This window comes from Azoarcus sp. Soil_N_20, from assembly GCF_057656155.1.
This window is the reverse complement of the sequence record NZ_JBDGKX010000015.1, coordinates 1-109,740: the sequence shown is the minus strand read 5'-3', so window position 1 is coordinate 109,740 and position 109,740 is coordinate 1. Positions and strand designations below refer to the sequence as shown.

The 109,740-nt window shown below is 66.0% G+C and carries 111 protein-coding genes and 2 tRNA genes (1 of these 113 only partly in view); 69 read left to right on the top strand and 44 right to left on the bottom strand.

All coding sequences use genetic code 11. The features are described from left to right. The 18 genes from hybE to rpoS all read left to right on the top strand — a co-directional run. On the top strand, positions 1-117 hold the final stretch of the coding sequence (gene hybE / locus AC3A35_RS23065; RefSeq protein WP_487438795.1) for a [NiFe]-hydrogenase assembly chaperone HybE. It extends 426 nt beyond the left edge of the window; 117 of the gene's 543 nt are visible here — the last part of the coding sequence; its start codon lies off the left edge, out of view; it ends in the stop codon at positions 115-117. After that, entirely contained in the window at positions 114-1,247 is a 1,134-nt protein-coding gene (locus AC3A35_RS23060) for a hypothetical protein (RefSeq protein WP_487438793.1), read from the top strand. The genes hybE and AC3A35_RS23060 overlap by 4 nt, the downstream gene beginning before the upstream one ends. Beyond that, positions 1,240-1,581, top strand: coding sequence for a hydrogenase maturation nickel metallochaperone HypA (hypA, locus tag AC3A35_RS23055; protein WP_487438792.1), 342 nt, complete (start codon positions 1,240-1,242; stop codon positions 1,579-1,581). Before AC3A35_RS23060 ends, hypA begins: the two co-directional genes overlap by 8 nt. 61 nt (positions 1,582-1,642) lie before the next feature. Further along, positions 1,643-2,647, top strand: a complete 1,005-nt coding sequence (gene hypB, locus AC3A35_RS23050) for a hydrogenase nickel incorporation protein HypB (protein WP_487438791.1) — start codon at positions 1,643-1,645, stop codon at positions 2,645-2,647. Then, positions 2,644-4,995, top strand: a complete 2,352-nt coding sequence (hypF, locus tag AC3A35_RS23045; RefSeq protein ID WP_487438789.1) for a carbamoyltransferase HypF — start codon at positions 2,644-2,646, stop codon at positions 4,993-4,995. The genes hypB and hypF overlap by 4 nt, the downstream gene beginning before the upstream one ends. A gap of 3 nt (positions 4,996-4,998) precedes the next feature. After that, the gene (locus AC3A35_RS23040) at positions 4,999-5,244 is read left to right on the top strand and encodes a HypC/HybG/HupF family hydrogenase formation chaperone (protein ID WP_487438787.1); all 246 of its coding nucleotides are present in this window, start codon (positions 4,999-5,001) and stop codon (positions 5,242-5,244) included. Then, positions 5,241-6,383: a hydrogenase formation protein HypD gene (gene hypD, locus AC3A35_RS23035; protein ID WP_487438785.1), complete on the top strand. Its 1,143-nt coding sequence runs from the start codon at positions 5,241-5,243 to the stop codon at positions 6,381-6,383. Before AC3A35_RS23040 ends, hypD begins: the two co-directional genes overlap by 4 nt. A gap of 145 nt (positions 6,384-6,528) precedes the next feature. Continuing rightward, positions 6,529-7,584 carry a hydrogenase expression/formation protein HypE gene (hypE, locus tag AC3A35_RS23030; RefSeq protein ID WP_487438784.1) on the top strand — a complete coding sequence of 352 codons (1,056 nt, stop codon included), beginning with the start codon at positions 6,529-6,531 and terminating at the stop codon, positions 7,582-7,584. A 168-nt stretch (positions 7,585-7,752) separates the two neighbouring features. Continuing rightward, positions 7,753-9,477 carry a hydrogenase maturation protein gene (locus AC3A35_RS23025; protein ID WP_487438783.1) on the top strand — a complete coding sequence of 575 codons (1,725 nt, stop codon included), beginning with the start codon at positions 7,753-7,755 and terminating at the stop codon, positions 9,475-9,477. Next, positions 9,474-10,919 (top strand): sigma-54-dependent transcriptional regulator, encoded by a 1,446-nt coding sequence (locus AC3A35_RS23020; RefSeq protein WP_487438781.1) that lies wholly within the window; start codon positions 9,474-9,476, stop codon positions 10,917-10,919. Before AC3A35_RS23025 ends, AC3A35_RS23020 begins: the two co-directional genes overlap by 4 nt. Before the next feature lie 21 nt (positions 10,920-10,940). Continuing rightward, a complete protein-coding gene (locus AC3A35_RS23015) occupies positions 10,941-11,936 on the top strand; it encodes an NADH-quinone oxidoreductase subunit B family protein (RefSeq protein WP_487438779.1) in 996 nt (331 codons plus the stop codon). Positions 11,937-12,102: 166 nt separating this feature from the next. Next, complete coding sequence (locus tag AC3A35_RS23010) at positions 12,103-13,563, top strand: nickel-dependent hydrogenase large subunit (protein ID WP_487438778.1); 1,461 nt, start codon at positions 12,103-12,105, stop codon at positions 13,561-13,563. 10 nt (positions 13,564-13,573) lie between these two features. Continuing rightward, the gene (locus AC3A35_RS23005; protein WP_487438776.1) at positions 13,574-14,938 is read left to right on the top strand and encodes a sensor histidine kinase; all 1,365 of its coding nucleotides are present in this window, start codon (positions 13,574-13,576) and stop codon (positions 14,936-14,938) included. Between the two features lie 39 nt (positions 14,939-14,977). Continuing rightward, entirely contained in the window at positions 14,978-15,721 is a 744-nt protein-coding gene (locus AC3A35_RS23000) for a HupE/UreJ family protein (protein ID WP_487438774.1), read from the top strand. Positions 15,722-15,991: 270 nt separating this feature from the next. Next, the gene (gene surE / locus AC3A35_RS22995) at positions 15,992-16,735 is read left to right on the top strand and encodes a 5'/3'-nucleotidase SurE (protein ID WP_487438773.1); all 744 of its coding nucleotides are present in this window, start codon (positions 15,992-15,994) and stop codon (positions 16,733-16,735) included. Then, complete coding sequence (locus tag AC3A35_RS22990) at positions 16,732-17,376, top strand: protein-L-isoaspartate(D-aspartate) O-methyltransferase (RefSeq protein ID WP_487438772.1); 645 nt, start codon at positions 16,732-16,734, stop codon at positions 17,374-17,376. Before surE ends, AC3A35_RS22990 begins: the two co-directional genes overlap by 4 nt. Then, entirely contained in the window at positions 17,373-18,275 is a 903-nt protein-coding gene (locus AC3A35_RS22985) for a peptidoglycan DD-metalloendopeptidase family protein (RefSeq protein ID WP_487438771.1), read from the top strand. Before AC3A35_RS22990 ends, AC3A35_RS22985 begins: the two co-directional genes overlap by 4 nt. 11 nt (positions 18,276-18,286) lie before the next feature. Next, a complete protein-coding gene (gene rpoS, locus AC3A35_RS22980) occupies positions 18,287-19,222 on the top strand; it encodes an RNA polymerase sigma factor RpoS (RefSeq protein WP_487438770.1) in 936 nt (311 codons plus the stop codon). A gap of 13 nt (positions 19,223-19,235) precedes the next feature. On the opposite strand, the gene mltB is transcribed toward rpoS, so the two are convergent. Genes mltB through AC3A35_RS22960 form a run of 4 tightly spaced genes read right to left on the bottom strand, consistent with a single transcriptional unit; the run spans position 19,236 to position 24,160 of the window. Further along, a complete protein-coding gene (gene mltB / locus AC3A35_RS22975; protein ID WP_487438769.1) occupies positions 19,236-20,279 on the bottom strand; it encodes a lytic murein transglycosylase B in 1,044 nt (347 codons plus the stop codon). Beyond that, positions 20,276-22,255 carry a transglutaminase TgpA family protein gene (locus AC3A35_RS22970; RefSeq protein WP_487438768.1) on the bottom strand — a complete coding sequence of 660 codons (1,980 nt, stop codon included), beginning with the start codon at positions 22,253-22,255 and terminating at the stop codon, positions 20,276-20,278. The genes mltB and AC3A35_RS22970 overlap by 4 nt, the downstream gene beginning before the upstream one ends. Then, entirely contained in the window at positions 22,239-23,243 is a 1,005-nt protein-coding gene (locus tag AC3A35_RS22965) for a DUF58 domain-containing protein (RefSeq protein ID WP_487438767.1), read from the bottom strand. Before AC3A35_RS22965 ends, AC3A35_RS22970 begins: the two co-directional genes overlap by 17 nt. Continuing rightward, a complete protein-coding gene (locus AC3A35_RS22960) occupies positions 23,243-24,160 on the bottom strand; it encodes an AAA family ATPase (protein ID WP_487438766.1) in 918 nt (305 codons plus the stop codon). Before AC3A35_RS22960 ends, AC3A35_RS22965 begins: the two co-directional genes overlap by 1 nt. A gap of 139 nt (positions 24,161-24,299) precedes the next feature. Here AC3A35_RS22960 and AC3A35_RS22955 point away from each other — a divergent pair, with 139 nt between their 5' ends. The 3 genes from AC3A35_RS22955 (at position 24,300) to bamC (ending at position 27,432) form a co-directional block, all read left to right on the top strand. Continuing rightward, the gene (locus AC3A35_RS22955) at positions 24,300-25,226 is read left to right on the top strand and encodes a histone deacetylase family protein (protein ID WP_487438764.1); all 927 of its coding nucleotides are present in this window, start codon (positions 24,300-24,302) and stop codon (positions 25,224-25,226) included. A gap of 152 nt (positions 25,227-25,378) precedes the next feature. Then, positions 25,379-26,257 carry a 4-hydroxy-tetrahydrodipicolinate synthase gene (dapA, locus tag AC3A35_RS22950; protein WP_487438763.1) on the top strand — a complete coding sequence of 293 codons (879 nt, stop codon included), beginning with the start codon at positions 25,379-25,381 and terminating at the stop codon, positions 26,255-26,257. A gap of 26 nt (positions 26,258-26,283) precedes the next feature. Further along, the gene (bamC, locus tag AC3A35_RS22945) at positions 26,284-27,432 is read left to right on the top strand and encodes an NlpB/DapX family lipoprotein (RefSeq protein WP_487438762.1); all 1,149 of its coding nucleotides are present in this window, start codon (positions 26,284-26,286) and stop codon (positions 27,430-27,432) included. A gap of 132 nt (positions 27,433-27,564) precedes the next feature. Here bamC and AC3A35_RS22940 read toward each other — a convergent pair whose 3' ends face one another. The 3 genes from AC3A35_RS22940 to AC3A35_RS22930 all read right to left on the bottom strand — a co-directional run bounded on the left by AC3A35_RS22940 (position 27,565) and on the right by AC3A35_RS22930 (position 29,678). Next, positions 27,565-27,906, bottom strand: coding sequence for a hypothetical protein (locus AC3A35_RS22940; protein WP_487438761.1), 342 nt, complete (start codon positions 27,904-27,906; stop codon positions 27,565-27,567). 151 nt (positions 27,907-28,057) lie between these two features. Further along, entirely contained in the window at positions 28,058-28,546 is a 489-nt protein-coding gene (locus AC3A35_RS22935; RefSeq protein WP_487438759.1) for a DUF7931 domain-containing protein, read from the bottom strand. After that, on the bottom strand, positions 28,539-29,678 hold the full coding sequence (locus tag AC3A35_RS22930; RefSeq protein WP_487438758.1) for a JmjC domain-containing protein: 1,140 nt from the start codon (positions 29,676-29,678) through the stop codon (positions 28,539-28,541). The genes AC3A35_RS22935 and AC3A35_RS22930 overlap by 8 nt, the downstream gene beginning before the upstream one ends. Before the next feature lie 106 nt (positions 29,679-29,784). Here AC3A35_RS22930 and rlmD point away from each other — a divergent pair, with 106 nt between their 5' ends. Further along, positions 29,785-31,086: a 23S rRNA (uracil(1939)-C(5))-methyltransferase RlmD gene (gene rlmD, locus AC3A35_RS22925; RefSeq protein ID WP_487438757.1), complete on the top strand. Its 1,302-nt coding sequence runs from the start codon at positions 29,785-29,787 to the stop codon at positions 31,084-31,086. A 55-nt stretch (positions 31,087-31,141) separates the two neighbouring features. Then, a tRNA-Ser gene (locus AC3A35_RS22920) sits at positions 31,142-31,229 on the top strand. An 84-nt stretch (positions 31,230-31,313) separates the two neighbouring features. Here AC3A35_RS22920 and AC3A35_RS22915 read toward each other — a convergent pair. From AC3A35_RS22915 to AC3A35_RS22905, 3 genes are all read right to left on the bottom strand, one after another. Continuing rightward, positions 31,314-31,889, bottom strand: coding sequence for an acyltransferase family protein (locus AC3A35_RS22915; protein WP_487438756.1), 576 nt, complete (start codon positions 31,887-31,889; stop codon positions 31,314-31,316). Next, positions 31,838-32,467 (bottom strand): acyltransferase family protein, encoded by a 630-nt coding sequence (locus AC3A35_RS22910; RefSeq protein ID WP_487438755.1) that lies wholly within the window; start codon positions 32,465-32,467, stop codon positions 31,838-31,840. The genes AC3A35_RS22915 and AC3A35_RS22910 overlap by 52 nt, the downstream gene beginning before the upstream one ends. A 231-nt stretch (positions 32,468-32,698) precedes the next feature. Next, the gene (locus tag AC3A35_RS22905) at positions 32,699-33,715 is read right to left on the bottom strand and encodes a class I SAM-dependent rRNA methyltransferase (RefSeq protein WP_487438754.1); all 1,017 of its coding nucleotides are present in this window, start codon (positions 33,713-33,715) and stop codon (positions 32,699-32,701) included. 340 nt (positions 33,716-34,055) lie between these two features. On the opposite strand from AC3A35_RS22905, the gene aptA reads away from it, so the two are divergent. From aptA to AC3A35_RS22890, 3 genes are read left to right on the top strand one after another with little or no spacing between them, the layout of a single operon-like run. After that, complete coding sequence (gene aptA / locus AC3A35_RS22900) at positions 34,056-35,363, top strand: omega-aminotransferase AptA (RefSeq protein WP_487438753.1); 1,308 nt, start codon at positions 34,056-34,058, stop codon at positions 35,361-35,363. Between the two features lie 36 nt (positions 35,364-35,399). Continuing rightward, entirely contained in the window at positions 35,400-36,893 is a 1,494-nt protein-coding gene (locus AC3A35_RS22895) for a CoA-acylating methylmalonate-semialdehyde dehydrogenase (RefSeq protein ID WP_487438752.1), read from the top strand. 14 nt (positions 36,894-36,907) lie between these two features. Further along, complete coding sequence (locus tag AC3A35_RS22890) at positions 36,908-38,179, top strand: Zn-dependent hydrolase (protein WP_487438751.1); 1,272 nt, start codon at positions 36,908-36,910, stop codon at positions 38,177-38,179. Positions 38,180-38,279: 100 nt separating this feature from the next. On the opposite strand, the gene AC3A35_RS22885 is transcribed toward AC3A35_RS22890, so the two are convergent. The 6 genes from AC3A35_RS22885 to AC3A35_RS22860 form a co-directional block, all read right to left on the bottom strand. Continuing rightward, on the bottom strand, positions 38,280-39,467 hold the full coding sequence (locus AC3A35_RS22885) for an amidase (protein WP_487438750.1): 1,188 nt from the start codon (positions 39,465-39,467) through the stop codon (positions 38,280-38,282). A 96-nt stretch (positions 39,468-39,563) separates the two neighbouring features. Beyond that, positions 39,564-40,619, bottom strand: coding sequence for an ABC transporter ATP-binding protein (locus AC3A35_RS22880; protein ID WP_487438749.1), 1,056 nt, complete (start codon positions 40,617-40,619; stop codon positions 39,564-39,566). An 11-nt stretch (positions 40,620-40,630) separates the two neighbouring features. Further along, on the bottom strand, positions 40,631-41,707 hold the full coding sequence (locus AC3A35_RS22875) for an ABC transporter ATP-binding protein (RefSeq protein WP_487438748.1): 1,077 nt from the start codon (positions 41,705-41,707) through the stop codon (positions 40,631-40,633). Positions 41,708-41,722: 15 nt separating this feature from the next. Next, on the bottom strand, positions 41,723-42,628 hold the full coding sequence (locus AC3A35_RS22870; RefSeq protein ID WP_487438747.1) for an ABC transporter permease: 906 nt from the start codon (positions 42,626-42,628) through the stop codon (positions 41,723-41,725). After that, positions 42,625-43,575, bottom strand: coding sequence for an ABC transporter permease (locus tag AC3A35_RS22865; RefSeq protein WP_487438745.1), 951 nt, complete (start codon positions 43,573-43,575; stop codon positions 42,625-42,627). Before AC3A35_RS22865 ends, AC3A35_RS22870 begins: the two co-directional genes overlap by 4 nt. Before the next feature lie 108 nt (positions 43,576-43,683). Continuing rightward, a complete protein-coding gene (locus tag AC3A35_RS22860) occupies positions 43,684-45,351 on the bottom strand; it encodes an ABC transporter substrate-binding protein (RefSeq protein ID WP_487438744.1) in 1,668 nt (555 codons plus the stop codon). Between AC3A35_RS22860 and AC3A35_RS22855 the strand changes: the two genes are divergently transcribed. The 11 genes from AC3A35_RS22855 (at position 45,350) to motD (ending at position 56,348) form a co-directional block, all read left to right on the top strand. Beyond that, positions 45,350-45,706 (top strand): hypothetical protein, encoded by a 357-nt coding sequence (locus tag AC3A35_RS22855; RefSeq protein ID WP_487438743.1) that lies wholly within the window; start codon positions 45,350-45,352, stop codon positions 45,704-45,706. The two genes, AC3A35_RS22860 and AC3A35_RS22855, sit on opposite strands and share 2 nt — an antisense overlap. After that, entirely contained in the window at positions 45,703-46,632 is a 930-nt protein-coding gene (locus AC3A35_RS22850) for a LysR family transcriptional regulator (RefSeq protein WP_487438741.1), read from the top strand. The genes AC3A35_RS22855 and AC3A35_RS22850 overlap by 4 nt, the downstream gene beginning before the upstream one ends. A 93-nt stretch (positions 46,633-46,725) precedes the next feature. After that, positions 46,726-47,325, top strand: a complete 600-nt coding sequence (locus AC3A35_RS22845) for an rRNA large subunit pseudouridine synthase E (RefSeq protein ID WP_487438740.1) — start codon at positions 46,726-46,728, stop codon at positions 47,323-47,325. Positions 47,326-47,409: 84 nt separating this feature from the next. Further along, positions 47,410-47,832 carry a DUF192 domain-containing protein gene (locus AC3A35_RS22840; RefSeq protein WP_487438816.1) on the top strand — a complete coding sequence of 141 codons (423 nt, stop codon included), beginning with the start codon at positions 47,410-47,412 and terminating at the stop codon, positions 47,830-47,832. A gap of 140 nt (positions 47,833-47,972) precedes the next feature. Beyond that, positions 47,973-49,115 carry a flagellar biosynthesis protein FlhB gene (flhB, locus tag AC3A35_RS22835; protein ID WP_487438739.1) on the top strand — a complete coding sequence of 381 codons (1,143 nt, stop codon included), beginning with the start codon at positions 47,973-47,975 and terminating at the stop codon, positions 49,113-49,115. A gap of 10 nt (positions 49,116-49,125) precedes the next feature. Then, on the top strand, positions 49,126-51,228 hold the full coding sequence (flhA, locus tag AC3A35_RS22830; protein WP_487438738.1) for a flagellar biosynthesis protein FlhA: 2,103 nt from the start codon (positions 49,126-49,128) through the stop codon (positions 51,226-51,228). 132 nt (positions 51,229-51,360) lie between these two features. Beyond that, positions 51,361-52,842, top strand: a complete 1,482-nt coding sequence (gene flhF / locus AC3A35_RS22825) for a flagellar biosynthesis GTPase FlhF (protein ID WP_487438736.1) — start codon at positions 51,361-51,363, stop codon at positions 52,840-52,842. Between the two features lie 152 nt (positions 52,843-52,994). Next, complete coding sequence (locus tag AC3A35_RS22820) at positions 52,995-53,795, top strand: MinD/ParA family ATP-binding protein (protein WP_487438735.1); 801 nt, start codon at positions 52,995-52,997, stop codon at positions 53,793-53,795. Positions 53,796-53,919: 124 nt separating this feature from the next. After that, entirely contained in the window at positions 53,920-54,699 is a 780-nt protein-coding gene (locus AC3A35_RS22815) for an RNA polymerase sigma factor FliA (RefSeq protein ID WP_487438734.1), read from the top strand. Positions 54,700-54,722: 23 nt separating this feature from the next. Further along, complete coding sequence (locus AC3A35_RS22810; RefSeq protein ID WP_487438733.1) at positions 54,723-55,463, top strand: flagellar motor protein; 741 nt, start codon at positions 54,723-54,725, stop codon at positions 55,461-55,463. A gap of 18 nt (positions 55,464-55,481) precedes the next feature. Continuing rightward, the gene (gene motD / locus AC3A35_RS22805) at positions 55,482-56,348 is read left to right on the top strand and encodes a flagellar motor protein MotD (protein ID WP_487438732.1); all 867 of its coding nucleotides are present in this window, start codon (positions 55,482-55,484) and stop codon (positions 56,346-56,348) included. Positions 56,349-56,351: 3 nt separating this feature from the next. Here the strand turns inward: motD and parC are convergent, their stop codons facing one another. Further along, on the bottom strand, positions 56,352-58,691 hold the full coding sequence (gene parC, locus AC3A35_RS22800; RefSeq protein WP_487438731.1) for a DNA topoisomerase IV subunit A: 2,340 nt from the start codon (positions 58,689-58,691) through the stop codon (positions 56,352-56,354). 171 nt (positions 58,692-58,862) lie between these two features. Next, positions 58,863-59,369, bottom strand: coding sequence for a tetratricopeptide repeat protein (locus AC3A35_RS22795; RefSeq protein WP_487438730.1), 507 nt, complete (start codon positions 59,367-59,369; stop codon positions 58,863-58,865). Between the two features lie 166 nt (positions 59,370-59,535). Between AC3A35_RS22795 and AC3A35_RS22790 the strand changes: the two genes are divergently transcribed. Next, the gene (locus AC3A35_RS22790; RefSeq protein ID WP_487438729.1) at positions 59,536-59,919 is read left to right on the top strand and encodes a NifB/NifX family molybdenum-iron cluster-binding protein; all 384 of its coding nucleotides are present in this window, start codon (positions 59,536-59,538) and stop codon (positions 59,917-59,919) included. Positions 59,920-59,960: 41 nt separating this feature from the next. Here AC3A35_RS22790 and AC3A35_RS22785 read toward each other — a convergent pair whose 3' ends face one another. The 4 genes from AC3A35_RS22785 to flgA all read right to left on the bottom strand — a co-directional run bounded on the left by AC3A35_RS22785 (position 59,961) and on the right by flgA (position 63,638). Next, positions 59,961-61,934, bottom strand: a complete 1,974-nt coding sequence (locus tag AC3A35_RS22785; protein ID WP_487438728.1) for a DNA topoisomerase IV subunit B — start codon at positions 61,932-61,934, stop codon at positions 59,961-59,963. 96 nt (positions 61,935-62,030) lie between these two features. Beyond that, complete coding sequence (locus AC3A35_RS22780) at positions 62,031-62,510, bottom strand: flagella synthesis protein FlgN (RefSeq protein WP_487438726.1); 480 nt, start codon at positions 62,508-62,510, stop codon at positions 62,031-62,033. A gap of 24 nt (positions 62,511-62,534) precedes the next feature. Next, positions 62,535-62,840 (bottom strand): flagellar biosynthesis anti-sigma factor FlgM, encoded by a 306-nt coding sequence (flgM, locus tag AC3A35_RS22775; protein ID WP_487438725.1) that lies wholly within the window; start codon positions 62,838-62,840, stop codon positions 62,535-62,537. Between the two features lie 90 nt (positions 62,841-62,930). Next, positions 62,931-63,638: a flagellar basal body P-ring formation chaperone FlgA gene (gene flgA / locus AC3A35_RS22770; RefSeq protein ID WP_487438724.1), complete on the bottom strand. Its 708-nt coding sequence runs from the start codon at positions 63,636-63,638 to the stop codon at positions 62,931-62,933. A gap of 247 nt (positions 63,639-63,885) precedes the next feature. Here flgA and flgB point away from each other — a divergent pair, with 247 nt between their 5' ends. The 12 genes from flgB (at position 63,886) to AC3A35_RS22710 (ending at position 74,990) form a co-directional block, all read left to right on the top strand. Next, positions 63,886-64,290 carry a flagellar basal body rod protein FlgB gene (gene flgB / locus AC3A35_RS22765; protein WP_487438723.1) on the top strand — a complete coding sequence of 135 codons (405 nt, stop codon included), beginning with the start codon at positions 63,886-63,888 and terminating at the stop codon, positions 64,288-64,290. Between the two features lie 20 nt (positions 64,291-64,310). Continuing rightward, positions 64,311-64,715 (top strand): flagellar basal body rod protein FlgC, encoded by a 405-nt coding sequence (flgC, locus tag AC3A35_RS22760; protein WP_487438722.1) that lies wholly within the window; start codon positions 64,311-64,313, stop codon positions 64,713-64,715. Between the two features lie 39 nt (positions 64,716-64,754). After that, positions 64,755-65,429: a flagellar hook assembly protein FlgD gene (locus AC3A35_RS22755; protein WP_487438721.1), complete on the top strand. Its 675-nt coding sequence runs from the start codon at positions 64,755-64,757 to the stop codon at positions 65,427-65,429. A 15-nt stretch (positions 65,430-65,444) separates the two neighbouring features. After that, entirely contained in the window at positions 65,445-66,680 is a 1,236-nt protein-coding gene (flgE, locus tag AC3A35_RS22750) for a flagellar hook protein FlgE (RefSeq protein ID WP_487438720.1), read from the top strand. Between the two features lie 43 nt (positions 66,681-66,723). Next, positions 66,724-67,452, top strand: coding sequence for a flagellar basal-body rod protein FlgF (gene flgF / locus AC3A35_RS22745; protein ID WP_487438719.1), 729 nt, complete (start codon positions 66,724-66,726; stop codon positions 67,450-67,452). Between the two features lie 131 nt (positions 67,453-67,583). Beyond that, positions 67,584-68,366 (top strand): flagellar basal-body rod protein FlgG, encoded by a 783-nt coding sequence (flgG, locus tag AC3A35_RS22740; RefSeq protein ID WP_487438718.1) that lies wholly within the window; start codon positions 67,584-67,586, stop codon positions 68,364-68,366. A gap of 11 nt (positions 68,367-68,377) precedes the next feature. Beyond that, positions 68,378-69,052 (top strand): flagellar basal body L-ring protein FlgH, encoded by a 675-nt coding sequence (locus AC3A35_RS22735; protein ID WP_487438717.1) that lies wholly within the window; start codon positions 68,378-68,380, stop codon positions 69,050-69,052. A gap of 44 nt (positions 69,053-69,096) precedes the next feature. Next, complete coding sequence (locus AC3A35_RS22730; protein ID WP_487438814.1) at positions 69,097-70,185, top strand: flagellar basal body P-ring protein FlgI; 1,089 nt, start codon at positions 69,097-69,099, stop codon at positions 70,183-70,185. A gap of 8 nt (positions 70,186-70,193) precedes the next feature. After that, complete coding sequence (gene flgJ / locus AC3A35_RS22725) at positions 70,194-71,273, top strand: flagellar assembly peptidoglycan hydrolase FlgJ (protein ID WP_487438716.1); 1,080 nt, start codon at positions 70,194-70,196, stop codon at positions 71,271-71,273. Positions 71,274-71,355: 82 nt separating this feature from the next. Continuing rightward, positions 71,356-73,326 (top strand): flagellar hook-associated protein FlgK, encoded by a 1,971-nt coding sequence (flgK, locus tag AC3A35_RS22720; protein ID WP_487438714.1) that lies wholly within the window; start codon positions 71,356-71,358, stop codon positions 73,324-73,326. A gap of 15 nt (positions 73,327-73,341) precedes the next feature. Then, a complete protein-coding gene (gene flgL / locus AC3A35_RS22715; protein ID WP_487438712.1) occupies positions 73,342-74,532 on the top strand; it encodes a flagellar hook-associated protein FlgL in 1,191 nt (396 codons plus the stop codon). Positions 74,533-74,540: 8 nt separating this feature from the next. After that, a complete protein-coding gene (locus AC3A35_RS22710) occupies positions 74,541-74,990 on the top strand; it encodes a hypothetical protein (protein ID WP_487438710.1) in 450 nt (149 codons plus the stop codon). Between the two features lie 15 nt (positions 74,991-75,005). Here the strand turns inward: AC3A35_RS22710 and fliR are convergent, their stop codons facing one another. The 16 genes from fliR to cydP form a co-directional block, all read right to left on the bottom strand. Next, a complete protein-coding gene (gene fliR / locus AC3A35_RS22705; protein ID WP_487438708.1) occupies positions 75,006-75,800 on the bottom strand; it encodes a flagellar biosynthetic protein FliR in 795 nt (264 codons plus the stop codon). 15 nt (positions 75,801-75,815) lie between these two features. After that, positions 75,816-76,085, bottom strand: a complete 270-nt coding sequence (gene fliQ / locus AC3A35_RS22700; protein ID WP_487438707.1) for a flagellar biosynthesis protein FliQ — start codon at positions 76,083-76,085, stop codon at positions 75,816-75,818. Positions 76,086-76,095: 10 nt separating this feature from the next. After that, positions 76,096-76,848 (bottom strand): flagellar type III secretion system pore protein FliP, encoded by a 753-nt coding sequence (gene fliP, locus AC3A35_RS22695; RefSeq protein WP_487438705.1) that lies wholly within the window; start codon positions 76,846-76,848, stop codon positions 76,096-76,098. Further along, positions 76,835-77,269, bottom strand: coding sequence for a flagellar biosynthetic protein FliO (gene fliO, locus AC3A35_RS22690; RefSeq protein WP_487438704.1), 435 nt, complete (start codon positions 77,267-77,269; stop codon positions 76,835-76,837). The genes fliP and fliO overlap by 14 nt, the downstream gene beginning before the upstream one ends. Positions 77,270-77,342: 73 nt before the next feature. Then, entirely contained in the window at positions 77,343-77,816 is a 474-nt protein-coding gene (gene fliN / locus AC3A35_RS22685) for a flagellar motor switch protein FliN (protein WP_487438703.1), read from the bottom strand. Then, positions 77,809-78,819, bottom strand: a complete 1,011-nt coding sequence (gene fliM / locus AC3A35_RS22680; RefSeq protein WP_487438702.1) for a flagellar motor switch protein FliM — start codon at positions 78,817-78,819, stop codon at positions 77,809-77,811. Before fliM ends, fliN begins: the two co-directional genes overlap by 8 nt. 12 nt (positions 78,820-78,831) lie before the next feature. After that, positions 78,832-79,401, bottom strand: a complete 570-nt coding sequence (locus AC3A35_RS22675; RefSeq protein ID WP_487438701.1) for a flagellar basal body-associated FliL family protein — start codon at positions 79,399-79,401, stop codon at positions 78,832-78,834. 92 nt (positions 79,402-79,493) lie between these two features. Beyond that, entirely contained in the window at positions 79,494-80,786 is a 1,293-nt protein-coding gene (locus tag AC3A35_RS22670) for a flagellar hook-length control protein FliK (protein WP_487438699.1), read from the bottom strand. A 61-nt stretch (positions 80,787-80,847) separates the two neighbouring features. After that, positions 80,848-81,300, bottom strand: a complete 453-nt coding sequence (gene fliJ, locus AC3A35_RS22665; RefSeq protein ID WP_487438698.1) for a flagellar export protein FliJ — start codon at positions 81,298-81,300, stop codon at positions 80,848-80,850. A 150-nt stretch (positions 81,301-81,450) separates the two neighbouring features. Then, entirely contained in the window at positions 81,451-83,271 is a 1,821-nt protein-coding gene (locus AC3A35_RS22660) for a diguanylate cyclase (RefSeq protein ID WP_487438696.1), read from the bottom strand. 231 nt (positions 83,272-83,502) lie between these two features. Continuing rightward, on the bottom strand, positions 83,503-84,186 hold the full coding sequence (locus AC3A35_RS22655; protein ID WP_487438695.1) for an MBL fold metallo-hydrolase: 684 nt from the start codon (positions 84,184-84,186) through the stop codon (positions 83,503-83,505). A gap of 46 nt (positions 84,187-84,232) precedes the next feature. Further along, on the bottom strand, positions 84,233-84,544 hold the full coding sequence (locus tag AC3A35_RS22650; RefSeq protein ID WP_487438694.1) for a cyd operon YbgE family protein: 312 nt from the start codon (positions 84,542-84,544) through the stop codon (positions 84,233-84,235). Then, positions 84,519-84,683, bottom strand: a complete 165-nt coding sequence (gene cydX / locus AC3A35_RS22645; protein ID WP_487438693.1) for a cytochrome bd-I oxidase subunit CydX — start codon at positions 84,681-84,683, stop codon at positions 84,519-84,521. The genes AC3A35_RS22650 and cydX overlap by 26 nt, the downstream gene beginning before the upstream one ends. A gap of 23 nt (positions 84,684-84,706) precedes the next feature. Next, positions 84,707-85,849, bottom strand: a complete 1,143-nt coding sequence (gene cydB / locus AC3A35_RS22640) for a cytochrome d ubiquinol oxidase subunit II (RefSeq protein WP_487438692.1) — start codon at positions 85,847-85,849, stop codon at positions 84,707-84,709. A 73-nt stretch (positions 85,850-85,922) separates the two neighbouring features. Further along, positions 85,923-87,479 carry a cytochrome ubiquinol oxidase subunit I gene (locus tag AC3A35_RS22635; protein ID WP_487438691.1) on the bottom strand — a complete coding sequence of 519 codons (1,557 nt, stop codon included), beginning with the start codon at positions 87,477-87,479 and terminating at the stop codon, positions 85,923-85,925. Then, positions 87,469-87,684 carry a cytochrome oxidase putative small subunit CydP gene (gene cydP / locus AC3A35_RS22630; protein ID WP_487438690.1) on the bottom strand — a complete coding sequence of 72 codons (216 nt, stop codon included), beginning with the start codon at positions 87,682-87,684 and terminating at the stop codon, positions 87,469-87,471. Before cydP ends, AC3A35_RS22635 begins: the two co-directional genes overlap by 11 nt. 171 nt (positions 87,685-87,855) lie before the next feature. Here cydP and AC3A35_RS22625 point away from each other — a divergent pair, with 171 nt between their 5' ends. The 3 genes from AC3A35_RS22625 to AC3A35_RS22615 all read left to right on the top strand — a co-directional run bounded on the left by AC3A35_RS22625 (position 87,856) and on the right by AC3A35_RS22615 (position 90,512). Further along, on the top strand, positions 87,856-89,187 hold the full coding sequence (locus AC3A35_RS22625) for a sigma-54 interaction domain-containing protein (protein ID WP_487438689.1): 1,332 nt from the start codon (positions 87,856-87,858) through the stop codon (positions 89,185-89,187). A 408-nt stretch (positions 89,188-89,595) separates the two neighbouring features. After that, entirely contained in the window at positions 89,596-90,030 is a 435-nt protein-coding gene (locus AC3A35_RS22620) for a ProQ/FINO family protein (protein ID WP_487438687.1), read from the top strand. Continuing rightward, positions 90,027-90,512 carry a CreA family protein gene (locus tag AC3A35_RS22615; protein ID WP_487438685.1) on the top strand — a complete coding sequence of 162 codons (486 nt, stop codon included), beginning with the start codon at positions 90,027-90,029 and terminating at the stop codon, positions 90,510-90,512. Before AC3A35_RS22620 ends, AC3A35_RS22615 begins: the two co-directional genes overlap by 4 nt. Positions 90,513-90,530: 18 nt before the next feature. Here the strand turns inward: AC3A35_RS22615 and AC3A35_RS22610 are convergent, their stop codons facing one another. Continuing rightward, positions 90,531-90,692, bottom strand: a complete 162-nt coding sequence (locus tag AC3A35_RS22610; protein ID WP_487438683.1) for a hypothetical protein — start codon at positions 90,690-90,692, stop codon at positions 90,531-90,533. A gap of 162 nt (positions 90,693-90,854) precedes the next feature. On the opposite strand from AC3A35_RS22610, the gene AC3A35_RS22605 reads away from it, so the two are divergent. Continuing rightward, positions 90,855-90,930: transfer RNA gene (locus AC3A35_RS22605), tRNA-Thr, on the top strand. Positions 90,931-91,111: 181 nt separating this feature from the next. Here the strand turns inward: AC3A35_RS22605 and AC3A35_RS22600 are convergent. After that, on the bottom strand, positions 91,112-91,960 hold the full coding sequence (locus tag AC3A35_RS22600) for an SOS response-associated peptidase (RefSeq protein ID WP_487438681.1): 849 nt from the start codon (positions 91,958-91,960) through the stop codon (positions 91,112-91,114). Between the two features lie 96 nt (positions 91,961-92,056). Here AC3A35_RS22600 and AC3A35_RS22595 point away from each other — a divergent pair, with 96 nt between their 5' ends. Together AC3A35_RS22595 and AC3A35_RS22590 are read left to right on the top strand one after the other, a co-directional pair. Beyond that, the gene (locus AC3A35_RS22595; RefSeq protein ID WP_487438679.1) at positions 92,057-92,917 is read left to right on the top strand and encodes an HDOD domain-containing protein; all 861 of its coding nucleotides are present in this window, start codon (positions 92,057-92,059) and stop codon (positions 92,915-92,917) included. A 121-nt stretch (positions 92,918-93,038) separates the two neighbouring features. Continuing rightward, the gene (locus AC3A35_RS22590) at positions 93,039-94,679 is read left to right on the top strand and encodes a methyl-accepting chemotaxis protein (RefSeq protein WP_487438677.1); all 1,641 of its coding nucleotides are present in this window, start codon (positions 93,039-93,041) and stop codon (positions 94,677-94,679) included. A 22-nt stretch (positions 94,680-94,701) separates the two neighbouring features. Here the strand turns inward: AC3A35_RS22590 and AC3A35_RS22585 are convergent, their stop codons facing one another. Then, complete coding sequence (locus AC3A35_RS22585) at positions 94,702-95,259, bottom strand: hypothetical protein (protein WP_487438676.1); 558 nt, start codon at positions 95,257-95,259, stop codon at positions 94,702-94,704. 2 nt (positions 95,260-95,261) lie between these two features. Beyond that, positions 95,262-95,795 carry a superoxide dismutase family protein gene (locus tag AC3A35_RS22580; RefSeq protein ID WP_487438675.1) on the bottom strand — a complete coding sequence of 178 codons (534 nt, stop codon included), beginning with the start codon at positions 95,793-95,795 and terminating at the stop codon, positions 95,262-95,264. A gap of 159 nt (positions 95,796-95,954) precedes the next feature. On the opposite strand from AC3A35_RS22580, the gene AC3A35_RS22575 reads away from it, so the two are divergent. Then, positions 95,955-96,887 (top strand): YihY/virulence factor BrkB family protein, encoded by a 933-nt coding sequence (locus AC3A35_RS22575; protein ID WP_487438674.1) that lies wholly within the window; start codon positions 95,955-95,957, stop codon positions 96,885-96,887. 18 nt (positions 96,888-96,905) lie between these two features. On the opposite strand, the gene AC3A35_RS22570 is transcribed toward AC3A35_RS22575, so the two are convergent. Continuing rightward, positions 96,906-98,588, bottom strand: a complete 1,683-nt coding sequence (locus AC3A35_RS22570; RefSeq protein ID WP_487438673.1) for a sigma 54-interacting transcriptional regulator — start codon at positions 98,586-98,588, stop codon at positions 96,906-96,908. A gap of 273 nt (positions 98,589-98,861) precedes the next feature. On the opposite strand from AC3A35_RS22570, the gene AC3A35_RS22565 reads away from it, so the two are divergent. From AC3A35_RS22565 to AC3A35_RS22530, 8 genes are all read left to right on the top strand, one after another. Continuing rightward, positions 98,862-99,179, top strand: coding sequence for a 2Fe-2S iron-sulfur cluster-binding protein (locus AC3A35_RS22565; RefSeq protein WP_487438672.1), 318 nt, complete (start codon positions 98,862-98,864; stop codon positions 99,177-99,179). A 306-nt stretch (positions 99,180-99,485) separates the two neighbouring features. Then, positions 99,486-99,740: a phenol hydroxylase subunit gene (locus AC3A35_RS22560; protein ID WP_487438671.1), complete on the top strand. Its 255-nt coding sequence runs from the start codon at positions 99,486-99,488 to the stop codon at positions 99,738-99,740. Between the two features lie 29 nt (positions 99,741-99,769). Then, complete coding sequence (locus tag AC3A35_RS22555; RefSeq protein ID WP_487438670.1) at positions 99,770-100,765, top strand: aromatic/alkene monooxygenase hydroxylase subunit beta; 996 nt, start codon at positions 99,770-99,772, stop codon at positions 100,763-100,765. A 10-nt stretch (positions 100,766-100,775) separates the two neighbouring features. After that, on the top strand, positions 100,776-101,045 hold the full coding sequence (locus tag AC3A35_RS22550; RefSeq protein WP_487438669.1) for an MmoB/DmpM family protein: 270 nt from the start codon (positions 100,776-100,778) through the stop codon (positions 101,043-101,045). A gap of 33 nt (positions 101,046-101,078) precedes the next feature. After that, entirely contained in the window at positions 101,079-102,632 is a 1,554-nt protein-coding gene (locus AC3A35_RS22545) for an aromatic/alkene/methane monooxygenase hydroxylase/oxygenase subunit alpha (RefSeq protein ID WP_487438668.1), read from the top strand. Between the two features lie 67 nt (positions 102,633-102,699). Beyond that, complete coding sequence (locus AC3A35_RS22540) at positions 102,700-103,059, top strand: phenol hydroxylase subunit P4 (RefSeq protein WP_487438667.1); 360 nt, start codon at positions 102,700-102,702, stop codon at positions 103,057-103,059. Positions 103,060-103,291: 232 nt separating this feature from the next. Beyond that, entirely contained in the window at positions 103,292-104,347 is a 1,056-nt protein-coding gene (locus tag AC3A35_RS22535; RefSeq protein ID WP_487438666.1) for a 2Fe-2S iron-sulfur cluster-binding protein, read from the top strand. Positions 104,348-104,489: 142 nt separating this feature from the next. Then, the gene (locus AC3A35_RS22530; RefSeq protein WP_487438665.1) at positions 104,490-105,419 is read left to right on the top strand and encodes a catechol 2,3-dioxygenase; all 930 of its coding nucleotides are present in this window, start codon (positions 104,490-104,492) and stop codon (positions 105,417-105,419) included. Positions 105,420-105,545: 126 nt separating this feature from the next. Here the strand turns inward: AC3A35_RS22530 and AC3A35_RS22525 are convergent, their stop codons facing one another. Beyond that, positions 105,546-106,265, bottom strand: coding sequence for an FCD domain-containing protein (locus tag AC3A35_RS22525; protein ID WP_487438663.1), 720 nt, complete (start codon positions 106,263-106,265; stop codon positions 105,546-105,548). 172 nt (positions 106,266-106,437) lie between these two features. On the opposite strand from AC3A35_RS22525, the gene AC3A35_RS22520 reads away from it, so the two are divergent. From AC3A35_RS22520 to AC3A35_RS22505, 4 genes are all read left to right on the top strand, one after another. Next, entirely contained in the window at positions 106,438-106,875 is a 438-nt protein-coding gene (locus AC3A35_RS22520; protein WP_487438662.1) for a GlcG/HbpS family heme-binding protein, read from the top strand. Between the two features lie 12 nt (positions 106,876-106,887). Then, positions 106,888-108,342, top strand: coding sequence for a 2-hydroxymuconic semialdehyde dehydrogenase (locus tag AC3A35_RS22515; RefSeq protein ID WP_487438661.1), 1,455 nt, complete (start codon positions 106,888-106,890; stop codon positions 108,340-108,342). Positions 108,343-108,353: 11 nt separating this feature from the next. Next, on the top strand, positions 108,354-109,136 hold the full coding sequence (dmpE, locus tag AC3A35_RS22510; RefSeq protein ID WP_487438660.1) for a 2-oxopent-4-enoate hydratase: 783 nt from the start codon (positions 108,354-108,356) through the stop codon (positions 109,134-109,136). A 98-nt stretch (positions 109,137-109,234) separates the two neighbouring features. Further along, on the top strand, positions 109,235-109,740 hold a 506-nt coding region (locus AC3A35_RS22505), incomplete at its 3' end, for an acetylating acetaldehyde dehydrogenase (protein WP_487438659.1).

Below are 109,740 nucleotides of genomic sequence, written 5' to 3'. Positions count from 1 at the left end.
GCGGCGGACGCAGCGGCGGCGGAGCGCGCGCGTCTCCACGGCGACTCGCTGGCGGACGCGTCCGTGTCGCGACGTGCCTTCCTGCGGGGCGGCCTGCTGCTGCGGGGCCGGCAATGAACCTGTCCGGCACCTTGCGACTCGTCGCCCGTGTGGACGGGCTGCGCTGCATCGCGGCCAGGGTGGACAACACGCGCCCGCGGGCAGCTGGCCTGCTGCAGGGTTTGCCGGCCGCCGGGGCGACCCGGCTGGTGCCGGTGCTGTTCAGCCTGTGCGGGCGGGCGCAGGGCATTGCGACCCGGGCCGCGGTGGCTGCGGCACGCGGCGAGTCCCATGTGGCCGCGGCGGGCGATGAACGCGCCGTGAGTGCCGAAACGGCAAGGGAGCATCTGTGGCGGCTGCTGCTCGACTGGCCGCCCCGCTTCGGGAAGGAGGCGCAGCGCACCCGTTTCACCCGTGTCCATCGAACGCTGGTGCAGACCGGTGACGAGGATGCCGCGGCGCAGGCGGGGAGCGCGTTGCGCGAGCTGCTTGCGACGGAGTTGTGTTCCCTGCCCCTGGTCTCGAGCTCCGGCGCCGGCAGCCTTGCGGAACTGGTGACCGCGGCGCGACGCGCAGGCGGGGTGGGCGAGATGCTCGCCGAGCTCGTCGATACCGGTGACCGGACGCGCGCCGGGGATGCGCTGGCACCGCCGATGCCCGCGCTCGCCGCATGCGATTGGGCGCGGATGTTCGATCACGCGATGCCGCCGCCCGAGTTCGACCGTATGCCGGCGTGGCATGATGCCGGCTCACGCACGGTGTTCGAAACCGGCGCGCTGGCGCGCCACCATGGATCGCCGCTGGTGGCCAGGCTGCTGCGCGACGGGCACCGCACTGCCGCGCGCTTTTTTTCGCGGGTGCTGGATCTGGCCGATGCTGCCGAGCGGCTGCGGGATCCGTTTGGCGGTGACCGGCGCCCCCTCGTCGACGCCGCTTCGCTGGGCACGGGTGCCGGACTGGCCTGCGTCGAGAGCGCGCGCGGCGTGCTGCTTCATGCGGTACGGCTCGAGGGCGATGTCATTGCCGACTATCGCATCGTTGCCCCGACCGAGTGGAATTTCCGCCCCGGCGGCGCGTTCCTGTGCGAGGCGACAGGGTGGCAGGCACCGAGCCGCGACGCGGTTCGGGCACGGCTCGACCGCCTGGCCTTGTCGCTCGATCCGTGCGTGGATTTCGAACTCGTGCTGGAGGAGTCGGGCGATGCATGAAATGTCGCTGGCCGAAGGTATCCGCGGCATCGTCGAAGAGGCGGTGCGCAGCCAGCATCTCGGGCGGGTGACGGCGGTGGTGGTCGAGATCGGCGAGTTGTCGTCGGTGGAGCCTGAAGCGCTCGCGTTCTGTTTCGACGTGGTGATGCAGGGCTCTCCGGCGCACGGCGCGCGCATGGATGTGGTGCGCGTGGCGGGGGCCGGCTGGTGTCTGCAGTGTGCGCAGACGGTGGCGGTGCGGCGGCTTTACGACCCTTGTCCACAGTGCGGCAGCTATCAGGTGCAGCCCACCGGCGGCACCGAGATGCGGGTGCGGGAACTGGAAGTCGGGTAATCGGACGATACAACGCGGACAAGGGCGGTGCGACCGCCCCGGGGTTCGAGGAGCGGACAGGATGTGCACGGTATGCGGTTGCGGAGTGGGCGAAGTGAGGATCGGCCAGGCCCTTGCGCGGCCGAAGGCGGGGCCGACGGTGGCGTGGCGCCGGGTGGCCGAGCACGGCCATCCCCACCATGGCGACGGCCACGCGGATGGTCACCACGACGGGCGCCAGGACGGCCACGGCGCCGGGTCCGCCCATGAACCGAGGATCGACGGCGACACCGTCGACTACGGCAACGGCCCCGCCCATGCCCATGCGCCCGGCCTCAGCCAGGGCCAGATGGTGAAGATCGAGCAGGACATCCTCGGCAAGAACGATCGCCTCGCCGCCGCGAATCGCGAGTGGCTCGGCGCGCGCGCCGTCTTCGCGCTGAATCTGGTGTCCAGCCCGGGCTCGGGCAAGACCACGCTGCTGTGCCGCAGCATTACGGCGCTGGCCGGGCGCGTACCGGTCGCGGTCATCGAGGGCGACCAGCAGACCGACTTCGACGCCGAGCGCATCCGCGCCACCGGGGCGCGCGCACTGCAGATCAACACCGGCAAGGGCTGTCACCTGGATGCGCACATGGTCGGGCAGGCCTTGCCGCGCCTCGAACTCGCCGACGCTTCGCTGCTGCTGATCGAGAACGTCGGCAACTTGGTGTGTCCGGCCGCGTTCGATCTGGGCGAGGCGCACAAGGTGGTGATCCTGTCGGTGACCGAAGGCGAGGACAAGCCGCTCAAGTACCCGGACATGTTCGCCGCGGCCGACCTGATGCTGGTGAACAAGATCGACCTGCTGCCCTACCTCGACTTCGATGTCGACCGGGCGGTCGCTCTTGCCCACCGGGTGAATCCGCGTTTGCGCGTGATCCAGGTGTCCGCCACCACGGGTGCCGGCTTCGACGAGTGGCTCGGGTGGATCGAAGCGGGCATGGCGGCGGCAGCGGCGCGACGTCATGAAGCGAGCGATGCGGCGGGTGGTCGTGCGGTAGGTGCCGGAGCCTGTCCGCCACCACCGGAAGGTGCGCCGCGATGACGTTCGAGGTTTCCGGATCGCCGCTCGAACGCCACCACGTCCGCGTGCGCGGGGTGGTGCAGGGAGTGGGATTTCGCCCCTTCGTGTATCGCCTCGCGCACACCCTGGGTTTGTCGGGCTGGGTGCGCAACGATGGCGAAGGGGTCGAGCTCGAGGCCCAGGGGCCGTCGGCCAGTGTCGCTGCGCTCATCGCCCGCATCCGCAGCGAGGCGCCGCCGCTGGCACGGGTCGACGCGGTGGCCACGCGGGGCTGCGCAGCCGATCCGGCTGATCGTGGCTTCACCATCCGCACCAGCGCGGGCGGGGCGATCAGCACCGCGATCGGGCCCGACAGCGCGGTGTGCGCGGACTGCCTGGCAGAGCTTTTCGATGCCGCGGACCGGCGCTGGCGTTACCCCTTCATCAACTGCACTCACTGCGGTCCGCGCCACACCATTACCCGCGCCTTGCCTTACGACCGCAGCAACACCAGCATGGCCCGCTTTGCCCAGTGCATCGCGTGCCAGGACGAATACGACGCCCCCGGCCATCGCCGCTTTCATGCCGAACCCAACGCCTGCCCGGATTGCGGGCCGCGCCTGGCGTTGCTGGAGGCATCCGGCATCCGGGTGGCGTCGCGGGATCCGATCGCCGACACCCTGTTGCGTCTGCTGATGGGCGAGATCGTCGCGATCAAGGGCCTCGGCGGCTTTCATCTGGTGTGCGATGCGCGCAATCCGGAGGCGGTGGAGCGCTTGCGCACGCGCAAGGCGCGGGGCGGCAAGCCGTTTGCGGTGATGGTCGCCAACCTCGAGTCGGCGCGACGCTGGGCCCGGATATCCGCCGCCGAGGCCGCCCTGCTGACCGGCGGCGAGCGTCCGGTGGTGCTGTGCGAAAAGCGCCCCGGCGTCGACTCCGAACTGTACGGGGTCGCACCCGAACTCGACAGCATCGGCCTGATGCTGCCCTACACGCCGATCCACTACCTGCTGTTCCACGACGATGCGGGGCGTCCGGCGGGGTCGCGCTGGCTCGACGAAGCGCAGGACCTCGCGCTGGTGATGACCTCGGCGAATGCCGGCGGCGAGCCGCTGGTAGTCGACAATGCCGAGGCCGTGCAGCGCCTGGCCGGCATGGCCGAGGCCTACGTCGTGCACGACCGCGACATTGTGGTGCGCTGCGACGACTCGGTGGTGATGAGCGGGCGCGATGGGCACGATGCGGCGCCGCGCTTCGTGCGTCGCGCCCGCGGCTACACCCCGCGTGCGATCGGGCTGGCGAACAAGGGCCCGGCCGTGCTCGCCTTCGGCGCATGGCTGAAGAACACGGTCTGTCTCACCCGCGGCGACGAGGCCTTTCTGTCCGCGCACATCGGCGACCTCGATCACCCGGCCGCCTGCGTGGCGCTGGACGAGGCGGTCGAGCACCTGCAGCGCATCCTCGCGCTGCGCCCCGACGCGGTGGCGCACGACCTGCACCCGGACTTCCACTCCACGCGCGCGGCAGTGGCGCTGGCCGACCGGCTCGGCGTGCCGGCAATCGCGGTCCAGCACCATCACGCCCATATCGCCGCGGTACTCGCCGAACATCGGCACCGCGGCCCGGTCCTCGGGGTGGCCCTCGACGGCGTCGGCCTCGGTGCCGATGGCAGCGCTTGGGGGGGCGAACTGTTGCGTGTGAACGGGGCGACATCGATCCGCGTCGGCCACCTGGCGCCGTTGAGCCTGCCCGGCGGCGAGCGCGCGGCGAAGGCACCGTGGCGGATGGCGGCAGCGGCGCTGCATCGCATGGGCCGGAGCGCCGACATCGCCGTGCGTTTTAACGCGCAACGTGGCGCGGCGCAGATCGGCACATTGCTGGACAAGCCCCATCTGTGTCCGCAGACAACGAGCATGGGGCGCTGGTTCGACGCCGCCGCCGGCCTGCTCGGGGTGTGCGCCACCATGGACTACGAGGCGGAAGCCGCGATGCGGCTCGAAAGCCTGGCCGCCGACCACGGCCCGGCCTTGAGCGCGTATCCGGGCTGGACCGTGCACGACGACGGCGCACTGGCGGTGCTCGACCTGCTGCCGCTGCTCGCCACGCTGAGCGACGGGTATGCACCGGCGCGCGGCGCGGCGGTGTTCCACTCCACGCTGATCGCCGCGCTCGAAAGCTGGATAGTCGGCAGCGCACGGCGCGAGGGCCTGCGCACGGTGGCGCTGGGTGGAGGCTGTTTCCTCAATCGCCAACTCGCATTCGAGCTGCCGCGCCGACTCGCCGGACGCGGGCTCACCGTACTCACCGCGCAGCACGCGCCCTGCAACGACGGCGGCATCGCCCTCGGCCAGGCGTGGGTCGCGCGCCAGCAACTGCAATCGGGAAACTGAGCCATGTGCCTTGCCATTCCTGCCCGGGTCATCGAGTTGCTCACCGGCGACAACGCCCGCATCGACCTCGGTGGCGTCAAGAAGGAAATCTCGCTCGCGCTGGTCGACGACGTCGCGGTGGGTGACTACGTCATCGTGCACGTGGGCTATGCGCTGTCCAAACTCGACCCCGAGGAGGCCGCGCACACGCTCGCGCTGTTTGCCGAGGCGGGGATCGGCATGGGCGGTGCCGTGGAGGGGCTCGCATGAAATACGTGGACGAGTTTCGCGACGGCGCGCTGGCGCAAAGGCTCGCCGCGGCGATCCGCGCCGAGGTCGATCCGGCCCGCCAATATGCGTTCATGGAGTTCTGCGGCGGCCACACGCATGCGATCTCGCGCTACGGCGTAACCGATCTCCTGCCCGCCAGCGTGCGCATGATCCACGGCCCCGGCTGCCCGGTGTGCGTGTTGCCGATCGGGCGCATCGACATGGCCATCGAACTCGCGCTCGAACGCCCCGAGGTCATCGTGTGCACCTATGGCGACTGCCTGCGCGTGCCGGCCTCGGCCGGCCTGTCGATGCTCAAGGCCCGGGCACGCGGCGCCGACATCCGGATGGTGTATTCCGCCGCCGATGCGCTCGCGCTCGCCGGCGCCCATCCGGAGCGCGAGGTGGTGTTCTTCGCCATCGGCTTCGAGACCACCACCCCGCCCACGGCTCTGGTCATCAAGCAGGCCGAGGCGCTCGGACTCGCCAATTTCAGCGTGATCTGCAACCACGTGCTGACCCCGTCGGCGATCACCACCATCCTCGAATCCCCCGAGGTGCGCGCGATCGGCAGTGTGCCGCTGGATGGCTTCATCGGCCCTGCCCACGTGTCCACCATCATCGGCAGCCGGCCCTATGCCTTCTTCGCCGAGGAATACCGCAAGCCGGTGGTGATCGCCGGATTCGAGCCGCTCGACGTGATGCAGGCGGTACGGATGCTGATTCGCCAGGTCAACGAGGGCCGCGCCGAGGTCGAGAACGAGTTCACCCGTGCCGTCACCGCGGACGGCAACCTCAAGGCCCAGGCGCTGGTGAGCGAGGTGTTCGAGTTGCGGCGCAGTTTCGAGTGGCGTGGTCTGCGCGAAGTGCCGTATTCCGCGCTGCGGATCCGCGAGCGCTTTGCGCGCTTCGATGCCGAGACCCGGTTCGGCATGAACTACCGCAGCGTGGCCGACAACAAGGCGTGCGAATGCGGTGCCATCCTGCGCGGGGTGAAGATGCCGACCGACTGCAAGATCTTCGGCACCGTGTGTACCCCCGAGAATCCGATGGGCTCGTGCATGGTGTCGTCCGAAGGGGCCTGCGCGGCGCACTACAACTACGGGCGGTTCAGGGACATCGCGGTGGTGGCGGCATGACACAGGGCATGAGGCATGGCAGCACAGCGGATGCCGGGCGACCGGTGCACCGGGCGCAGGCCCGTGCGCACGATGGATACCGGCGCGTGAGCACGATGACAGGGGCACGGGAACCCGGATCTGAGCGGGCGCCGGAGGCAACACGATGGGTGAAGTGAAGAAGGGATACGTGCGTGCGCTGGATCTCAGGCACGGTCGCGTGGATATGGGCCACGGCGCGGGTGGACGGGCAATGGCGCAGTTGATCGACGAACTGTTCGTGCGCGCCCTGGCCAACGACTACCTCGCCCAGGGCAATGACGGCGCCGTGCTTCCGGCTCCGGCCGCGGGCGAGCGGCTGGTGATGGCGACCGACGCCCATGTGGTGTCGCCGCTGTTCTTTCCCGGCGGCGACATCGGCTGCCTGTCGGTGCACGGGACCATCAACGATGTCGCGGTGATGGGTGCGCGCCCGCTGTACCTGGCGGCGAGTTTCATCCTCGAAGAGGGCTTTCCGCTTGCCGATCTGGCACGGATCGTCGACTCGATGGGGGCGGCGGCGCGCGCGGCCGGCGTCCCGATCGTCACCGGCGACACCAAGGTGGTCGAGGCCGGCAAAGGCGACGGCGTCTTCATCTCCACGACCGGGCTCGGCGCACTGCCAGCCGGGCGCGACATTGGCGGCGCCCATGCGCGCCCGGGGGATGCGGTGATCGTGTCCGGCAGTATCGGTGACCACGGCATGGCGATCCTGTCTACGCGCGAGTCGCTGGCCTTCGACACCGAGATCGTCTCCGACACGGCGGCGTTGCACGGCCTGATCGCGCATCTGCTCGAAGTGGTGCCCGGTGTGCGCGTGCTGCGCGATCCGACCCGCGGCGGCCTCGCGACCACACTCAACGAGATCGCGGCCCAATCGGGGGTGGGGATCAGCCTCGACGAAGCGGCGATTCCGGTCCATGCGCAAGTGGAGGCCGCGTGCGAGTTTCTCGGCCTCGATCCGCTCTATGTTGCCAACGAGGGCAAGCTGGTAGTGATCTGTGCCGCGACCGAGGCCGACGCGGTGGTGGCGACGTTGCGCGCGCATCCGCTCGGTGCCGAGGCTGCGCGCATCGGTGAGGTGACCGCGGACCCCAATCATTTCGTGCAGATCCTGACCGGATTCGGTGGTCGGCGCATGGTCGACTGGCTGTCGGGCGAGCAGTTGCCCCGCATCTGCTGAGCGCTTGTGAAGAAATCGTCGCGAGCGGGTCGAGTGCAAGGCCTCAGTTGGCAGATAAGCGATGCGAACGACGAGACATATCAAATGGATAGGCGAGGAGTGAGCGAGTGAGCAACGCAGCAATCGACCTGCGCAGTAGATTCATTCACAAGCTCTGAGGGCGGACACATGCGCGTCCTGCTCTTGAGCCATAGCTTCAACGGCCTCACCCAGCGCCTGTTTGCGGAGTTGCGGACGGATGGGCATATCGTGTCGGTCGAACTCGACATCGCCGATGCGGTGGCGGAGGAGGCCGTCGCGCTGTTCCGCCCCGACGTGATCCTCGCGCCCTTTCTCAAGCGCGCGGTGCCGGCGTCGATCTGGCAGCACCATCTGACCCTGATCGTGCATCCGGGCATCGTCGGTGACCGGGGCCCGTCCGCGCTCGACTGGGCGATCGTGAACGGCGCGCCCGAATGGGGCGTGACCGTGCTGCAGGCCGAGGCCGGAATGGATTCCGGGCCGGTATGGGCGACGCGCAGTTTTCCAATGCGGGCGGCGACCAAGGCCAGCCTGTACCGCAACGAGGTGGTCGGGGCCGCGGTGCTCGCGGTGCGCGACGCGCTCGGGCACCTTGATGACTGGCGCTGCAGACGCTGGCAGCCGACGCCGCCCGCCGCCTGGCCGGGGGCGTGCGGGCGATGGCACGATCCGATGGAGCAGGCCGAGCGGCGCATCGACTGGGCGGCCGATTCCACCGCCACGGTGTTGCTCAAGCTGCGCGCCGCGGACGGCTTTCCGGGCGTGGGCGACATCCTGTTCGGTGCGGATTGCCGGCTGTTCGATGGCCGCCCCGGTCCCGCCCGGCCGGGGGCCGCGCCGGGTGAGCCGGTCGGGCGCCACGAGGACGGTGCGGTGTTGCGCGCCACCGTCGATGGCGCGGTGTGGATCGGGCAGGTGAAGCGCATGGGTGGGCCGCATCCGTTCAAGCTGCCGGTCGCCGATGCCTTCCCCGACGAGGTCGCGGCGCTGCCGGTGATCGCCGACCCGCGGGCGGATGCGATCGGCTATCGCGAGTCGCCCGATGGCCGGATCGGCTTCCTGCGCTTCGAGTTCTACAACGGCGCGATGGGCACCCGCGAGTGCCACCGTCTGCTCGCCGCCGTCGAGCGCGCGGCGGCGCGCCCGACCCGCGTGCTGGTGCTCGAGGGCGGGCGCGATTTCTGGTCGAATGGCATCCACCTCAATACCATCGAGGCGGCGCCCTCGGTGGCGGATGCGTCGTGGGACAACATCAATGCGATGAACGACGTGTGCCGCGCCTTGATCGGCATGACCGGCAAGCTGACGGTGGCCGCGCTACGCGGCAATGCCGGTGCCGGCGGCTGCTTTCTGGCGCTCGCCGCGGATTTCGTGTGGGTGCGTGCGGGCGTGATCCTCAATCCGCATTACAAGAACATGGGCAACCTGTTCGGCTCTGAGTACTGGAGCTACCTGTTGCCGCGCCGCGTCGGCGACGCCGCGGCGCGCGCGATCATGGCCGATCGCCTGCCGCTGCTCGCCACCCGGGCGGTTGCGAGCGGTCTGGTCGATGCCTGCTTCGGGCAAGACCTCGAGCGCTTCGAGGATGAAGTCGCGCATCGTGCCGCGGCGCTGGCAGCGGCGCCGGCATATGCGACCATGCAGGTGGAGAAACAGGCGCGGCGGGAGGCAGACGAGGCGGTGAAGCCGCTCGCATCCTACCGCGACGAGGAACTGGCGCAGATGAAACGCAATTTTTACGGCTTCGATCCGAGCTATCACGTCGCCCGCTACCACTTTGTACACAAGTCTCCGCAGTCGTGGACGCCGCGCCATCTCGCCATTCATCGCGAACTGGGCTGGCGCGTTCCCGAGGCTGAGGTGGATGCATGACCATCGATCTGCCCGGCGTGCTGGTGGTCGATGACGAGGTGCGCTCGCAAGAGGCGCTGCATCGCACGCTGGAGGAGGATTTCAACGTGTTCACCGCGTCGTCGGCGGCCGAGGCGACAGAGATCATGGCCCGCGAGTGGATACAGATCGTGCTGTGCGACCAGCGCATGCCCGGCGTGTCCGGCGTGCAGTTCCTGCGCGACGTGCGCGAGAAATGGCCCGACGCGGTGCGCATCATCATCTCCGGCTTCACCGATTCGGAAGACATCATTGCCGGCATCAACGAAGCCGGCATCTACCAGTACCTGCTCAAACCGTGGCAGCCCGAACAGTTGCTGCTCACGCTGCGTGGCGCGGCCGACATGTACCGCCTGCAGACCGAGCACCAGCGCCTGTCGGTAGACCTCAAGGTGGCCGCGCCGGTGATGCGCAGCCGCGTTGCCAGCAAGCGCCAGCATGTGGAGCGCCGCTTCGCGGTCGAATCCCTGCTGCGTGCGCCCGATTCGCCGATGAATGCGGTGTGCGACCTGCTGTGCAAGGTGGCACGACACGATGTTCCGGTGCTGCTCACCGGTGAGTCCGGTACCGGCAAGGAGTTGCTTGCGCGTGCGCTGCATCTGGCGAGCCCGCGCCGGGCCGAGGCCTTCGTCACCGAGAACTGTGGCGCGGTTCCCGACCAGTTGCTCGAGTCCGAGCTCTTCGGCTACAAGCGCGGCGCCTTTACCGGGGCGTACGAGGACCGCATCGGCCTGGTCAAGCAGGCCGACGGCGGGACGATCTTCCTCGACGAGATCGGCGAGACCACGCCCGCGTTCCAGGTCAAGCTGCTGCGTGTGCTGCAGGAAGGGGAGGTGCGCCCGATCGGCGCGCCGCGGCCGCTGGCGGTGGATGTGCGGGTGGTGGCGGCGACCAACCGCGACCTCGAAACCGAGGTGCGCGACGGTCGCTTCCGTGAGGACCTGTACTACCGCATCGCCGCGATCACGATCCAGGTGCCGCCGCTGCGGGAGCGGCAGATGGACATCGGACTCATTGCCCAGTCCTTCGCCGACGAAACCCTGCTTGCCGCGGGACTGCGGCCGGCCCGGCTCGATGACGAGGTGCTGGCCTGCCTCGCCGCGTACCGCTGGCCGGGCAATGTGCGCGAGTTGCGCAACGAAGTCCTGCGCATGGTGGCGCTGGGCGAGGATGGCCGGCTGCGGGCGGAAGATCTCAGTCCGCGTGTACTGCGCGCTGCCGCGGTGGATCAGGAGCCGGAGCTCGAGCTGCTCGCCGGACTGGATGGCGATCTGAAGACGCGGCTCGATGCGCTGGAGGCGCGCATCATCCGCGAAAGTCTGGTGCGCCAGCGCTGGAACAAGACCCGTGCGGCGCGTGAGCTGGGGCTGTCACGGGTGGGGCTGCGCAACAAGCTTGCCCGCTACGGCCTCGAAAAGGACTGATCCTGTGCTTCAATATCTGTCATGAACGTACTCTGGCTCCAATCCGGCGGTTGCGGCGGGTGCACCATGTCGCTGCTGTGCGCCGAGTCGCCCGACCTGCTCGCCACCCTCGAGGCCGGCGGAATCTCCTTCCTGTGGCATCCGAGCCTGTCCGAGGCGAGCGGGGCCGAAGCGGTGGCCATCCTCGAGTCCTGCATCGCCGGCGAAACCGCGCTTGATGTGCTGTGCGTCGAAGGCGCGCTGCTGCGCGGGCCCCACGGCAGCGGCCGGTTCCACATGCTGGCCGGCACCGGACGACCGATGATCGACTGGGTGCGTGCGCTCGCGGCCCGTGCACGCCACACCGTTGCGGTGGGCAGCTGTGCGGCGTTCGGCGGGGTGACCGCAGCGTCGTTCAATCCCACCGATGCGTGCGGACTGCAATACGACGGGGATACGCCCGGCGGGCTGCTCGGCGCCGGTTATCGCAGCGCGAGCGGCCTGCCGGCGATCAACGTGGCCGGGTGTCCCACCCATCCGGGCTGGGTGCTGGAGACCCTGTTGGCGCTCGCACTCGACACTTTTGCCGCGGCCGACCTCGACCCCCTGCAACGCCCGCGCTTCTACGCCGACCAGCTCGTGCATCACGGCTGCTCGCGCAACGAGTTCTACGAGTTCAAGGCCAGTGCGGAGAAGTCGTCCGACCTCGGCTGCATGATGGAGCACATGGGCTGCAAGGGCACCCAGGCGCACGCGGACTGCAATGTGCGGCCGTGGAATGGTACGGGCTCGTGCACCAGCGGCGGCTATCCGTGCATCAGCTGCACCGAGCCCGGCTTCGAAGAGCCGGGGCATCCCTTTCTGCAGACGCCCAAGGTGGGGGGCATCCCGATCGGCTTGCCGACCGATATGCCCAAGGCATGGTTCGTTGCGCTCGCCGCGCTGTCCAAGTCGGCCACGCCGAAGAGGGTGCGCACGAACGCCACCGCGGATCACCCGCTGGTGACGCCGGCCATCCGCAGGACCGGGCTCAAGTGAGGGACGAGGCGGAAACAATGCGGGACACTACCGACAACCGTGCGCTGGCTGCCGACGTCGCGGCAGTTTGCGCCGGGCACTGGATGATCGCGGGCGCGGTGCCCGATCGCGTCGAGTGCCGCTCGCGCCGCGTTGGCGGCAAGGCATGCAGGGTCAGGGGGCGCCAATGAGCCGGCGCGTGCTCGGGCCATTCAACCGCGTGGAAGGCGATCTCGAGGTGAGTCTCGAAGTCGAGGATGGGCGGGTGTTGGCGGCCTGGGTCAACTCGCCGCTGTACCGCGGCTTCGAACAGATCCTAGAGGGCAAGGCTCCGGCCGACGCGCTGGTGATCGTGCCGCGGATCTGCGGCATCTGCTCGGTGTCGCAGTCGGTGGCGGCGGCAGCGGCCCTGGCCGATGCAATGGGGGTTGCCGCGCCACCCAATGGGGAGCGGGCGACCAATCTGATGCTCGCGACCGAGAATCTGGCCGATCATCTCACCCATTTTTACCTGTTCTTCATGCCGGATTTTGCGCGCGATGCCTATGCTGCCGCGCCGTGGTTCGCACTCGCGGTCGAGCGCTTCAAGGCGATTCGAGGTTCGGCTGCCGCCGATGTGCTGCCGGCACGGGCGCAGTTCATGCAACTGCTGGGTACCCTCGCCGGCAAGTGGCCGCACACCCTGAGCGTGCAGCCGGGCGGCTCCGCACGGGCGATCGGGAGCGCCGAGCGGGTGCGCCTGGTGACGCTGATCCGCAGCTTTCGAGGCTGGCTCGAGCGCCATCTGTTCGGCGATGCGCTGGAGGCGGTGAACGGGATCGATTCGGTCGAAGGCTTGTGGGCCTGGTTCGAGGCGCGTGGCCCGGAGCGCGGCGACTTCGCGCGCTTTCTCGATATCGCACGCGATCTCGGGCTCGACCGGCTCGGCCGCTGTGCGGGCGCCGAACGCTATCTGAGTCACGGTAATTACGCATACGACGGCGGCCGCTTTCTCGCCCGGGGGGTGTGGGACGCGGCGACGCAGAGCGTGGCCGATTTCAATCACGAGGACGTGGCGGAGGACGTGAGCCATGCGTGGCTGGCGGGGGAGGATGCACGCCATCCGCTCGCCGGGTTCACCCTGCCTGACGTCGGTCGCGAGCATGCCTACAGTTGGTGCAAGGCCCCGCGCTGGCGGGGTGGCGTGGTGCAATGCGGTGCGCTGTCGCGGCAGGTCGTGGATGGTCATCCGCTGGCGCGCGATCTCGTTGCCGGCGGAGGGGGCAACGTGCTGAGTCGGGTAGTGGGGCGCCTGCTCGAGATTGCACGGGTGGTACCGGAGATGGAACGCTGGGCTCTCGGCATGGTGCCGGGCGAACCGTTCTGTGTGACCGGAGAGCTGCCGGAATCGGCGCTGGGGGTCGGCCTCGTCGAGGCGGCACGCGGCGCACTCGGGCACTGGCTGGTGGTCCACAAGGGGCGGATCCAGCGCTATCAGATCATTGCGCCAACCACCTGGAACTTCTCCCCGCGCGACGCCAGCGCCACCCCCGGGGCACTGGAACAGGCGCTTGTCGGTGCGCCGGCGGCGGACGCGGAGGCGATGCCGCTGGCGGTGCAACATATCGTCCGTTCGTTCGATCCGTGCATGGTATGCACAGTGCATTGAGGGTGCCGGCGTGAAGAAAGCTGCAGACCCCGCGCGCGACATCGGCTACACCGCCCACCCCGGCGAACTTGTGGGGGTGGGCGAGGACGTGTGGATGGACGTGATCCAGAAGATGGACGAGGTGTATTCCGATCTGCTGCAGTACGAGGTGGCGCTGGAGGAGAAGAACGCCAAACTCGAGGAATCGCAGCAGTTCATCCTCTCGGTGTTGACCGCGATGTCCGACATCCTGGTGATCTGCGGGCGGGACGGCACCATCGAGGACGTCAATCCGGCGCTCGAGGTGATCACCGGGCGCACGGCGGCGGAGCTGCGCGGCACCTCCGTGTACGAACTGTTTGCCGACTCCGCCGCGCGCGCGCAGGCCCGTAGCCGGCTCAGCGTGCCGGGCGGCGAGCAGGAGGTGCACGACTGCGAGTTGCCGCTGCGCACCCACGACGGTTTGGCGGTGCCGGTGTCCTTCAACTGCACGCCGCGCTTCAATGCCGTGGGAAAGTCCCTCGGCATGGTGGTGACCGGGCGCCCGGTCGGCGAGTTGCGCAAGGCCTACCGGGCGCTGACACAGGCGCACGACGACCTGAAACGCACCCAGCAGCAGTTGTTGCACTCCGAAAAGATGGCCTCGCTCGGCCGGCTCGTGGCCGGCGTTGCACACGAACTGAACAATCCGATCAGTTTCATCATTGGCAACGTGCATGCGCTGCGGCGCTACGCCGAGCGCCTGGAGCAGTATCTCGGGGCCGTCCATACGGGCGTCCCGGCCGAGGATCTCGACGTGCTGCGCAAACGCCTGCGCATCGACCGCATCCTCGCCGATCTGGATCCGCTGATCGAAGGCACCATCGAAGGCGCGGAGCGGACACGACAGATCGTCGACGGCCTGAAGCGTTTCTCGGCCGTCGATCGCGACGAGCAGCAACATTTCGATCTGGCGGAAGTGGTCGAGCGCGCGGTGCGCTGGGTGTGCCAGGCGGCGCGCAAGAACTTCAACGTGAGCCTTGCGCTGCCCGCGCCCCTTCCGGTGGTCGGCTCGGCGGGGCAGATGCAGCAGGTCATGATGAATCTGGTACAGAACGCGGCCGACGCGACCAGTCTGAGCGATGCGCCGGCATTGCGGATCTCGGCCGAGAAGGTTGTCGGGGACGACGGACCGTGGGTGGAGATGCGATTTGCCGACAACGGTCCGGGTATCGCCGCCGAGCATCTGGCGCACGTCTTCGATCCGTTTTTCACCACCAAGCCGGTCGGGCAGGGAACCGGGCTTGGGCTTTCGATCAGTTACGGCATCATCGAGCGCCATGGCGGTTCGCTGCGAGTGGAGAACGGCGCGGAGGGCGGGGCGGTGTTCAGCGTTTCCTTGCCGCTGGCCGGGTGATCCGGATCGTCGGGGCAGGCACGCGATGCCGGGTCCGAAGTGGAAAGCTTGCGGCCGATAGGTGCCGGCGACTGTCTTCGAAATGTCCGCTACGGCGTTGCCGCTGCGGCTCAATCCCCGCCGCTGCTGGACGTCCGGCTTGGCACGTATCTTGTAATGGGTATTCGAAGGCTGTTCAACCACACCCGTAAAAATGAGGAGATATCCATGTACCGTTCACGTGTACTGATTGCCGCTGCGCTTGGCCTTTGCGCCGGACCGGTATTGGCGCATCCGGGGCACGCTGATGCCGGATTCCTGTCCGGCCTGATGCACCCGCTGGGGGGGCTCGACCACCTGCTGGCAATGCTTGCAGTGGGACTGTATGCGGCAGGACAACGCCGCGCCGCACGCTGGGCGGTGCCCGCGGCATTCGTGTTCGCGATGTTGGTGGGCGCGCTGCTGGGGATGTCGGGGCTCGAACTGTTCTTCGTCGAACAAGGGGTGGCCGCATCGGTTGTGGTTCTCGGCCTGCTGGTCGCATCGCTGGGGCGCGTTCCGCTCGCCTGGACGCTGCCTCTGGTGACGCTATTTGCCATTTTTCACGGCTATGCCCACCAGGCCGAGATCGGCGAAGCCGGTTTGCTGCACTATGCGGCGGGCTTTGCGCTGGCAACCGCGGGTTTGCACCTCGCCGGATTCCTGTCTGCGCGTTGGCTACCGGAGTCGCGCACGGGCATCGTGCTGAAGCGGATCGTTGGTGTCGCGATGGTCGGCGCCGGGGCGCTGATGCTAGGGCGTTAAGGACGAGAACGACAGGCGCCGGGATGGGGAGGAATGGTTCTCCGCGGTCAGACATGCAATAATTCGGCGTCTATGGCTTATGGCCTAGCGGCAAGCGCGGTCGCATAAGGGCTCCGAAGAGTGGCAGGGGCGTGCTCCACGCTTCCGATCACACGAACCTGAACCGGCTGCGGCCGGTTTTGTTCTTGTGGGGCCGGAGAACTGCGGACTGCTGTGCTAACATCGACCGCTCTGTCCGAGCGACGGATTCTTATTCCGAACGGATTCAAAATGCGTATTCTGGTCAGTAACGACGACGGCTATTTCGCTCCCGGGATTGCGGCGCTGGTGCAGGCCCTGGCGGAAATCGGCGACGTTACCGTGGTGGCGCCCGAGCGCGATCGCAGCGGCGCGAGCAACTCGCTGACCCTGGATCGGCCGCTGTCCTTGCGCCGCGCGGCCAATGGATTTTATTTCGTCAACGGCACGCCTACCGATTGTGTGCATCTCGCGGTCACCGGCATGCTGGATCATCTGCCGGATATCGTGGTCTCTGGCGTGAATCATGGCGCCAACATGGGTGACGACACGATTTACTCGGGTACGGTCGCAGCGGCAACCGAAGGATTCCTCCTCGGGGTGCCGTCGATCGCGGTGTCATTGGTGAGCAAGGGCGGCACCGATTTTTCCGCAGCGGCACGCGTCGCGCGCGATCTGGTCGAGCGTTTCATGCGCCAGTCCTTCCGGCAGCCGGTGCTGCTCAACGTGAATGTACCGGATCTGCCTTACGCGCAGTTCGGCGGCGTCCGGGTGACGCGCTTGGGCAAACGGCACAAGGCGGAGCCGGTGATCAAGAGCGTGACCCCGCGTAACGAGACGGTCTATTGGGTCGGCGCGGCCGGCGGCGCGGCCGACGCCGGCGAAGGCACCGATTTTCATGCGGTCGCGAACGGTCTGGTGTCGATTACGCCGCTACAGATGGACCTGACGCACACGGGTCAGATCGGCGCGGTGTCGGACTGGCTGGCGCAATGAACCAGAGGGTGCCCGATGCGGCCCGTGCCCGGGCCCGGATGGTCGATCGTCTGCGCGCACAGGGCATTCGCGACGAGAAGACGCTGGCGGCCCTCGCGCAGGTGCCGCGGCATCAGTTCGTCGAGGAGGGGTTGGCCTACAGTGCATACGATGACACTGCCTTGCCGATCGGCTTCCAGCAGACCATTTCGCAACCCTTTGTGGTGGCGCGAATGATCGAGTTGCTGCGTGCCGGCCGGGAACTCGGGCGTACACTGGAGATCGGAGCAGGTTGTGGCTACCAGGCGGCCGTGTTGTCGAATATCGCGACCGAGGTGTATGCGGTGGAGCGCATTCGCCCCCTTCTGGACCGGGCGCGAAACAATCTGCGTCCGCTCCGGTTGCCGAATGTACGCCTGAAACACGCTGATGGAAGCATCGGATTGCCCGAAGCAGCGCCGTTCGACACCATCATCGTGGCGGCGGCTGCAGTCGGTGTTCCCCAGGCATTGAAGGATCAGCTTGCGCCCGGTGGGCGCCTGATGATTCCGGTCGGTGCAATCGATCAACGCCTGCTGCTGATCGAGCGGCAGGGCAACGTCTTCAAGGAAAGTTGGTTCGAGGCCGTGCGCTTCGTACCACTGCTGACTGGTACAGAATGAACAAGGATATCTCTCGCCAACGCCTGATGCTGTTCGGGCTGACTTCACTGCTGGTCCTCACTGCAGGGTGTGCCAGCCGGACCTCGGCGCCGGTCCGCGACGGCACTGCTCCGCCGGGCGCCACCACGTCTGCCGAGCGCAAGGGCATACACGTCGTTCGTCCCGGCGAAACCCTGCTTTCCGTCTCCCGCCAGTACGGCGTGAGCGTGCGTGACCTGGTGGCATGGAACAATCTTGCCAAGCCCGATCAGATCAGCGTGGGGCAGGAGCTCCGTGTTGCGCCCGATGACGGCAGCGTGGTTCAGGTTATTCCGATTACCTCGGAACCGGCGATCGTTCCGGTGTTGCCACAGACGCCGGCGACCCCCGGCGTCGAGATCAAGCAGGAGCCGCGGGGCGGAAAATTGCCCTATTCGGATGAAGCGTGGGCAAAGCTGCAGCGTCCCGGCGATCCTGCGGTTGCCGGGCCAAAGCCGCCCGCCACACCCGATGCGCCGCCGCTGCCAGGTCCTGACGGTGAGTGGTTGTGGCCGGTCAAGGGCAAGATCGTGGTCGGGTTCGACGAGCCGATTGCGGGCGACGCCAAATTGCGCAACAAGGGCATCGATATCGCGGGTACTCCCGGTACCCCGGTACTCGCGTCGGCGGGTGGCAAGGTGGTCTATTCGGGAAGCGGCTTGCGCGGGCTCGGAAAACTGGTCATCATCAAACACGATGCCAACTACCTGACGGCCTATGCGCACAATCAGCAGCTGCTGGTGAAGGAAGCGGAGACGGTCACCAAGGGGCAGAAGATTGCCGAACTCGGCAGTACCGACGCCGATAGGCCCAAGTTGCATTTCGAGATCCGCAAACAGGGTCAGCCGGTTGATCCGCTGAAGTACCTGCCCGCACATTGACGAGGATGCCTATGGAAGACCCGGCGATCCCTGACGATATCGACAGTCATGATCCGGATCTTCCCCTTGAGGTGGAGGTCTTCTCGGATCGGCAGGCGCCAATTCCGGAGAATGAGTTTCTCAGCGACGTCACGCAGATCTACCTGAACGAGATCGGCGCCAATCCGCTGCTGACCGCCGAAGAGGAGGGCCGACTCGCGCGTCTCGTGCGGAAGGGAGACTTCGCCGCACGACAGACCATGATCGAGCGCAATCTCCGGCTCGTGGTAAACATCGCCAAGCATTACCTCAATCGCGGGATTCCCCTGCTCGATCTGGTCGAGGAAGGCAACCTCGGGCTGATCCACGCGCTGGAGAAGTTCGATCCGGAACGGGGGTTCCGCTTTTCGACCTACGCAACCTGGTGGATCCGGCAGAATATCGAGCGCGCGATCATGAATCAGTCGCGCACCATTCGCCTGCCGGTACATGTGGTGAAGGAACTCAATCAGGTGTTGAGGGCCCAGCGCAGTATCGAAGCGGGCGCCAATGGCGAATCCAGTCTGGAAGAAATCGCCCGCCGCCTGGACAAAACGGTCGAAGCCGTTCGCTCCATCCTTGCGCTCAGTGAGCACACCGCTTCGCTCGATGCGCCGCTCGATATCGACCCGAGTCTGTCCATCGGCGAGTCACTGGCCGACGACCATGCGGAATCGCCTGACGACCTGATCCACAACACCGAGATCGAGACGCTGCTGCGGGCGTGGATCGACATGCTCAACGACAAGCAACGGCTGGTGATCCGCCATCGCTACGGACTCGACGAGTGCGAAATGCTGACTCTCGAGGAACTCGCGATGCAGCTGGACCTGACCCGCGAACGGGTGCGCCAGATCCAGCTCGAGGCGCTCGGTCAGCTCCGGCGTACCCTCAAGCGTCGCGGTATTTCCAAGGACGCGCTGTTCTGAATCCGGTCGCCTGCTAAGGCGCCGAGCCCGTGCTTTGCGCCGATTTGCCGGTGCGCACGGCTTGGGCGAGTTCGAATACCGACATTGCATAGAAACTGCTGCGGTTGTAGCGCGTTATCACGTAAAAGTTGCGGTAGCCCAGCCAGTATTCGGTATTGGCGCCCGGTGTTTCCAGGTCGATCAGCGTGACTTGCGCGTCGACTGGCTGGCTGTCTTCGGCCTGTATGCCGGCGGCCAGCAGGGTTTCGGGGCTCAGCGCAGGCTCGATTCCGGCTGCGAGCAGGGGCTCGGGCTTGGCGTCGGGCGCCAGTCCGGCGCGCACTGCGATGGGCGCTCCCGGCTGCCAGCCATGCACATGGAGGTAGTTCGCGACACTGCCGATGGCATCGACGGGTGAGCTTTCGAAGTCGATCATCCCGTTGTCGTCGAAATCCACCGCGTAGTTGCGCATGCTGCTGGGCAGGAATTGCGGGTAGCCGAGTGCACCGGCATATGACCCGTAATAGCTCGTTGCCTCGCGTTCCTGCTCGCGGGCGAGCAGGAACAGGTTCTCCAGTTCGCGTCGGAAGAGGTCCGCGCGCGGCGGGTAATCGAAGGCCAGCGTGGTCAGCGCGGACAGGGTTTCGAAGTTGCCGGTATGGCGGCCATATACGGTTTCGACGCCGATGATCGCGACAATGATCTCTGCCGGAACGCCGTAACGCTCTTCCGCCATCTGCAGGATGGGTTCGTATTCTGCCCAGAACTCCAGACCCCCCTCGATCCGGATGCGGTCGAGAAAGCGGCTGCGATAGCGCTGCCACGAGCGCACGCCGGGTGTGGTTGGCGGACGGATCAGCGCGATCACCCTGGGCTCGTGCCGCGCGCGACCGAGTTCGTCGCTGACGCGTGCCCGATCGAGGCCGTGACGTGCCGAGATCTCGTCGATGAAAGCGCGGACGTCGTCGCGTGTGGTGTAGTCGGCACTCGCCGCATTGCTGCCGAGGCCGACGGAAAGGGCAAGCGCAAGGGCGCCGCTGAGGCGGATGGTGTAGGTCTGAATGGAACGGCGGGTCATGTCAGTTTCAGGGTCCGGATACGTTTGTTCAATTCGCGAATGGCACTCGGGTCTGCCGGTGGACGGTAACGCAGTCGTGCATAGCAGATGACGATTTCGTTCAGTTCGGCGGCCCTGGCGGGCAGGGCGGCGCAGATCCGCCGGCCAAAATCGAGCGGCCCTTCCGCCGGATGGCGGCCGAGGCCGTGAGCGCCCAGTTTGGCCGAAAAAGCATCCCACGCCCGGTCGAGCGGATCAGTGAGCCGGTGCTTTCGGAGCGCCCAGGCAAACAGCGCCGCCATCAGCATGGCTGCTCCCACGGCGAGCGCACCGACCAGTTCGGACCAGTGGAGGTCCCCGAGTCCGAGTCGTGACAGCAGTTCGCGCTGGCGTTCCGGATTGTAGCCAAGAACCCACTGGTTCCAGCTGTTCGATACAGCCTCCCAGTGGTGTCGCAGTCCGCGCAACCACGAGAACTGGGGGCGCATGAACAGCGGCAGAGGCTCGCCGCTCGGCAATGAGCCGGCAAGGCCGGATTCGATGCGCCCGGGAGCGGCCAGCGCGGTCGGGTCGACACGGATCCAGCCCCGTTGCGGCAGCCACACTTCCGCCCATGCATGGGCATCGGATTGACGGACCACCAGACTCCCATCGATCGGGTTGATCTCGCCGCCCTGATAGCCGGTCACCACGCGCGCCGGGACCCCCGCTGCCCGCATGAGGAACACGAAGGCAGACGAAAAATGCTCGCAAAAGCCGCGTCGGGTGTCGAACAGGAAGCCATCGGTACTGTCGTTGCCGGTCAGCGGTGGGCGCAGGGTGTAGGTGAGTTCGGCCGAACGCAGGTAGGAAAGGATCCGCTCGAGGGTCGCCGGCGCGGAAACGGCACCCGCAGCGAGTCGTTGCGCCAGCGCGCGGCTGCGGGGGTTGCCATCGACGGGCAGACGCAGCGCGGCAGTGAGCACGCGCGGCTCCTCGTCGAGGCCGACCGGTGTATCCGGGTAGGCGACCAGGTCGAGGCGCGTGCGGCTGCGTAGCGGAGCCCGGCTCAGTGCCTGGAAGTCGCTGCTGAAGCTGACTCCCGGGACGGGGCCGGCTGGAAAGTCGAGCGCCAACACCCAGCGCTGGTTGTGCGGCTCGAGGGTCACTCGATATTCCAGCTTCTCTCCATCAGGAACATAACGCGGAGTATCGCCGAGCGTATGACGTCCGGGGCGCCAGGTGGTGCCGTCGAAGTGGTTCAGTACCGGGCCGCGCCAGTAACGCCGTGCAGGTGGCGGCGGGGTGGCGCTGAACTCCGCCCTGAAGGCGATCGCCTCGGACAGGCTGAGTTCGCTGATCGAGCCCGGCGTCATGGTATCGGACAGCCCGCTCATGCCGCTGTGGGCATCCGCGGGCAGGCCCCACAGCGGACCTTCCACGCGCGGGAACAGCACGAACAGGACCAGCATGAAGGGCAGGCCCTGGCCGAGCAACAGCGCGCTGGTGCGCATGCGCTCCCGGGTGTGGGCGTTCGGGTCGGACAGGGCGAGCAGGCTGCCGATCGACAGCAGGCACCCCCCCACGGCCAGCGCTGCGACGGGCAGGGTCTGGTTGTCGAAGAACAGCCCCAGCTGGAGAAAGAAACACAGCAGTACCGCGGCGCGGATATCCCGCATGCTGCGCGTCTCGAGCAGCTTCAGCCCGAGTAGGATGGCCAGCAAGCCGATGCCGGGGTCCTTGCCGAAGAAGTGACCGTAGGCGAACCTGACGCCAGCGGCGGCGCCGATCGCCAGCAGCAGGATCAGGTAGCGGTGGGCTGCCCCCTTTCCGCGCCACAACAGGATGCTGCGCCACAGCAGCAACAGGGTGCATAGCACCGATATCCAAACGGGCAGGGTGGCGAAATGAGGGGCCAGGGTTAGCGCGGCGGCGCCCAGCAGCCACACTCCCTGGTCGCGCCGCAATGCGGCGGCGTCTGCCCGTGGCCCGGGTGGTTTCCTACGGAGCCCGAACATGGCGTGCTCCAGGATCGGTGTGCCCGTGCAAGGCGAGTGCGCGCAGGCACTGATGCAGATGATGCTGGCCGGCAGCGAGCGGGAAGTACAGCGGGGGCAGCTTCAGCGCGTAACGGTGGCCGCTGTGCGCCGCCAGCAGAATCCAGGCCGTGAGTCGGGACAGCCGCGCTTCATCGTCGAGGCTGGCAGGCAATGTGGTCCAGTCGAGTTCCAGTTCGCCACCTTCGAGTGCCGAGAACTGCTTGGTCATCAGCGGGCCGCCACGGGCGAACACCTTCCAGGCCAGATGGCGTGGCGAATCGGAAGGCTGATATTCGCGTAGTCCGGCGAAATCATCGTCGCCCCGACGCATGCTGCGCCGTCCCGGGGCATCCCCGGCCTGTTGCGCGGGCAGGGCGGGCGGATCGGTTTCAGGGGCCGGATACACCAGGCTTTCGATATCCGGGATAAGCACGCTCCATGCGCGGATCAGTCCGAGTGGCCAGGTCGTTTCGATGATGGTGCGGCCCAGCGGCAACAGTCCGCGTGCCCGGGTCGGCACTGCCAGATCGATCTCCGCAGTCGCGGCCGCAGGAAGGTCGAAGCTGGTGGACTCCCCATTGGCCCGCAGGCGCAGCGCGGGGCGTCGTGCGGTGCGCGGATTGTCGATCAGGAGCCGGAAGACGGCGTTCTCACCACAGAAGGTCGGTTCGAGCCTGCCGCCCCGTATCGACAGGTGCAACAGGTTCCTGAAGGCGTGGACAATGCTCGCGACCGCGACCCCGCCGAGCAGGAAGGTCAGCGCATAGCCGAGGCTCAGGTTGTAGTTGATCGACGCGATCAACATGACCAGCAGTGCGAGTGCGAAGGCGTAGCCGGCGGCGGTCGGCAGCACATAGATCCGGCGCTGAACCAGCATGATCGGCGTCGGCTCCGCGCGACCGACGCGGAACAGCCATCGGTCGATCAGTTGCCTGGCGGTGCTGGCGAGGGTGCCGCCGACACCCATCAGCTTACCGGCACCGATTGCAGCAGCCGCTCCAGCGCGGCAGGTGCCGGCGGGCGGCCGTCGCCGGCAAGATGGAGGCGGTGTCCGGCGATGTGCGGGAACATTCTCTGCACGTCCTCTGGGAGCACGTGGTCACGCCCTTCGGTCAATGCCCACGCCCGCGCCGCGGCGAGCAGGCCGAGTCCTGCACGCGGGCTGAGGCCGCCAGCGAACTCGGGGCTCTGGCGGGTAGTGGTCAGGAGGCTCTGGATGTAGTCGATCAGACGGTCGGCTACCAACAGCCCATGGGCCGCGCGCTGCAACTCGACCAGATCGGCGGGTGAAATGACCGGTCTCTGGCGCTCGAGCAGTTCCCGACGCTCCTCGCCCATGAGCAGGGCGCGCTCCGCCGCACGGTCGGGGTAGCCCAGCCGGATCCGCATCAGGAAGCGGTCGAGCTGGCTCTCGGGCAAGGGGAAGGTGCCGATCTGGTTCGACGGGTTCTGGGTGGCGATGACGAAGAAGGGCTCGGGCAGCGGCAGGGTACTGCCGTCGGCCGTGATCTGACGTTCCTCCATGGCCTCGAGCAGCGCGCTCTGCGTCTTGGGGGTGGCGCGGTTGATCTCGTCGGCGAGAATCAGCTGGGCGAACACCGGTCCCGGATGAAAGCGGAAACTGCCGGCCTCGCGGTCGAAGATCGATACGCCGAGAATGTCGGCGGGAAGCAGGTCGCTGGTGAACTGGATGCGCTGGAACTGAAGTCCGACCAGACGCGCGAGGACATGTGCCAGCGTGGTTTTGCCCACCCCGGGCACGTCCTCGATCAGCAGATGGCCGCGGGCAATCAGGCATGACAGCGCCAGTTGCAGTTCGTGTTCCTTGCCGAGGATGATCTGGCTGGCGGCCTCGAGAAGCCGGATTGCATGACGCTGGGGCATGAGTGGGCGCACTGTGAAATTGGCGGTGAAGCGGTGATAATAGACGACAAATATAGCGAGCCCGCACCATGGGCCATCACCGCAACCCATTTGAAATGGGTGGTCTGGGAAAGTTCGTCCCATTGGGGAGAGGAGGAGTATGACGACAACGGCGTTCATCACGCACCGCGATTGCTGGCTGCACGACATGGGTGCGCATCATCCGGAGTGCGCCGACCGGCTGGCCGCGATCAATGATCGTCTCATTGCGGCCGGTCTTGATCTTTACCTGTCCTTTTACGATGCTCCGCTGGCTACCGCCGAGCAAGTGACTCGGGTGCATGCGTCGGCCTACCTCGACGAGTTGATCGCGAGTGTTCCGGAGCATGGGATACGCCATCTCGATCCCGATACCGCGATGAGCCCGAACACCATGAACGCCGCATTGCGCTCCGCAGGGGCTGGAGTGCTTGCCACCGATCTGGTGCTCAAGGGCGAGGTCGAGAATGCCTTCTGCGCAGTGCGCCCGCCCGGTCACCACGCCGAGCGTGGGAAGGCAATGGGGTTCTGCTTCCTGAACAATGTGGCGATCGCCGCCCGCCACGCCACCGATGTGCATGGTCTCGAACGCGTAGCCATCGTCGATTTTGACGTTCATCACGGCAACGGAACAGAGAATGCGTTCCGGAATGATCCGCGGGTCATGATGGCGAGTATTTTTCAGCATCCCTTCTATCCGTACTGCGGCACCGAGAATCCGCCGGCGCACATGTGCAATGTGCCGGTTCCTGCAGGCACCCGCGGTGATGCCTTCCGCCAGGTTGTCACCGATATCTGGCTGCCGGCGCTGCGCAGCCACAATCCGCAGGCGATCTTCATCTCGGCCGGATTCGATGCCCATTACGAGGACGACATGGGGTCGCTGGGTCTGGTCGAGTCCGACTACATCTGGGTGACCCAGCAGATCAAGGCGCTGGCCGAGGAGTGCGGTCACAAACGCATCATCTCGGTGCTCGAAGGGGGCTACTCGCTCAGTTCGCTTGCGCGGTCGGTCGTGTCCCATATCAAGGCGCTTGCCGATCTCTGAGTTGGCACATGTTCGTCCCGAAGGACGTTCGGTCGGAGGTGGTCCTCCGGGCAGTGCTCTGTTTTGCCGACTCGCGACCCTGTGCGAAACAGAGCACTAGCCGCGCTGCGGCGATCGGTTAGAATCGGGGTTTTATCGTTTTGGCCATTGCAATGATTACCGGATCGATTGTCGCCATCGTCACGCCGATGCATGAGGATGGCAGCCTGGATTTTCCCCGTCTGCGCAGTCTGATCGACTGGCACGTTGCCGAAGGCACCGACGGAATCGTCATTGTTGGCACGACCGGCGAGTCGCCCACCGTCAACGTCGATGAGCACTGCGAGCTGATCCGGGTGAGCGTGGAGCATGCTGCCGGCCGCATTCCGGTCGTTGCCGGCACCGGCGCGAATTCCACCGCCGAGGCGGTGGAACTCGCACGCTTTGCGCAGGAAGCCGGCGCGGTGGCGCACCTCTCGGTCGTGCCTTACTACAACCGGCCGACGCAGGAAGGCCTGTATCGGCATTTCAGCACTATTGCCGAAGCGGTCGAGCTGCCGTTGATCCTGTACAACGTACCTGGTCGTACGGTGGCGGACCTGTCCAACGATACTGCGCTGCGCCTTGCCGAGATTCCGAACATCGTCGGGCTCAAGGATGCGACCGGCAGCATCGATCGTGCCTGCGACCTGATCGGGCGCGCCCCCGAAGGTTTCGCCCTGTACAGTGGCGACGACATGACGGTGGCGGCCTTCGTGCTGCTCGGCGGGCACGGCACCATCTCGGTTACTGCAAATGTCGCGCCGCGGGCGATGCACGAAATGTGTGCCGCCGCGCTGGCGGGCGATGGACGCAAGACCCGTGAAATCAACGCACGTCTGGTCGGGTTGCATCGGCATCTGTTCTGCGAGGCCAACCCGATTCCGGTCAAGTGGGCAGTTGCCCGCATGGGGCTGATTGGCGACGGGATCCGTCTGCCGCTCACGCCACTTGCCGAGAGCTGTCATGACCGCGTACGTCAGGCCATGCGTCAGGCCGGCGTCACCCTCTGATCCGTATTTCCCACTTCAGGAACCTCATGAATCGCTCCCCGCGCACATCCGTCTCCCTGCTTGTGCTCTCGCTCATGCTGGCAGGCTGTTCCGGTTCTTTGCTCGAATCCAAACGCATCGACTACAAGAGTGCGAGTGCCCGTCAGGTGGCACCGCTCGAAATCCCGCCCGATCTCACCGCGCCGACGCAAGACGACCGCTTTGCGGTGCCCGACGTCGCGCCGCGCGGAGTGGCAACCTATTCGGCCTACAATGCCGATCGCGCCGGCCAGCCGGCTGCGAACCGCGCCAGCGAAGTGATGCCCGTGCCCGAGAGCATGCGGATCGAACGGGCCGGCAGCCAACGCTGGCTGGTGGTGCCCGGCACGGCAGACGAACTGTGGCCGCAGGTCAGGGATTTCTGGCTTGAGCTGGGCTTCATCCTGAATATCGACAGTCCCGAGATCGGGGTCCTGGAAACCGATTGGGCGGAGGATCGTGCCAAGATCCCGCAGGATTTCGTTCGCTCCGCGTTGGGCAAGGTGCTCGACGGCTTGTTCTCCACGCCGGAGCGCGACAAGTTCCGTACCCGCCTCGAAGTTGGCCAGGAGCCTGGAACGATGGAGATCTACATCAGCCACCGTGGCATGATGGAGATCTATCCGACCGAGGCCAAGGATTCGACGATCTGGCAGCCGCGTCCCGCCGATCCCGAGCTCGAGGCCGAAATGCTGCGCCGGCTGATGATCCGGCTGGGCGCCGACGAAGCCCGCGTGCAGGCTGCGCTGGCAACGGCACCGGCGGCCGAGCGGGCCAAGGTGGCTGCCACCGTCGATGGTCAAACCAATCTGCTGGTGGATGAGCCGTTCGATCGCGCGTGGCGTCGCGTCGGGCTGGCCCTCGATCGGATCGGTTTCACGGTCGAAGACCGTGACCGTGCACAGGGACTCTACTTCGTGCGCTACGTCGATCCTGAGGCGGACAACAGCAGCAAGCAGGATGGCGAAGGCCTCCTGTCCAAGCTCGCGTTCTGGCGCAGCAGTGACAAGGTGGCCGTCGGCGGCGGCGAATACCGGCTGCGTGTGCAGGGCCAGGGTGACGGATCGGTTGTGTCCGTGCTCACCCGTGAAGGTGGTGCCGACAAGTCGGATACCGCACGACGCATGCTCGGCCTGCTACAGCAGGAATTGCGCTGAGTCGCCGGAGGGCGGACTGCTGCCGATGGTCGGCAGGCCGCCTGAAGTGATTGAGTTCGCGCCCAGGCGATCGACGGGCAACAAAAAAGCCGGTATCTCGATACCGGCTTTTTTGTGTCAGTGCGGGAAGGATTACTTCTGCACAGCTTCCTTGGTGGCTTCGGCGGCGTCTTTCACGGCGTCGGCAGCGGCAGCGGTGCCTTCCTTGGCGGCTTCAACGGCGGCGGCAGCGCCTTCCTTGGCAGCTTCGGTGGTGGCAGCGGCGCTGTCCTTGGCTGCGTCAACCGCAGCGCCAGCGGCGTCCTTGGTGGCCTCGACCGCGGTGGCGGCCTGATCCTTGGCAGCGTCGACTGCGGTAGGCTGTTGCTCGACGACCGGAGCGGCCGGGGTGGCAGGTGCTGCGGCTTCTTCTTGCTTGCTGCAGGCGGAGACGGCGAGGGCGACCAGGGCGGCGACGAGGATTGAATGCTTCATGTTCTGTTTTCCTTTTTTGATCGGGGTGAAGACAGCAGCCGTCCGGTACGGCGCGATGGAGATGGCTCGCACCGGAAGCGTTTGAATGCTAGCACGTTACGATAATCGCGATCCACCATAATGGTGCATTGCGAAATATGGGCGAATCTCCTCAAAGCCCAATAGGCGCGCCACCTGGGCCGGTTTCTGCATTTATCCAAAGTGTTTCAAATTGTGCTTTGCACTCGGATGCGGCATGAGGGTCGTCGATGCAGTTCTTGCCGCGTGCACGCTCGTGGTGGAAGCGAACCAGCAGGTGGGTGTCATCGGCAATCAGGAATGCCGACTCCGGCAGCGCCAGGTGCTCGCCGGCAAGCTTGACCGTCACCCGATGGCCGAAGCGGGTCAGGAGCCCCAGCAGTCGCGGGCAGTCACGCTCGAGGTAGTGCGGATCCCGTACCACGATGCGGATGGCCTCGGGTTGTGCCGATCTGAGCACCATGGCGCTCAGGTGCTCGACGCCGGCAAGGGTTTCGAGCCCGGTCTGGCTCAGGTCCGGATCGAACATCAGCAACGTCGAACCGGCCCGGGAAATGGTTTCGAGCACCGCGCTGCGGTAATCGGACCAGGTGTCGATCAGGTGTTCGGCAGGTTCATTCATGATCTTCGCGCGGATGGCCGAAGCCATCCTGATACCAGGTATAGAGATGGTCGAGCAAGCCGGGTGGCAGGGTTTGTCCGCCATCCAGGCTGCGCCGATGGGCAAGCTCCGCGAGTAGATTCCGGCAGCTCGGGTCGAGCTCGACCGGTTCCCCGTTCAGATGGAAACCCGCTTCCGACCACAACAGCAGCGAGCGGGCATCCAGTGCGAAGCCATTCTGCGCGACCGCCCGGTCAAATGCCTTGCGGCGCATCGGGTCTTCCGGCGGGTCGAAGAAGATATGCGATTTCGGTTCGGTCAGGTAGGAGCCGATGAACTCGGCCACATCCTTGCGCGTCCACCGGATGCCAGTGAGCATGCGTTCGATCTGGTCGATCATCGCCGGCCCGATCTGGGCCGAGTCCGTTTGCAGTTCGAGGTCCGGATCGGCATACACGCCGTCCAGGCACAGCCGCTCCTGCATCCAGGCCAGAAACTCGCTGCCCAGCTCCTGCGCGGTCGGGGTACGAAAGCCGATCGAATAGGTGGTGCATTCGCCGATCGCGATGCCGTTATGGGCCCAGTGTGGCGGCAGATAGAGCATGTCGCCCGGATCCAGGACCCAGTCGTGAGCGGGCTGAAAATGCTTGAGAATGCGCAGCGGTGCATCCTCGACCAGGCTGCGGTCGTCCTGATCGGCAATCTGCCAGCGGCGCTGGCCGATGCCCTGCAACAGGAAGACGTCGTAGTTGTCGAAGTGCGGCCCCACGCCGCCGCCGTCCACCGCGTAGCTCACCATCAGGTCGTCGAGCCGGGCCTGCGGAACGAAGTCGAAACTATGCAGCAGTCTGTCGCCTGCCGGCACCCACAGGTTGAGACCCTGCACCAGCACCGTCCATGGCTGCTTCTTGCCGCGCAGGCGGCCGCGTGTTTGCGGGCCATGCTCTACCATCCAGGTGCTGCCCGGGGTGTCGGGCTGATAGCGCACGTAGCGCGATTCCACGTCGGGGTCGCAGGCCAGGTCGAAGAGATCGTCGCGCGACAGCACGCCGGTGAATCCGGGCACCGCCTGGCGTACGAGCAGGGGCTTCTTTTGCCAGTATTCCGCGAGGAACTGGCGGGGCGAAAGGCCCCCGAGCAGTGTGGTCATCATGGCGCGCATTATAGTGGGCGAACATCGTGGCCGCTGCTTCGCCTGCGGTCCTGGCGCCGCTTCGCTTTGCGGTAGAATCGCGCGTTTTTCCCCGTCCGGAAGCATCATGCCCATTGCAGTCATCGAATCGCTCGACCACGAAGGCCGTGGCGTCGCCCGTGTCGGCGGCAAGGCGGTCTTCGTCGACGGCGCGCTGCCGGGCGAGACCGTCGAATACACCGTCCATCGCAGCCGCCCGACCTACGAGCAGGCCGAGGCGACCCGCATCATCCGTCCGAGCGCGCAGCGGGTCCCGCCGCGCTGCCGGCACTTCGGCACCTGTGGCGGCTGTTCGATGCAGCATGTCGATCCGGTGGCGCAGGCCGCCGTCAAGCAGCGTGTGCTGGAGGACGCGCTCCGGCACATCGGCAAGCTGAAGGCCGAGATCATCTACCCGGCGATCCACGGCCCCGCCTGGGGCTACCGCTACCGCGCGCGCATCGGCGTGCGCCTGGTACCGAAGAAAGGGGGGGTGCTGATCGGCTTTCACGAGCGGCGTTCGAGCTACATCGCAGACATGCAATCGTGCGATGTCCTGCCGCCGCACGTGTCCGCCATGCTGCCGAGACTGCATGAACTGGTGACCGGCCTGTCGATCCCCGACCGGCTGCCGCAGATCGAGATTGCGGTCAGCGCTGCCGTCACCGTCATGGTGTTCCGCAACCTGCTCGCGTTCACCGCAGCCGATGTGGCGCGCCTGGCCGCGTTCGCCGATGCCGAAGGGGTTCAGGTGTGGCAACAGCCGGGTGGGCCCGAGACGGCGCAGCCGCTGCATCCGAAGAACGGCCCCGGCCTGAGCTATACGCTGCCCGAGTTCGAGGTGACGATGGACTTCCTGCCAACCGACTTCACCCAGGTCAATGTCGACATCAACCGCCTGCTGATCCGGCGCTCGATGCAGTTGCTTGCACCGCAACCGGGCGAGCGCATCGCCGACCTGTTCTGCGGCCTGGGCAACTTCAGCCTGCCGATCGCGCGCTCCGGCGCCACCGTGATCGGGGTCGAGGGCAGCGACAGCCTGGTCGGACGCGCGCTCGACAACGCCCGGCGCAACGGCCTCGCCGACCGCACCGAGTTCCATGCCGCCAACCTGTTCGAGGCCACCGAAGACAGCCTCGCCGCCTTGGGTCGCGTCGACAAGCTGTTGATCGACCCCCCGCGCGAAGGCGCGATCGCTGTGGTCAAGGCATTGTCCGCGCAGCAGCAGCCGCCGCGCATTGTGTATGTCTCGTGCAACCCGTCGACGCTGGCGCGCGACGCCGCGGTGCTGGTGCACGAAAAGGGCTACGTGTTGCGCGGCGCCGGCATCGCCAACATGTTCCCACAGACCTCGCACGTGGAGTCGATCGCATTGTTCGAGCGGGCCTGAACCTGCAATACCGTCACGGCAAGTGGTGTAGCCGGTGGTATACTCCGCGACCTTCGGAAGCTTGGCAGAGTGGTCGATTGCACCGGTCTTGAAAACCGGCATACCGCAAGGTATCCAGGGTTCGAATCCCTGAGCTTCCGCCATAAGAACAAGAATTTACGTCTTCTTTCACCGCGCGGATGGTGAGTCCGATCTGTTCGACACACGGCATCCGGTGTCCTTGACGCCTATCGCCCGACCCGCGACGGTGCTTCCTGCTGCCCACCTGCTTCGAGTCTTCGACTCGCGGTCGATGCAAACGCGCGGCCTTTCGTCCGGAAAGGCGTTTCGATAAATCGGTACGAAAATTCGCTTGCTAGAGCAATCGACAGCGAGGCTGTGAAACCAAGATATGCCGGCCATGGCCCCGTTCTGGGCAAGGGGCCATAGTTGCTAACGTACAGCTCCCTGATGAAAACGAGGCACAGCAGATGGGTCAGGTACATTGAGTACGAACGCTCGCCGAGATATATCGCGATTCGTGAAATGACGCCGTCTCCGACAAAGTATCCCTTGTTGAACGATGCGACGAATACCAATGCCGCCGCGACCAGGACGACCAGTCCGTTGAAGAACCACGCGATCTCTATTCTGGCGACGAGAAACAGGAGTGCGCACAGCGTGAGAGAGAGTGGAATCCTTACGCGTGCAAACCGCAGAAAGGTCGGGGCGATGCGCTCGCAATGCCCGCTGTAATGCAGCCATGCAATGACTATCCCCAGGCAAATCGCGTCGGTTCTGAAGAACCATAGGGGGAAGGCCATGGTCTGTACAGGAACAGCTGAACGAGTGCCAGAAGTGCCGCAAAACCTGCAACCCGGCGGTGGCCTGCAAAGAACAGAAAGATGGGAAAGAGAACGTAGAACTGCTCCTCAAGCGAAAGGCTCCAGTAGATTCGAAGCGGCGATGCCGCAGTGCATTCGGCAATCTTGTAGTACAGACAGGAAACAATCTTGAAGTTCACTACCTGAAACCATGCGGCCACAGCGGTATGCAGATTGTTCTCGAATGAGTCGAACGATCCGTATCTGTTGTAGACAGCAGAGAGGAATAAGGTGACAAGGCTCCAGAAGATCGCGGCCGGCCATAGCCTGAAAATACGCCTAATCAGGAAGGGGACATAGAACAGAAGGAAGTCGGATCGATCTCGAGTGAAAATGGACTTGGCAATTACAAAACCCGAGATGCAAAAGAATAGGTCTACGCCACCGCCCAGCCAGTAGTAATCCAGGGTCGGAGAAGCCGGAAGGACCAGAACGCCGAAATGAGCAATGACGGTAATAAGGACGGCATATCCGCGCAAGACCTGTATCTCTGGATTAATTTCGTTGTTCGATGCCATTCCGTCTCGATTCCTTGTCTGCTGGCGATCTCGACTGGTCCGGGCGTCTGGGTAAACCCGGCGTAGACGTCGTGACCGCGACCGATCTCGGTTCAATTTCTATGTAGATTGGTCCGATTCTGCCTCAACTGGCCCTGCCGTAGGTTTCGTGCGGCTTCCCCTATCAGGCCGTCCTTTCGGGCGGGTGATCTCTTGGAGTCCGCCGCCGGTCAACGGGACGGCGAGGCTCATTCACACGCGCAATAGCGCCATCTTCAGCGGCGGATTGCCGTCCGGGCTCGGAAAGTCGGCATCCGGCGTAATCCACTCGAGGTCACGGATCGGTCGGCCTGCTTTCCTGGCGCTGCGTTCGAGCTGGTCGAGCCACGCCTCGCGATTGACCTGGGCGACGTTGTTGCAGCAGATCAGCGTGCCGCCTTCCGAGGTGGCGAGCAGTGCGGGCTTGAACAGGGCAGGGTAGTCCTTGACCAGATCGACCACGCCAAAGGGGCTGCGGGCGTAGCGCGGCGGGTCGAGGAAGACCATGTCGAACTGATGCGGCTCGAGCACCGGGAACGGCGGCATGCGCTTGCCCCGGACCCGCTCCGGCTGGCCGATGCCGGACAGTTGGCGCAGGGCGGCGAAAGCGTCGCTCCGGATGAAACGCACCCGGATCGGCAGCTCGTTGAGGCGGGCGTTTTCCTTGCCGATCGCAATGCTCGACTCGGAAAAGTCCACGTTCACCACATGGCGTGCGCCGGCCTTGGCGGCGGCGATGCCGACGCCACAGGTGTAGGCGAAAACGTTGAGCAGCGATTTCCCCACCGCTTCCTGCATGACCCGGCGACGGGCGGCACGCAGGTCGAGGAACAGCCATGGATCCTGTCCCGCGTGGCGGGCCTGGAAGCGGTAGCGCACCCCCAGTTCCAGAATTTCGCGCGGCTGTTGCGCGATCGCGCTCTGCTCGTCGGACAGCACATTGGCAACCCGTGAGTTCGATTGGCTGCGGTCGTTCCAGATCAGCGGCAGGCCGGGATAGGCGGTGGCGTAGAAGGCTTCGAGGGCGGCCAGGTCTTCGGCGGCGAGCGCGTGGTGGAAGGTCTGCGCGAGCAGGAGGTCGCCGTAACGGTCGACAGTCAGTCCGGGCACGCCTTCGACGCTGCCGTGGAACAGCCGCCAGGTGTTGGTCTGTTCGGCTTGGAGCCGTTCGATGAGGGGGCCGCGTGCGGCGAGGCTGGCGGCAAGCAGGTCGGGCAGGGACGGAGTCATGAGCGGAAGTGCGTGTCGCTGGAGTTGGAGGTGGAGGTGGCCGTGAACCGAGATCGCGGGCAGGGCTGCGAGTATGCATCAGCGCCCGTCCGTGCGGTGGTACGTTTGCCGGCCGAACCCGGGTCGAGTGTGCCAACGCAGCGTCTGACGCGACGAAGGGGAGACGATTCGTTGCTGTCCACGGCGGCTTGATCGACCCGGTTTGACGGCGGCGAGGGCTGGGGAAAGAGGGATGTGCGAGGAAAGGTTTCGCCTGGATGAAACTTCGCTGTCGTAAACAATGGTTTTCTGCACCTGATCGGGGGGCTAGGATGCAGGCATGTCATCAAGGATGCCTGTCATGGACCACGATCAAGCCTTCTGGCTTCCCTATACCGCCAACCGCGCGTTCTGGAAGACGCCGCGGGTGATCAAGGCCGCGCGCGGCCATTACTACACGGCCGAAGACGGAAGCCAGTTGCTCGATGCCTTTTCCGGCTTGTGGACCTCCGGACTGGGGCACTGCCATCCGAAGATCGTCGCCGCGGTCCAGGAACAGGTGGCCACCCTCGACTACGGCATGGGCTTCCAGGTCACCAACGACCGTGCGATCGCGCTCGCCTGCGAGGTGGCGGAACTGGCGCCGGCGGGGCTGACCCGGGTGTTCTTCACCAACTCGGGCTCGGAGTCGGCCGACACCGCGCTCAAGATCGCGCTCGCCTTCCATCGCGCCCGTGGGGAGGGCCAGCGCACCCGATTGATCGGACGCGAGCGCGGCTACCACGGAGTGAATTTCGGTGGCATGTCGGTCGGTGGCATCACGGGCAACCGCAAGGTATTCAGCGCTGCGCTGCTGCCCGGCGTCGATCACATCCGCCACACCTACAGCCAGGCGGACATGGCCTACACCCGTGGCCAGCCGGGCTGGGGGCTGGAACTGGCGGACGATCTCGAGCGCCTGGTGGCGCTCCACGACGCCTCCAACATCGCGGCGCTGATCGTGGAGCCGGTGGCCGGGTCCACCGGCATCCTGGTGCCGCCGATCGGCTACCTGCAGCGCCTGCGCGAGATCTGCGACCAATACGGCATCCTGCTGATCTTCGACGAAGTCATCACCGCCTTCGGCCGCGTCGGCGCGCCCTTCGCGTCGACCCGCTTCGGCGTCACTCCGGACATCATCACCACCGCCAAGGGGCTGACCAACGGCGTGGTGCCGATGGGCGCGGTGATCGTGCGCGAGGAGATCCATCAGGCGCTGATGCAGGGGCCGGAAAACGCGGTGGAGCTGTTCCACGGCTACACTTACTCCGGCCATCCGGTGGCCGCGGCGGCCGGGCTGGCGACGCTGCAGGTCTATCGCGAAGAGGATAGCTTCGCCCGTGCGCGGGCGCTGGAGCCGGCGTTCGAGGAGGCGATCCATGCCCTGAAAGGTGAGCCGCACGTCGTCGATATCCGCAACTTCGGACTGATGGGCGGGGTCGAACTGGCTCCGCGGCCGGGCGAGGCGGGCGCGCGAGGCTTCGAGGTCTTCCTCAAGTGTTTCGAGGCCGGAGTGGTGTTGCGCAACGGTGGCGACATCCTGCAGTTCTCGCCCTTCCTCGATTCGACGCCGGACGAGCTGGCCCGGATCTTCGACACCGTGCGCGCTGCGCTGCACGCGGTCAACTAGGCGCACGCAAGACAACCAGGAACAGGGACGACCCGCATGAATACCATCGGACACTACATCAATGGCCAGGCGGTCGCCGACAGCAGCCGCCTGACGCCGGTCTTCAACCCCGCGCTCGGCGTCGCCGCGAGTCAGGTCGCGATGGCCAGCCGCGCCACCGTCGAGCAGGCGATCGCCGCCGCCGAGGCCGCATTTCCGGCCTGGCGCAAGACCCCGCCGCTCAAGCGCGCGCGGGTCCTGTTCAAGTACAAGGAGCTGCTCGAGCTCAACGCCGACCGCATCGTCGCGGCGATCGTCGCCGAGCACGGCAAGGTGTGGGAGGACGCGCACGGCGAACTCGCGCGCGGCATCGAAGTGGTCGAGTACGCTTGCGGTGCGCCCGAGTTCCTGAAGGGCGAACACAGCCGCGACGTGGGGCCGGAGATCGACTCGTGGTCGGAGTTTCCGCCGCTCGGCGTGGTGGCCGGCATCACCCCGTTCAACTTTCCGGCGATGGTGCCGATGTGGATGTTCCCGATGGCGATCGCCTGCGGCAACACCTTCATCCTCAAACCTTCGGAGAAAGATCCGTCGACGGCGCTGATCCTGGCCGAACTGCTGACCGCGGCCGGGCTGCCGGCAGGCGTGTTCAATGTGGTCAACGGCGACAAGGAAGCGGTCGACACCCTGCTGACCGATGCGCGGGTGAAGGCGGTGAGCTTTGTCGGCTCGACTCCGATCGCCGAGTACATCTACGCCACCGGTACCGCGCACGGCAAGCGCGTGCAGGCGCTGGGCGGGGCCAAGAACCACGCGGTGGTGATGCCCGACGCCGATCTCGACAACGCGGTCAACGCGATCATGGGTGCCGCCTACGGCTCGTGCGGCGAGCGCTGCATGGCGATCTCGGTGGTGGTCGCGGTCGGCGACGCGGTGGGTGACGAACTGGTCGCACGGCTCAAGCCCAAGGTCGCGGCGCTCGCGATCGGCAACGGCAGCACGCGCGGGCTGGACATGGGGCCGCTGGTCACCGGCGCGCACCGCGACAAGGTCAAGGCCTACATCGACCTCGGCGCCGAAGAGGGCGCCGAGCTGGTGGTCGATGGCCGCGGGCTGAAGGTAGCCGGGCACGAAGCCGGCTTCTTCCTCGGCGGCACCCTGTTCGACCATGTGCAGCCATCGATGCGGGTGTACCGGGAGGAGATCTTCGGCCCGGTGCTGGCGGTGGTGCGCGTCGCCACACTGCAACAGGCGATCGCGCTGATCGATGCCCACGAATTCGGCAACGGCACCTGCGTGTTCACCCGCGACGGCGCGGTGGCGCGCCACTTCAGCGACAGCGTGCAGGTCGGCATGGTCGGCGTGAACGTGCCGCTGCCGGTACCGGTGGCATGTCAGAGCTTCGGTGGCTGGAAGCGCTCGCTGTTCGGCGACCTCTATGCCTACGGGCCGGATGCAGTGCGCTTCTACACCCGGCGCAAGACCTTGACCCAGCGCTGGCTCACGGCCGGCATCGAGAAGGCGCAGTTCGCCTTTCCGAGCAACGGCTGATCCGGGGAGCCGGCATGAATGATCGACTTGCCTCCGTCGCCACGCTGGCCGTCGATGGCCCGCGTTTGTGGCAATCCCTGATCGATCTGGCCCGGATCGGCGCCACCGATAAAGGCGGCGTGTGCCGCCTCGCCCTCACCGAGCTCGACCGCCAGGCGCGCGACCTGTTTTCGGACTGGTGCCGGGCCGAGGGCTGCACTCTGCGTGTCGACCAGATCGGCAACCTCTTCGCCCGCCGTGCCGGCACCCGTGACGACTTGCCGGCGATCGCCACCGGCAGCCACATCGACACCCAGCCTACCGGCGGCAAGTTCGACGGCAACTACGGGGTGATGGCCGGGCTCGAGGTGATCCGTACCCTCAACCGGCATGGCGTCCGCACCGAGGCGCCGCTCGAGGTCTGTGTGTGGACCAACGAGGAGGGCTCGCGCTTCGTGCCGGTGATGATGGGCTCGGGGGTGTATTGCGACGCCTTCAGCCTGGACCACGCGCTGACCCGTGCCGACCACGACGGCATCACCGTGCGCGAGGCGCTGGCGGCGATCGGCTATGCCGGCGCCGCGCCGGCCTCGGTGGGTGCCGGCGCACCGCGCTTCGGCGCCTATTTCGAGGCGCATATCGAGCAGGGGCCGGTGCTCGAGGATGCCGGCACCGTGATCGGCGTGGTCACCGGTGCGCTCGGTCAGCGCTGGTACGACGTCGTGGTGACCGGCATGGAAGCGCACGCAGGGCCGACGCCGATGAGTCTGCGCAAGGATGCCTTGTTCGCCGCCACCCATCTGATGCAGGCGGTGGTCGATATCGCCCTGGCGCACCAGCCCGATGGTCGCGGTACGGTGGGCTGCGTGCATGTGCACCCGAACTCGCGCAACGTGATCCCGGGCCGGGTCGCCTTCACCGTCGATTTCCGTCACGCCGACGATGCCGGACTGCTGGCCATGGATGCCGCGCTGCGCATGGCGGCGATCGAACTGCCGCGGCGTTTCCCGGTGACGGTCGAAGTCGAGCAGGTGGTGTATTTCGAGCCGGTGGCCTTCGCCCCCGAACTGGTCGATGCGATCCGTGCCGGTGCCGGGCGTGCCGGCTGCAGCCACCTCGACATCGTCAGCGGTGCCGGGCACGACGCGGTGTATGTGGCGCGCACCGCACCGACCGCGATGATTTTCGTGCCGTGCAAGGACGGCATCTCGCACAACGAGATCGAGGACGCCGATCCGGCACACCTGGAGGCGGGGGCCAACGTGTTGCTGCACGCGATGCTGGCGCGAGCGGGGGTGGTGGCCTAGCGCCGCGACCGCATGCCATCCTGCCGGTAGCGGGTACGGGGATCGTCCGGGTGGCGTTCCCCGTTGTGTTTCGGGCTCGGGCCGGGTGCCGGAAGCGAACTCAGCCTGCGGTGGCGATCTGCCCGGCCATCGCGATCAGGCTGCGGTCGCTGCCGGCCGGGCCGAGCAGCGACAGGCCGAGCGGGGCACCGAGCCGGGTCGCGAGCGGCATCGACAGCTGTGGGAAGCCGGTCAGGCCGGCCAGGCACAGGAGCTTGATCGCGTTGTTGCGATAGTCCTCGAGACCGCCCTCGCTGGTCGTGAGCAGCGGCGCGATGTCGGGCATGGTCGGCAGTACCAGCACGCCGTCGGTGCCGAGCAGTTCGCCGAGCCAGGCCGTGACTTCGCGGCGGACCGCCCGGCTTTCCTCGACCTGGGCGTCGGTCACTGCCTTCGAGAAGGCGAAGCGTTCGCGCACGCCAGGGCCGAGGGCGAGACCGTGGGTCTCGATCAAGGCGCCGTCGGTCTCCCAGGCCTCGCGTCCCTGAATATGACGGAACGCCCAGTAGAGGCGATCGAAACCGGCCGGCGCCATACGCATGAAGGCCGCCTGGCCGAACATGGCCTCGACCCGCTCGAGCGCGGGCTGCAGCGCGTCGCCGGCGGCGTCGTCGACCAGGCTCCAGCCATCCTCCGGATAGAGCAGGCGCGGTCGCGGCGCGAGCGGGGCGGGATCGGCGCCGAGCAGCACCGCGCCGACGCGGGCAAAGGTGGCCGCGTCGCGGGTGAAGAAGCCGCAGCTGTCGAAACCGGGTGCGAGGTCGAGGCAGTTCTCGAGGCTGATCCGGCCGTGGGTGGGGCGCAGGCCGAACAGGCCGCAATGGCTCGCCGGGCAGCGCACCGAGCCGCCGGTGTCGGTGCCCAGCGCGAAATCGACCAGGCCGTTGGACACCGCCGCGGCCGAGCCGGACGACGAGCCGCCGGGAATGCGCTCCGGTGCGCCGCCGTTGCGCGGGGTGCCGAAGTGGGCATTGATGCCGTTCATCGAGAACGCCAGCTCGTCGGTGTAGGTCTTGCCGACGAAGCGCGCGCCGGCGTCGAGCAGGCGCTGCACGGTGGGTGCGCTGCGGGTCTTGATGCCCGAGCGGGCGAGCACATGCGGGTTGCCCCCGCCGGTCGGGTAGCCGGCGACGTCGAACAGATCCTTGACCGCGAAGTCGAGGCCGGCGAGCGGGCCGTTCGCCGCATGGGGCACGGCGACGGCGGGGTAGGGAACGAAGGCATGGGCGGGGTCGTTTTCGATCAGCATCCTGGATCCGTGAGGGCGGGTGGAAGGGGCGCCGGCCATTGTGGCATGGCCGCGGAGGTCGGGCCGAGGCCCTCCGCAACGGGCGGGATCGGCCCGCTACGGCATGCAGACGGTTTCAGCCAGGGACGGCGGCGCCGTGGCAGCGGCAGGGTGTTCGCCGAAGGCGTCTGCGGTCGCATCGGTATGCAGACAGCGGGCGCGGTGGCCATTGGCGAGTTCGACCGCGTCGGGTCGGGTGCGCATGCAGGCGTCGGTGGCGTAGGCGCAGCGCTCGGCAAAGGCGCAGCCGACGGGCAGCCTGGCGAGGTCGGGCGGGGCGCCGGAAATGCTCGCCAGCCGGGCGCCCTTGGCCATCGCGCCGTCGGCACGCGCCTGCATCAGCGCCAGGGTGTAGGGGTGGCGCGGGTTGCGGATCACCTCGCGGGTCGGGCCCTCCTCGACGATGCGGCCGCCGTACATCACCGCGAAGCGGTCGGCCACTTCGACCGCGGCGCCCATGTCGTGGGTGACGAAGATGATCGCCAGGCCGAGCTCGCGCTGCAGTTCGCGCAACAGCAGCAGGATCTGGATCTGTACCGTGGCATCGAGCGCGGTGGTGGGTTCGTCGGCGAGCAGCACCTGCGGCTTGCATGCGAGCGCGAGGGCGATCATCGCGCGCTGGCGCATGCCGCCCGACATCTCGTGCGGGTAGGCGTCGAGCCGGCGTGCCGGGCTCGGGATGCGCACGCGCTCGAACAGGTCCAGTGCGCGTCGGCGCGCGTCGGCCGCGCTGATGTGCTCGTGGCGGCGGATCGACTCGACGATCTGGGCGCCGACGGTGTACACCGGGTCGAGCGCGAGCAGCGGCTCCTGGAAGATCATCGACGCGACCCGGCCGCGGTAGTCGGCGAGCGCCCGCTTGCCGAGTGCGAGCACGTCGTGACCGGCGATCTCGATGCGGCCTTCGATCCGGGTCTTCCGTTCCGGATGCAGGCGCAGCAGCGCGCGCAGGGTGACGCTCTTGCCGGAGCCGGATTCGCCGATCAGGGCGATCGATTCACCGTGGCGCACGCTGAGGTCTACGCCGTTGACCGCCTGTACCGGGGCCTTGCCGCCGCTGAAGGTGACCCGCAGGTCGCGCACCGAGACGATCGGCTGGAGGGTGTCGTTCATGTCGGCTCCGTTCATGAGGCGTAGATCGCGGCGTCGGACTGGGTATGGCCACTGCCGGGTTCGTGGATCAGGCAGGCCGTTTCGCGGCCACCGCTCGACTCCAGGCTGGGCGTTTGTTGCGCACAGATTGCCTCCGCGAGCGGGCAGCGGGTATGGAAGCGACAGCCCGGCGGTGGATCGATCGGGTTGGGCGGGTCGCCCGCCAGCGCCGCGGCTTCGGTGCGCTTGTCCGGGTCCATCGACGGCATCGACGACAGCAGCGCGCGGGTGTAGGGGTGCAGCGGCCGCTCGAACAGGGCTTCGGCGGGGCCGGTCTCGGCAACCTTGCCGAGGTACATCACCATCACGCGGTCGGAGATGTAGCGCACCACGTGGAGGTCGTGGCTGATGAAGACATAGGTCAGCCCGAACTCCGTCTTCAGATCCATCAGCAGGTTGAGCACCTGGGCCTCGACCGACTTGTCGAGTGCCGACACCGCCTCGTCGAGGATCACCAGGCGCGGCTCCGAGGCGAGGGCGCGGGCGATGTTGACCCGCTGGCGCTGGCCACCCGACAGTTCGTGCGGATAGCGCCCGGCAAAACGGCCCGGTTCGAGGCCGACGCGCGCGAGCAGGTCGCGGGCGCGGCCGGTCGACGCGCGCTTGCCCACGCCGTGCACCTGGGGGCCGAAGGCGATCGAATCCTGGATGGTGAGACGCGGATTCAGCGACGAATAGCTGTCCTGGAACACCATCTGCACCTGGCGACGGTATTCGCGCAGCGGCAGCGCGGGCGAGCCGACGGTTTCGCCGTCGAACACGATCTCGCCGGCGGAGGGTTCGATCAGATGCATCAGCAGGCGCGCGGTGGTCGACTTGCCGCAGCCCGATTCGCCCACCACCCCCAGGGTCTCGCCCTTGAGTACCTTGAAGTCCACGCCGTCGACCGCGCGCACGACCTTGCCGCCGCCGATCATGGTTTCGATGAAGCTCTTCTTCAGGTCGAAGTGCTTCACCAGCTTTCTGACCGTCAGCAGCGGCTGCGCCGGGCCGCCGCGATCGCCGCGCCGCTCTGCGCCGATGTGGTCGATGCTCATTCCGATACTCATGGCTGACTCCCGGGCTTAGCCCTTGACGTCCATCGCCGAGCGCAGGCTGTCGGACAACAGGTTGAACGAGATCGAGGTGATGAAGATCATCGCCCCGGGCAGCGCCGCCACCCAGGGCTGGGTGTAGATCGCGGTGCGCAGGGTGTTGAGCATCAGGCCCCATTCGGGCTCCGGCGGGCGCACGCCGAGGCCGAGGAAGGACAGGCCGGAGGCGAGGATCATCGACACCGCGATCAGGCTGGTGGCGAACACGAAGATCGGCCCCAGCACGTTGCCCAGCACGTGTACGCGGACAATCGTGAACGCGCCGGCGCCGGAGGCGCGCGCCGCCTCCACGTAGTCGCGTCCGCGCACCTGGGTGGTGACGCTCTCCGCCACCCGCGCGATCTGCGGGATGAAGACGATGGTCAGCGACAGCAGGGCGTTGCCGATGCCGGCGCCGAGCGCACCCGACAGCGCGATGGCGAGCAGCACCGAGGGGAAGGCATAAAGGACGTCGATGGTGCGCATGATCAGCGTGTTCACCAGTCCGCCCGCATAACCGGCGAGGATGCCGATGGCGCTGCCGACGACGAAGGCGATCAGCACCGGGGTGATGCCCATGAACAGCGACAGCCGGGTACCGAGCATCAGGCGTGACAGCATGTCGCGGCCCAGTTCGTCGGTGCCGAGCGGGAAGCCCTCGAAGCCGATCGGCTTCAGGCGTTTCAGCATCGAGGTCTGGTACGGGTCGGACGGTACCAGTTGATGGGCGAAGACCGCGATCAGGATGAGGCCGAGCAGCACCACCCCGGCGCCCAGTGCAACCGGGTCGCGCATCAGCTTGTGCCCGACGCCGGACCAGAACCCGGGCGAGCGCTCGAGGGGCGCCACTGCCGCGGGGGCAGGCGCGGTGGGCGCAAGGATCGCAGTCGTATTCATGATCTCTGGATCCTCGGGTCGAGGGTGGTCTGCAGCACGTCCACCAGCAGGTTCAGCACCACGAAGAAGGTGGCCAGCACCAGGATCGTGCCCTGCAGCAGCGGCAGGTCGCGCTGGAAGATGGCCGAATTGAGCAGGAAGCCGGTACCCGGCCACGAGAACACGGTCTCGATCAGGATCGAGCCGCCGAGCAGGTAACCGAGCTGCAGGCCCATCACCGCCAGTGCGGTGGGCGCGGCGTTCTTCACCACATGGGCGAAGATGCCGACGTCGGTCAGGCCCTTGGCGCGCAGGCCGACCACGAACTCCTGCGCCAGGATGTCGGCCACCAGGGCGCGCACGGTGCGCGCGATGATGCCCATCGGGATCACCGACATGGTGATCGCGGGCAGCACCATGAAGCGGATGTGGGCCCAGTCCCACGCCCATTCGCCCGAGCCGCCGGGGCCGGCGCCGGTGGCAGGCAGCCACATCAGCCACGACGAGAAGATGATCACCAGCACCATGCCGAGCCAGTAGTGCGGCACGCTGACCCCGAGCACCGACAGCGCGGAGGCGGCGCGATCGACCCAGGAGTCGCGAAAGTAACCGGCGACGAAGCCGAACAGACTGCCGAACAGGAAGCCGATCAGGGTTGCCATGCACGACAGCATCAAGGTGTTGCCCACTGCGCGCACGACCTCGGTGGCAACTGGCCGGCCGGACGCGATCGAGGTGCCGAGATCGCCCTGCAGGGCGCGCCAGAACCAGGTGGCGAATTGCTCGAGCCACGAACGATCGAAGCCGTAGAGTTTCATCAGCTGCTGCTGCAGCTCGATCGAGGCGTCCGGCGGCAGGATGGAAACGAGCGGGTCGCCGGGCGAGATATGCACCAGCAGGAAGCAGAAGAAGGCGACGCCGATCATGATCGGAATCGTGTAGATGATGCGGCGCAGGAGATAGATCATCGTTCGGCCCTCATGGGTCGGATTGGCGTCGGATCGGCAAGGCCACCGGCGCGCCGGCCGGCAGCCGTTCGGGTACGCGCCGCGCGGGGACGGTGCGCACCCGGAACATCAGTCCATCTTCATCGTGGCGATGTCGATGAACCAGCTCTTGGGCTGCACCACGTTCTTGACCTTCGGCGACATCGCGCGCGGACCGACGTCGTGGGCGACGAAGATGAACGGTGCCTCTTCGACGATGCGCGCATGCAGTTTCGCCAGTGCGGCATCGCGCGCCTTGTCGTCGAAGCTGGTGCGGGCGGTGGCGATCAGGGCGTCGAACTCGTCATTGCCGAAATAGCCCCAGTTGTTGGAAACCGGGGGGAAGGTCTTGGTGCTGACGAAGCGCACCATGGCGAAGAACGGGTCCATCGCCGCGGCCGATACGTTGATGCCGTTGGCGCCGTTGGCCGATGCGTCCTTGGCCCCCTTGCGCCAATTGGTGAACAGCGTGTTCCACTCGAGCACGTCGAGCTGAACGTCGAAGTTGCACTGCTTGAGGCTTTCCTGGATGTATTCGTTCATCGGCAGCGGCTGCATCTGGCCCGAGCCCGAGGCCGAGACCTGGATCTTGACCTTCAGCGGCTTGGCCGCTGTGTAACCGGCTTCGGCCATCATCTTCTTCGCCGTGGCCGGGTCGAACCGGATATCGAACTTCGGATTGCCCCACCAAGGGTGGTCGGGCGACACGATGCCCTTGGCCTCGCCCATCATGCCGCCGAGAAAGGCCTTCAGTTCGCTGCGGTCGATGCACAGGTTGGCGGCCTGGCGCACGCGCTTGTCGAGCCACGGCGAACCCTCGGCAAAGGACAGCTGCCACGGCCAGATATGTGGCTGCGGGTTGGAGTAGATGGTGAAGCCACGACGCTTGATCTGGTCCATGGCATCGGGCGCGGGGGCCTCGATCCAGTCCACCTGGCCGGACAGCAGCGCTGCGGTGCGGGCGTTGGCTTCGGGCAGCGGCAGCATCACCACCTTGTCGATCGTGGGTGTGCGCTGCGGATCCCAGTAGCCGGTATTCTTTGCCACCTCGAGGCGCTCGCGCGGAGCGAAGGCCACCATCTTGAACGGGCCGGTGCCGGAGGCGTCGGCGGCGAAGGCGGTCCATGCCTGTTTGGCGCGTTCGGCGGCGTCGGTCACGCTGGGCGGCACGGCCTTGTACTTGACCTCCCAGTGGGCGGGCGAGGCCATGAACAGATTGGTCAGGTTGATCGGCAGGAAGGCGTCCGGCTCGGAGGAGGTCAGCTCGACGGTCAGCTCGTCGATCTTCCGCGCGCTGCGCAGCGTCGGCATGCGCGAGGCAGTCACGCCGACCTGGCTCGGGTCGAAGTGCCTGGCGCCCTTGTCCAGCACCTTCTGCACGTTCCACACCACGGCGTCGGCGTTGAACGCGGAGCCGTCGTGGAACTTCACCCCCGGGCGCAGTTTGAACACCCACTTGGTCTTGTCCTTGGCGTCGACCGCCCACGAACTCGCCAGGCCGGGAATCAGCACGCTGGCCCCATCGGCCCTGGACAGGTCCCACTGGGTCAGCGAGTCGTACATCGGGATGCCGGTGAAACGGTTGCCCTCGAAGCCCTGGTCGGGCTGGCCCAGGGTGCGGGGAATGTCGGCGGCGGTCATGCCGATGCGCAGGATCTTTTCCTGGGCCGGTGCGCCCGACGCGGCGCAGGACAGCACGGCGAGCGTACTGGCGATCAGGGCGGGAAGCAGGCGGGTGGGCCGGGTGCATTTGCTCATGGGTATCCTCGCTCGAGACAATGGTGAAAGTACGACTGGGTTGATCGATGTTCCGCAAGCGTCGTGCCAATCGCGGGCGCAAGTCCCTTGCGGCGGCTGTTCCGCCCTTGAAGCGGCGCCGTTCAAAGGGATCGGCAGCATGCCCGGCGAATGTTCCGCACTGCGCTGGCGGTTGTTGCGCTGCGAAATTCTTCGCCGTCGCCCCGCTTTGGGGAGTCGGGCGCTCCGATGGTGCGCAACGCTGTTCCTGCAGATTCGTCATGTGCTGGTAGGCAACCTTAGTGGCGGCTTTAGTTGCAGAAAACTACAAATATCGAAAGCTGCGTTTCTGATTCATGAAACAATTGCGGCATGAAACCCCGTGCCCTGCTGAGCAACCTCGCCGAAGCCGACCTCAGGCTGTTGCGGATCTATATCGCGATTGCCGAATCGGGCGGTCTGGCGGCCGCCGAACTGCGCCTTAACATCAGCCGTTCGGTGATCAGCCGCCACCTGAAGGATCTCGAGACCAGGCTGGGGGTGCGCCTGTGCGAGCGCGGGCGCTCGGGCTTCGCACTCACCGAGGAGGGCAACACCGTGCTCGACGCGGCGCGCCGCCTGCTGGGCCAGATCGAGGGCTTCCGGCGTGAAGTGGCGGGGCTGCATGGCGGCATGCGCGGTGAGCTCAATCTCGCGGTGTTCGACAAGTTCGCCACCAACCCCGCGTGCAGGCTGGCCGAGACGGTCGCCGAGTTCGGGGCAGAGGCGCCGGCGGTGAGCCTGAGCGTGCATGTGGCCAGTACCAGCGTGATCGAGAAGGGTCTGCTCGAGGGCAGCTTCCAGGTCGGCATCCATCCTTTTCACCGGGCCAGCGAAAGCTTGCTCAGCTGGCCCCTGTTTTCGGAACAGATGTGGCTCTACGGGGCGCCCGACCACCCCTTGCTGCGCGATGGCGAACTGCCGGACGAGGCGGCGCTGCGGAGCGCGGCCTTCGTCGGCCTCGGCTACCACTCGCCCAACATGGAACATTTCTGGCGGCTGGGCCTGCGCCCGGCAGCCCGCGCCCACGAACAGGAGGCCAGCGTGTTGCTGATCCGCTCGGGACGCTATCTCGGTTTCCTGCCGGATCACTATGCGCACGCTTTCGAACAGGCGGGGGCGCTGCGCCGGATCCCGTCCGATACCCTGCAGTACCGCTGCGACTGGGTGGTGTCGATCGCACGCAGCCCGGCGCCGGGCCGGATCGCCCGCCATTTCAGCAGCCGCCTGCGCGAGCGTCATGATGCGGCGACGCGCGAGTGAGCGGCGTCCGCCGGCCGTTGCGGGTGATGCCGTGACGCGCTTCCGTGCGCCTGATTTCCGCTCCGCCGAGACTCTTCCGCCCAGGTAACTCCCGTGCCCCGACTCATCCTCCTCAACAAGCCCTACGGGGTGCTGTGCCAATTCACCGACGAAGCCGGTCGGGCGACGCTGAAGGACCATGTGCCGGTGCCCGGCGTGTATGCCGCGGGCCGGCTCGATACCGACAGCGAAGGCCTGCTGCTGCTGACCGACGATGGTGCGCTGCAGCACCGCATCGCCGACCCGCGCCACAAGCTGCCCAAGACCTACTTGGTGCAGGTCGAAGGGGTGCCCGACGAGGCGGCGCTCGCCGCGCTGCGCGCCGGGGTCGACCTGGGGGATTTCGTCACCCGGCCCTGCGGCGCGCGTGCGGTAGCCGAGCCGCAGTGGCTGTGGCCGCGCGACCCCCCGGTGCGCTTTCGCAAGGCCATTCCCACCGCCTGGCTGGAAATCGTGCTGCGCGAGGGCAAGAACCGCCAGGTCCGGCGGATGACGGCAAAGGTCGGACTGCCGACCTTGCGTCTGGTGCGGGCGGCGATCGGCGACTGGGCGCTGGACGGGCTGTTGCCGGGACAATGGCGCGAGCTGCCGGCACCGCCCGCGGCGCCACCCGGGATACGCCCCAATGCGCGGGCCGCCGTGCGCAGGCGGTAGAATCGGCCCGATTCAATTTTGCCGCGGGACAGATCGATGGATGTGAACGCTGGAGTCGGAGGCGCAATCGCGCGCGTGCTGAGGATGGGCGGCCTGCTCGGCGCGCTGGTGCCGATCATGGGCCTTGCCCAGATGCCGGTGGCCGAATTGGGCGCGGGCATGTTCCGGATCGAGGCCGAGGTCGCCCACACCGACCAGAACCGCCAGCTCGGCCTGATGAAGCGCGAGGCGATGCCGGTGCAGCGCGGCATGGTGTTCGTGTTTCCGCAGCATGCCCGTCACTGCATGTGGATGAGGAACACCTTGCTCCCGCTGTCGGTGGCCTTTCTCGACGGGCAGGGGCGCATCCTCAACATCGAGGACATGCAGCCGCAGACCGAGGACAGCCATTGCGCCGCGGCACCGGCGCGATTTGCGCTCGAGATGAACCAGGGCTGGTTTCGCGAACGCGGGCTGAAGCCGGGTGATGCGATCCGCGGCATCGAGCGTCTGCCCGCGCCGCGCTGAGGCCTCCGCAAGCCGCGAATTGCACGGGTTTCCCGGCTCTTATCCGGCGGCGGTGCTTGCAGCGTGGCGGCGATAATTGCCGCACGTCGTCCTGCGTCCGTGCCGATCCGCGCACGGTGGAGCGATAACCGGAGTCGGCCGTGGCCGAAGAAAGCGATCTCGAGAAGACAGAACCAGCGTCGGCACGACGACTGGAGCAGGCCCGCGAAGAGGGGCAGGTTCCGCAGTCGCGTGAGCTGTCGACCTTCCTGGTCACCATGACCGGCGTGGCGACGCTGTGGCTGCTCGGCGGCTGGATGGCCGAGCGCCTGTTCGGGCTCATCCGGCGCGCGTTCGCGTTCGAACGCGAGATGGCCTTCGATCATGTATTGATGCTGGAAGGCCTCAACGTCCAGCTCAGCGGCGCTTTGCTGACCCTGATGCCGCTGTTTCTCACCCTGTTGGTGGCCGCGGTGGCCTCGCCGATCGCACTTGGCGGGCTGGTGTTCTCGCCCAAGGCGCTGGGGCCGAATTTCGGGCGCATGGATCCGGTCAAGGGGCTGGGCCGGATGTTCTCGGTGCACGGTCTGGCCGAAATGGTGAAGGCGATCCTCAAGGCCTTGCTGATCGGCGGCGTGGCGTCAACGGTGTTGTGGCTGAACAAGGATCACCTGTTCGACTTCATGGTCGAGCCGCTCGAGGTCGCGATGCCGGACTTCGCCGACACGGTGGCCTTCACCGCGCTGCTGATCGCGGCCAGTCTCGGCCTCCTCGCACTGATGGACGTGCCGTTCCAGCTCTGGCAGTACCACAAGAAGCTGCGCATGACCAAGGAAGAAGTCAAGCGCGAGGGCAAGGAGCAGGAGGGCGATCCGCAGGTCAAGGGCCGCATCCGCGCCATGCAGCGCGAAATGGCGCGGCGCCGGATGATGTCCGAGGTGCCCAAGGCCGATGTGGTGGTGACCAACCCGACCCACTTCTCGGTAGCGCTCAGGTACGACGCCAGCAAGATGGCGGCGCCGGTCGTCGTTGCCAAGGGCCGCGGCGAGCTGGCGCTGAAGATTCGCGAGATCGCACGCGAACACAAGGTGGCGATGCTCGAGGCGCCGCCGCTGGCGCGCGCACTCTATACCCATTGCGAACTCGAACAGGCGATTCCCGCCACCCTGTTTACCGCGGTGGCCGAGGTCATGGCCTATGTGTACCAGCTCAACCACTGGGTTGCCAACGGTGGCATGCCACCCGCCCTGCCTGCCGAACTGCCGGTGCCCGCGGGGCTCGACCCCGGCGCGCCCGAGGAATGAAGCCTGAATCATGGCCACCAATGACACCCTGAACCTGCGCGCGTTGCTCTCGCCCGCCAACCTGCGCACGCTGGCCGCGCCGGTCCTCATCATCATGATCCTGTCGATGATGGTGCTGCCGCTGCCGGTGTTCATGCTCGACGTGTTCTTCACCTTCAACATCGCCATTTCGGTGATGGTGATGCTGGTGGCGATGTACTCGAAGAAGCCGCTGGATTTCTCGGTGTTCCCCACCGTGCTGCTGGTCACCACCTTGCTGCGCCTGTCGCTGAACGTCGCCTCGACCCGGATCGTGCTGCTCGAGGGCCACGGCGGACCGGACGCCGCGGGCAAGGTGATCGAGGCTTTCGGCAGCTTTCTGGTCGGTGGCAATACCGCAGTCGGTCTGGTGGTGTTCGTGATCCTGACCCTGATCAACTTCGTCGTGATCACCAAGGGCGCCGGGCGGATCGCCGAAGTGAGCGCGCGCTTCACGCTGGACGCGATGCCCGGCAAGCAGATGGCAATCGATGCCGATCTCAACGCCGGCCTGGTCGACGAGAAGGAGGCGAAGAGCCGGCGCAAGGAGATCGGCCAGGAGGCCGACTTCTACGGCGCGATGGATGGTGCGTCCAAGTTCGTGCGCGGCGACGCGGTCGCCGGCATCCTGATTCTGGTCATCAACATCATCGGTGGTCTGTTCGTCGGCGTCATCCAGCACGACATGGCGATCGGCGAGGCCGGCCAGGTCTATACCCTGCTGACCATCGGTGACGGTCTGGTGGCGCAGATTCCGGCGCTGATCATCTCGGTCGCGGCCGGTCTGGTGGTGTCGCGCGTCGGCGATGATGGCGACATCGGCGGGCAGGTCATCAGCCAGGTGTTCTCCAACCCCCAGGTGCTCGCCCTGACCGCCGTGATCATCGGCGTGCTCGGCCTGATTCCGGGAATGCCGAACGTGGTGTTCATCCTGCTCGCGACGCTGTTTGGCGCGCTGGCGTGGATGCGCCACAAGCGGATCGGTGAAGAGGCCTTCCAGGCCGCGGCACCCGCCGCCGCGCAGGCGGCCGCCCAGCAGCCGGGCGAGGCCCAGGAGGCAAGCTGGAATGATGTCGCGCCGGTCGACGTGCTCGGTCTGGAAGTGGGCTACCGGCTGATTCCGATGGTCGACAAGGGTCAGGACGGGGAGCTGCTCAAGCGTATCCGCGGGCTGCGTCGGAAGTTCGCCCAGGAAGTGGGCTTCCTGTCCGCGCCGGTGCATATCCGCGACAACCTGGAGCTCAAGCCCAATGCCTACCGGATTGCGCTCAAGGGAGTCGAGATCGGCACCGGCGAGGCCTATCCGGGACAGTTCCTGGCGATCAATCCGGGCCGGGTCTCGGGCCCGCTCGCCGGGCGCGAGACCAAGGATCCGGCATTCGGGTTGCCGGCGTTCTGGATCGACAGTGGCGGCCGCGAACAGGCGCATGCGCTGGGTTACACCGTGGTCGATGCCAGCACCGTGGTCGCCACCCATCTCAACCATGTCATTCTCAATCATGCCGCCGAACTGCTGGGGCGGCAGGAGACCCAGGCGCTGCTCGACCACATCGGCAAGGACGCCCCCAAGCTGGTCGACGACCTGGTGCCCAAGCTGCTGCCGGTGTCTTCCGTGCAGCGCGTGTTGCAGAACCTGCTCGACGAAGGGGTCAACATTCGCGACATGCGCACCATCATCGAGGTGCTGGCCGAACATGCGCCGCGCACCCAGGATCCGGTGGAGCTGACCGCCAAGGTCCGCGAAGCCCTTGGCCGGGCAATCATCCAGGCCCTGTTCCCGGGCACGGCCGAGGTCCAGGTGATGGCGCTCGAGCCCGGGCTGGAGCGCATCCTGCTGCAGGCAATGACCGCCGGTGGCGACGGCGGGGCGATCGAACCCGGGCTGGCCGACACCCTGTTGCGCCAGACGGCGCAACTCGCCCAGCGTCAGGAAGACATCGGCCTGCCGCCGGTGCTGCTGGTACCGGCGCCGTTGCGCATGTTGCTGTCGCGCTTCCTGCGCCGCGCGGTGCCGACGCTCAAGGTCATCTCCAACGGCGAAGTGCCGGAGTCGCGCACCATCCGGGTCACCGGCATGGTGGGCGCCGCGGCCTGAGGCGGGACTCGCGTTTTGCGGCTGGGGGAATAGACGGGGGAAACCCGGGCTATTCCCACCATGAGGCGCTCCCCGGCGGTCGCATAATCGTCTCCAGCATGCGCAAGAAGCGCACCAGTCCGGAGATCCAACATGAACGTCAAACGCTACTTTGCTCCCACCGCACGCGAGGCCCTGCGCGCGCTGAAGGAGGAACTCGGAGCCGACGCCATCGTGCTGTCCAATCGGGCGGTCGATGGCGGGGTCGAGATCCTGGCGTTGCCGGCCGATGCCGTCGGCGCCCTGCAGAGTTCGCGGCCGGCGCCGGCAGCGGTGCGCGCACCGCGGGTGGCCGTGCCCGCGATGCAGCCGGATACGGCGACGACCGCGATCGACGACCGTGACTTTCATGTGAGCCTTTCGGCACTGGCCGCCGGTGCAGTGCCGCGCAACGCGGCCGGTACGGCGCCACGACGCGGACAGGAGCCGGAGTCGATTCGGGCGTTCAATCCGCCCCGTGTCGATGCCGGCGACTATCTGGCCCGCAGCGGCGTGTATTCCGGTCCCGCGCAGGCCACTCGACCGGCACCGGCGAGCCCGCGGGTCACCGTCGAGGACGGCGGCATGCGCCCGCTCGCGCCGCGGGCCGAGCCACTGCCGGGGCGCGAGGCCGATGACGCTCGGGTGCGCGCATTGCAGGATGCGAATGCGCACCTGATGGATGAACTCAGCGGCATTCGCGGCATGATCGAACGTCAGCTCGCCGGCTTCGCCTGGGGCGAGACCCGCCGCCATGCGCCGGCACGCGCCACCCTCGTCGGTGAACTGCTCGAGGCCGGATTCTCGGGCGCAACCGCACGCCAGCTGGCCGAAGCCATCCCCGAGGATGCAAGCCCCGAGCAGGCCCATGCGATCGTCCGCACCACCCTCGATCGCCAACTGCGAGCGCGCTCGACCGACGACGACATCATCGATCGCGGCGGCGTCTACGCACTGGTGGGCCCCACCGGGGTCGGCAAGACCACCACCACGGCCAAGCTGGCGGCGCGCTGCGTGGTGCGCCACGGTACCGGCAAGCTGGCGCTGATCACCACCGACGGCTACCGCATCGGCGCCCAGGAGCAGCTGCGCATCTACGGCCGCATTCTCGGGGTGCCGGTGTTTTCGGTGCGCGACGGCGCCGACCTGCGCCAGACGCTGACCGAACTGCGCGGCAAGCACATGGTGCTGATCGACACCATGGGCATGAGCCAGCGCGACCGCATGGTCGCCGAACAGGCCGCGATGCTGAACGGGGCCGGCAACGTGCGGCGTTTGTTGCTGCTCAACGCCACCTGCCGCGGCGACACCCTGGACGACGTGGTCCGTGCCTACGCCGGGCCCGATCTCGAAGGCTGCATCTTCACCAAGGTGGATGAGGCCGCATCGCTGGCGCCGGCCATCGACGTCGCGGTGCGCCGCGCGCTGGAAGTGTTCTACGTGACCAACGGACAGCGGGTGCCGGAAGACCTGCATCTGCCCAATCGCGCCTACCTGCTGCACCGTGCCTTGCGCGAGCAGCGCGGGGAGTCGCCGTGGCGGCTGCAGGGCGACGAAGTCGGGATGATGCTCGCCGCCGCGGGCCACGGAGCCTAGGATGAGGCCATCACGCCCACAGGATGCGCGAACGGTCGGCCCGGCACGGCGGGCCGGTCCGGCAGCCACGGCGCGGCGCGCCGTGAAACCGCTGTTTCACTGCCCCGAAGGGGCGCCGGCCTCCTTCGGGATGGCCCGCCAGGAGGTCTGACATGATCGACGGACGCGAGGACCAGGCCGCAGGCCTGCGGCGTTTGTTCCGCCATGCGCCGCCCACGGTGGTCGCACTCTATGCCACCGGCCGTCACCGCACCCAGAACGCCGTACGCGCGGCACACCGGATTGCCGGTCATGCGCAGCGTGTGCTGGTGCTCGACGAGGCCACCGGCGACGAGACCCTGGCCGAGGTGCTCGGCCTGCCGGCCGGGCCCGACCTGCTGCAGATGCTCGACGGGCGCATGACCCTGGCCGGTTTGCTGCAACCGGTGCCGGGCCTGCTCGGACGGGTGCCCGCCGCCGCCGCGGCGCTGGCGCTGCCCCTGCTCGACGACGCCCGCCGCGCCTGCCTGGTGGAGGCGCTGCGGGTGCTGCATCGCCATGCCGGATTCGTGCTGATCCATGCCGGGCAGAGCTCGGCGAGCGATCCGTCGCCTTTTGTCCATGCCGCACCGCGCCGTCTGCTGGTGGCCGAGGCCAGTGCGTCGGGGGCAACCGAGGCTTACCAGGTGATCAAGCAACTGGCGGCGGCCGGTGCCGGGTCGCTTCATGTGGCGGTGTCGCGCGCGCGCAATCGGAGCGATGCCGAGGCCTTCTTCACCAGTCTGCAGGGGCTGGTCCGCCGTCACGTGGGGGTGCCGCTGGCATGGCTGGGCGAGGTCGAACGCGACGATCTGGCTGGCGGCCTGTCCCAGTCCGGATCGATGTCGACCACCCGCGAACCCGAGGCTGCGTTCCTGCGCAGTCTGGCCCTTGGACCATCGGCAAGGCCGGGCGGCCGCGCACGCCACGGATGACGATCAGGTGCCCATGACCTATCCTGCTGGTAATGCCGGCGTCAGTGCGGGAAAATGGCCGTCCCCGAATGGCCCTTCGCCCGTTCCCGAGCGGGCGCGACAAAAGAAGATACAGGTTCAATGGATGTACGACGCTGACGGCCGACTCGATACCGATCATCTGGTAGTGTCCTATGCACCGCTGGTGAAGCGCATTGCCTATCAGCTGATGGCAAAGCTGCCCGCGAGTGTCGACGTCGACGACCTGATCCAGAATGGAATGATGGGCTTGCTCGATGCCATCAATCGTTTCGAGGAAGGGATGGGCGCACAGTTCGAGACCTATGCCGTGCAGCGCATCCGCGGCTCCATGCTCGACGGCCTGCGCGACAACGACTGGGTGCCGCGCAGCCTGCGGCGGGACATGCGCCGGATCGAAGCGGCGATTCATGCGCTCGAGCAGCAGAACGGTCGTGCGCCGACCGAAACCGAACTGGCCGCAGCGCTCGGCGTGTCGCTCGCCGAATACCAGCACATGCTGCAGGACGCGCGCGGACATCAGCTGGTCTATTTCGAAGACTTCGCGCTCGACGAAGGCAGCGATTACCTCGATCGTCATCTGGGTGCGCACGAAACCAATCCGCTCGACCTGCTCGAAAACGCCGATACCCGTGCCGGGCTGGTCCGGGCGATCGAGGCCCTGCCCGAGCGCGAGAAGATGATCATGGCGCTGTATTACGACGAAGAGCTGAACCTGCGTGAAATCGGCGAGGTGCTCGGGGTCACCGAATCCCGTGTGTGCCAGCTCCACAGCCAGGCGGTGGCACGACTGCGTTCGCAGGTCGTGGGCGCACGCCCGGCTGCCTCCGGTACCGGTGCCCGTCGCGGCAGGCCGCCCAAGAATCCGTCGCCCTCAGGGGCCTGAACCAGCCCGGGAAGCGCGCTCTTATGGATAGCATCAGCCTCGTCGGCATTACGCTCGGACTCGCGGCAATTCTCGTCGGGCAAGTGCTCGAAGGCGGCCACATTTCGTCGCTGCTCCAGCCGACCGCCTTTCTGATCGTGGTCGGCGGCACCGCCGGCGCGGTCATGCTGCAAAGCCCGCTGCGGGTGTTCGTCGACGGCCTGCGGATGGCGAAGTGGGTGTTCGTTCCGCCCCTGGTCGGCCACCGCGTGATCATCGAGCAGGTTGCCGGCTGGAGTTCGGTCGCACGCAAGGAAGGCCTGCTCATCCTCGAGGCGCAGATCGATGGACTGCCCGATCCGTTCATGCGTCGCGGCCTGCAGATGCTGGTCGACGGCGTGGAGCCGGGCCGCCTGCGCGAGGTGCTCGAAGTCGAGATCGATACCTGGGAAGGGCAGCTCAAGCAGAGCGCCAGGATCTGGGACGGTGCCGGTGGGTATGCGCCGACGATCGGCATTCTCGGGGCGGTGATGGGGCTGATCCACGTGATGGAGAATTTGTCCGATCCGTCCAAGCTCGGTGCCGGCATTGCCGTCGCCTTCGTCGCCACGATCTACGGCGTGGGACTGGCGAACCTGGTGTTCCTGCCGATCGGCAAGAAGCTCCACGCGCACATCGGCACCCTGGTCGCCCAGCGCGAGATGTTCGTCGACGGGCTGGTCGGCATCGCCAGTGGCGACAACCCGCGCATCATCGAGAGCCGCATGCAGGGCTACGTCGTCTGACCGAACGCAGGAGCCGGAATGTCGCGCCGACGCAGGAACGGAAATGATGCCGAGCACGAGAACCACGAACGCTGGCTCGTCTCCTATGCCGATTTCATCACCCTGCTGTTTGCCTTTTTTGTGGTGATGTACTCGCTGAGCTCGATCAATGAAGGCAAGTACCGGGTGCTGTCGGATTCGATCGTGCAGGCGTTTCGCAGCATCAACGTCAACGAGAGCGGTCAGCAGATCATTGTTCCGCCGGTGACGGTGGTGACGCCGTCGATCATGCCGCCGGCGGCCAGGCCGCAGACGCCATCGCCGGAAGAACTGAAGGCCGAGGAGCAACGCCAGCAGAACGCCCGCAAGATGCGCAGCATGGCAGACGAGATCCGCCAGGTGCTGCAGCCGCTTACCGAGAGCGGACAGGTGAGTGTGACCGAAGGGGCGTTCGGCATCACCGTCGAGATCAACGCGAGCGTACTGTTCGCGCCCGGCGAGGCGGTGCTCGGCGCGCCCGCGGTGACGGCTCTGCGCGCGGTTGCGGGCGTGATTGCGCTGGCGGCCTTTCCGGTGACGGTCGAGGGCCATACCGACAACATCCCGATCAACACCTTCCGCTTTCCGTCGAACTGGGAGCTGTCCGCCGTGCGGGCCTCGTCGGTGGTGCGTCTGTTCGTCGAGTCCGGTGTGGCGCCGGAGCGCCTTACTGCCGCCGGGTACGCCGATCAGCGCCCGGTAAGCGCCAACACCACCGAAGAAGGGCGGTCGCGCAACCGCCGGGTCGCGATCATGATCGAATCGCGGGTGGCCGAAGCGCCGCCTGCGGCCGGTCCCGGCACCATCCCGCGCAACGATCCGCTGCGCTCCATCCTGCCGCCGATCGTGCCACCGGCACCGGGTTGACGCTCAGCTCATCCGTTCGGGCTTGAGCCGGATGGCGAGCTGCATCCCCTTGCGTGCCCGGCGATGGCGCATGTTCTCGCGCTGCGCCGGCTTGAGGACGACGCTGGCGGGCTTGCTGCCGCGGCCGATGCCGTCCACGGTCAGCACGGCGTCGTCGGCCGGTACCGCGATCGCGGCCAGCGCTTCGCCTTCGTCCATACCCATCACGATCACGCCGCGCCCGCCGGCCTGCACCTTCATCTCGGCGCGCGGGAAAATCAGCACGCGGCCGCTCTCGGATGCGGCGGCAATCCACTCGCCGAACACCCGCGCCGGGCGCAGCACCGTTTCGCCCTTTTCCAGCACCATGAAGGCCTTGCCCGCGCGTTGCCGGCTGGTGGCGTCGCCCACCGCGCAGATGAAGCCGTAGCTGCCGCTGTTGGCGAAGAAGTAGCTCGCCTCCGGCACGTCGGCCACCACCTGGGCCGGTTTGCCCCCGTCCTGGAAGTCGACCAGGGTGGCGAGCGGCACGCCGTCGCCGCGCCCACCGGGCAGCTCGGCCGCTTTCACCGTGTACGCGCGGCCATGGGTGTCGATCACGATCAGCGGCCAGGTGGTCCGGGTCTCGAGTACCGCAAAGGCGAAGTCGCCGGCCTTGTAGGTGATCGCCGCCGGGTCGATGCCGTGACCCTGGCGCGAGCGGATCCAGCCGTTCTTCGACAGGATCACGGTGATCGGTTCGTCGGCCACGCTGATCTCGGCCGGGGCCACCGCGGCGACGGTCTCGATCAGGGTGCGGCGGTCGTCGCCGTATTTCTTCGCATCGTCCTGGATTTCCTTCAGGATCAGCCGGGTCATCGCCGCCCGATTGTCGAGGATGTGCTGCAGGCCGGCGCGCTCGTCACGCAGTTCCGCCAGTTCCTTCTCGATCCGGAAGCCTTCGAGGCGGGCGAGCTGGCGCAGGCGGATCTCGAGGATGTCCTCGGCCTGGATCTCGGACAGGCCGAAGGCGGCGATCAGCGCCGGCTTGGGCTCGTCCGACTCGCGGATCACGCGGATCACTTCCTCGATGCGCAGGAAGGCGATCATGCGGCCTTCGAGGATATGGATGCGGCGATCGACTTCGTCCAGCCGGTGGCGGGTGCGGCGCTCGACGGTGACATATCGGAAGTCGATCCACTCGCGCAGGATCTGCACCAGATTCTTCTGCTGCGGCCGGCCGTCGCGGCCGATCATGGTCATGTTGACCGAAACCGAGGTCTCGAGGCTGGTGTGGGCGAGCAGCACCGCCATGAATTCGTCGCGGCTCTGACGGCTGGAGCGGGGTTCGAGCACGATGCGCACCGGCGACTTGTCGCTCGACTCGTCGCGCACGGTTTCGAGCGCACCCAGCACCAGTTGCTTGAGGTTCTTCTGTTCCTGGCTGACTTCCTTCTTGCCGGCGCGCGGCTGCGGGTTGGTCAGGGTTTCGATCTCGGCCAGCACCTGGGCGGTCGATACGCCGTGCGGCAGTTGCTCGACGATCGCCCGCCACTGGCCGCGCGCGAGTTCCTCGATGCGCCAGCGCGCACGCATGCGCAGCCCGCCGCGGCCACTGGTGTAGGCATCGCGTATCGCCTCGGGCGAGGAGATCAACTGGCCGCCGCCGGGGAAGTCGGGCCCCGGCATACGTTCGAGCACTTCGCTCAGGCCGGCTTCCGGATGGCGGATCAGGTGGCAGGTGGCTTCCGCCACCTCGCGCAGGTTGTGCGGCGGAATCTCGGTGGCCATGCCGACGGCGATCCCCGAGGCGCCGTTGAGCAGCACGAAGGGCAGGCGCGCGGGCAGCAGCTGGGGTTCTTCGAAGGCGCCGTCGTAGTTGGGGATGAAGTCCACCGTGCCGCGGTCGATTTCGGACAGCAGCAGTTCGGCGATCGGGGTCAGGCGGCACTCGGTGTAGCGCATCGCGGCGGCCGAGTCGCCATCGCGCGAGCCGAAGTTGCCTTGGCCGTCGACCAGCGGATAGCGCAGCGAGAAGTCCTGCGCCACCCGCACCATGGCGTCGTACACCGAGGTGTCGCCGTGCGGGTGGTACTTGCCGATCACGTCGCCGACCACGCGCGCCGACTTCACGTGTTTGGATGTGGACGACAAACGCATCTCGCTCATCGCGTACAGGATGCGGCGTTGCACCGGCTTCATGCCGTCCTCGACCTGGGGCAGCGCGCGCGACTTGACCACGCTCATCGCGTAGGCGAGGTAGGCGCGCTCGGCGTAGAGATCGAGCGGCAGGATGTCGTCGTTGTCTTCGGCTATCGGCGGTACGGGAGAGGGAGGCAGTGGCGGTGCGTCGTGGTCGGGAGTGTCGAAAATGTCGTTGCTCATCGGAATGGGGGTCGGAATGGAACCGAAGGGGGCCGGACACGCTGGCGCGCCCGGACGATGGGCCGCAAAGGGGGCGATCTTACCCCGTCTGCGGCGCCCGGCGCGAGCCTGTCGGCACGGCACCCCGGTGCGGGATGCGACGACAGACGACAAGCTTGTCGGAAAAGCGACTCAGTCGATCCCGGTTTCGGCATCGTCGTCGAGCAGCGCAGCGATCACCGAATGTCCCACGCCGTCCTCCGGATCGAGCACCTGCAGGCGGGCGACGATGTGGCGGCTGGCCTCGGGGTTGCCGCGGCGCAGTTCGATGAAGGCGAGCGCCTTGAGGAAGGACAGCAGGAAGCGCTGCGCCACCGAGCGCCGCGGGTCCTCGCCCACGTCGTCGCGGGTCCATTGACGCCAGTCGGGGCCCACGCGGGCCTGGTGGGCGGCCTCGGCGAGGCCTTCGAGCGCGGTGGCGAGGGCCTGGTCGAACTCGCGCTGCTGGTTCTGCAGTTTGAACAGGCAGCGATAGGCCGGCAGCGACCCGGGCGCGATCTCGATGGCGTGGCGGAACAGCGCCCGCGCGCGCGTCGGATCGGAGCGGTGACAGGCGACCCCTTGCTGCAGCAGGGCATTCACGTGCGGCGGCAGGGGGCCGAAGGCGATCAGGTTTTCCTGAGGCGTGGGTTGGGGCATGGCGGCGGCGGACGAAGTGCGGGTGGCCGCTTCTGAGCAAGTTGCATTCCATGGCCGGCGGGTATGGAATGCGCCGGCGACGCCGGGGGCGGAGATGGCACCGAACGTGCTTGGCCGGAAGGTCTGCCCACTGCCTCGTCGGCAAAAAACCGAACGGAAAACCCTCATGCGAATCGCGATCGCGACCGACCACTACACCGATGTCGCCGGCCATGCCGGCAAGGCGAGCCACTGGCTGATCTGGGCGTGCGAGCCGGGCAGGGCGCTGCCCGAACCGCAGCGGGTCGAACTGCAGAAGGCGCAGTTGATGCATTACTGGAAGGACGACGGTCCGCACCCGCTCGACGGCGTCGACATCGTGGTCGCCAACAGCGCGGGCGAGGGCTTCATCCGGCACATGCACAAGCGCGGCGCCGAGGTCCTGTTGACCGGCGAGGACGATCCGCTGGCGGCGCTTGAATCCGTGCTGGCCGGTGAGGCGCTGTCCGATACGCGCTTCGACGTCACGACGACGCTGTGCAAGCTGAAGGATCTGTTCTCGCGCTACTGAGCGATCTCTTTCGGGCCGCGGACGCCGCGGGGCACCACGAATCAGATATCGGCCTCGACCGAATCGCCCTTGTCCTCCATCCACGCCCGCCGCCCCGACGCTTCGCCCTTGCCCATCAGCAGGGTGAACATCTTCAGGGTGTCGTCGAAGGCCCCGGGACGGACATGGACCGGCAGCACGCGGCGGGTGGCCGGGTCCATGGTGGTCTCGCGCAGCTGGTCTGGGTTCATCTCGCCGAGGCCCTTGAAGCGGCCGATCTCGATCGCGTCGGGCTTGTAGCCTTCCTGGGCGAGGCGGTCGCGGATCGCGGTCAGTTCGCCCTCGTCGAGCGCATAGAGGCGGCGCGGCGGACGCTTCTTGCCCTGCGCGGGCACATCCACGCGGTACAGCGGCGGCTGGGCGACGTACACATGGCCGCGCTCGATCAGCTTCGGAAAGTGGCGGAAGAAGAGCGTCAGCAGCAAGGTCTGGATGTGGGCGCCATCGACGTCGGCGTCCGACATGATGATGATCTTGCCGTAGCGCAAGCCGGCGAGGTCGGGGCTGCTGTCGGCACGGTGGGCGTCGACGCCGAGCGCGACCGCCACATCGTGGATCTCGTTGTTGGCGAGCAGGCGGTCGGGGTCGATCTCCCACGAGTTCTGCACCTTGCCGCGCAGCGGCAGGATGGCCTGGGTCTCCTTGTTGCGCGCCATCTTGGCCGAGCCGCCGGCGGAGTCGCCCTCGACCAGGAAGAGTTCGTTGTCGGCGATGTCCTCGGACTCGCAGTCGGAGAGCTTGCCCGGCAGCACGGCGACGCCGGAGGTCTTCTTTTTCTCGACCTTCTGTGCGCTCTTCTGCCGCGCCAGGGCCTGCTTGATCGACAACTCGGCGATCGCCCGGCCGGCCTCGACATGGTTGTTGAGCCAGATCTCGAACGGGTCGCGCAACTGGCTGGAGACGAGCTTGACCGCCTCGCGCGAGTTGAGCTTTTCCTTCACCTGACCCTGGAACTGGGGGTCGAGCAGGCGGGCCGAGAGCACGAAGCTCATGCGCCCGCAGACGTCTTCCTGTTGCAGCTTCACGCCGCGCGGCAACAGGGTGTGGTGTTCGATGAAGGACTTGAGGGCGTCGAACACCCCCGCGCGCAAACCCGATTCATGGGTGCCGCCGGCCACGGTGGGGATCAGGTTGACATACGATTCGCTCGGCACCGCCGATTCGAACCACGCCAGCGCCCAGGTGGCGCCTTCGCCCGGGGCATAGCTGGGGTCGTCCCTGGTGGCGTATTTCTCGGCGGTGAAGATCGGTGCCACCGGCTCGACGTCACCGGCGAGTTCCTTCAGGTAGCCGGCCAGTCCTTCCGGATAGGACCAGGTCTTGCTCTGCACCGGGCCGGCCGTCTGCTCGATGTCGAGCCTGACCGAGACCCCCGACAGCAGCACCGCCTTGGAGCGCAGCAGCCGCTCCAGTTCGTTCATCGGTACCCGCGGGTTCTCGAAATACTTCGGGTCGGGCCAGACCCGCACCCGGGTGCCGGTCTGGCGTCCGCACTCGCCCTCCATCCGCACGTCGCCGATGGTCTCGCCGCCGTCGGCGAAATCGATCCGGTAACGCTTGCCTTCGCGCTTGACCTCGACCTCGATCCGGGTCGACAGCGCATTGGTCACCGATACGCCGACCCCGTGCAGGCCGCCGGAGAAGGCGTAGGCTGAGTTGCCCTCGCGCTTGTCGAACTTGCCCCCGGCATGGAGCCGGGTGTAGGCCAGCACCACGACCGGCACGCCTTCCTCTGCATGCAGGCCGACGGGAATGCCGCGCCCGTCGTCGGCCACGGTGACCGAACCGTCCACATGCAGGGTGACGTGGATCTTGCCCGCGAACCCGCCGAGCGCCTCGTCGGCCGCGTTGTCGATGACTTCCTGGATGATGTGCGCCGGACTGTCGGTCCGGGTGTACATGCCCGGGCGCTCTCGCACCGGTTCGAGTCCCTTGAGGACGCGGAAGGAGGATTCGTCGTATTGCTTGCCAGCCATGGCGGGCCCTGGGTGATTCCGGAAGGGCGCAAGGATAGCAGAGTGGAATGGTCCACCGGTGAGCACCCGCTCATCGGCCGCGCCGATGCAGGGTACTCAGGCGCTGCCGAGGATGCGGCCGCCGCCGGTGGGGCGCGATTGGCCGTCGGCGTCGTAGAGCTGAGGATGATTGGCGGCCGACAGCAGCACCGACAATGCGGCCTGGTTGTGCTGCATGCGTTCGGTGATCAGCTTGCCGTTGAGTTCGTTGCGCGTCCTGGCCTGGCCGGCCAGCTCGAGCACTTCGTTCCAGCGTGCCAGCACGCGCGGCAGGTGGGCGCAGCTTGCCCTGATCGAGACTTCATTGTTGGGCAGGCCGAAGCGTCCCAGCAACAGGGCACGGTCGTCATGCAGGCGCTGCAGTTGGCGGTAGCGGTCGGTCTTTTCGGTCGTCAGCGACAGGAGCGCGTCCGTGTCGCCAGCAACGAGCAGGGCTTCCTCGCGGCCGAGGAGGTCGATGAATTCCCTGAGCTGAATGGCTTCAGCTTCGATCAGGAGCGCAATGCGCTGGGTTTCGGCGGGTCCGAGTTTCTGCATCACCGAAGTCTAGCGCGAAAACCCTCAGCTGCGCTCGGATCGGGCGTCGAGCATCTGCCGAACACTGTCGATCAGGCCGTCGGCAATCCGGTTGGCGTCGATCTTGAAGCGGCCCTCGCTGATCGCAAGCTTGATTTCCTCGACCCGCTTGCTATCGACGACCGGCGTCTCGCGGATGGCGGCCTCGGCCTTCTGCAGGCTGGAGGACAGGGCCGACAGCTCGACCTTGTCGCCGCCCGCTGCGGGACGTGCGGAACCGGTTTCGACCCGGGGTCGTGCGTCCGCGGTCTGAGTGGTGCCGAGGGGCTTGCCCGTGCTCTCGATTTTCATGATGAAGCTCCAGATATGACTCGTCTGACCAACACATCGGCAGCTCTGGACAAAACTTTAGCGGAATTTACCGTTGCCCGGCGCAGGGGATCAATACCTGATCTCGACCGTTCCGCCGGCGTTGGCGGTGCCGGTGATGACCTGGCCGTTCGGCATCCGGACGCGAACCGATTCGCCCGGTGCCGCATTGTTCAGTGCGCGACCCTCGGCCGACACCTCGAAACCTTCACCGCTGCCGATCACCTTGACGTTCTGCCCCTGCCGGACCGCGGCGGGAATGCGCAGCATGTCGCCGCGCAAGGGGTTGCCCTGCGCGATCGCATAGCGGGTGTGATGGCCGACCGCCTGGGTGGGATCGGTCAGGGTGTTGTCGGGCAGGGCGGCGAGATCGCCATGACGGCGTGCGATGTCGGCCGGGCCCACGATCTGGCCGGCACGCATCGGCCGCGCGGTGACGAGATAGTCGGTCAGCACCGCAACCCGGGCCTGCAGATACGCCGCCCAGGTCACCGGCGAATCACAGCGTACGCCGACGCTGAGTGCACCCCACGCTCGGACGCCGCCGGGCAGGAAGGCGACGAGTTCGGCGCACGGCGGCAACTGGTTGCGTGCGTCGAGCGGGCCGATCTGGATCTCCACGCGCCCCGGCAGGCCGCGCGTCTCCTGTTCGAGAAAGCGTCTGGCGGCCGCTTCGACCGGTTCGGGGGCCTGCTGGGCGGCAAGCGGTCCGGCGGCCAGTGCGGCGGTCAATGCGATGAGGACAGGGGCGATGCGGGCGGCGAAGGCTGGAAGGCTCATGTGGCGATTGCAGCACGTCGGTCGCCCGCAGGCAACCCGAATTGCCGGCAATTTCTGCCGCGCGCCGGCATGGATGGGTCATGCGATTGCCGGACAGCGGTGAAATTGGCCGGGCTTTTCCGGTCTTATCCGCGCCAGGCACGCTGCGGCCCGGGGCTACCATCGGTGGCATGGAAGGTGCAATGAGATCCGCGAACACCTTTCGCCGTTGCGATCGCAACGACAACAGGATCACCGAGGTGATGTGATGCGAACCCTGCTCGACAGTCAATTGCGTGGCCACCAATCCGCGCTGAATCTCCAGGCCCACCGCCAGCAGTTGCTGGCATCGAATATCGCCAATGCGGATACGCCGCACTACAAGGCGCGCGACATCGACTTTCGCGAGGCCTTGCAGGGTTCGATTGCCGGCCGCCTCGGTCCGCTGGCGCTGAGCACCACCCGCAGCGGGCATCTGGCTGCGAGCGGCGCCCATCCGCTGGATGCGTTCACCAAGTACCGCACCGAGTCCCAGTCCAGTGTGGACGGGAACACGGTGAACATGGATACCGAGCGCGCCGCCTTTGCCGAGAATGCGGTGCATTACGAGGCCAGCATCACCTTCATCAACGGTCTGCTGCGGTCGATGCAGACCGCGATCAGCGGTCAGTAAGGTCCGACAGGAGCCTGGTCATGAGCATGTTCAACGTCTTCAAGATCGCCGGATCGGCGCTCAACGCGCAGTCGATGCGGCTCAATACCACGGCCTCCAACCTCGCCAACGCCGACAGCGTGGTGGCGGAAGACGGTCAGCCTTACCGCGCCAAGCAGGTCGTCTTTGCCGCCAAACCGGTGGCCGGTGAGGGCTCGGTCGGCGTGCAGGTGACCCGGATCGTCGAGAGTGCTGCGCCGATGCGGCTGGTGTACGAGCCCAACAACCCTGCGGCCAATGGCGACGGCTACGTGGAGATGCCCAACGTCAATGTGGTCGAGGAGATGGTGAACATGATCTCGGCCTCGCGTTCGTACCAGAACAATGCCGAAGTGATGAACACGGCACGAACCTTGCTGCAGCGTACCTTGCAGATCGGCCAGTAAGGGCCGTCCGGCACACGCCGCCGATAGCAGGAGAAAAGAATGAGCACCGTAGCCTCCACGACTCAGACCGCCAACAACGTTCTCGCCGGCCTGGCACGCAGCGAACCGGTCAACAGCAAGGACGACGAAGATCAGCAGACCCGCTTCCTGACCTTGTTGACCACCCAGCTGCGCAATCAGGATCCGATGAATCCGATGGAGAACGCCGAGGTGACCTCGCAGCTCGCGCAGATGAGCACGGTGGATGGCATCGAGCGGCTGAACAAGCTGTTCCAGTCCTTCGTCGATTCGCAATCCTCGGCCGACGGCATCAACGCGGCGGCGCTGATCGGGCGCGGGGTGCTGGTCGAAGGCAAGGGTCTGGGCCTGACCGAGGCCGGGGCGGTGGGCGGATTCGAGCTCGACGCCGCCGCCGACAAGGTCACGCTGACGATACGCGACGCGTCGGGTATCGCGGTATCCACGATCGAACTCACCGATGTCGAGGCCGGCAGTCACAACTACATCTGGGACGGCAAGGCGACCGATGGTAGCCAGGCGGCCGACGGCATGTACTCGGTGAGCATGGCGGCCACCATGGAAGGGGAGAAGGTGACCGGACGTGCGCTGCAGTTCGCTGCGGTGACCAGCGTGATCCGCGGCCCCGGCGGTACCGATGTGCAAGTGGGTTCATTGGGCGTATTCAAGCTTGACGACATCAAGCAGATTCTCTGATCCGGAGCAGCGAGCATGGCATTCCAACAAGGTTTGAGCGGGCTGGCATCATCGTCCAAGGCGCTTGACGTCATCTCCAACAACGTCGCCAACACGAGCACCGCGGGCTTCAAGGGCAGTACCGCCATCTTTGCCGACATGTATGCCTCGGCCCTGACCGGTGCCGTATCCTCGGTCCAGATCGGCATCGGCGGCACGGTCAATGCAGTGCGCCAGGCGTTCAACCAGGGCAATCTGACGACCACCAACAATCCGCTCGACATGGCCATCAACGGCAACGGCTTCTTCATGGTCGGGCGCAACGACGGCACCACCGCCTTCAGTCGCAACGGCCAATTCGACATCGACAAGGACGGCTTCATCGTCACGCCGCTCGGCGAACAGTTGATGGGTTTTCAGCGCGACCCGGCGACCGGCCTCATTCCGGTTTCGGGCGGCAGCGTTGCGGCGCTCAATGTTCCGCAGAGCGAAATTCCGCCCAACGCCACCACCGGCGTGGAGCTGACCGCAAACCTGGATGCCTCCGGCGATCTGCCCGCGGTCGCCACCTTCGATCCGGATGACGCCGAATCCTACAACGGCACCACGACGGTCGAGGTGTTCGACAGCCAGGGCACCCAGCATTCCCTGTCGCTGTACTTCGTGCGTACCGCGCCGACCACGGCCAATACCTGGGATGTCTATTCCTTCCTCGATGGCCAGCCGCCCACGGTGGCCACCCCGACGCCGCTTGCCTTCGATGCCCTGGGGGCGCCCACCGGAACCACCACGACCAATCCCACCTGGACGCTGAACTCGGGTGCCGGATCGCTCGGCTTCGAGGTCGACATGTCGAACCTGACCCAGTTCGGCTCGGATTTCTCGGTCACCGACGTGATTCAGGATGGATATCGTTCGGGCCAGATCGCGGGCATCTCCATCAGTCGCAACGGCGTCATCGAAGGCCGTTACACCAATGGCCAGACCCAGGAACTGGGCCAGGTCGCACTCGCGACCTTCCGCAGTCCGAACGGCCTGACTTCGCTCGGCAACAACCTGTGGGCTTCTTCTCCCGAGTCCGGTCCGGCGATCGTCAACAAGCCGGGCTCCGGCCTCAATGGCGTGATTTCCGCGGGCCAGATCGAGGAGTCGAACGTCGACCTCACCCAGGAACTGGTGCAGATGATCATCCAGCAGCGCAATTACCAGGCCAACGCACAGTCGATCCGGACCCAGGACCAGATTCTGCAGACCCTGGTCAACCTGAGATGAGTCCTGACCGCGGGCTGCGGGTCGCCCGTCTGGAGAGCTGAACATGGACCGCCTGATCTACACCGCGATGACCGGTGCGAAGAGCACGCTCGGCCAGCAGGCTGCGGTCTCGCACAATATCGCCAATGCCACTTCGACCGGCTTTCGCACCGAGATGCACAAGTTGCGCGCGGTCGAAGTCCAGACCGATGCCGCACGCTCCCGATCCTTCGTGGTCGACGCGAGCGTCGCCAACGACTACACGCCGGGCGCGCTGCAATACACCGGGCGTCCGTACGATGTGGCGGTCGAGGGCAAGGGCTGGCTGACGGTGCGCACCCCCGATGGCAGAGAGGCCTACACCCGTGACGGCAGTTTCGAGCTCAGCCCCAACGGCATCCTGCAAACCCGCAGCGGCCTGCCGGTCGTGGGGGATGGCGGGGCGGTGACGATTCCGCCGGACAGCGAGATCGTGATCGGCAAGGACGGTTCGATTTCGGCGCTGCAGGACGGGCTGGTGAATGTGGTCGCTCAGCTCAAGCTGGTCAATCCGCCCGAGGCCGATCTGGTGCGGGGCGACGACGGACTGTTCCGCCTGCAGCAGGGCACGCCGGTACCGGCAGACGAGAACGTCAGGGTGGCGGGCGCCTACCTCGAAGGCAGCAACGTGAACGTGGTCGATCAGATGGTGCAGATGATCTCGCTCGCGCGCCAGTTCGAGATGCAGACCAAGATGCTGCAGAACGCCGAGCAGAACGACCAGGCGGCGACCCAGGTGCTCGCCGCACGTTGACTGGCGACGCGATTAGCACGGTTTTTGCGTTGTTAATCGCGGGATGGTCGGTGAGCGCACCGACGTAAGCTGATCACATCGGAAAGCGGCACAAGCTGCCGCCCGCAACGCAAAACGAAGAGGAACGCATCATGATCCGCTCACTGTGGACCGCCCGTACCGGGCTGGATGCCCAGCAGACCTCGCTGGATGTGATCTCGAACAACCTGGCCAACGTGTCGACCAACGGCTTCAAGCGCCAGCGCGCGGTGTTCGAGGATCTGCTGTACCAGACCGTCCGCCAGCCAGGTGCCCAATCCACACAGCAGACACAGATATCGAGCGGTCTGCAGATCGGTACCGGAGTCAAGCCGGTGGCAACCGAGCGCATTTTCACCCAGGGCAATCTGCAACAGACCGGCGGATCGCTCGATCTGGCGATGCAGGGTAACGGATTCTTCCAGATCGCACTGCCCGACGGCACCACCGCCTACACCCGCGACGGAGCCTTCCAGCTCGACAACCAGGGCAACGTCGTCACCGCGAGCGGCTACCCGCTCGCCGATAACATCAATATTCCGGCCGATGCGGTCACGGTCACGGTGGGCAAGGACGGTACCGTCAGCGTGCTGCAGGCGGGCAATGTGGCGCCGGTGCAGATCGGTGCGATCCAGGTCGCCACCTTCATCAATACGGGCGGTCTGCAGAGCGTGGGCGAGAACCTGTTCCTGGAAACGGCCTCGAGCGGGGTGGCCACACCCAACGAGCCCGGCACCAACGGTTCCGGGGTGATCAACCAGGGCTACGTCGAAACCTCGAACGTCAATGTGGCCGAGGAACTGGTCAGCATGATCGTGACCCAGCGTGCCTACGAGCTGAATTCACGCGCGATCTCGACCTCAGACCAGATGCTCGCCCGTCTGACTCAGCTGTAAGAGACCCCATCATGAAGCCGATCGCCTTCCTTGCGCTCCTGGCATTCGGCCTGCTGTCCGGTTGTGCGTCGATCTATCCGACCGCGCCGACTGCCGTGCACCAGCCGATGTCGGCCCGGCCCGAGATGCGCGCGCAGGCCGTACCCGCAACCGGGGCGATCTTCCAGCCGGCGCAGACCCGACCGCTGTTCGAGGACCGGCGCGCGCGCTCCATCGGCGACACGATCACGATCAACCTGGTCGAGCGCAACAACGCGCAAAAAAGCGCCAATGCCACTGCGGCCCGCGGCTCGAGCCTGAGCGGCGGGATCACCGCCACCGCCAGGTTGCCACTGGCCGGACTCAATGGCCTCAATGCCGAGGCCGGCGTCGAATCCGACTTCACCGGCGAGGGCGCTGCAGCCGCCAACAACGTGTTCAACGGCACGATCACGGTCACCGTGATCGACGTGTTCCCCAACGGCAATCTGCTGGTGTCGGGCGAAAAAATGGTGGCGATCAACCAGGGCAACGAATTCATCCGTTTCTCCGGCGTGGTCAATGAAGATAACGTCACCGCATCCAATACGGTGCAATCCACCCAGGTGGCCGATGCGCGGATCGAGTACCGCGGCAGCGGCTTCATCGACGAATCGAACACCATGGGCTGGTTGCAGCGCTTCTTCGTTGCCATCCTGCCGTTCTGACGAGGCTCGCCGTGCACACCCTACGCCTCCGTTTCATCGCTGCCCTGAGTGCCGTGCTGGCGGCGTCGGCGGTCTTTGTGGCCGGGCCGGCCCATGCCGAACGGATCAAGGATCTGACTTCGATTGCCGGGGTGCGGGACAACCAGCTCGTGGGCTACGGCTTGGTCGTCGGTCTCGACGGCTCGGGCGACCAGACCACGCAGACCCCGTTCACCGTGCAGAGCATCATCAACATGCTCGGCAATCTGGGGGTGACGCTGCCGGCGGGCACCAACCTGCAGCTCAAGAACGTCGCCGCGGTGATGGTGACGGCAAGTCTGCCGCCGTTCGCGCGACCGGGGCAGGCGATCGACATCACCGTATCGTCGATCGGCAATGCCAAGAGCCTGCGCGGCGGTACCCTGGTCATGACCCCGCTCAAGGGCGTCGATGGTCAGGTCTATGCCATAGCCCAGGGCAACATGGTGGTGGGCGGTGCCGGCGCCCAGGCGGGCGGCGCGGCGCAAACCATCAATCATCTGTCGGCCGGCCGCATTCCTCGCGGCGCCACGGTGGAGCGTGCGGTGCCGGCGATGCTGGGACAGGGCGATTACGTGACCTTCGAGCTGCAGGACACCGACTTCGGCACCGCGCGTCGGGTGGTGGACGCGATCAACCTGGCCGCGCCCGGCACGGCGGTGGCGCTCGACGGCCGCAGCATCCAGGTGCGGGCGCCGCTCGACACCTCGGCGCGGGTCGCCTTCCTGGGCCGGATCGAAGACCTCGAAGTCACCCCCATGCAGCAGGCGGCCAAGGTGATCGTGAATTCGCGTACCGGCTCGGTGGTGATGAACCAGAAGGTGACCCTGCAGAACTGCGCGGTGGCACACGGCAGCCTCACCGTTACGGTCAATGTCCAGACCGACGTCAGCCAGCCGCCACCGTTCTCCGGCGGGCGGACGGTGATCACCCAGTCGGGACTGGTCAACATCGATCAGGAAGGCGGGGCGCTGATGAACATCCGTGGCGGCACCAACCTCGCCGACGTGGTCAAGGCCCTCAATGCGCTCGGCGCCAACCCGATGGACCTGATCAGTATCCTGCAGGCGATGAAGTCGGCCGGCGCCCTGCGCGCCGAGCTCGAGGTGATCTGAGGCGAGCCATGAACGCAGGCTTCCAGCTCAACGCTTTCGATCCGAACTCGCTCGGCGATCTGAAGCGGCTCGCCCGTACCGATGGCCAGTCGGACGAGACCCTGCGTGCGGCGGCGCGGCAGTTCGAGGCGCTGTTCCTGCAGATGGTGATGAAGTCGATGCGCGAGGCGACGCCGACCGACGGCCTGATGGACAACGAGCAGAGCAAGATGTACCAGAGCCTGCTCGACCAGCAGTTGGCGCTGAATCTGTCGCAGTCCAGGGGGGCTGGCCTGTCCGAGGTGATCTTCCGTCAGATCGGGGGCGGCAAGGGCGCCACCAGCGCGATCGATGCGCTGGCCGGCAACGCCCAGGGTGAGGGGGCCGGCTTCGCGCTCGACAATGTGCCGCGGCGCACGGCAATAACTGCCGCCCAGGCCCTGTTGCCGGGTGGTGCCGGTCGCCGCGACCCGGACGACAGCGTGGCCGATCTGCTCGGCGAACTGGGCGGGACGGGGGCGGTGGCAGGCAGCACGGCGGTGTCCGGGGTTTCCACCGCCGAATCGGCCGCGCTCGCAGCCAAGCTTGCCGAGGCGATTCGCGGTGCGCAAGAGCGTGGTGGCGCGGTGTCGCAGCGTGCGCGCGAATTCGTCGCCGAGGTCTGGCCGCATGCGGTCGACGCCAGTCGCAAGACCGGCATCCCGCCGCACTTCATGGTTGCACAGGCCGCGCTGGAGACCGGCTGGGGCGAGAAGCAGCTCCGCAATGCCGATGGCAGCCCGAGCTACAACCTGTTCAACATCAAGGCCGGCAGCGGCTGGGGCGGGCCCACCACCGAGCTCGAGGTGACCGAGCATGCCGGCGAGCGCACCTACAGGGAAAACGCCCGGTTCCGCTCCTATGCCTCCTACGCGGAGTCGTTCGGCGACTATGCGCGGCTGATGAGCAGCAACCCGCGCTACGCCGGCGTGCGCGGACAGACCGACGCGGCCGGCTTCGCCCGGGGCCTGCAGCAGGCCGGTTATGCCACCGATCCGATGTATGCCGACAAGCTCACCCGTATCATCGGCGGCAGCACCTTGCGCAATGCGCTGGCGCCTGCCGGCTGATTTTGCCGCTTTGAGCGGCATTTGGCCGATGGCAAGGTTCTTGCGAACGTAGACGCAAAACCTAGCAAATCAGGGGAACACCATGGCAGGCTTGCTCAGCATCGGACTCACCGGCCTCAACGCCGCGCAGAGCCAGTTGGCGACCACCAGTCACAACATCACCAATGCCGGCACCGATGGCTTTCACCGCCAGACGGTGATCCAGACCACACAGGATCCGATGTTCACCGGGGTCGGTTTCTTCGGCAACGGCACGCGCATTTCTGCGGTGACCCGCTCCTATGACCAGTACCTCGAAGCGCAGGTCATGTCGGCCGACAACCGGCGTGCCGAGTACTCCGCCTACAACGCGCAGATCAGCCAGATCAACAATCTGCTGGGCGACCCCAGTTCGGGCCTGAGTACGGCGATGGACGGCTTCTTCGGCGGCGTGCAGGAAGTCGCGTCGAATCCGACCAGCATTGCCGCGCGCCAGGCCCTGATCTCGAGTGCCGAGGCGCTCGTCACCCGCTTCCAGACGATCGATGGCCGACTCGGCGAAATCCGTCAGGGTGTGGAGACAGAGATCGCGACGTCGATCGAGCAGATCAACACCTACGCCAGGGCAATCGGCGAGATGAACCGGCAGATCGCGGTCGCCCAGGCCGCCGGTGCCGGCGTGCCCGCCAACGATCTGCTCGATCAGCGCGGTCAGCTCATCACCGAACTCAACCAGCTGATCAAGACCAATGCGGTGAGCCAGCGCGACGGGTCGGTCTCGGTGTTCATCGGCTCGGGCCAGAGCCTGGTGATCGGCCAGACCGTGAGCCAGCTGGCCACGGTGCCGAGTCCCAACGATCCGCAGCGCTCCGCGATTGCGCTGGTGGCGTCCAATGGCAACGAGGTCCTGTTGCCGGAGAAGCTGCTGACCGGCGGTGAGCTTGCCGGCCTGCTGGCGTTTCGCAGCGAGTCGCTCGATCCGGCGCAGAATCGCCTCGGCCTGATCGCCCTTTCGCTCGCCACCGCGTTCAACGAGCAGCACAAACTGGGCATCGACCTCGATGGCGCACTGGGCCAGGATTTCTTTACGCTGTCGGCCCCGCGGGTGCAACCGAGCGGGGCGGCAACGGTGGCGATCGATCCGGAGAACATCGGCAACCTGACCGACAGCGACTACGAGCTGGTCAATACCTCGGGCACGCTGTCGCTGCACCGCTTGAACGACGGTGCCGTGTTTTCCCCGAGCGGCGCGCCGCCGGAATTCAATGTCGACGGCCTGGCCATCAGCGGGATCACGCTGGCGGCGGGCGAGTCTGCGCTGATCCAGCCGACCCGCTACATGGCGCGCGACATCGGGCTGGGAATCGCCGACACGCGCAAGGTCGCGGCGGGCAACCCGGTGTCGGCCAATGTGCCGCTTGCCAACGCCGGCAACGGTCGCCTCGAGAACATCGTCATTGCGGACACCAGCGGCATGGTGACGGCGCCGGGCACGGTGCCCGATTTCGCGCCGATCACGCTCAGTTTCGACAGCAGCACCAACACCTTCGCGGTGCCGGCCGGCTTCACGCTGAGCCCCGACAACGCCTTCGATCCCGCGACCCAGAGTGTCGGCAAGACCTTCACCCTGACCGGCACCACCGCACCGGCGCTGTTCGAGCTGTCGTTCACCGTTGCCGGCAGTCCCGCCGATGGCGACACCTTCACCCTGCAGCCGACCGACAAGGGGGTGGCCGACAATCGCAATGCCTCGCTGCTCGGCGCACTGCAGACGGCCAAGCTGCTGTTCAACGCCGGAACCGGCGCGGCGACGGCGGCGACCGCGACGCTGGGTAACGCCTACACCCAGATGGTCAGTTCCATCGGTAACAAAACCCGCGAGGTTCAGGTCAATGAAGCGACCCAGGAGTCCTTGCTGACCCAAGCCACCGACGCCCGGGATTCGCTGTCCGGGGTCAATCTGGACGAGGAGGCGGCCAATCTGGTCCGCTACCAGCAAGCCTATCAGGCTGCAGGCCGAGTGATGTCGGTGGCGCAGCGCCTGTTCGACGAAGTCCTGTCGTTCGGCCGTTAATACGAGGAGACGATCATGCGTATCTCGACCAACATGATCTATGACAAGGGCACGGCTGCAATCCAGCAGCAAATGACGAGTCTGCTCCATACCGGGCAGCAGGTAGCCACCGGCCGGCGAGTGCTCACCCCGGCAGACGATCCGATTGCCTCGGCACGGGCGCTGGAACTGACCCAGTCACGCGGGATCAACACCCAGTTCAAGACCAACCAGAACTATGCGGACGACAATCTCAAGCTGCTCGAGGGCAAGCTGACCGGTGTCGGCGATATCCTGCAATATGCGCGCGAACGCGCGGTGCAGGCCGGAAACGGCACCCTTTCGGGCACCGACCTGAGCTATATCGCGACCGACATGCGTTCCCAGTTCGAGGCGCTGCTGGCGCTGGCAAATACGCAGGATGCCAACAGCGAATACCTCTTCGCCGGCTACAAGTCGCAGACCAAGCCCTTCGAGGGCAATATTGCCGGTGTGAGCTATCAGGGCGATCAGGGCTCCCGCACGATGCAGGTCTCGGCGTCGCGCTTCATGGCGGTCAGTCTGTCCGGATCGGAGGTGTTCGAGAACACCCGCACCCTGGCGGGTTCGCTCGATGGTTTTGCGGGTACGCAAAATACCGGAACCGGTGCGCTGTCGATCACCTACAACCCGGCTCAGCCACTGCCCGCGAACACCGGCAGGCGCTATGACATCAGCTTCGACGGCACCGATTACGATGTGATCGAGTATCAGCCCGGCAATCCTGACCCGGTGACGGTGGCGACCGGACTGAGCGGTCCGACCTTGAGTTTCAACGGCCTCGAGGTTGCCGTTTCCGGCACGCCGGCCGCGGGCGACGAGTTCGAGGTGTTCGTGGCGTCGAAGAACGTGTTCGAGAACTTCGCCCTGTTCATCGACGCGCTCGAGAAGCCGGGTGCGGGCGGAGCCGCCAGCGGCGTTGCGTTTGCGCTCGAGAACATCGATCACGGCCTGGACAACATCCTGAGGGTGCGGGCGCAGATCGGTTCGCAGATGGTCGAAGTCGAACAGCTGCAGAGCATCGGCAGCGACCTCGACATTCAGTACGCGAGCACGCTGTCCCGTCTGCAGGATGTCGATTATGCGGAGGCGATCTCCAACCTCACCCAACAGCAGACCTACCTGCAGGCGGCGCAGCAGTCCTTCCTGCGCATCACCGGCCTGTCCCTGTTCAACTTCCTGCAGTGAGTGGCGCCATGACCAAGTCGCTGCTGACGCTCGCTTGCGCCCTGACCCTGAGCGCGTGTTCCACCTTGCAGGATTACGGCGCCACCGTTGCCGGTGCGGTGGGCGGGGTCATGACCGCCGACGATGCGGGCTACACCGGTGCCGAGTACACAGCGGGAGCCTTGATCGCCTATGCGATCTACGATCCTTTTGCGCCCACCTGGAACATCCAGGTCACCGAGCTCGAACCGGATCTGCGGCAGCTGGACCTGACCATGAAGCGCCTGGTGACCGGCGGCGAGGGCGAGGCGCGGCAAACCTTCGTGCGCAACGCCCGTCGGCTCGCACTCGACAAGGGTTATGCCGGTTTCGACATCGTGCGCTACGAAGAAGGGATGGATTCTTCGCGCCCGTTTGCCCGCAGGGTCGCGAGCGGCGAGATCCGGCTGGTGCGCTCGCGCCAGTTTCCCGAACTCTAGGACGCCGTCGGCGGCTCAGGATCCGGTCGGCGCCAGCGCCTCGAGCATCGACGGGATCGCATCGAAGCCGCGTTCGAACAGGCTTTGCACCACCGGTCCGAAGTTGGTCATGATCAGCAGCAGCGCGAAGAAGCCCATCGCCAGTGTGATCGGGAAGCCGATCGCGAACAGGTTCAGTTGCGGCGCGGCGCGGGTGAGGATGCCCAGCGCGATGTTGGCCACCAGCAGCACGGCGATCACCGGCAGTGCCAGCAGCAGTCCGGTGGCGAACACCGCGGCGCCGGCGCGCGCGATGTAGCCCCAGCCATCGGCATTGATCACCGCGGTACCGATCGGCAGCCACTCGAAGCTGCGCACCAGCAGGTCGATCAGAATCAGATGCCCGTTGAGGGCGAGAAAGAGCAGGGTGGCGACCAGGCTGAGGAAGTCGGACATCACGGCGGTCTGGCCACCCGAATCGGGATCGAAGAAAAGTGCGAAGGACAGGCCCATCTGCATCCCGATCAGCGAACCGGCCATGTCGACCGCGGCAAACACCAGCCGCATCATGAAACCGATCGCAACGCCGATGAACATCTGCTGCACCATGATCATCAGGCCGATGCCGGAACCCGGGGCCACCGCGGGCATGGGGGGCATGACCGGCAGCAGGGCGATGCCGATGCCAAGGCCGATCGCCAGCCGCACCCTGACCGAGACGCCGCGGTTGGAGAAGATCGGGGCGCTCGCAAACAGGCCGAGGAGCCGCGCCAGCGGGAACATCAGGGCGGCAAGCCAGGCATCGAGTTGGGCCGAGGTGACGCTCAGCATCGGGCGGGTGCGTGCTCAGCCGATCATGGTCGGGATCGATTCGAACAGCCGCCGCATGAAGTCGGTCAGGAGGGTGATCATCCACGGACCGGCCAGTACCAGGGTGACGAAGATCGCGATCAGCTTGGGGACGAAAGACAGCGTCATTTCGTTGATCTGGGTTGCCGCCTGGAAGATGCTGATCACCAGGCCGGTTACCAGCGCAGCAAGAAAAAGCGGGGCGGAGATCAGCAGCGTCACTTCAATCGCCTGACGGCCCAGATCGATGACTGCGGTAGGGGTCATGGCGATGCTCCTAGACGGCGAAACTCTGCACCAGCGAGCCGATCAGCAGGGTCCAGCCATCGACCAGCACGAACAGCATGATCTTGAACGGCAGCGAGACGATCACCGGCGACATCATCATCATGCCCATGGACATCAGTACCGAGGCGACCACCATGTCGATGATGATGAAGGGGATGAAGATGATGAAGCCGATCTGGAACGCGGTTTTCAACTCCGAGGTGACAAAGGCCGGGATCACCACCCGCATCGGCAGGTCTTCGGCCTTTGCCACCGGCGCCACTTTGGCCAGACCGGAGAACAGGCTCAGGTCGGGCTCGCGGACCTGCTTGAGCATGAAGGTCTTGACCGGCACGGCGGCACGCTCGAGCGCCTGTTCGAAGCCGATCGTGCCTTCCGACATGGGTAGGTAGGCCTCGGCATAGATCCGGTCGGCGACCGGGGCCATGATGAAGAAGGTCAGGAACAGTGCCAGCCCGAGCAGCACCTGGTTGGGGGGCGAGGTCTGGGTGCCCATGGCCTGGCGCAGCAGCGAGAATACGATGATGATCCGGGTGAAACTGGTCATCATCAGCACCATCGCCGGGATGAAGCTGAGCAGGGTCAGCAGCAGCAGGGTCTGGATGGTGAGGCTGTAGGTCGTACCGCCGTTGGCGGCCGGACCGGTGGTCAGTGCCGGCAGCGCCTGGGCGACGGCGAGCGCCGGCGCCATGAGCAGGGTGGCGGCGAGCAAACTGCGCAGCACGGTTTCACGACCCGTCATGGCGGCGCTCCAGGGATTTCCGGAGCCAGCCGGAGAAGTCGTTCGTTCCGGGTGTGGCGCCTCCTGCCGGCGTTGCGGCAGCAGGAAAGTCGCTTGCGTCCATGACATGCAACGTGCGCACGGTGCCCGGAGCGACCCCAAGCACCAGCACCGTGGGGCCGACCTCGATCAGTACGACCCGTTCGCGCGGACCCACTGCGGTGGCGCCCAGCACCTTGACCGCCCCGGCGCCGCTGTGCGGTGCGGAAAGGCGCTTGATGAGCCACAGGCAGGCAACCAGCAGCGCGATGACGACGACCAGGCCGAACAGCATCTTGCCCAGGTTGCCGGCAAGATCGGTCGCGGGCAGGGCCGCGGGTTCGGCCGCGGCGGCGAGGGCGGGCGCAATGAGCGCCAGAAACAGGATAGGGGCGGGTTTCACTGCGTCGTGATGGTCGGATTGGGGGCGGAACGGCGCCCTTCACGGGGCTTCGTTCCGGGGGCTGGCGACGGGCTCAATGGCGAATCTTGCGCATGCGCTCGGCGGGCGTGATGATGTCGGTGAGCCGGATCCCGAACTTGTCATTCACCACCACCACTTCGCCCTGGGCGATCAGGGTGCCATTGACCAGCACATCCATCGGCTCGCCCGCCAGACCGTCGAGCTCGACCACCGAGCCGTGTGCGAGCTGCAGCAGATTGCGGATCGACAGCTTGGTGCGGCCCAGTTCGACGGTGAGCTGCACCGGAATGTCCAGGATCATGTCGAAGTCGTTGAGCGCTCCCGGCTTCGCACCGGTCGAGCCGAAATCCTCGAACAGCTGGCTGGCGGGCTTGGCCTGGTAGGGCGATTCACCCATCGCCGCTGCGGCAAGGTCGGCTGCCACCTGGGCCGATTCGCTGTCTGCGCCGGCCTCGGTCGCGGCCTGTTCCTGCATCGCCGCGGCCCAGTCGTCTTCGGTGATCTGGTTGTCTGTTTCGTCAGCCATGCTGGTCTCCCGCTGTCTTGTTGGCTTCCGGCTCGTCGGCGCCGAGAAAACGTTCTATCTTGACGGCATACTGGCCGCCCTGGATGCCGTAGCGACAGGCGATGATGGGCACGCCATCGACCTCGGCCTGCAACTGCTCCGGCACATTGAGCGGAATCACGTCGCCGACCCGCATATTGACGATATCGCGCAGGGTGACCTTGGCCATGCCGAGGTTGCAGGTCAGCTCGACCTCGGCGGTCTGCAGCTGGCGCGACAGCAGGTTCACCCAGCGCCGGTCCTGGGTCAGGTGGTCGCTCTGCATCGTCGAGTAGAGCATCTCGCGGATCGGCTCCAGCATCGAGTACGGGAAGCAGAAATGCATCTCTGCCTGCGCTCCGCCGAGCTCGAGCGAGAAGCTGGTCGCCACCACGATCTCGGACGGGGTGGCAATGTTGGCGAACTGCGAATTCATCTCCGAACGCACGTACTCGAGGTCGATCTTGAATACCGGCGCCCAGGCCTTGCTGTACTCGGTGAACACCACATTGAGCATGCCCTGGATGATGCGCTGCTCGGTGGGCGTGAAGTCGCGGCCTTCGATGCGGGTATGAAATCGCCCGTCGCCGCCGAACATGTTGTCGACCACCAGAAACACCAGATTGGGGTCGAACACGACCAGTCCGGTGCCGCGCAGCGGCTTTGCGACCACCAGATTCAGGTTGGTCGGCACCACGAGGTTGCGCACGAATTCGGCATACTTCTGCACCCGGATCGGACCCACCGATACCTCGGCATTGCGGTGCATGTAGTTGAACAGGCCGATCCGCAGGTAACGCGCGAAGCGCTCGTTGATGAGCTCCATGGTGGGCATGCGCCCACGCACGATGCGCTCCTGGGTGGCCATGTTGTAGGGGCGCACGCCCCCGTCATCGACTTCCTCGGCGACCGGCTCGTCGGACTCCCCGCTGACGCCGCGGAGCAGGGCGTCAACTTCTTCCTGGGAGAGAAAGTCCGAAGACATCGCCTTTCCTCGTTACTGGATGATGAACGAGTTGAACAGCACCGACTGGATCGGGGGTGCTGCGGCCTGCCCGCGCGCGCCTGGCGGCGGACGCGGGAAACCCAGGGACTCGTTGACCGAGTCGAGGATCTCGTTTGCCAGGCCCTCACGGCCCTCGATCGTCTGGACCTCCGACGGCAGCTTGCTCGACAGCAGCAGGTTGATGCGGTGACGGATCTCGGGCATGAAGCCCTTCAGCGCATCGGCAGTCTTCTGGTCGGCCACGCGTAGCGCAATGGCGGCCTGCAGGTAGTGGTCGCCCTCTTCGCGGCGCAGATTGACGGTGAACGGATCGAGTACGGCAAAAATGGGCGGCTTGCTCAGGTCCACGGCGGTCGACGGCATGGCTGCCGCGGCTCCGGCGTGCTCTTTGTCGGCCGCGTCGCCACCGCCCTTTTTCATCAGCACCAGTGCGCCGATCGCTCCGGCAACGATGATCAGTAGCACCAGCACCGCGATGATGATGATCATCAACATCTTTCCGCCCTTCCTGGGGGGCGCATCGGCTGCGGGTGCTTCCGGCTTCGCTGGGGCTTTCGCCATCAAAATCTCCTTTTCCTACGCTTGGATTATGGCTGATTGTCACCTCGTCCAAGCGCGGAAAAGTGGGGCAGAGTGGCCCTAATTCATACGCTTCAGGCGAAGGTATCGACCAGCCCTTCAGTTTGTCTTGCCCAAGGTGCGGCCACGCCGGCCTCACCCGTTTCGATGCCGCTGCCATCGGTTCCGCGGCCGCCGCCACGCGTGTGACCGTCGCCCGACGCCTGCTGTTCTCCCGACGTGCTCACGCCGGTCTGACCCAGGCTGATACCGGATTGGGCCAGCAGTTCACGCAGGCGTGGCATGGCCTGCTCGAGTGCGTCGCGGGCGACCTGTGTTGCGGCAACGAACTGGGCCGTGGTCTGGTCGCCATTCAAGTTGATCGAAACCTCCACCTTGCCCAGATTGGGTGGGGTCAGCACCAGCTCCGCCTTGCTCTCGGCACGGCCGACCATCCACATCACCCGGTTGCCGACCTCGTTGGCCCATCCGCTTTGTCCCGCCGGGGTGGCGACCGGAAGCTGCGGTGTCGTTGCCGGTAGCTGCCCGGGATGACGAAGTGCATGCATGACCGACCCTTGCGCGCCGACCGGCGCTTCGCCCGCGACCGCCTGCAGCGCGGAGGCTGCGCGTTCGGCAAATCCGGACGACAGTTCCGCCTTTGCCTGCAGCACGGTGATGGCCTGTGCCTGAGGGCCGGCCAAACCCGGGTTCGGAGCAAGCTTCGATCTGGCTCCGGCGGGATTCTGAAGCGATTTGTCCCGAGTGTCACCCGTCAGGCCCATTTCCGCGCTGAGATCGATCCCGTCGGTGTCTTCGGCGCTCCCGTCGGGGATGCCATGATCGCCGGTGACGGGTCCTTGCTTCACGGCAAGGCCGGGGAGCAAGGCGGCAATCGCTGCCGGCAGGCCGGCAAGGTCGTTTGCCGCTGCGACATCGGCAACGGCCGACTCGGCGGCTGCCGATTCGGGATCGGGATCGGTGCCCTCGCTGGCCGCAGTCTGCTTCTCCTTGTCGCCGGCCTGTGGTTTGGCGACCGCGGCCGCGTCCTTTTCCGCCGCCGCCGTCGAAGGCGCCGATGCGTGCGCCTCGCGGTCAGGGTGGGGACGCTCCGGGGCAGCCGTCTTGCGCGGATTTCCGCGGTCGGGGGCGCGCTCCGGCTGGCGCGCAGCGGGTGCGTCAGCAGGGCGTTCCGGGGTGCGGGCAGCGGTCGTGGCGTCGACGCGGGCCGGTACCGGGGTCGAGCCGGTGCGCAGCTGTCCGCGCAACACGTCGGAGAAACTGTTGTCCGCCATCGTTTCCCGTGCCTTGCCGGTGTCGGTGCCGAAACCGCCGGTCGTGTTCATGAAAGCCAGGGCGGGTGAGCTGGATGCGACTGGGGATGCCATCGTGTTGCCCTCTTGAGCGGATCTCACCAGGGAGCAGCAAGCTGCGTGCCAGTTCGGCCCTTCAGGTCGGGTCTGTCCCTTTGTCGCGATGTTGCCGGGCCGCGTGCTCGTCGGTCGTACGTTGCTCCAGGCGCGATTCGGCCTTTGCCTGTTCGTGCTGATGCCGCTGCGACAGCGTATCGAATGCCCTGACCTTGCTGCGCTGGGCCATCCAGACTTGCTGTCCCTGGCTGATGTACTGCTGCGACTGCTCCACCACTCGCAGCTGGGCGGCGATGGCGTCGTCGATGCGTCCGATGAACGCACTGAAGTTGCGCATCGCGTCGGGACCGATACCTGCTCTGGTCGCCTCGATGAAGCGCTCGCTGTATTCGGTGCGGTAGCGTTGGAGCATTTCCAGCTTCTGCTGGCTGCTCTTTTCGGACGCGATCAACTCGCCGAGCCGGCGCGCGGCTTCGTCCATGCGGGTGTTGGCAAGGTCGAGCAGGGGCTGGAGGAGAAATTTCCCGGTCATTGTGTTTATGCGGTAACGGGACGCGTGCATTGTACCCGACGCCTGAGCGCCGTGATCGATCCGGCATGGACGAATCCGGGGTGCGGCCGGCAACGACGACGGGCAGGCCGCCGCCGACGGGACTCCGTAGCGTCGATCAGGCGGCGTCGATCAGACAGCGTTAAGTACCCGGTTCTTGCCGGCGCGCTTCGCGGTGTACATCGCCTTGTCCGCGCGGTCGATGGCGATCAGCGGATCCTCGTCGCTGCCGAGGCGTGCAATGCCGGCACTGAAGGTGATCAGCAGACGCTCGGTGTTGGCGAGGAAGAAGCGGCGGGTGAGTTCGCGCTGCAGACGTACCAGGATGGCGTTGGCCTGATCGAGGTCGGTGTCGGGCAGCAGAATGAGAAACTCCTCGCCGCCGTAGCGGGCGACCGCATCCTGGGGGCGCAGGGTTTCGCGCACGATGGCTGCCAGATGGCGCAAGGCATCGTCGCCCACCACATGGCCATGCGCATCGTTGATCTGCTTGAAGTTGTCGATGTCGAGCAGGGCGATGGACAGCGCGGTCCCGAGACGTCGCATGCGCGAAATTTCGCGCGCGAGCGCTTCATCCAGGCCTTTGCGGTTGAGCGCACCGGTGAGCGGATCATGGCGGACGAGTTCGCTGGTTTCGTCAAGCTCGCGCTGCAGCCGCAGGATGCGCTGATTGGCGGATTCGACCTCCTCGCGCAACTGGGACAGCTCCTTGCCGGATCGTTTGGCCGATTCGCGCGTGTTGTGGGTTTCGCGCAGGATCTCTTCGACCACGTCGGAAAGCTCTTCGATGCTTTGCGCCTTGCTGATGCGCAGTGCCCCCTTGCCGAGCACCTCCTGATAGTCGCCGGTAACCGCGGAAAAGTCCGATAGCCGGTCGATGAAGCCGGCGAGCATGGATTTGAGCCGTTGCTGGGCGTCGGACAGCTGACGCTTCAGGTGACTCTGTTTTTCGATCACGTCGCGCAGACGGTGCTCGACTTCGTCGAGCAGGCGAATGTCGAGCACACCGCTGAAGGCCTCGGAAATCACCGAAAGCTGCCCATGCAGCCAGCTGTCGTCGATCACCAGTTCGCGGATGTTGTCGATGATCAGCCGAAGCAGGTTCAGCAAGGCCTGGCGAACCGCCCGATGTTCTTCGCCGATCCACTCCATGCGCGCGATCAGCTGGTCGAAGCGCCCGCCGATCGATGCGAGTTCTTCGCTTCCGGGGGCACGCAGGACCGCGCTCGACAACTCGCGTGCGGCCGCGGCCAGCACCTCGTCGCCCTCGGCAAACGGAATGACGCCCCGCGTCAGCAGGTTCGCGAGCAGGGGCCCGAGCGGGCTGCCGGTCCCGTGCTCGTGGCGCTCGCCGCGTTCACCCACGACGATCTCGGTCGTCGCGGCGACGGGGATGTCGTCGTCCTCGGGGTTGTGCCCCCAGCTGCGCACCAGCGCACCGAGGCGCAGATAGAGCTGGTCGGGATCCGCACTGCCGGACAGAACGTGGTTGAGCGCGTCACGCTTTCGTGCCTGGGTGAGATTGCCGTGGTGGCGTTCGAGCTGGGCAACGAGTTCCCTGATCAGTGTCGCCCACTGCTTCTGACCGGACCCCTGGGTTTCGCAGATGGCCAGGATCGCCTGTCGCAGCGCCGGCCACTGACCGCTCGCCACCCCTTTCTCGAACAGACGTGCAACGCGCAGGGCTTCCGGCGAGGAGCGGGGAAGTGCCCCGGCAATCGCCTTGAGGGTGCGGGCGGGGAAGGCATCTTCCGCAACAATGCCGGAGATCTGGGCGTAGAGATCGCGGTAGTTGTCCGGCGTGGGCGGCACCCGCCGGATCGCAAGCTGGCGCAGGGTCTCCCGTGCGATCTCCGAGGGGGAAGTGCCATCTCCGCCGGTAGTCTTGCCCTGACTGCGGGGCTCCGCATCCGCAGCTTTCGGGGGAACAGGCATGGCAGGCGGTTGGGTCATTCGCTGAATCCGGGTGGTAACGGCGGGGGCGGACCCCAGGCAGATCGTGCAAGGTAGCGCGTGGCCGATTATGCCTCCGTACCCTGCCGTTATCCACCACAAAAGGGATCCGCCCATGCGCCTGATCGGGTCCCGCTTCCCGGCACCGCAAGGCGACACCCTCCAGTGCGGGTGGCCGAATTCCGGTTCCGAATGACGATGCCCTGACCTGGTGCCGGAACTCGGCCCGGATCACCCGTCGTCGCGTGTGGGGGTGAAGAGCTCGTCGAGCGTGGGGCGGGTGAGGCGTTTGAAGGCCATTTCGGTCACGAAGGCCTCGCGCGAGCGTTCGCTCAACTGCACCAGGCGTTTGCGCTGCTCCGACATGGTGCTGACCGTTCGCCCGTGAAGCCCGTGTGCGGGAAAGACCAGCGTTTCGTCCGGGAGGTGCAGGATGCGCCGGGTCAGACTGTCGAACAGCAGCCCGGCATCGGCCTCCTGATTGCCGGTTACGCAACTGCCGACGTCGAAGACATCGCCGCAGAACAGACGGTCTCGCCACAGATAGCTGACGCATCCCGACGTGTGTCCGGGGGTGAACAGGACGCGGACCAGCTCGTTGCCGAATACCAGCGTGTCGCCATGAACGAGCCGCTTGCATCTCGATGGCGGCAGACTGCAAGGAGGGGCATGTTCGCCCACCGCGGTGTGGGCGCCGGTGATTTCGCAAAGTGCCGCGGAGTCGGCCCGGTCCGGATGGTGGATGTGGGTGCGCAGTATGTAGCGCAGACGCAGGTCGCGCTCGTCGAGCAGGGCGCGAACGAGATCGGTCTGATCCGCTGGAGGATCGACGACGACGGCCTCTCGTTCGTCGAGGTCGCCGAGCAGGTACCCGAGTGCGCCATCCCTGGCGTGCTCGATAAGTCTGAAGTACATGTCGTTCCCGGGAAGGTTGAAGGGGGCGGCCTTGGCGGGGCCGCGTTCAAGTGAGCAGTCGGAGCCCGGCCAGGCCAATGCCGACGACGCAGGCCGCGGGCGAGAAAAGCCAGCGCCACAGCCTCAGTGCGGGCCGGAAGCCGACGCCGGCGATGAAGCCCGCGCTCATCGACCAGAACAGCGCCATCGCCGCCCAGTGGTCTGCACGTCCGTCGGCCGCGGCCAATGCGCCCGGCCAGACGGTGACGCCGATCATGATGAGGATCGCCACTGCCAGCGGCAGTGTCCGGACCCGGCCGTCGTGCCGCGGCGCCGCGCCGGTCGGCCCGAGCTCAGTGTCCGCGCGATTCGTGCTCATGTCCGGCCTCCGTCGGGTGCTCGTCGGCCGGCCCCCGACCGATCTGTGCGCGGGCTTCTTCATGGTCGCCCCACAGGGTGTTGAGAATGGCCAGCAGCACCGCGAATCCGATGCCCAGTACCCAGGCGAAATACCACATGGTGTTCTCCTTGCGTTGCCGGCCTAGTAGGCCGAGTGCTCGTTCTCGCGGATGTAGGCGGCGGTGACTTTGCCGGCCATCACCTTGTAGGCCCAGCTGGTGTAGGCAATGATGAGCGGCATGAAGATCAGCGTCGCCCACAACATGATGCCGAGGGTGCGATGGCTGGAAACGCTGTCCCACACCGTGAGGCTGGCGCCCGGCATGGTCGACGACGGCATCACGAAGGGGAACATGGATACTCCCGCGGTGCCGATCACGCCGATGATGGCAATCGACGACGCGACGAAGGCGGCGAGCGTGCGTCCCTTCGCCACCAGCACCAGGGCGAGGCTGCCGCCGAGGTAGGCGAGTGCCGGAACGATCATCGTTGCCGGCGCGCTGCGGTAATTCGCCAGCCAGGCCCCGGGCTGCAGGATGACCGTCTTGGACAGCGGGTTGGGCTGCGCGTAGGGGTCGATCACCGAGCTGATCGCGTAGCCGAAGCTGCCGTTGGCGATCCACACCCCGGCTGCGGTGAGGCCGGCCAGCATCAGCACGCCGAAAATCAGCGCGGCGCGGGTGGCACGACGCTGGATGTCGCCCTCGGTGCGATGGGCGAGGTAGACCGCGCCGTGGAAGGTGATCATCGCTGTGCTCACCACGCCGGCGAGCAGCGCGAACGGATTGAGCAGGCCCCAGAACGACCCGGTGTAGTACGAGGCCAGGTTGTCGTCGAAGTGGAAGGGCACCCCCTGCAGCAGGTTGCCGAACGCGACGCCGAAGATCAGCGGCGGCACCGCGCCCCCGATGAACAGGCCCCAGTCCCAGGTGCTGCGCCAGATCGGGTTGTTGATCTTGCTGCGGTAGTCGAAGCCCACCGGGCGGAAGAACAATGCCCACAGCACGGCGAGCATGGCCCAGTAGAAGCCGGAAAAGGCGGTGGCATAGACCAGCGGCCAGGCGGCAAAGATGGCGCCGCCACCGGTGATGAACCACACCTGATTGCCGTCCCAGTGCGGGCCGACGGTGTTGATGACGACGCGCCGTTCCTCATCGTTCTTGCCGACGAAGGGCAGCAGCGTGCCCACCCCCATGTCGTGGCCGTCCATGATGGCAAAGCCGACGAGCAGCACACCCACCAGCAGCCACCAGATGAATTTCAGGGTCGGATAGTCGAGGATCATGATCGTGAATCCTTGTGTTCGGACACGTGTGAAAAGGTTACCGATGGCGGGGCGCCGGATCCCGTCGTTCGCGTCATGCGTGCACCGCCTCGTTCAGGTAACGCCCGGTGCCCAGGCTGCCGGGGCCCTGACGCGCGAACTTCACCATCAGATACATCTCGACCACGAGCAGCAGGGTATAGAAGCCGACGAAGCCGGCGAGCGAGCCATAGAGGCTTTCCACGGTGAGCGTCGATACCGACAGGTGGGTCGGCAGTACGCCGTAGATGGTCCACGGCTGGCGACCGTATTCGGCCACGAACCAGCCCATCTCGGAGGCGATCCACGGCAGGGGCAGACTCCACAGCGCCACCCGCAGCAGGGTGCGGCGGCTGGCGAAATCGCCCCTCACCGAATGCCACAGCGCCAATCCGAACACCACCAGCATGAAGAAGCCCAGCGCGACCATGATGCGGAAGGTCCAGAACAGCGGGGTGACGCGGGGCAGGGTGTCGCGCACGGCGCGTTCGATCAGCTCGGGGGTGACCTCGTCCATCGAGCTCACGTACTTCTTGAGCAGCAGTCCGAAGCCGAGGTCGGCCTTGACCGCCTCGAAGGCGGCCTTGGTCGCGTCGTCGGTCCGGCCCGTGCGCAGGCGCTCGAGCAGCCTGACCGCTTCGATGCCGGTGACGATGCGCGCGCGGTTCTTGACCAGGATTTCCTTGATGCCGGGGATCTCCTTGTCCAGCGAACGGGTGCCGATGATGCCCATGACCCAGGGAATGTGGATGGCGAAGTCGTTCTTCATGCCGGCCTCGTCCGGAATCGCGACCAGGGTGAAGCCCGCGGGCGCCGGCTCGGTCTCCCACATCGCTTCCATCGCCGCCAGCTTGGTTTGCTGCGCCTCGCCGACGGTGTAGCCGGATTCGTCGCCGAGCACGATCACCGAGCACACCGAGGCGAGACCGAAGGCCGCCGCGATGCGGAAGGAGCGCTTGGCGAACTCCACGTCGCGGCCTTTGAGCAGGTACCACGACGAAATCGACAGCACGAACATCGCGCCGGTGACATAGCCGGCCGAGACGGTGTGGACGAACTTCGCCTGGGCGTCGGGGTTGAACATCACCGCCCAGAAATCGACCAGCTCCATGCGCATGGTTTCATAGCTGAATTCGGCGCCCACCGGATTCTGCATCCAGCCATTGGCGATCAGGATCCACAGCGCCGACAGGTTGGTCCCCACTGCCATCAGGATCGTCACCAGCAGATGCTGCTGGCGTGACAGCCGGTCCCAGCCGAAGAAGAACAGGCCGATGAAGGTCGATTCGAGGAAGAAGGCCATCAGGCCCTCGATCGCCAGCGGTGCCCCGAAAATGTCGCCCACATAGTGCGAGTAGTAGGCCCAGTTGGTGCCGAACTGGAATTCGAGGGTGATGCCGGTGGTCACGCCGAGGGCGAAATTGATCCCGAAGAGCTTGCCCCAGAAACGGGTCATGTCCTTATAGACCGGCTTGCCGGTCATCACATAGGCACTTTCCATGATGACCAGCAGCCAGACCATGCCGAGCGTCAGCGGCACGAACAGGAAGTGGTACATCGCGGTGGCGGCAAACTGCAGCCGCGAGAGGTCGACAAGTTGTTCACTGACCATCGTGTTCTCCGGAGGTGGGGTGTTGCTGTGCGAGGCTCGTGGGCGCAACGAGCTGGGCGGCCATGCGCCCGCTGTCCACCGGCACCTTGTCGTCGCGGACGAACCCCCACCACAGCGTGGAGATCAGGGCGAGCTTGATGACGACGACCCAGACCAGTTCGCGGACGAGGCGCCGATCGGGGATGGATGGGGGTGGCAGTTGCATGGCGGACTCCATGGCACGACAAGCCTGCTATACAAGAGCCGTGCCAAGGGTCATGGCTAAAGTGTTTATGTTTATGAAACATAGGCTTGTATCGCTGTACGGATTGTGAAGATGGCGCTTTCACTGCCGTGGCAGCATAATCTGGCAGATTACTGTCAGGAGTGTCGGTCCATGTCCAAGTCCATCGCGTCAGTTATTGGTCCACTCCCTGAACTGGTGTCTTTCCTCGAGACGCTACCCGAGCCTCATATCCTGTGCGATCGGCACTATCGGGTGATAGCGGCGAATGCGGCCTATCGGGCCAGCTTTGCAACCGGACGCAGCGTGGTCGGGCGCACCTGTTACGAAATCTCGCACCACTACAGTGTTCCTTGCGACCAGGCGGGAGAGTCCTGTCCGCTGGCAAGGAGCGTGCAGTCCGGACAGCGCGAGCGGGTGCTGCATCTGCATCACACGCCGCGGGGCGAGGAATATGTGAACATCGAGCTCTCGCCGATTCGTGACGGTGACGGTGAAATCGCCTGGTTCATCGAGAAGATGGAGCCGATGGTGGTCGCTCGCGGACTGTCGGATCATCACGCGCTGGTCGGTCGGGCACCGGCGTTTCAACACATGCTCGAACTGGTGGCGAGGGCTGCGCCCTCCGAGGCGAGCATCCTGCTACAGGGCGAATCGGGTACCGGCAAGGAACTGGTCGCCAATGCGATCCACGAGGCCAGCCGGCGCGCCGAACGCCCCTTCGTCGCGGTGGACTGCTCGGGTTTGCCCGAAACGCTGTTCGAGAGTGAGGTGTTTGGCCACGAACGCGGCGCCTTCACCGGCGCGAGTGCGCGCAAGCCGGGGTTGATCGAGGCTGCGAGCGGCGGGACCCTGTTTCTCGACGAGGTCGGCGATATCCCGCTCGGCATGCAGGTCAAGCTGCTGCGGCTGCTGGAGACGGGCACGTACCGTCGGGTCGGATCGACCGAATTGCGCAAGGCCGACATCCGCCTGGTGTCCGCCACCCACCGGCCGCTCAAGGACATGGTGGAAGAGGGCAGCTTCCGGCGCGACCTTTTCTACCGGCTCAACACCTTCCCGATTACCGTCCCGCCGCTGCGCGACCGTCTGGCCGACCTCCCGATGCTGGTGAGCTCGCTGCTCGAGCGCGTCGCACCGAAACGGCCACTGACGGTGTCGGCGGAGGCGATGCGAGTGCTGATGCGTTACCCGTTTCCGGGCAACGTGCGGGAACTGCGCAATGTGCTTGAACGCGCCAGCCTGATGTGCGACGGCGATGTCATCGGCGCCGAACACCTCGCCGAGGAATTGCACGAAGTGTACGTGCCGTCGTCGGCTGTGCGTCCGCAGGCCGGGCACGTGTCCGATCTGCACGCGCTGGAGCGGCGGGCCCTGCGCGACATCGTGCGGGCGCATCGTGGCAGCCGGCGAGAACTGGCACTCAAGCTGGGGGTGAGTGAGAGAACGCTGTATCGAAAGCTGCAGAACCTCGATGATGTCTGACAGTGGCAGATCAAGTGCTGTCATGAGTGACAGTTTGGCAGGGTGGGACCGAGCCGTTTTCACGTGCTGTGGCCTGATGGGATCTTGCCAATGCCTTCCAGAACATGGATTTGAACGTCTTTCTGGAGATGCGGTGTTTCTGGCACGTTACTTGATATGTAAGAGCTCGAAGCAGGGGTATCCAGTCCAGTTGGCGGCCTTCGGTCACCTCAGACTGTCCCCGACCCCAAGCGGTGGCCGCCTTCCATCGTCTCCTTCCTGCCCCTGCTTCTTTTTCCCCCGGGGGCAAACCCGGCAAGCTGCGGATTTGTTCGCCCGAACGTGGCGATCAGTGATGTCGATCGATAGCGGTCTCCGCGAGTGCGCTCAGGTAGAATGCAGTCTTCAAGCCGACCAGCCCGCCGCATCATGACGACCGAAACGCCCCCCGTAAAACCCGCTCTCGAGCCCCGTGCCCTGTTGCAGAAGCTCCAGGAACAGTCGCCGACTTTCCGCGACTTCAAGCCCCTGGCGATTCGTATCGACACCAACATCCTCGAGCGCTTTCCGGAGTTCGAGAAGAAGACGCTGCGCACGGCACTACGGATGCACACCGCATCCACGCGTTATCTGAAGGCGATGGAACGTGCCACCGAACGCTTCGATTTTGAAGGGAAAGTGGCGGGCGAGGTTACCGACGAGCAGCGCACGCATGCGTCGATGACCTTGAAGGAGCGCTTTGCCGCCGCAGCCAAACAACAGCGCGCGAAGCGCGAGGCAGAAGAAGCGAAGCGTGCAGCCGAGGAGGCGGAACGCCGTCGCGGCGAGAAACTGCAGCAACTCGTGAGCAAGTTCGGCAAATGAGTCCGCGCGGCCGTTCGCTTGCCATTTTCTGCGCGTGCGCGCTTGCCCTTGGTGCCTCCGCGCACGCAGAGACGGTCGGTGACGTGTCCACGGTATGGAAGCTGATCGGCCCCAACCATAAGGTTGCCGTCGAGGCTTACGATGATCCACGGGTGGAAGGTGTGACCTGCTACGTTTCGCGGGCGAAGACCGGTGGCCTGTCCGGTGCCGTCGGTCTGGCGGAAGACCGTTCCGATGCATCGATCGCGTGTCGTCAAGTCGGGCCGATCCGGTTTCGCGAACCGGTTCCACAGCAGGAAGAGGTGTTTTCCGAGCGCCTGTCGGTGCTTTTCAAGCGACTCCAGGTTGTCCGCATGATCGATGCCCGGCGCAATGTCCTGGTCTATCTGACTTACTCCGACAAGCTGATCGAAGGCAGTCCCAAGAACAGTGTGACTGCCGTCGCGGTCGACCGCAGCACACCGATCCCGCTACGGCGCTGAACCGGCGTCGCGCTGGCTTTACCACAGACTGCGTTCTTCCCCCGAACGTGTGCGCAGCAGCCACGCTCCGGCTGCGCCCGCCAGCGCCAAGGCAATCGCGCCGCCGGCATTTCCGGTGCCCAGCATCAGCCCCGCCAGCAATCCGCAGCCCATGAGCAGTCGATTGATCTTCGGTTCCATCGTGTCTCTCCGTCGGGTAAATGAGACGAGGTCTGCTGTTGTCTCGATAACTGTGATTTTATACAGTATATGGAAAAAGGAAAGCCTTTTTGTCGCCTCCGTGCGCGCTCGACCCGATGGCGCGCTCTGCGACTTCGGCTATAATCCGCGGCCTGAAGGAAAGCCCTTGTAGCTCAGTTGGTAGAGCAACGGTTTTGTAAACCGAAGGTCGGCGGTTCGATTCCGTCCGGGGGCACCAAGAAAATCAAGGGCTTGCAGCGATGCAGGCCCTTAGTTTCTTGGCCGGGCTAACACCGGGCTAACATGCCAAGGCGCCCCGAAACGGGTAACCTGCTCCAACTGTTACATTTGGACCTCGCCAGCGCCGGCACCTCGGGCAGCGTTTCATGATCCATGCGCCGCGCGCCCTGCCAGGTCGTTCAGGCGTCCGGCGGCTTGATGGGTTCGATCAACTCCGGGCCCTGCGCCCGGGGATTCCCCACCGCGCGGCCGACTGGATATGCCCGCATCAGATGCGCCGGGTATGGGCTGGCCAGGCTCCGGACTGCATCCGCGTCGATGAGCGCAGGATCGAGCCAGGCGTTGTAGTTCTCCGGCAGGATGATGACCGGCATCCGATCGTGGATCGGTCGAATCAACTCGTTTGCCGCCGTGGTCAGCACCGCGAACGTGAGCACGGGCCCGTCTGGTCCGTCCCAGTGCTCGAGCAGGCCGCCAAGGGCAAAGTGCGCCGTACCGCTCGCTGGTCGGATGAAGAAAGGCTGCTTGCTGCCGGCGACAGGCTGCCACTCGTAGAAACCCGAGATCGGCACCAGAACGCGCGAGTGCCGGAAGGCATGCCTGAACATGGGCCTCTCGGCGGCCGTCTCCAGTTTCGCGTTGATCGGCTGTGCCAGCTTGCCCGGCTCTTTCACCCAGGACGGGAGCAGGCCCCAGCGCGCCCGAATGAGGGACCGCCGTCCGGCCGTCGTCGCGCGGATGACGGGAGCCCACTGAGATGGGGCGATGTTGTACAGGTCGACCTTGATCTCGTCGATCTCTTCCAACTCGAAATCAAACTCTCGTTGCAGCCGGGAATGGGGGCCGTAGAGGGCATACCGTCCGCACATGGATCTCTCCCAGCAACCGCGGGTGGACAAGGCTACACCCGAGCGGGCAATCGGGCCGTGGTCTTGTCGGCGGCGCGGAGGCTTGTTCTCGCTGTCGATCAGTTTGAAGCAGTAGGATTGCCGCCGGGGGTAAGATGACACCTGTTTCGGGTCACGCATTCTGCATCGACGGGGACCGGGTTCTGCGGTAGTGCCGAGCGATGTCGATGGTATAATTCGTTTGGCAGATTATCTTGTGGCGGGATAGGGGGCGAAATGGACGAATTCGATCAGCAAGCACAGGCTTTTGCCGACAAGATCGAAGCTGAACTGAGCGAGCGGCGGCTTGTTTTTCCTGTGTCCATGGAGCTTTCCCTGCGGATCAAGCGACTTGCCGATGATCCCGACTCCCGGCTGGACCAGATTGTTGCCGTCATCCAGGCGGAACCCGTGCTCGCCGCCAAGACCATTCGCATGGCCAACACGGTGGCCTTGAATCCTTATGGTGCGCAGGTCGATTCGGTTGGGGTCGCGGTCAGGCGGATCGGCTTTTCCGCGTTGCGTGGCCTCGCGTTTGCGGTGGCTTCGGAGCAGCTTGCCGGCGACCACCGCTCGCCCAACATGCGTACGCTGGGTTATGGACTGTGGATTCGTTCGGTGGATGTGGCGTCCTGGTGCTTTGCGCTTGCACGCAGCACCCGTGCAGCCAATCCGGATACCGCACTGTTGGCCGGCATGATGACGCAGATCGGCCACTTCCTGCTCATTGCACGGGCCTGCGACTACCCCGCGATGGAGCGCAATATCGACCGCTTTGCCGGCTTCGTCGATGGCTTGCACGCGCGCGTCGGGCTCGCCGTGCTCGATGTATTCGACATGCCCGAGACCATTCTGGACGGGCTCGATGCAGCGCAAGGCTATTCCGGCAGTTGGCCGCCGAACAGTCTGCACAGCGTCGTCCACATCGCTTCACTCGTATCCGAACATCACGATCCCTTCGACGGACTCCTCGGCCGCAATCTGCCTCGGGGTCCGGCGGCCGCTGCGGAACTGGGCATGGATCCGGCCGAACTCCTGCCCTTGCTCGAAGATTCGCGTGAGGAACGGCAGCAGATTCTGGACGCGGTGCGCGGCTAGCCTGTGGGTCGATGATCTGCGGTGGCCGGACCAGCGCAGTGGAGCTTGTTGCGGTCGGGTCGATTAAAGTTCCGGAGATCGTGGTCGTTAGCGCTGGTGCAAGCAACGGGAGCGCGCTGCCATGATCAATAAACTCAAGCTACGAACGCGGATTGCCCTGCTGATCCTGGCAACCTTCATCGGTCTGGTCGTGACCACTGTCATCGGCGCACTCGGGGTCAAACGCGATCTGATGGACAGCCGCATGGGGCAGATCACGACGGTGGTCCAGTCCGCCTATCACGTCGCCGCCGGTTTTCATGCGCTGGCTGCGAAAGGCGAGATATCCGAGGACGATGCGAAACGGCAGGCACTGCTTGCGCTGAACGGGATGCGCTACGGTGGCGACAGCGGAAAGGCCGAGTATGTCTACGTCTGGAGCACGTCCGGTGTTGCGGTGATGCATCCGATCCGTACCGAATGGGCTGGCAAGAACATGCTCGAAGAGGTTCGCGACGGCAAGGGGCGCTACACCATCAAGGATATCGTCGCCGTGGCCAAGGCGAGCGGCAGCGGCTTCGTCGATACCGCCTTTCCGCGCCCCGGACAGACGGTGGCCGTCGACAAACTTCAGTACGTGATGCTCTTCCAGCCGTGGGACTGGGTGATCGGAACCGGCGTGTACGTCGACGATGTGACCGCGGACTTCAACCGGCGGCTGATGGTGGATCTGGCGATCGGTGGCGTCATGATGGCAATCATCATCGGCCTCGGGGTGCTGATCGCACGTTCAGTTCTGCGCCAGATCGGTGGCGAGCCGGCCGAGGCCATGGCCCTGATGGAGCGTGCCGCGGCCGGGGATCTGACCGTCGATCTGCGTTTTGCCGCCAACGGCAGCATGCTGGAAGGATTGTCGCGGATGCTGCGTGCCTTCCGCGACATGATCGGTCAGATCTCGACCGGCGCAAACACGCTTACCGACACCGCCGAGCGCATCTCGCAAGCGTCCGGGCAGGTGGCTGGCGCCGCGCATCGCCAGGCCGACTCCACCTCCGCGATGGCTTCGGCGGTGGAACAGATGACGGTGTCGATCAACCACATTTCCGATAGCGCCCGGGAAACCGAACGCGACTCCGCAGCGGCGTCGGAAATGGCCGAGGACGGTGAGCGGAAAGTGGCCAATGCCACCAGCGAAATGCATATGATCGAACGCTCGGTGTCGACGGCTGCCGAGCAATTGCGTTCGCTCGAAAGCCGTACCGGCGAAATTTCCTCGATTACCAATGTGATCAAGGAGATTGCTGCCCAGACCAATCTGCTCGCGCTCAATGCAGCGATCGAAGCGGCGCGCGCAGGCGAGCAGGGCCGCGGTTTTGCGGTGGTTGCGGACGAGGTGCGCAAGCTCGCCGAGCGCACCTCGGCCGCCACCGAAGAGATCGGCGGCATGATCGGCGCGATTCAGGGCGACACCGCCAGTGCGGTCAACGCCATGGAGCAGGTGTTGCCGCAGGTCGAGAACGGGGTGAGTCTGGCTCAGGACGCGGCACAGTCGCTGCGGGATATCCGGGAGGGCGCCGGAAAGACCCTGGGCAGGATTCGCGACGTGGCGCTGGCCACCCGGGAACAGAGTGTGGCGAGCAATGCCATTGCCCAGCAGGTCGAGAGCATCGCCCAGATGGTCGAGGAAACCGGCGCCTCGATGCAGCAGACCGCCCAGTCGGCGCACGGTCTTGAGCAGGTCGCGCGCGAACTCGGCGGCCTGGTGGCGCGCTTTCGGCACTGACCCGGTCGCCTTCCGCAGCGCCCTAGCGTCCGGACTTGCTGCCGAACTGAAGCGCCAGATCGCACGTCCTGCCGCCGGCAAACCAGCGTGCAACGGCGCGGGCGCCCTGTGCAAAGGCGAACTGAAATTCCTCCGATACCGGCTTCGTCACCGCTCTTGCCTCGGTATGGGGGCCGAGCGAGCCAGCGAGAGAGCGGGCGAAGTCAGCCCCGCTTGCACGGCAGGCGTCGGCATCCGGCGTGGATGACGCCTGGCCGGAGGGCAGTCCGATGATCTCTTCGATGCGACCGTCGGCCGCGGCCATCGACATCACCATCATCGGGTGACCGGACACGTTCAGGGTGACGGTGACCTGCGCCCGCTGGTCGCAGCCGGGCCCGATCTGGGCAGCGGCGGGGTCGAGGCCCACGGCCGCGGTGGCCGCGGCGCCGAGCTGTCGCCCCAGCGTGAACGACGCGATCCCCCGCGGGCTCAGGGCCGCCACCGAAGCCACTGGCGGCAGCGCCTGCGCACCGACGCTCACCGGGCCCGCGGCAGACAGCAGCAAGACCACGGAGAGCCGCCTACCGCAGCGTCGCATGCCTACCCGCCTGCCTTCACCACGCCGCACACGATACGCGCGCCGGCGCCGCCGATCGGCTGGGTCATGTGATCGTCGCGACTCTCATGAATGACGAAGGCCGCACCGTCGGCGTCGAGCACGGCGGCCCGGCCACCGGCTCCGTTCAGGCTGGCAAGCGTGGTAAACAGTTCCACTTCGACCGCGCCGTCTGCATGGACGAAAATCACCGGCAGATCGCCCGCATCCGGGCCTTCCGGATTCATCAGCCCGTGTTTGCGGCCATTCGGGTTCAGGTGCCCCTTGGAGGCCACGAAACCCTTGTCGGGATCCTCGCAGGTGCCGACGCTATGAATGTGGATGCCCTTCGCCCCCGGCGGCAGGCCCTTGGCCGAGACATGGATCAGCACGCCGTGCGGTCCATCGGTCAGGCTTACGCTGCCGACGGCCTTGCCCTGACGATCGACGAGTTCGGCGCCGGCACGGTCTGCCGCACTGGCGGCGGCAGCCATCCCGGTTGCGATGGCGGCGACGAACAGTTGGTGGCGAATCTGCATTGTGATCTCCTCGGTTACGCGTTGTGGATGGTCTTTGCATGATAGGCGATGGTACCGGCGTGGAAAGAAAAAGCGGTACTCTGTGGTCATGGGTCGGCGGTGCGTGCTCGCAAGGGCGTTCATCGATCGGCGGAGTCGGGAAGATCGGGAATAAAGGCGATGAAAGACTGGGTGAGCTATTGGTGGGGAGTGCTCCGTGCCACGGTGCGGCTGTGGCTCGATGCCCAGGTCTTCATCCATGCTGCGGCGCTGGCCTTCTTCACCGTTTTCTCGGTGGCCCCGGTGATGATCGTCGCGGTGACGATCGTCGGTGTGGTGCTCGGCGAGAGTGCCGCGCAGGGGGAGATTGCGCGCCAGCTCGAGGCCGCGATCGGTCCGGAGGCGGCAGCGGCGGTGCAGACTGCGGTCGAAGGCAGCCGCCTGGAGAAAACCGGCATCCTGCCCACGCTGGTCGGTATCGGCGCCATGCTGTTCGGTGCGACCACCGTGTTCGCGCAGATGCAGAACTCGCTGAACGCGATCTGGGGCGTCGCCCCGCGGCCCACGCGCAGCAGTGTCCTCGTCTACGTCAAGGGGCGTCTGCTGTCGCTTACCGTGGTGCTGGCGATCGGTTTCGTCCTGCTGGTGTCGTTGTTGCTCAGCGTGCTGGTCCAGGCGCTGGTCGTCTTTGCCCAGGACTGGCTGCCCGTTCCGCCCCCGCTGCTGTTGGTGCTCGACGGCGTGGTGGCGCTGACGGTGGTGACGCTGCTGTTCGCCACTATCTTCCGGGTGCTGCCCGACGTGCTGCTGGATTGGCGCGACGTATGGTTGGGCGCGTTCGTGACCGCGCTGCTGTTCGTGTTCGGTCGCATGCTGATCGCGTTCTATCTGTCGACCGCCGGCACGGCCTCGGCCTATGGTGCGGCCGGGTCGCTGGTGCTGCTGTTGATGTGGGTGAACTACTCGGCGCTGATCCTGTTGTTCGGTGCGGCCTTCACCCGGGCCAACGTCGAGGCGCGCGGGGTGGCGGTGAGCCCGCGCACAACCGCGGTGTGCGTACACCGCGCCGTGGTCGAGGAGCCGGGCAGGCTGCAGGGTGGGGCCAGACTGTAGTCTTCGCCGGCGGGAGCTTCAGTCCGGCTCTTGCAGGGACTGCTTCTTCAACCGGTAGTTGAGCTGCGGGCGGGTCATGCCGAGCAGGCGGGCTGCCGCGGAGAGGTTGCCGCCGGCACGCTCGACCGCGCGCTGGAGCAGGGTCTGCTCGAAGTCCTCGAGCGCGATCCCGGCATCGAGCACCGCCCCCGGCAGGTCGTGGCCGCTGCCGGGCAGGCTTTCCTCGAGCTTGCCGCTCTCGCTCAGCCCGGCCTGCAGGCCGAACTGCGGCGCCGCGCCGATGAAGAGCTGGTCGACCTCGATCAGGCCGTTGTGCGGGGCGAGGATTACGCCGCGCTCGAGCACGTTCTCCAGTTCGCGCACGTTGCCCGGCCAACTGTGGCACTTCAACGCGTGCATCGCCTTGTCGGTGATGCCAGCCACCCGCTTACCGTGCAGCGAACAGAAGCGCTCGATCATCGCCTCGACCAGCGGCGCGATGTCCGACACCCGTTCGCGCAGCGGCGGTATCGTCACCGGATAAACGTTGAGGCGGTAGAACAGGTCGCGGCGGAAGCGGCCTGCGGCGACCGCCTTCTGCAGGTCGACGTTGGTTGCCGCCACCAGGCGCACATTGACCTTGCGCGTGCGTTCATCGCCCAGGCGCTCGATCTCGCCTTCCTGTAGCACCCGCAGCAGCTTGGCCTGGGCCGACAATGGCAGTTCGCCGACCTCGTCGAGGAACAGGGTGCCGCCGTCGGCGCGTTCGAACTTGCCCGCGCGCGAGGCGTGTGCGCCGGTGAAGGCGCCGCGCTCGACCCCGAACAGTTCGGATTCGATCAGCTCGTCCGGTAGTGCCGCGCAATTGACCGCGACGAAGGGCGCTTCCTTGCGCGGACTGATCTGGTGCAGGGCGCGGGCGAAGCGCTCCTTGCCAACCCCGGTTTCGCCGAGCAGCAGCACCGACACATTGGTGGCGGCAGCTTTCATCACCAGCTCGTAGGCGTGGCGGAAGCCACTGGAGGTGCCGATCAGGTTGGGAATCTTGCGCGGACAGGCGATGCTGCGCCGCATCGCCTCGACCTCCTCGCGCAGTTCGAGCAGGCGGCCTACGATGGAGTCGGCCTCGAAATAGGGGGTCAGTTCGTGCGCGTCGGGCCAGTCCTCCGCCGGTTTGCCGACGATGCGGCAATGGTCGATGCCGGTGGCGGCGCACTCGGTCTCGCGGTACAGGATGAAGCGTCCCATGAAGGCGCTGGTGTAGCCCGAGGCATAACCGATCATCATCCAGCACACCGGATGCTCGACTTCGCCGTAGGCCTGCACGTGCACTTCGGCCTCCCACGAATGCTCCCAGATGAACTCGCCGTAGAAGCCGCCCGATTCGGCATCGATCTCGAGCTTCACCGGCGAGACCTTCACGCAGCCTTCGAGCATGTGCAGCTGCGGACCGACCACGAAGGCGTCGGCCAGATCGCTGCTGCCGCGCGTCTTGCGCGCGAGTTCGGCGTCACGCATGCCGGAGGCGAAGCCCATTCGAGTCAGGATGCGGCGCGCCTGCTCGGTGCCGACCGAGCCGATGAGCTCCTTGCGCAGCTCGGACAGCGCCGCCGTATGCAGCAGCACCATGCGGTGCTCGCCCAGCCAGATCAGGCCGTCTTCGGCGGAAAAGCGCAGCAGCCTGCGCAAGTCCGCGCTCTCCGGGTAGTGAATGCTGCTCACTGCTATCTCCTCGTCCCGTCGACATGCGGGTTCCGTTCGTGCCCTTCCTTTGCCAGGGGGGCTGCCTGGACGGGTTTCTTATAGCACGCCCGCCGCGCGTCGTCGTGCCTGCCGCGTCACCGTTCTTGAGCTGGATACTAGGTTCGGAGAATAATTAAAATCTCGACATTTATAAACAATGGCATGGATCTTGTTACTCATCCACCCGTTTGGGTGTGACCGAAGCGAATGATCAAACCACCCGCCGCGGCGGGACATAACGAGAGGGGACGCATGGCTGATCGATTTTTCATCCTGATCCAGGACAGCGGCGAGTCCTTTTCCTGCGACGGCAGCCAGAATCTGCTGTGCGCGATGGAGGTGCTCGGGCGGCGTGGGGTGCCGGTCGGCTGCCGCGGCGGCGGCTGCGGCGTGTGCAAGGTGCACGTTACCGGCGGCGCCTATCACACCCGCAGGATGAGCCGCGCCTGCCTGTCGGAGGCGGAGGAGGCCGCCGGCGTGGTGCTGGCGTGCAAGCTCTTTCCGGACAGCGATCTGTCGCTGCAGGTGGTCGGCAAGATGAGCAAGGCGCTACAACCGCGGCGCGAGTGACAGTGGCGCGCCGCACGGGCGCGGCCGTGGGCTGGAGCAGGGCCGTTGCGGAGATCCGCAACGGCCCTTTTTTCTGTCTGCCGGCGCAAGTGTCTGTTGCAACGCAGTAAATCGGTTTGACCAAATGATCAATCAAGGAGCGCATTTGATCATTTGATCAAGCAATAAATCGGCGTGATGACCTAAATAATCTCGAGAAAACTGTTCTTGTCCATGATTGACGCCACTTCTCATGAACTGGCACGAAGCTTGATATAGGGTCTCCCGCACCAGACCCCATTGGATCAATACGGAGGCTTCAGCCAAATGGATACGGACAAGCCCGCAATCGACGTCAGCCTCAAGTACGTGCGTCTCATCGAGCGCCGCGCGGACGGCTTCGTCGAGTTCGAGTTCGCCATCGGCGAGCCCGAGCTGTGCGCCGAGATGCTGCTGCCCGCCGGGGCCTTCGAGGCTTTCTGTTGCAACAACGAGGTGATTCACCTGGCTCCCCGCGACGAGTCTTCGGGCTCCGACTGGAGCTGGGGCCTGCACCAGGCAACGCATCAGCGCTTCCGCTGAGCGACCCATAAAACAAGGAGGAGGCATTCATGCATATCGATCTGCGTACGGTGACCATCAAGCCGCTGCGCCACACCTACGATCACGTTGCGCGTCGTATCGGCGGCGACAAGCCGGCATCGCGTTACCAGGAAGGCACCTTCGACCTGCAAGCTACGGCCAACTTCCACTACCGCCCGACCTGGGATCCGGCGCACGAGATCTTCGACACCTCGCGCACCGCGATCGTGATGGCCGACTGGTATGCATTCAAGGATCCGCGCCAGTTCTACTACGGGGCCTACACCCTGGCGCGCGCCAAACAGCAGGACACCGCCGAGGCCAACTTCGACTTCGTCGAAACCCGCGGTCTCGCCCAGGCGCTGCCGGCCGACCTCAAGGACGCCGTGCTCCGCGTGCTGGTGCCGCTGCGCCATGTGGCCTGGGGCTCGAACATGAACAATGCCTCGGTCTGTGCCTACGGCTATGGCACTGCCTTCACCCAGCCCTGCGTCTATCAGGCCATGGACCAGCTCGGCATCGCCCAGTACCTGACCCGCGTCGGCCTGCTGCTCGGCGATGCCGACAACCTCGACGAAGGCAAGCGCGCGTGGATGGAGGACGACGCCTGGCAGGGCCTGCGCCGCTACGTCGAGGACAGCTTCGTGCTCAAGGATCCGTTCGAGCTGTATGTCGCGCAGAACGTGGCCCTCGACGGGCTGCTCTATCCGCTGGTGTTCGAGACCATCATCGACGACGTGCTGTCGAGCCGGGGCGGCACCGCGGTGGCCATGCTGACCCAGTTCATGACCGACTGGTTCGGTGAAACGAAGAAGTGGGTGGACGCGACGACGAAGACCGCCGCCACCGAATCCGCCGCCAACAAGGCCCTGCTCGAGCAATGGACCAGCCACTGGCGCGACCGCGCCGCCGCCGCGCTCCTGCCGGTGGCCCGTCTGGTGCTGTCCGACAACGCCGACACCGTGATGAGCGACGTCGTCCAGCAGTTCAACGCCCGCCTGGCCAAAGCCGGCGTGGCCATTTGAGGAGCACGCGATGTCGACCGTGTTCATTGCCCTGCAGACCAACGAAGACACCCGTCCGATCATCGAGGCGATCGTCGCCGACAACCCTCATGCCCGCGTGAACGAGCAGCCGGCGATGGTGAAGATCGATGCCGAGCGCACCCTCACCGTGCGCCGCAGCTCGATCGAGGCGCTGCTCGGTCGCGACTTCGACCTGCAGGAGCTGCACATCAACCTGATCTCGCTGTCCGGCAACATCGACGAAAGCGACGACGAACTCACCCTGAGCTGGAGCGCCTGAGCGCGCCCACGCCGAAGCACGAGGAGACACGACATGGACATGCAAGCGACGAAGAAGAAGCTCGGCCTGAAGGAACGCTACCAGGTCATGACCCGCGGCCTGGACTGGGAGCCGTCCTACCAGAAGAAGGACGACATCTATCCCTATGTCGCTTACGAAGGGATCAAGATCCACGACTGGGACAAGTGGGAAGACCCGTTCCGCCTGACGATGGACGCTTACTGGAAGTACCAGGCGGAGAAGGAACGCAAGCTCTACGCGATTATCGACGCCTACGCCCAGAACAACGGCCATCTCAACGTCACCGACGCGCGCTACCTCAACACGGTGAAGCTCTTCCTCACCGGCGTCAGCCCGCTCGAATACATGGCCCACCGCGGTTTCGCCCATGCCGGGCGCCAGTTCCCCGGCGCCGGCCCGCGCGTGGCCTGCCTGATGCAGTCGCTCGACGAGATCCGCCACGCGCAGACCCAGATCCACGCGCTGTCGAACTACAACAAGCACTACAACGGGCTGCACGACTTCCGTCACATGCACGACCGCGTCTGGTACCTGTCGGTGCCCAAGAGCTTCTTCGACGACGCGGTCACCGCCGGCCCGTTCGAGTTCATGGTCGCGATCGGCTTCTCGTTCGAGTACGTGCTGACCAATCTGCTGTTCGTTCCCTTTGTCTCCGGCGCCGCCTACAACGGCGACATGAGCACGATGACTTTCGGCTTCTCGGCGCAGTCGGACGAAGCCCGTCACATGACCCTGGGCCTGGAGGTGATCAAGTTCATCCTCGAGCAGGACCCGGACAACCTGCCCATCGTGCAGCGCTGGATCGACAAGTGGACCTGGCGTGGCTACCGCGTGCTGACCCTGGTGGCGATGATGATGGACTACATGCTGCCCAAGCGCACGATGAGCTGGAAGGAAGCCTGGGAGGTGTATTTCGAGGAGAACGGCGGCGCGCTGTTCAAGGATCTGGCCCGCTACGGCATCACCATGCCCAAGTGCGCCGAGACCATCGCGCTGGAGAAGGACCACCTGTCGCACCAGGCCTGGGGCACCTTCTACAACTACGGCGCCGCGGCCGCCTTCCACACCTGGGTGCCGGAGCAGGACGAGTTGGACTGGCTGGCGTCCAAGTATCCGGACAGCTTCGACAAGTACTACCGCCCGCGGCTGGAGTACTGGCGCGAAGAGGCGAAGAAGGGCAATCGCTTCTACAACAAGACGCTGCCCATGCTGTGCCAGACCTGCCAGATTCCGATGCTGTTCACCGAACCCGGCGACCCGACCAAGATCTGCTATCGCGAGGTCGACTACAAGGACAACAAGTACCACTTCTGTTCCGACCACTGCAAAGAGATCTTCGAGCACGAGCCGGAGAAGTACATCCAGTCCTGGCTGCCGGTGCACCAGATCTACCAGGGCAACTGCTTCCCCGAGGGCACCGACCCCACCGCCGAAGGCTTCGATCCGCTGGCCGCGGTGCTGCAGTACTACCACCTCGAGTTCGGCCGCGACAACCTCGACTTCGAGGGCTCGGAAGACCAGAAGAACTTCGACGCCTGGCGCGGCATGGCGACAAAAAACGCCTGAGCCCTGACGTCCAATGCCGCGGGCGCCCGTCGTCCGCGGTGATCCACAGATCAAGAGGAGACACGACATGGCCGTCGCTGCCATCGGCAAGTACGAATTCGCGCCCGCCGACGCGATCGAGAAGTTCCATGGTGCCCAGCTGCTCTACATCGGCTGGGAGGATCACCTGCTGTTCTGCGCCCCGTTCGCCTTTCCCTTCCCCCCGACCATGCCATTCGGTGCGATCGTCGACCAGGTGCTGCCCGGTTCCTTCGGCTACCACCCCGACTTCGCCCGCATCGACTGGGCCAAGGCGGAGTGGTTCAAGTCGGGCAAGCCGTGGTCGCCCGACTTCGCCAAATCGCTCGCGGAAAACGGCCTGAAGCACAAGGACGTGATCCGGTTTCGTACCCCGGGGCTGACCGGGATTGCGGGGTCGTGCAGTTGAACGGCGGATCGGCCTTTCCGGCTGGAACAGGCTTCGATTAGAAGGTTCCTTCCCCTTCAAGGGGAAGGACAGGATGGGGATGGGTTTCGTCGGGCATCGGACCCTAAACCCATCCCCACCCCAACCCGGTAGCCGGTGCCAGGTGGCACCGTCGTTCGGCCGGCGGCGAGCATTGCTCGCCGAAACCCCGTCCTCACCCCCTTGAAGGGGGGAGAAACCCAGGACACGTATCATGACTTACGAACTCACCATCGAACCCCTCGGCCAGACTATCGAAGTCGAGGACGACCAGACCATCCTCGATGCTGCGCTGCGCGCCGGGATCTGGCTGCCGCACGCCTGCTGTCACGGTCTGTGCGCCACCTGCAAGATCCAGGTGGTGGACGGCGAAGTCGACCACGGCGAGGCATCCAGTTTCGCCCTGATGGATTTCGAGCGCGACGAAGGCAAGACCCTGGCCTGCTGCGCCCGGCTGCAAAGCGACCTCGTGATCGAGGCCGAGATCGAGGAGGAACCCGACGCCGAGTCGATTCCGGTGCGCGATTTTCCCGGCACCGTGCGCCGGCTGGAGAGCCTCACCCCGACGATCAAGGGCGTGTTCATCGAGCTCGACGAACCCGTCCATTTCCAGGCCGGGCAATACATCAACCTCGAGATCGACGGCGGCACCTGCAGCCGTGCGTTCTCGCTTGCCAACGCACCCTCGGCCGGCCGCGAGGTGGAACTGAACGTCCGCATCGTGCCGGGCGGGCAGGGCACGACCTGGGTGCACGAGCAGCTGCAGGCGGGCGACCGGGTGAAGCTGTCCGGGCCCTACGGCCGCTTCTTCGTGCGCAAGTCGGCGCCCGCGGGCCTGCTGTTCATGGCCGGCGGCTCCGGCTTGTCGAGCCCGCGCTCGATGATCCTCGACCTGCTCGAGGCCGGCGACACGCGGCCGATCACGCTGGTCTACGGCCAGCGCAGCCGCACCGAGCTGTACTACCACGACGACTTCGTCGCGCTGGCCGAACGGCATCCCAATTTCAGCTACGTGCCGGCCCTGTCGGACGAAGCGGCGCAGTCGAAGTGGCCGGGATTCCGCGGCTTCGTGCACGACGCCGCACGGGCACACTTCGATGGCGACTTCCGTGGCCTCAGGGCCTACCTGTGCGGCCCGCCGCTGATGATCGACGCCTGCATCACCACCCTGATGCAGGGGCGGCTGTTCGAGAAGGACATCTTCACCGAGAAGTTCTTTTCGGCGGCCGACGTGCAGCAGGTACGCAGTCCCTTGTTCAAGCGCATCTGATACATGTCAACAAATATCGAGATTACTGTTGTTTATCGTGTTTAACACGTTACTATTTCGCGGCCTTTCGTTTCACGGCTGAAATCCCGTTCCGATCCGGCATCCCGAAGCACGGACGAACGAACATCTGGAGGAGAGAATCATGGCAATGACTGGTGTACTGCGCCCGGGCCACGCCCAAATCCGCGTGCTGGACCTCGAAGAGGGGATCAACCACTACAAGAATGTGCTCGGCCTGATCGAGACCGGCCGCGACAAGGAGGGTCGGGTCTATTTCAAGGCCTGGGACGAGCGCGATCACAACAGCGTGATCATCCGCGAGGCCGACAGCGCCGGCATCGACTTCTTCGCATTCAAGGTGGCGGACAAGGCCACGCTCGACAAATTCGACCGCGACCTGCAGGAATACGGCCTCAAGACCTCGCGCATCCCCGCCGGCGAACTGCTCGAGACCGGTGAGCGCGTGCGCTTCAATATTCCGTCCGGGCACCAGATCGAACTGTACTGGGAGAAGACCGACATCGGTACGCCCGAGACCTACACCAACCCGCCGCCGTGGACCAGCGACGCCGAGCGCGGCATCGCCCCGATCCGCCTCGATCATTGTTTGCTGTACGGGCCGGACATCGAGAAGGTGCAGGACATCTTCGAGAAGGTGCTGGGTTTCTACCTGGTCGAGCACGTGGTCATGGAAGACGGCAAGACCGACCTCGCGATCTGGCTGTCGTGCTCGATCAAGGCGCACGACATCGCCTTCGTCCGCCATCCCGAGCCGGGCAAGCTGCACCATGTGTCCTTCCTGCTCGAGAGCTGGGAGAAGGTGCTGCGGGCGGCCGACATCATGTCGATGAACAAGGTTTCGATCGACATCGGCCCGACCCGCCACGGCATCACCCGCGGCACCACGATCTACGCCTTCGACCCCTCGGGCAACCGCTTCGAAACCTTCTGCGGCGGATATCAGAGCTACCCGGACTGGAAACCGATCAAATGGACCTGGGAGGAAGTCGGCACCGGCATCTTCTACCACGACCGCGCGCTGAACGAACGCTTCCTGACCGTCGTGTCCTGAGGCATCGCCGGTTTCGTAGGGCCGACTTCTGTCGGCCGCCTTTTCGGGAAGCTGGCAATGGTGCCCGATCAACGCAAAGGCGGCGGGTTAAAACCCGCCCTACGTGGCCGCACTGCGCCGATGGGGTCAGCGCCCGGTCTTGCCGGTGAAGAAGTCGGACGGCATGCGCTTGACCGCATCCAGCGTGCGCAGGATGTGTTCCGACAGGATCGAGGTGGCGCGGGTGGCGTCGTGTGCCAGCGTGGTGTCGAAGATGGCCTGGTGTTCGGCGTGGATGTCGCGCGGGATCGGCTGGCGGAACAGGCTGATGCGGCGGTAGCGCGCGGACTGCTGATAGAGGATGTGCTGGAAATGGCGAATCCACCGCGACGGGCAGGCCGCGATCAGCGCTTCGTGGAAGGCGCGGTTGCGCAGCTCCCACTCTTCGGTCGTGCTCACGTCATGGTCGGCGAGCTTCTGCTCGGCGCGCGACAGGCGATGGAAGGCCGCCACCAGCGCGGCTTCCCAGGCCTCGTCGCCGTGCGCGATCGACTGGCGCAGGGCTTCGGTTTCGAGCAGCACGCGGGTACGGGTGATGTCCTCGAAGTCGGCGAGCGAGATCGGCGCCACGCGAAAGCCGCGCTGGCCCTGGCCCACCACCAGGGCGTCGGTGACCAGCAGCAGCAGGGCTTCGCGCAGCGTGCCGGCGCCCACTTCGTACTGGTCCTTCAGGTGCTCCACGCGCAGCTTTTCGCCCGGCGCATGCACGCCTTCGATGATGTCGCGGCGCAGGCGGTTGTAGGCCGCCTCGACCAGGGTCTTGGGTTCGGCCGGGGCGGGCGTCTGGAGGCTGGCTGCTTCGTTCATTGGGGCTCGCTGCGATGGAATCTCGTTTGCATGGATTCTAGACGAGGTATCGGAGGCTCGATACAGGTTTGTAAAAATCTCGAGATTATATATTGACGTCGAGAAAATAGAGCCCTATCGTGTCGGACATCGGTTGGCGCACCCAGCGCGGGTGCGGATCAGGAGAGCAGCAATGAATATCGCAGTACCCCAGGCAACGGTTTCGGCGGAGGCGGCGCATGCCGCGGTGGCGGCTGCCGTGGGCCATGCCACGGAGCTGGGCGTGCGGATCAATGTCGGCGTGACCGATACCGCCGGCAACCTGGTCGCCTTCCTGCGCATGCCCGGTGCCTTTCCGCAGTCGATCCGGATCGCGATCGACAAGGCCGCCACCGCCGGCGGCTTCGGCTTCCCGACCGCGAAGTGGATGGACGTGTGCGGCGCCGACCAAGGCATGAAGCTCGGCCTTTCGGCGCAGCCCGGGCTGATCGTGTTCGGTGGCGGCCTGCCGATCCGCGCCGAAGGACAACTCATAGGCGGCATCGGCGTGTCCGGTGCTTCCGCACAACAGGACGAGGCGTGTGCGCGGACAGGACTGCGCGCGATCGGCGCCGACGATATCGAGGCTTGACGGAGCAAACCCATGAAACAGATCCACAACTTCATCAACGGCGAGTTCGTCGCCACCGCGAAGACCTTCGACAAGTTCTCGCCGCTCGACAATACCCTGCTCGCCAAGGTGCATGAGGCCGGCCGCAGCGAGGTCGATGCCGCGGTGGCCGCCGCACAGGCCGCGCTCAAGGGGCCATGGGGCCGGATGACGGTGGCCGAGCGGGTCGAGCTGCTCAACGCGGTGGCCGACGGCATCAACCGCCGCTTCGACGACTTCCTCGCTGCCGAATGCGCCGATACCGGCAAGCCGAAGAGCCTTGCCAGCCATATCGACATTCCACGCGGTGCGGCCAACTTCAAGATCTTCGCCGACGTGATCAAGAGCGTGCCCACCGAGTTCTTCGAGATGGCCACGCCGGATGGTCGCGGTGCGCTCAACTACGCGCTGCGCCGCCCGGTCGGCGTGGTCGGGGTGATCTGCCCGTGGAATCTGCCGCTGCTGCTGATGACCTGGAAGGTCGGCCCCGCACTGGCCTGCGGCAACACCGTGGTGGTCAAGCCCTCGGAAGAGACCCCGCAGACCGCGACCCTGCTCGGCGAGGTGATGAACGAGGTCGGCATGCCCAAGGGCGTGTACAACGTGGTGCACGGCTTCGGCCCCGGTTCGGCGGGCGAGTTCGTGACCACCCATCAGAAGGTGAATGCGATCACCTTCACCGGCGAGACCCGCACCGGTGCCGCGATCATGAAGGCCGCGGCCGACGGCGCGCGTCCGGTGTCGCTGGAGATGGGCGGCAAGAACCCGGCCATCGTGTTCGCCGACTGCGATTTCGACGCCGCGGTCGAAGGCACGATGCGCTCGGTGTTCGCCAACTGCGGCCAGGTCTGCCTCGGCACCGAGCGGGTCTATGTCGAGCGCCCGATCTTCGACCGTTTCGTCGCCGCGCTCAAGGCCGGCGCCGAAGGCTTGAAGCTCGGCCGCCCGGACGACGCCGCCACCGGCATGGGGCCGCTGATCTCGCAGGAGCACAAGAACAAGGTGCTCTCGTACTACGACAAGGCGAGGGAACTGGGCGCCACCGTGGTGACCGGCGGCGGCGTGCCGCAGATGGCGGGCGAACTCGCCGACGGCGCCTGGGTGCAGCCGACGATCTGGACCGGGCTCGACGACAGCTCGCCGATCGCGCGCGAGGAGATCTTCGGGCCGTGCACGCTGATCCAGCCCTTCGATTCCGAGGAGGAGGTGGTCCGCCGCGCCAACGACACCGACTACGGCCTGGCCTGCTCGGTATGGACCCGGGACCTTGCCCGCGCCCACCGCGTTGCCGGCCAGATCGAGGCCGGGCTGGTGTGGGTGAACTCCTGGTTCCTGCGCGACCTGCGCACCCCCTTCGGCGGCGCCAAGCAGTCCGGCATCGGGCGCGAGGGCGGGGTGCATTCGCTCGAGTTCTATACCGAGCAGAAGAACATCTGCATCAAACTGTGAGGAATGCCGCCATGGACAAGGAACTGATCAACCGGCTCGGCGACGAGCTTTACCAGGCGCTGGTCAAGCGCGAGGTGCTGGCACCGCTGACCGAGCGTCACCCGGAGATCAGCATCGAGGATGCCTACCACATCCAGCAGCGCATGCTCGCGCGCCGGCTGGAGGCGGGCGAGCGCGTGGTCGGCAAGAAGATCGGCGTCACCTCGAAGGCGGTGATGAACATGCTCGACGTGTACCAGCCCGATTTCGGCTACTTGCTCGACGGCATGATCTACAACGAGGGCGAGGCGATTCCGGCGAACACGCTGATCCAGCCCAAGGCCGAAGGCGAGATCGCCTTCGTGCTGAAGAAGGACCTGAAGGGCCCCGGCGTCACCGCTGCCGAGGTGCTCGCCGCCACCGAAGGGGTGATGACCTGCTTCGAGATCGTCGATTCGCGCATCCGCGACTGGAAGATCAAGATCCAGGATACCGTCGCCGACAACGCCTCGTGCGGCGTGTTCGTGCTCGGCGACAGCCTGGTCGACCCGCGCGCGGTGGATCTGAACACCTGCGGCATGATCCTCGAGAAGAACGGCGAGATCGTCGCCACCGGCTCGGGCGCCGCGGCGCTGGGCGCACCGGCCAACGCGGTCGCCTGGCTCGCCAACATGCTCGGCAGCCTCGACATCCCGCTCAAGGCCGGCGAGGTGATCCTGTCCGGTTCGCTCGCGGCGATGGTGCCGGTCAAGGCCGGCGACAACCTGCGGGTGACGATCGGCGGCATCGGCGGCTGTTCGGTGCGCTTCGTCTGATTGCCCGCTTGCAGCCGCGCGGCGAGCCTCCTGTGCTCCCGCTCCCCGCCCGTCGCGTGGCCTGCATCCCCCACGAATTCGCTACCCAGGAAGGAACCATGAACAAGATCAAATGCGCCCTGATCGGCCCCGGCAACATCGGCACCGATCTGCTGTACAAGCTGCGCCGCTCGCCGGTGCTCGAGCCGGTCTGGATGGTGGGCATCGACCCCAGCTCCGAGGGCCTTGCCCGCGCCCGCGAACTGGGCCTGAAGACCACCGCCGAGGGTGTCGACGGCCTGCTGCCGCATGTGAAGGCCGACGGCATCCAGATCGCCTTCGACGCCACCTCCGCCTATGTGCACGCCGAGAACAGCCGCAAGCTCAACGAACTGGGCGTGCTGATGATCGACCTCACCCCGGCCGCAATCGGCCCGTTTTGCGTGCCGCCGGTGAACCTGGTCGAACACGTGGGGCGCGGCGAGATGAACGTCAACATGGTCACCTGCGGCGGCCAGGCCACGATCCCGATGGTCGCGGCGGTGTCGCGCGTGCAGCCGGTGGCCTACGGCGAGATCGTCGCCACCGTGTCGAGCAAATCCGCCGGCCCCGGCACGAGGAAGAA

What these genes read in the sequence shown, in the direction of transcription:
- flgM (WP_487438725.1), bottom strand. Translation starts at nt 62,840, where the DNA reads ATGAAAATCGAGAGCACGGGCAAGCCCCTCGGCACCACTCAGACCGCG.
- AC3A35_RS22600 (WP_487438681.1), bottom strand. Translation starts at nt 91,960, where the DNA reads ATGCGTGACCCGAAACAGGTGTCATCTTACCCCCGGCGGCAATCCTAC.
- AC3A35_RS23010 (WP_487438778.1), top strand. Translation starts at nt 12,103, where the DNA reads ATGAGCCGGCGCGTGCTCGGGCCATTCAACCGCGTGGAAGGCGATCTC.
- parC (WP_487438731.1), bottom strand. Translation starts at nt 58,691, where the DNA reads ATGAGCAACGACATTTTCGACACTCCCGACCACGACGCACCGCCACTG.
- AC3A35_RS22905 (WP_487438754.1), bottom strand. Translation starts at nt 33,715, where the DNA reads ATGACTCCGTCCCTGCCCGACCTGCTTGCCGCCAGCCTCGCCGCACGC.
- AC3A35_RS22785 (WP_487438728.1), bottom strand. Translation starts at nt 61,934, where the DNA reads ATGGCTGGCAAGCAATACGACGAATCCTCCTTCCGCGTCCTCAAGGGA.
- AC3A35_RS22915 (WP_487438756.1), bottom strand. Translation starts at nt 31,889, where the DNA reads ATGGCCTTCCCCCTATGGTTCTTCAGAACCGACGCGATTTGCCTGGGG.
- AC3A35_RS22535 (WP_487438666.1), top strand. Translation starts at nt 103,292, where the DNA reads ATGACTTACGAACTCACCATCGAACCCCTCGGCCAGACTATCGAAGTC.
- fliJ (WP_487438698.1), bottom strand. Translation starts at nt 81,300, where the DNA reads ATGACCGGGAAATTTCTCCTCCAGCCCCTGCTCGACCTTGCCAACACC.
- AC3A35_RS22580 (WP_487438675.1), bottom strand. Translation starts at nt 95,795, where the DNA reads ATGCAGATTCGCCACCAACTGTTCGTCGCCGCCATCGCAACCGGGATG.
- AC3A35_RS22515 (WP_487438661.1), top strand. Translation starts at nt 106,888, where the DNA reads ATGAAACAGATCCACAACTTCATCAACGGCGAGTTCGTCGCCACCGCG.
- AC3A35_RS23040 (WP_487438787.1), top strand. Translation starts at nt 4,999, where the DNA reads ATGTGCCTTGCCATTCCTGCCCGGGTCATCGAGTTGCTCACCGGCGAC.
- flhF (WP_487438736.1), top strand. Translation starts at nt 51,361, where the DNA reads ATGAACGTCAAACGCTACTTTGCTCCCACCGCACGCGAGGCCCTGCGC.
- AC3A35_RS22650 (WP_487438694.1), bottom strand. Translation starts at nt 84,544, where the DNA reads ATGAGCACGAATCGCGCGGACACTGAGCTCGGGCCGACCGGCGCGGCG.
- AC3A35_RS22890 (WP_487438751.1), top strand. Translation starts at nt 36,908, where the DNA reads ATGAATGATCGACTTGCCTCCGTCGCCACGCTGGCCGTCGATGGCCCG.
- flgC (WP_487438722.1), top strand. Translation starts at nt 64,311, where the DNA reads ATGAGCATGTTCAACGTCTTCAAGATCGCCGGATCGGCGCTCAACGCG.
- flgL (WP_487438712.1), top strand. Translation starts at nt 73,342, where the DNA reads ATGCGTATCTCGACCAACATGATCTATGACAAGGGCACGGCTGCAATC.
- mltB (WP_487438769.1), bottom strand. Translation starts at nt 20,279, where the DNA reads ATGACCCGCCGTTCCATTCAGACCTACACCATCCGCCTCAGCGGCGCC.
- AC3A35_RS22850 (WP_487438741.1), top strand. Translation starts at nt 45,703, where the DNA reads ATGAAACCCCGTGCCCTGCTGAGCAACCTCGCCGAAGCCGACCTCAGG.
- AC3A35_RS22565 (WP_487438672.1), top strand. Translation starts at nt 98,862, where the DNA reads ATGGCTGATCGATTTTTCATCCTGATCCAGGACAGCGGCGAGTCCTTT.
- flgF (WP_487438719.1), top strand. Translation starts at nt 66,724, where the DNA reads ATGGACCGCCTGATCTACACCGCGATGACCGGTGCGAAGAGCACGCTC.
- hypB (WP_487438791.1), top strand. Translation starts at nt 1,643, where the DNA reads ATGTGCACGGTATGCGGTTGCGGAGTGGGCGAAGTGAGGATCGGCCAG.
- AC3A35_RS22595 (WP_487438679.1), top strand. Translation starts at nt 92,057, where the DNA reads ATGGACGAATTCGATCAGCAAGCACAGGCTTTTGCCGACAAGATCGAA.
- flgK (WP_487438714.1), top strand. Translation starts at nt 71,356, where the DNA reads ATGGCAGGCTTGCTCAGCATCGGACTCACCGGCCTCAACGCCGCGCAG.
- AC3A35_RS22635 (WP_487438691.1), bottom strand. Translation starts at nt 87,479, where the DNA reads ATGGTCAGTGAACAACTTGTCGACCTCTCGCGGCTGCAGTTTGCCGCC.
- bamC (WP_487438762.1), top strand. Translation starts at nt 26,284, where the DNA reads ATGAATCGCTCCCCGCGCACATCCGTCTCCCTGCTTGTGCTCTCGCTC.
- AC3A35_RS22525 (WP_487438663.1), bottom strand. Translation starts at nt 106,265, where the DNA reads ATGAACGAAGCAGCCAGCCTCCAGACGCCCGCCCCGGCCGAACCCAAG.
- cydP (WP_487438690.1), bottom strand. Translation starts at nt 87,684, where the DNA reads ATGCAACTGCCACCCCCATCCATCCCCGATCGGCGCCTCGTCCGCGAA.
- AC3A35_RS22970 (WP_487438768.1), bottom strand. Translation starts at nt 22,255, where the DNA reads ATGTTCGGGCTCCGTAGGAAACCACCCGGGCCACGGGCAGACGCCGCC.
- AC3A35_RS22555 (WP_487438670.1), top strand. Translation starts at nt 99,770, where the DNA reads ATGCATATCGATCTGCGTACGGTGACCATCAAGCCGCTGCGCCACACC.
- AC3A35_RS22615 (WP_487438685.1), top strand. Translation starts at nt 90,027, where the DNA reads ATGAGTCCGCGCGGCCGTTCGCTTGCCATTTTCTGCGCGTGCGCGCTT.
- AC3A35_RS22935 (WP_487438759.1), bottom strand. Translation starts at nt 28,546, where the DNA reads ATGAATGAACCTGCCGAACACCTGATCGACACCTGGTCCGATTACCGC.
- AC3A35_RS22895 (WP_487438752.1), top strand. Translation starts at nt 35,400, where the DNA reads ATGAATACCATCGGACACTACATCAATGGCCAGGCGGTCGCCGACAGC.
- dapA (WP_487438763.1), top strand. Translation starts at nt 25,379, where the DNA reads ATGATTACCGGATCGATTGTCGCCATCGTCACGCCGATGCATGAGGAT.
- AC3A35_RS22955 (WP_487438764.1), top strand. Translation starts at nt 24,300, where the DNA reads ATGACGACAACGGCGTTCATCACGCACCGCGATTGCTGGCTGCACGAC.
- rpoS (WP_487438770.1), top strand. Translation starts at nt 18,287, where the DNA reads ATGGAAGACCCGGCGATCCCTGACGATATCGACAGTCATGATCCGGAT.
- AC3A35_RS22545 (WP_487438668.1), top strand. Translation starts at nt 101,079, where the DNA reads ATGGACATGCAAGCGACGAAGAAGAAGCTCGGCCTGAAGGAACGCTAC.
- AC3A35_RS22670 (WP_487438699.1), bottom strand. Translation starts at nt 80,786, where the DNA reads ATGGCATCCCCAGTCGCATCCAGCTCACCCGCCCTGGCTTTCATGAAC.
- hypF (WP_487438789.1), top strand. Translation starts at nt 2,644, where the DNA reads ATGACGTTCGAGGTTTCCGGATCGCCGCTCGAACGCCACCACGTCCGC.
- fliM (WP_487438702.1), bottom strand. Translation starts at nt 78,819, where the DNA reads ATGTCTTCGGACTTTCTCTCCCAGGAAGAAGTTGACGCCCTGCTCCGC.
- dmpE (WP_487438660.1), top strand. Translation starts at nt 108,354, where the DNA reads ATGGACAAGGAACTGATCAACCGGCTCGGCGACGAGCTTTACCAGGCG.
- AC3A35_RS22520 (WP_487438662.1), top strand. Translation starts at nt 106,438, where the DNA reads ATGAATATCGCAGTACCCCAGGCAACGGTTTCGGCGGAGGCGGCGCAT.
- AC3A35_RS22990 (WP_487438772.1), top strand. Translation starts at nt 16,732, where the DNA reads ATGAACCAGAGGGTGCCCGATGCGGCCCGTGCCCGGGCCCGGATGGTC.
- AC3A35_RS22910 (WP_487438755.1), bottom strand. Translation starts at nt 32,467, where the DNA reads ATGGCATCGAACAACGAAATTAATCCAGAGATACAGGTCTTGCGCGGA.
- AC3A35_RS22875 (WP_487438748.1), bottom strand. Translation starts at nt 41,707, where the DNA reads ATGAGTATCGGAATGAGCATCGACCACATCGGCGCAGAGCGGCGCGGC.
- AC3A35_RS22930 (WP_487438758.1), bottom strand. Translation starts at nt 29,678, where the DNA reads ATGATGACCACACTGCTCGGGGGCCTTTCGCCCCGCCAGTTCCTCGCG.
- aptA (WP_487438753.1), top strand. Translation starts at nt 34,056, where the DNA reads ATGGACCACGATCAAGCCTTCTGGCTTCCCTATACCGCCAACCGCGCG.
- flgJ (WP_487438716.1), top strand. Translation starts at nt 70,194, where the DNA reads ATGAACGCAGGCTTCCAGCTCAACGCTTTCGATCCGAACTCGCTCGGC.
- AC3A35_RS22585 (WP_487438676.1), bottom strand. Translation starts at nt 95,259, where the DNA reads ATGCGACGCTGCGGTAGGCGGCTCTCCGTGGTCTTGCTGCTGTCTGCC.
- rlmD (WP_487438757.1), top strand. Translation starts at nt 29,785, where the DNA reads ATGCCCATTGCAGTCATCGAATCGCTCGACCACGAAGGCCGTGGCGTC.
- AC3A35_RS22755 (WP_487438721.1), top strand. Translation starts at nt 64,755, where the DNA reads ATGAGCACCGTAGCCTCCACGACTCAGACCGCCAACAACGTTCTCGCC.
- flhA (WP_487438738.1), top strand. Translation starts at nt 49,126, where the DNA reads ATGGCCACCAATGACACCCTGAACCTGCGCGCGTTGCTCTCGCCCGCC.
- AC3A35_RS22820 (WP_487438735.1), top strand. Translation starts at nt 52,995, where the DNA reads ATGATCGACGGACGCGAGGACCAGGCCGCAGGCCTGCGGCGTTTGTTC.
- surE (WP_487438773.1), top strand. Translation starts at nt 15,992, where the DNA reads ATGCGTATTCTGGTCAGTAACGACGACGGCTATTTCGCTCCCGGGATT.
- fliN (WP_487438703.1), bottom strand. Translation starts at nt 77,816, where the DNA reads ATGGCTGACGAAACAGACAACCAGATCACCGAAGACGACTGGGCCGCG.
- AC3A35_RS22575 (WP_487438674.1), top strand. Translation starts at nt 95,955, where the DNA reads ATGAAAGACTGGGTGAGCTATTGGTGGGGAGTGCTCCGTGCCACGGTG.
- AC3A35_RS22655 (WP_487438695.1), bottom strand. Translation starts at nt 84,186, where the DNA reads ATGTACTTCAGACTTATCGAGCACGCCAGGGATGGCGCACTCGGGTAC.
- AC3A35_RS22940 (WP_487438761.1), bottom strand. Translation starts at nt 27,906, where the DNA reads ATGAAGCATTCAATCCTCGTCGCCGCCCTGGTCGCCCTCGCCGTCTCC.
- fliQ (WP_487438707.1), bottom strand. Translation starts at nt 76,085, where the DNA reads ATGACCCCTACCGCAGTCATCGATCTGGGCCGTCAGGCGATTGAAGTG.
- flgE (WP_487438720.1), top strand. Translation starts at nt 65,445, where the DNA reads ATGGCATTCCAACAAGGTTTGAGCGGGCTGGCATCATCGTCCAAGGCG.
- fliP (WP_487438705.1), bottom strand. Translation starts at nt 76,848, where the DNA reads ATGACGGGTCGTGAAACCGTGCTGCGCAGTTTGCTCGCCGCCACCCTG.
- flgG (WP_487438718.1), top strand. Translation starts at nt 67,584, where the DNA reads ATGATCCGCTCACTGTGGACCGCCCGTACCGGGCTGGATGCCCAGCAG.
- AC3A35_RS22790 (WP_487438729.1), top strand. Translation starts at nt 59,536, where the DNA reads ATGCGAATCGCGATCGCGACCGACCACTACACCGATGTCGCCGGCCAT.
- AC3A35_RS22810 (WP_487438733.1), top strand. Translation starts at nt 54,723, where the DNA reads ATGGATAGCATCAGCCTCGTCGGCATTACGCTCGGACTCGCGGCAATT.
- AC3A35_RS22885 (WP_487438750.1), bottom strand. Translation starts at nt 39,467, where the DNA reads ATGCTGATCGAAAACGACCCCGCCCATGCCTTCGTTCCCTACCCCGCC.
- AC3A35_RS22780 (WP_487438726.1), bottom strand. Translation starts at nt 62,510, where the DNA reads ATGCAGAAACTCGGACCCGCCGAAACCCAGCGCATTGCGCTCCTGATC.
- AC3A35_RS22960 (WP_487438766.1), bottom strand. Translation starts at nt 24,160, where the DNA reads ATGCCCCAGCGTCATGCAATCCGGCTTCTCGAGGCCGCCAGCCAGATC.
- AC3A35_RS22840 (WP_487438816.1), top strand. Translation starts at nt 47,410, where the DNA reads ATGGGCGGCCTGCTCGGCGCGCTGGTGCCGATCATGGGCCTTGCCCAG.
- cydX (WP_487438693.1), bottom strand. Translation starts at nt 84,683, where the DNA reads ATGTGGTATTTCGCCTGGGTACTGGGCATCGGATTCGCGGTGCTGCTG.
- AC3A35_RS22660 (WP_487438696.1), bottom strand. Translation starts at nt 83,271, where the DNA reads ATGACCCAACCGCCTGCCATGCCTGTTCCCCCGAAAGCTGCGGATGCG.
- AC3A35_RS22610 (WP_487438683.1), bottom strand. Translation starts at nt 90,692, where the DNA reads ATGGAACCGAAGATCAATCGACTGCTCATGGGCTGCGGATTGCTGGCG.
- AC3A35_RS22870 (WP_487438747.1), bottom strand. Translation starts at nt 42,628, where the DNA reads ATGAATACGACTGCGATCCTTGCGCCCACCGCGCCTGCCCCCGCGGCA.
- AC3A35_RS22550 (WP_487438669.1), top strand. Translation starts at nt 100,776, where the DNA reads ATGTCGACCGTGTTCATTGCCCTGCAGACCAACGAAGACACCCGTCCG.
- AC3A35_RS22855 (WP_487438743.1), top strand. Translation starts at nt 45,350, where the DNA reads ATGGGTATCCTCGCTCGAGACAATGGTGAAAGTACGACTGGGTTGATC.
- AC3A35_RS23020 (WP_487438781.1), top strand. Translation starts at nt 9,474, where the DNA reads ATGACCATCGATCTGCCCGGCGTGCTGGTGGTCGATGACGAGGTGCGC.
- flgB (WP_487438723.1), top strand. Translation starts at nt 63,886, where the DNA reads ATGCGAACCCTGCTCGACAGTCAATTGCGTGGCCACCAATCCGCGCTG.
- AC3A35_RS22795 (WP_487438730.1), bottom strand. Translation starts at nt 59,369, where the DNA reads ATGCCCCAACCCACGCCTCAGGAAAACCTGATCGCCTTCGGCCCCCTG.
- hypD (WP_487438785.1), top strand. Translation starts at nt 5,241, where the DNA reads ATGAAATACGTGGACGAGTTTCGCGACGGCGCGCTGGCGCAAAGGCTC.
- AC3A35_RS22620 (WP_487438687.1), top strand. Translation starts at nt 89,596, where the DNA reads ATGACGACCGAAACGCCCCCCGTAAAACCCGCTCTCGAGCCCCGTGCC.
- hypE (WP_487438784.1), top strand. Translation starts at nt 6,529, where the DNA reads ATGGGTGAAGTGAAGAAGGGATACGTGCGTGCGCTGGATCTCAGGCAC.
- AC3A35_RS22815 (WP_487438734.1), top strand. Translation starts at nt 53,920, where the DNA reads ATGTACGACGCTGACGGCCGACTCGATACCGATCATCTGGTAGTGTCC.
- AC3A35_RS22625 (WP_487438689.1), top strand. Translation starts at nt 87,856, where the DNA reads ATGTCCAAGTCCATCGCGTCAGTTATTGGTCCACTCCCTGAACTGGTG.
- AC3A35_RS23060 (WP_487438793.1), top strand. Translation starts at nt 114, where the DNA reads ATGAACCTGTCCGGCACCTTGCGACTCGTCGCCCGTGTGGACGGGCTG.
- AC3A35_RS22865 (WP_487438745.1), bottom strand. Translation starts at nt 43,575, where the DNA reads ATGATCTATCTCCTGCGCCGCATCATCTACACGATTCCGATCATGATC.
- cydB (WP_487438692.1), bottom strand. Translation starts at nt 85,849, where the DNA reads ATGATCCTCGACTATCCGACCCTGAAATTCATCTGGTGGCTGCTGGTG.
- AC3A35_RS22735 (WP_487438717.1), top strand. Translation starts at nt 68,378, where the DNA reads ATGAAGCCGATCGCCTTCCTTGCGCTCCTGGCATTCGGCCTGCTGTCC.
- AC3A35_RS22675 (WP_487438701.1), bottom strand. Translation starts at nt 79,401, where the DNA reads ATGGCGAAAGCCCCAGCGAAGCCGGAAGCACCCGCAGCCGATGCGCCC.
- AC3A35_RS22965 (WP_487438767.1), bottom strand. Translation starts at nt 23,243, where the DNA reads ATGGGTGTCGGCGGCACCCTCGCCAGCACCGCCAGGCAACTGATCGAC.
- AC3A35_RS22880 (WP_487438749.1), bottom strand. Translation starts at nt 40,619, where the DNA reads ATGAACGACACCCTCCAGCCGATCGTCTCGGTGCGCGACCTGCGGGTC.
- hypA (WP_487438792.1), top strand. Translation starts at nt 1,240, where the DNA reads ATGCATGAAATGTCGCTGGCCGAAGGTATCCGCGGCATCGTCGAAGAG.
- flgA (WP_487438724.1), bottom strand. Translation starts at nt 63,638, where the DNA reads ATGAGCCTTCCAGCCTTCGCCGCCCGCATCGCCCCTGTCCTCATCGCA.
- AC3A35_RS22710 (WP_487438710.1), top strand. Translation starts at nt 74,541, where the DNA reads ATGACCAAGTCGCTGCTGACGCTCGCTTGCGCCCTGACCCTGAGCGCG.
- AC3A35_RS22590 (WP_487438677.1), top strand. Translation starts at nt 93,039, where the DNA reads ATGATCAATAAACTCAAGCTACGAACGCGGATTGCCCTGCTGATCCTG.
- AC3A35_RS22985 (WP_487438771.1), top strand. Translation starts at nt 17,373, where the DNA reads ATGAACAAGGATATCTCTCGCCAACGCCTGATGCTGTTCGGGCTGACT.
- AC3A35_RS22530 (WP_487438665.1), top strand. Translation starts at nt 104,490, where the DNA reads ATGGCAATGACTGGTGTACTGCGCCCGGGCCACGCCCAAATCCGCGTG.
- fliR (WP_487438708.1), bottom strand. Translation starts at nt 75,800, where the DNA reads ATGCTGAGCGTCACCTCGGCCCAACTCGATGCCTGGCTTGCCGCCCTG.
- AC3A35_RS22560 (WP_487438671.1), top strand. Translation starts at nt 99,486, where the DNA reads ATGGATACGGACAAGCCCGCAATCGACGTCAGCCTCAAGTACGTGCGT.
- AC3A35_RS22860 (WP_487438744.1), bottom strand. Translation starts at nt 45,351, where the DNA reads ATGAGCAAATGCACCCGGCCCACCCGCCTGCTTCCCGCCCTGATCGCC.
- AC3A35_RS22540 (WP_487438667.1), top strand. Translation starts at nt 102,700, where the DNA reads ATGGCCGTCGCTGCCATCGGCAAGTACGAATTCGCGCCCGCCGACGCG.
- AC3A35_RS23015 (WP_487438779.1), top strand. Translation starts at nt 10,941, where the DNA reads ATGAACGTACTCTGGCTCCAATCCGGCGGTTGCGGCGGGTGCACCATG.
- AC3A35_RS23025 (WP_487438783.1), top strand. Translation starts at nt 7,753, where the DNA reads ATGCGCGTCCTGCTCTTGAGCCATAGCTTCAACGGCCTCACCCAGCGC.
- motD (WP_487438732.1), top strand. Translation starts at nt 55,482, where the DNA reads ATGTCGCGCCGACGCAGGAACGGAAATGATGCCGAGCACGAGAACCAC.